General features: G+C 74.8%; 18 protein-coding genes and 1 pseudogene (2 of these 19 running past the window's edge). 3 read left to right on the top strand and 16 right to left on the bottom strand.

Annotated elements, in window-relative coordinates; translation table 11 throughout:
* Together GA0070618_RS24515 and GA0070618_RS24510 are read right to left on the bottom strand one after the other, a co-directional pair.
* Positions 1 to 411: the start of an ABC transporter ATP-binding protein gene (locus GA0070618_RS24515; RefSeq protein WP_088983720.1), read on the bottom strand. Its footprint begins 531 nt before the window's first position; 411 of the gene's 942 nt are visible here — the first part of the coding sequence; its start codon is at positions 409 to 411; the stop codon falls past the left edge of the window.
* 229 nt (positions 412 to 640) lie between these two features.
* Entirely contained in the window at positions 641 to 1,312 is a 672-nt protein-coding gene (locus GA0070618_RS24510; protein ID WP_414467611.1) for an HAD-IA family hydrolase, read from the bottom strand.
* A 213-nt stretch (positions 1,313 to 1,525) separates the two neighbouring features.
* On the opposite strand from GA0070618_RS24510, the gene GA0070618_RS24505 reads away from it, so the two are divergent.
* Positions 1,526 to 2,932 carry an acyl-CoA synthetase gene (locus tag GA0070618_RS24505; protein ID WP_088983719.1) on the top strand — a complete coding sequence of 469 codons (1,407 nt, stop codon included), beginning with the start codon at positions 1,526 to 1,528 and terminating at the stop codon, positions 2,930 to 2,932.
* 177 nt (positions 2,933 to 3,109) lie between these two features.
* Here GA0070618_RS24505 and GA0070618_RS24500 read toward each other — a convergent pair whose 3' ends face one another.
* The gene (locus GA0070618_RS24500) at positions 3,110 to 3,769 is read right to left on the bottom strand and encodes a 4'-phosphopantetheinyl transferase family protein (RefSeq protein ID WP_088983718.1); all 660 of its coding nucleotides are present in this window, start codon (positions 3,767 to 3,769) and stop codon (positions 3,110 to 3,112) included.
* Positions 3,770 to 3,914: 145 nt separating this feature from the next.
* Positions 3,915 to 5,297: an AMP-binding protein gene (locus GA0070618_RS24495; RefSeq protein ID WP_088983717.1), complete on the bottom strand. Its 1,383-nt coding sequence runs from the start codon at positions 5,295 to 5,297 to the stop codon at positions 3,915 to 3,917.
* A 1,551-nt stretch (positions 5,298 to 6,848) separates the two neighbouring features.
* Here GA0070618_RS24495 and GA0070618_RS24490 point away from each other — a divergent pair.
* Together GA0070618_RS24490 and GA0070618_RS24485 are read left to right on the top strand one after the other, a co-directional pair.
* On the top strand, positions 6,849 to 9,608 hold the full coding sequence (locus GA0070618_RS24490; RefSeq protein WP_088983716.1) for a helix-turn-helix transcriptional regulator: 2,760 nt from the start codon (positions 6,849 to 6,851) through the stop codon (positions 9,606 to 9,608).
* Positions 9,609 to 10,155: 547 nt separating this feature from the next.
* Positions 10,156 to 12,969 carry a helix-turn-helix transcriptional regulator gene (locus GA0070618_RS24485; protein WP_231931440.1) on the top strand — a complete coding sequence of 938 codons (2,814 nt, stop codon included), beginning with the start codon at positions 10,156 to 10,158 and terminating at the stop codon, positions 12,967 to 12,969.
* A 127-nt stretch (positions 12,970 to 13,096) separates the two neighbouring features.
* Here the strand turns inward: GA0070618_RS24485 and GA0070618_RS24480 are convergent, their stop codons facing one another.
* The 12 genes and pseudogenes from GA0070618_RS24480 to GA0070618_RS24425 all read right to left on the bottom strand — a co-directional run.
* Complete coding sequence (locus GA0070618_RS24480; RefSeq protein ID WP_088983714.1) at positions 13,097 to 14,497, bottom strand: glycosyltransferase; 1,401 nt, start codon at positions 14,495 to 14,497, stop codon at positions 13,097 to 13,099.
* A gap of 9 nt (positions 14,498 to 14,506) precedes the next feature.
* Positions 14,507 to 15,352, bottom strand: a complete 846-nt coding sequence (locus tag GA0070618_RS24475; RefSeq protein WP_088983713.1) for an ABC transporter permease — start codon at positions 15,350 to 15,352, stop codon at positions 14,507 to 14,509.
* On the bottom strand, positions 15,349 to 16,404 hold the full coding sequence (locus tag GA0070618_RS24470; RefSeq protein WP_088983712.1) for an ABC transporter ATP-binding protein: 1,056 nt from the start codon (positions 16,402 to 16,404) through the stop codon (positions 15,349 to 15,351). The genes GA0070618_RS24475 and GA0070618_RS24470 overlap by 4 nt, the downstream gene beginning before the upstream one ends.
* Positions 16,405 to 16,512: 108 nt before the next feature.
* Positions 16,513 to 22,020 (bottom strand): annotated as a pseudogene (locus GA0070618_RS24465) (type I polyketide synthase); the annotation flags it as partial.
* Between the two features lie 25 nt (positions 22,021 to 22,045).
* Positions 22,046 to 31,462: a type I polyketide synthase gene (locus GA0070618_RS24460; RefSeq protein ID WP_088983711.1), complete on the bottom strand. Its 9,417-nt coding sequence runs from the start codon at positions 31,460 to 31,462 to the stop codon at positions 22,046 to 22,048.
* 66 nt (positions 31,463 to 31,528) lie between these two features.
* A complete protein-coding gene (locus tag GA0070618_RS24455; protein ID WP_088983710.1) occupies positions 31,529 to 36,520 on the bottom strand; it encodes a type I polyketide synthase in 4,992 nt (1,663 codons plus the stop codon).
* A 36-nt stretch (positions 36,521 to 36,556) separates the two neighbouring features.
* Complete coding sequence (locus GA0070618_RS24450; protein ID WP_088983709.1) at positions 36,557 to 47,512, bottom strand: type I polyketide synthase; 10,956 nt, start codon at positions 47,510 to 47,512, stop codon at positions 36,557 to 36,559.
* Positions 47,513 to 47,556: 44 nt separating this feature from the next.
* Positions 47,557 to 61,782: a type I polyketide synthase gene (locus tag GA0070618_RS24445; RefSeq protein WP_088983708.1), complete on the bottom strand. Its 14,226-nt coding sequence runs from the start codon at positions 61,780 to 61,782 to the stop codon at positions 47,557 to 47,559.
* A 46-nt stretch (positions 61,783 to 61,828) separates the two neighbouring features.
* Positions 61,829 to 73,027, bottom strand: a complete 11,199-nt coding sequence (locus GA0070618_RS24440) for a type I polyketide synthase (protein WP_231931439.1) — start codon at positions 73,025 to 73,027, stop codon at positions 61,829 to 61,831.
* Between the two features lie 44 nt (positions 73,028 to 73,071).
* A complete protein-coding gene (locus GA0070618_RS24435) occupies positions 73,072 to 87,873 on the bottom strand; it encodes a type I polyketide synthase (protein ID WP_088983707.1) in 14,802 nt (4,933 codons plus the stop codon).
* Positions 87,874 to 87,915: 42 nt separating this feature from the next.
* Positions 87,916 to 98,151, bottom strand: coding sequence for a type I polyketide synthase (locus tag GA0070618_RS24430; protein ID WP_088983706.1), 10,236 nt, complete (start codon positions 98,149 to 98,151; stop codon positions 87,916 to 87,918).
* 354 nt (positions 98,152 to 98,505) lie between these two features.
* A protein-coding gene (locus GA0070618_RS24425; protein ID WP_088983705.1) for a type I polyketide synthase crosses the window boundary here: on the bottom strand, positions 98,506 to 115,343 show its 3' portion. The gene runs 13,015 nt beyond the window's last position; the window shows 16,838 of its 29,853 coding nt (coding positions 13,016-29,853); its start codon lies off the right edge, out of view — the gene reads right to left on this strand; its stop codon occupies positions 98,506 to 98,508.

Here is a 115,343-nt window from a genome sequence, read left to right as displayed (position 1 = left end):
CCGCTGCTTCTGGCCGCCGGAGAGCTTGTGAAAGGCGGTGTCGCGCTGACTGGTCAGGCCCAGGTCCGCCAGGAGTTCGTCGATGTCGGCCTTGTTGCGGTAGAACGACCGGTACAGGTCCAGCGCCTCGCGCACGCGCAGCTTGTCGGGGAGCTGGCTCTCCTGCAACTGCGCGCCGACCCGCTGGCGCACCTCCGCGCGGTCCCGCACGGGGTCGAGACCGAGGACGCGGACCTGCCCGCCGTCGGCGCGGCGCAGCCCCTGCACGCACTCGACGGTGGTGGTCTTCCCGGCGCCGTTCGGGCCGAGCACGCCGAAGATCTCGCCCTGCTCCACCGTGAAGGAGACGTCCTCGACCGCGATCTTGTCGCCGTATCGTTTGTGCAGGTGCTCGACTTCGATGACCGGCATGGGTCCTCCGTCACGTGCGGCTGCCGTCGTGAGGGTGGAACCCCTCGGGATGTCGCGGCGTCGGTGTGTGGAAACGGTCCGAGGTCGACCCCTCGGGGTCAACGCCGCCCATCATCCGGGTAACCGAGGCGTTGATCAACCCATCGGACGATGAATTGGGGGTGTAGACCCGTTAACCATCGACCCGTCAGGGGTTCCACGGGTTCACGCAGAGTGTCCGTCCTCGCGGTCAGCCGCCGAGGCAGAGGGCCGCCAGCTCCCCGACCCGGGTCAGGGTGACGTCCGGGCCGGCGGCCCGCAGGGTCTCCGCGTCCGACTCGCCCCACAGGGCGGCGACCGCCACCACCCCGGCGCGGCGGGCGCTGACCAGGTCCGCCGGCGCGTCACCGACCATCAGCGCGCGTCCGGGTGGCACGTCCAGCAGTTCCAGGGCCCGACGGACGATGTCCGGGGCGGGCTTGGGCCGGGGCACCTCGTCGGCGCCGACCACGTGGTCGAGCAGGGGCAGCAGCCCGACCCGGTCCAGGACGAGCCGGGCCCGTTCCCCGCTGCGACCGGTCGCCACGGCCAGCCCGATGCCCCGCCCGCGCAGCTCGCCGAGGAGCTCCGGCACGCCGGGCACCGGCGTGACCAGGTGCGCCAGACGGTTGCTCTCGCGCACGAAAGGTTCCACCATCGCCGCCGGCAGACCCATCAGCCGCAGCACCTCCGGCAGGTAGCGACCCGGGTGCCGGCAGTACTCGTCGACCGGGACGACGCCGTCGCCGACCACCTCCCGGTACGCGAGGGTGAACGCGGCACGGGCCACGGCGAGACTGTCGACGAGCACACCGTCGAGGTCGAGCACGACCGCGCGCACCCCACCGGGAACGAGGGCCGTTCCCGCCACGCCGGCTCCCACCGGGTCTCCGGTTCCGGACACCGGTGCCACCTCCCTCACCACGACCGCGCCACGACGCCCGGTAGGGGTGGCCGGCCCCGTGCTGGTCCGACTACGGTCGCAGACGTCCGGTCGGGCGCGCGTCGTCCCGGCCGCCCACCGACCGTACCGGGGTCCGTTCCCCCGCCGACCGGCGGCACGCCGCCGGGTGGACCGCGCAGAAGGAGCGCCAACGTGCCGCTGCTGAGCTGGCTGTCCGAGTCCACCGACGAGCGGCCGGACGCGGTCCGCGTCGACGACCGTTCGGTGTCCTGGGTGGACCTGCGCCGACAGGCCGCGGCGGTCGCCGACGATCTGCGCGGCGTGCGGCGGGTGGCGGTGACGGCCACACCGAGCCTGGAGACCGTGGTCGCCGTGGTGGGCGGGTTGCTGGCCGGCGCGGCGGTGGTGCCGGTGCCACCGGACGCCGGGCCCCGGGAACGCGACCACATCCTGCGGGACTCGGCGGCCGAGGTCCTGCTCGGGCCGGTCGGCGCCGATCCGGCGGACGCGTCCGCTCCCCCGGCCGTGCCGGTCGACCTCGGACGGCGGTCGGACGCCCGGCACCCGGAGCCGGCACCGGAGGCCACCGCGCTGATCCTCTACACCAGCGGCACCACGGGCGCGCCCAAGGGCGTGGTGCTCTCCCGGCGGGCCGTCGCCGCCTGCCTCGACGGTCTCGCCGCCGCCTGGGCCTGGACGCCGGACGACCGGCTGGTGCACGGCCTGCCGCTGTTCCACGTGCACGGTCTCGTGCTCGGTGTGCTGGGCCCGCTCCGACTGGGCAGCCGGCTGCACCACGTCGGCCGTCCCCGCCCCGAGCGGTACGCGGCGGCAGCCGGCTCGCTCTACTTCGGCGTACCCACCGTCTGGTCCCGGATCGCGGCGGACCCGGCTGCGGCCCGGGCGTTGCGCCCGGCGCGGCTGCTGGTGTCGGGCAGCGCGGCGCTGCCGGAGAGCGTCTTCGGGGGCCTCGCCGCGCTGACCGGTCACCGGGTCGTCGAGCGGTACGGCATGACCGAGACCCTGATCACGGTCAGCGCCCGGGCGGACGGACCACGCCGGGCCGGCACCGTGGGGCTGCCGCTGCCGGGCGTGCACACCCGGGTGGTGGACGAGTGGGGCGGCACCGTGCCCACCGACGGGGTGGCGATGGGTGAGCTCCAGGTCCGGGGGGCCACCCTCTTCGACGGGTACCTGCACCGGCCGGACGCCGACGCGGCGAGCCGTACGCCGGACGGCTGGTTCCGCACCGGCGACGTGGCCACGATCGGTCCGGACGGTTGGCACCGGATCGTCGGCCGGGCCGCCACCGATCTGATCAAGAGCGGCGGTTACCGGATCGGCGCCGGCGAGGTGGAGGACGCGCTCCTGGCCCACCCCGGCGTCCGCGAGGTCGCGGTGGTGGGCACCCCGCACCCGGACCTGGGGCAGCAGGTGACCGCCTTCGTGGTGGGCGACGGGCTGCGGGAGGCCGAACTGATCGAGTTCGTGGCCCGGGACCTGTCGGTGCACAAGCGGCCCCGGCAGGTGCACCTGCTCGACGACCTCCCGCGCAACGCGATGGGCAAGGTACAGAAGAACCTGCTGACCGAGCCCTGACCTCCGCCGGACGGCCGTGGGGCGGGCGGGGTGGGGTGGGGTTGGGTGGTAGCAGGGGGCCCCTGCTACCGCCTGGTGATGAGCAGGGGACCCCTGCTACCACCCAACCCAACCACCACGGGAACCCAGCCACCACGGGAACCCGGCCACCCCGAGCCGAACGGCGGACGGGTGTCGTCAGGCGGCCGGCGGGAGGGTGACGGCGGTGAGGACCAGTCCACCGTCGACGAGGAACCGGCCGGGGAAGGTGGTCACCTCCGTACCGCCCAGCACCGGGCCGGGCACGAGCAGCCGGGCGGCGAACGTCCCGTCCGGATCGACCACGATGTCGGCCTCGGAGAAGTCCAGCCAGCGGCCGGTCAGCGGGAACCAGGCCTTGTAGACCGACTCCTTGGCGCTGAAGAGCAGCCGGTCCCAGCACACCGCCGGGTGGGTGGCGCGCAGGGCGGCCGCACGGGTCCGCTCGGCGGGCAGCGCGATCGCGTCGAGCACCCCGTCGGGCAGCGCCGCGTGCGGTTCGGCGTCGACCCCGACCGAGGCGACCGACGTCGCGGGCGCGAGCGCCGCCCCCCGGTAGCCGTCGCAGTGGGTCATGCTGCCCACCACTCCGGTCGGCCAGACGGGTGCGCCCCGCGTTCCGGTGAGGATCGCGGCCGGTGGAAGGCCCATCTGGGCCATCGCGCGGCGGGCACAGTCCCGCACCGTGGTGAACTCCCGGCGGCGTTTCTCCACCGCGTTCGCAACCAGCGGCTCCTCGTCGGGGTGGAGGGTCAGGTCGGCGGGGTCGGTGAAGGACTCGACCACCACGACGGTCGGGGGAAGGATCCGCTCGATCACATTCGGCATGCTAGGCGCCGCGCCGTCCGGCGCCGACCCCGGAAGCGGTGGGTGCGCCGGGTGCCGTAGGGGTCGGCTACGGGTGGCGGGCTCCGCAGGCGGCACCGGTGGTCGGCCGTGCGGTCGGAGTGGGTGCGCCGGGAACTCACCCCGGGGCGATCAGCAGCGATTTCCTGACCCGGCCCTGGGCGCTTCGGGGCAGTTCGGCGACGAAGTGCACGCGGCGGGGCCGGTGCGCGGCCGACAGCATCCGTCCGACGTGGTCGATGAGCATCTGCGCGGTGAGTCCCTCCGCCGCCACGACGTACGCCACGATCATCTCACCGAGGGCGCGGTGCGGCATGCCCACCACGGCGGCGTCGTGGACCCCGGGATGGGTGAGCAGGACCTCCTCGACCTGGCGGGCGGGGACCGGCCGGTCGCGGCAGTGCACCACGTCGGCCCGGCGTCGACCGATGATCCGGTGGCAGCCGTCCGGTGCGACGGTGGCCAGGTCGCCGGTGTCGTGCCACCCCTCGTCGGGGGGCGTCTGGTCCGGTTGGCCGAGGTATCCGCTGAACAGCGTCGGCCCTCGGATGCTCAGTTCGCCGACGGACTCGCCGTCGCTGGGCACCGGCCGCCCGTCAACGCCGAGCAGGCGGGTCTGCACGCCCGGCAGAGGGGTCCCGGCCGTGCCGGGGGTGCCCCGTACGCCGGCACGGCCGGTCACCGCGATGAGCGTCTCGGTGGTGCCGTAGCCCTGGATGAGGGTGTGCGAGGTGAGCAACCGGATCCGCTCGTTCACCGCCGGTGCCAGCGGAGCGTCGCCGGAGACGAGGATCCGTGCCCCGGACAGGGCCCGGGCGCCCGGGACGTCCCGGGCGATCCGGGCCCACTGGTGGGGTACGGCGAGGTGGATGGTGCCGACCGGGCCGGTGGCCGGAGACCGGTCGAGGTGGACGAAGCGGCCACCCACCCGCAGCGCGCCGAGCAGCCCGGCGACGAGGCCGTAGGCCCGGAAGAGCGGCGCCCTCTGGACGAGGACGTCCTCGGCGCTCCACCGCCATGCGTCGGCGAGCAGGTCCAGTCCGGTCGCGATCGCCCGACGGGAGATGCGGACGCCACGGGACGTTCCGCCGGCTCCACCGGTGTACAGGATGACCGCGTCGGCGGTCGGTTCCGCCTCGGGGTGGGTGTTCCAGGAGCGTTGTCGCAGGTCGACGGGGATCACGGGCAGGGTCGTGCCGTCGACGGTGGCACCGAGGCACAGGCTCGCGCCCGACTCGCGCAGGATGCGGCGACGCTCCTCGACCGGGGCCAGCGGCGGCACCGGCACCAGCGGCACCCCCGCCTGGAGGGCTCCCACCATGCCGACCAGTGCCTCGATGCTCGGCGTGGCCTCGACCGCCACCGCCCGGGCGCCCCGGATCCGGTCGGCGACGGCGTTGGCGCAGCCCTGGAGGTGCTCGCTGGAGAGGGTTCTGCCGGCGACCCGAAGCGCGTCCGCCCGGTCGACGCCGGACCCGTGGAGCGCCGGCAACAGAGTCATCCGGGTTAACCCTTTTCGGCGGCGTCGACGAGTCTCGGCAGTGGCTGGAGCATCGCGCCAGGAACCCTTCGTACTCCGGGTGTGCGGGGGTCTCGTGGTGGCCGGTCGTCTCCCGATCGGAGCGGATGCGCCGAAATTAGGCTGCGTCCGGGTCGCCGACAACCCCTAGCCTGGTCATCGGTCGCACTCCGGGTGCGGGGTGCGCGGGAGGTGTCCGGTCCGTTCGCGTCCGACGCCGGCGCGGCCGGCGACCAGGTCGGTTCGCTCCCTCGGCTGAGACTGTCGTCCGACGGCATGCCGGCAGCGACCGGCGGGACGTCCGGGGAGGACGTTCCTGACCGACGTCGGTACACCTCCCGGCACACGGGACGCCCGTCAGGCGGGCGGCGACGCTCCGGTCGACGACGGGGCGGTGGTGGTCCTACGCCGGTCCGGTGCTGGTCGGCACACCCTTCGAACGCGAGGGGCGGGAGTCGCCACGGGCGGATAATCATACGGATGTGCGCCTATTTCCACCAATAGGATCCTGGTTTGCCCGGAAGGGGAAGCGACGGTTCGGACGGTCCGGGCGGAAACAATGGCACGGCGCGGACGGTCGCCGACGATCCCACAATCCCGTTGCCGGACACGCGTCATCGGCATTGATTACGGTTTGGCAACCGGAATGCCGATCCGGTTCGCGAACGGTTCACCCCGGATCACGGAGGGCAGATATCGGAACGCGAATTAGGCTCGGAATCGGCGCGCCGAAACAATACCGCACGCCGAACCTCGGCGACAGTGTCGGGGCGGATCCCCGGAGCGACCCGGGTAGGACGCACGGCGCTCGGACCCCCCGCCCTCCCGCCATCAGGCGACCACGTAAAGCCGCCCGCCCCGCTGGGTGAGCACCACGGGACCGTCGGTGACAACGGCGCGCCGCAGCGACACGCGGAGGGCTGGGCAGCTTTCCGACCCTCCCCACACCAGCCAACACCCTCACGTCCGGCAACCCCGGCCCCACGGATCGCGCGCATCGGCACGCCCGCCGACGCCCGGCGGCCGGGGACGGGCGCCACGACGGACGCCGTCGCCCACCGGTAGCGCTCCCGGCACTCCTGGGCACCACATAGCCGTTCGCGAAACGCATTGCCGGTACCCTGAAAACACATTGGCGGACAGCCGCCAAACCGCCCCGACCAGCCAGACGAGGATGTTCGATGTCACGCTCCGAATCGCCACTATGACGTTACGCTGCCGAGCGGGTGTCACCCCGCAGGGCCAGTGGCGCGACAGACCAGGTTTGTCTATCCTTTACATCGTCCGACTTGCCGCTCAATTGCTGGACTGCCATACTCCACACCATGCACTGAGATCGATAGCCGGGGGCACCTCGGAGCAGCTCCCGAATTAGGGAATGCTCCTGGCGTGGGCCACACGAACGTCATCGGCCTTCGCCGCAGAATTGGTCAAGGATTTGTGGGTCTCTGACTTCGTTGAGTGACATGGGAGACCACAGCGGATGGACAACCAGGCGACCTCGGTCACCGTGCCCGCCACGGGACCCGCCCGATGACGCTGACCGAGCGGGACCGGCAGCTCGACATCCTGACGCACCGGCTCAACGACCTCCTGCGCGCCGACAACCCGTCCGTCACGTCAGGTCCGGTGACGGTGGTGACCGGACCCGTCGGGACCGGTAAGACCAGCCTGTTGCAGGCGTTCGCCCGACGGTGCGCCGAGGCCGGCGTCAACTTCCTGGGCGCGAGCGCCTCCCGCAGCGAGCGCACCGTACCGCTGGAGATCGTCCGCCAACTCGTCCGCCGGGCCCCCCTTACCGATCCCACCCGGGACCGGCTCGGGCGCCTGCTGGACCGGGGCGCCCTCGACTGGTCCGAGACACCCGACGACGAGGCCCTCGCCCCGCTCACCGCCGCGATCGGCGGTGAGCTGGTGGCACTCGCCGCACAGGGTCCCCTGGTCCTCGCGGTCGACGACGTGCACCACGCCGACGCTCCGTCCCTGCGCTGCCTGGCCTACCTGGCGCGACGCGTGACCGGCCTGGCCGTACTGATCGTCCTCACCGAGGCGCACCGCACCCGGCCGTGGCATCCCACCGTCCACGCCGAACTGATGCAGCCGGCGCGGGCGCACCGGGTACGGCTTCCCCTGCTCTCCCCCGACGGCACCTACCGCCTCCTGGCCGACCGGCTCGGTGTGCCGGTGGCCCGCCGCGTCACCGACGAGGCGCACCGGATCAGCGGGGGCAACCCCCTGCTGCTGCACGCCCTGGCCGACGACCATCTCACCGGCGGGCCCGGCGACCGGCCGGTGACCGGGGAGGCCTTCCGCGAGGCCGTACTGAGCTGCCTCTACCGGTGCGAGCACCTCGTCCTGAAGGCCGCCCGGGTGCTCGCGGTGACCGGTGGGCCGAAGGACAGCCCGCTGGTTCCCCTGCTCCTCGACCTCCCCGGGGGCCTGGATGTGCGTGCGGTCGACGTGTCGACCAGCGCGGGCCTGGTCACCGAGGAGGGGCTCCGGCACCCGGCCGTCATCCGGGCGGTGCTGGACAGCATGACGGTGGAGGAGCACGGCCGGTTGCAGCGGGCCACCGCCTGCCTGTTGCACGACGACGGCGCGCCTCCCGCGCGGATCGCCCCGCACCTGCTCAAGACCGACGAACTCGACGAGACCTGGATGATCCAGGCGCTGCTCGACGCCGGAGAACAGGCCCTGGCCGACGGTGACGCCGACGCGGCGCGACAGTACCTGCGCCGGGCCAACCGGGACGCCACCGACGACTGCCTGCGGGCACGGATCCGTTCCGCCCTCGCCCGCGCGGAGTGGCGGCTCGATCCGCAGGCCGCCGTTCCGCACCTGCTCGGCGTCGCTACCGCCGTCCGGGCCGGGCATCTCAGCAGCCGACAGGCCGCCGGGCCGATCCAGTACCTGCTCTGGCACGGGCAGACCGACCGGGCCCGCGAGCTCGTCCGGCACCTCGAGGAACGCGCCGACCGGCACGACCCCCAGTCGGCCACCGACCTGATCGTGATGAGGAGCTGGCTGACCACCCTCTACCCGGGAACTCCGGTGGACGGCCCGGCCGCCCGCCCGGTGGGCCGGGACCCGCTGACCCTCGCCCGGGTCAAGGGTCAGCTCCGGGGTATCGCCCTGCTCGGCGCGGTGCTCGAACGTGGGGAGGCCAGCGCGGCCGAGGATGCCGACCACGTCCTCGCCACGCTCCGACTGGACGACGAGACGAGCATCTGGAACGCCGTCTGCGCGGTGAGCGCGCTGATCTACGCCGACCGGCTCGACCTCGCCGGTGAGTGGTGCGAACGGCTGGACCACGACGCCACCGGCCGGCATCGCACCCCACGCGCGCTGCTGGCCGCGCTCTCCGCCGCGGTGGCCGGTCGCCGCGGCGACCTGGTCCGGGCGCGGAAGCTGGCCGAGGTGGCCCTGAGCCGGCTCTCCCCGAAGGGGTGGGGCGTCATGATCGGCATGCCGCTCGCCGTTCGGCTCCGGGCGCTGACCGGCCTCCAGGAGTGGGAAGAGGCCGCCGCCTGCCTGCGGACGCCGGTGCCGGCGGCCCTGTTCGAGACCCCGTTCGGCCTGCACTACCTGCACGCCCGCGGACTGCACGCGCTGGCCTCCGGCAACCCCGAGGCCGCGCTGGCCGACTTCCAGCTCTGCGGTCAGCTGATGACGTCGTGGCGGCTGGACCTGTCGGCGCTGGTGCCGTGGCGGACCGAGGCGGCCCGCGCGCTGCGGCACATGGGCCGCCGCCAGCAGGCCGAGAAGCTCGTGCGGGAGGAACTGGACCGACTACGCCCGGACCAGGTCCGACACCGGGGGGCGGCGCTGCGGGTGCTCGCCACCGTCGAGGAGGGCGACGACCGCATCCGGCACCTGCGCAGCGCCGTACGGCTGCTGCGGCAGTCCGGCGACCGGGTGGAGCTGGCGCACGCCCTCACCGACCTCGGTCACGCGTACCAGCAGGTCGGGGACCTGCGACAGGCGCGTGACGTGTCCCGGTGCGCCCGGGAGGTCGCCGGCGAGTGCGGCATCCCGGTCCTGCGTCCCACGTCGCGTGCCCACCGCAACGGCGCCACCGACCCCGGCGACGAGGCGATCGTTCTGCTCACCGGGCTCAACGACACCGAGTCCCGGGTGGCCACCCTGGCCGCGCAGGGGCACACCAACCGCGAGATCGCCGAGAAGATGTTCCTCACGGTCAGCGCCATCGAACAGCGACTGACCCGCATCTACCGCAAGCTCGACGTCGCCTCCCGCAGCGAACTGGCCGCCCGCCTCCGGCTCGACCGCTGACCCTCCCCCGAACGAACGACCGTCGACCCCGTCCGGTGTCGGCGGTCGCACCCGTTCGCGCGAGTCGCACGCCACAAAGGGGTGGTGGGACCATGAGTAGTACGGCTACCATTTGGTGTCCGTGCCGCCGCGCTGACCGTCCGTAACGTTCGCGCCGGCCGTCCACAGCGCCGCCCTGCCCGTCCATCCCGGCGTCGCCGGATGTTCATTCGGCTTCCCGCGTTACCCCTGACGGCCAGCAGCGCAACCCCTAACGGCCCATCGGGACCACAGGTTTACCGACCTGATGGTGGGGTCTCGGCACCGTTGTCGCACATCTGCGCCGATGCCAGACTCCCTGCAACCGGATCACCGTCCGCTCTCGGCGGCGTTTTCCGGAGGGCAGGATCCAGGTCCATCCGGCGGCGCGGCCCGGTGCACTTCCGCCCCTACCCGACATCACGGGGTACGGGTGGGAAGGGGCCCTGGCCGGCTTCGGGAGGGGCGGTGCCGGTCGACGTGACCCGCGCGGCACCGCGTATGAGAAAGGCTGACACGAACGGTGCTGGTGCAGCGAGATGAACAGATCACCCGGCTGCGGGAAGCCTTCCGGATGTGCGAGAAGCAGCAGCGGGGACATGTCTCGCTCGTGACGGGCGCGGTGGGCAGCGGCAAGACGAGTGTGCTGGAGGCCTTCGGCGAGTGGGCGGCCGACGCCGGAGGGCGGGTGCTCAGCGCCGCCGGCTCCCGGGCGGAACGCGGACTCCACCTGGGCGTGCTGGGGCAGCTGTTCCACAGCGCACGGCTGGCCCCGGAGGCGGCGGCCCAGGTCGAGACCCTGATGCGGGAGGCCCCGTCGGTCGTGCCGCTGCTCGAGGCGAGTCTGGAGACGACGGACGAGTCGTCGGCGGCCAACCGGGCGTGGGCACCGGTGCTGCACGGCCTGTTCAACGCGCTGCTGGACCTCGCCGGGTCCGGACCACTGGTGCTGACCATCGACGACGTCCACCACGCCGACCCGGCGACCCTGCACTGCCTGCTGTACGTCACCCGCCGGCTGCGGCACGCCCCGATCGTCGTGGTGCTCACCGAGGCCAGGATGCTCCGTCCGCCGCACCCGCACTTCCGGGCCGAGCTGTTCAGCCAGCCGCACTTCACCCGGATCAACCTGCCACCGCTGACCGTCGAGGCGATCGCCCAACTGGTCGACGGCGGTGCCGAGGCCGCCGCCCGGGAGACCGCCGAACGCTGCCTGAGCGTCACCGGCGGCAACCCGCTGCTCACCCGGGCGCTCATCGACGAGCAGCTCCGCGAGGAGTCCGACGAGGACCCCGCCCCGGACACCGCCTTCGACCAGGCGGTGCTCGGCTGCCTCTACCGGCACGAGCCGGGGGTCCGTCGGGTCGCGCAGGCGCTGGCGGTGCTCACCCGGCCGGCGTCGACGGAGCTGCTGGGCCACCTGCTCGACATGGTGCCCGAGTCGGTCGCGCCGACCGTCCGGGTGCTGCGCACCTCCGGCCTGATGAACTGCGACCAGCTGCGCCACCCGCGCATCCGCCGGTCGATCCTGGCCGACATGTCCCCCGAGGAACGTCGGGCCATGCACCAGCGCACCGCCGAGGTGCTGCACGAGCACGGCGCCGACCCGCGCACGGTGGCCGAGCACCTGGTCGCCGCGGGTTGGGCGGACGCCGCCTGGACGGTGCCGGTGCTCCAGGACGCCGCCGCGCACGCCCTGGCCTCCGGACGCCCCGACGAGGCCGCCGCCTGCCTGCGGCTGGTCAGCCGGGCCGACGTGGACGACCAGCAGCGCACCACCACCACGGCCATGCTGGTCAACGCCCGGTGGCAGGTCAACCCGCTGACCGTCAACGGACATCTCACGCAGTTGGTCCGGACGGCCCGCAACGCCGGATGGCCCACCGACACGGCCCTGTCCACCGTGCCGTACCTGCTGTGGCAGGGCCGGGCGGAGGAGGCCGGCGAGGCGATCGCCGGCTGCGCCGGGGACGACGACCAGGCCCACTCCACCGACTCCGGCCGGCTCCGGGCGATGCGTCTGCTGCTCTCCCTCTCCCACCCCGACCACCTGCCGGCGGTCCGGGAGGCGGTCGCCGCCGGGGGTCGGATGCCGGTCCTGCCCGCCGTCGGGTACCTGCAACTGCACGCCCTGACCGTGCTCGGCTCGGCGTTGACGCCCGCCGCCGAGCAGGACGCGGTGGCCAGCGCCGAGCAACTGCTGCACCGCCACCACACCGACGACGGCGTCCTCCCGGCGCTGACCGCCCCGCTGCTGGCGCTGCTCTGGTCGGGCCGCTCGGACCGGGTCGCGGTCTGGAGCGCGGCGCTGCTGGAGCGCCCGGTGGTGCGACACAACCCGGTGTGGCGGGCGGTGATCCGCGCGCTGCGCGCCGAGGCGGCCCTGCGCCTGGGTGACCTGTCCGGCGCCGAGCACCACGCCCGGGCGGCCCTGGAGGACCTGCCGGTCGCGGCGTGGGGGGTGGCCGTGGCCGGCCCGCTGGCCACCCTGATCGCCTGCGCGACGGAGTCCGGCCGGCACGGCGAGGCGGACCAGTGGCTGGCCCAGCCGGTGCCACCCGGCGCGTTCCGGACCCCGCTGGGCGTGCACTACCTGGCGGCGCGGGGCCGGCACCACCTGGCGATGGGCCGCGCCCACGCGGCAACGGCCGACCTGCGCCGCTGCGGGGAGCTGATGCGCACCTGGGGCATCGACGTCGCCGGTCTGGTCCCCTGGCGGCTGGAACTGGCCCGGGTGCAGCTCAGCGTGGGCAACAAGGCACACGCCACCCAACTGCTCCAGGAGCAGCTACGCGTGCCGCACGGCGTGGACGACCGGACCCGGGGGCGCACCCTCCGGCTGCTCGCCACCACCGCCGCCCCGGACCACCGGCGCAAGCTGCTCTCCGAGGCGGTCAACCTGCTCCAGAACTGCGGCGACCGGCTGGAACTGGTCCGGGCGCTGGGCGACACCGGTCAGACGCTGCAACGCGCCGGTGACTGGGCGCAGGCCCGGCTGCTGGTCCGCCGGGCCTACCACCTCGCGCAGGACTGCGGCGCGCCGGTACTGGCCCAACGACTGGTCCGGCGCGAGCCGGGCGGGCTGCCGGCGTACCCGCCGGCCGAGACGCCGGAGCCGGAGGACGGGCTCAGCGAGGCCGAGCGGCGGGTGGCCGCGCTCGCCGCGCAGGGGCACACCAACCGGCAGATCTCCAGCAAGCTGTTCATCACGGTCAGCACGGTGGAGCAGCACCTCACCCGGGTCTACCGGAAGCTGGACGTCAAGCGCCGCACCGACCTGCCGGCCCGGCTCGTCGCGTACGCGGAGCCGCTGGTCGAGGAGGTGCAGGGCGCGGCGTCCTGACCGCGACGGGGCGCGGGCCGGGGCGCTTCCCGGTCCGCGCCCCGTTCGGCGTCGGCACGGCGGTCCCGCCGTGGCGGTCACGGCACCCGCCCGTCGGGGGTCACCGCCCACGGTCCTCGCGCAGCGGTCAACCCGCGACCGGCGTGGGGGTCCGGTCGGTCGCCGTGTCCCGCAGGCGCAGCACCAGGTCAGCGGCGGCGGTGACGCCGCCCGCCTGCCGCAGCCGCCCGCGCCACAGTTCGGCGCGGTTCCGGAAGACCGGGTCGGTCAGCAGCCGGCGCAGCTTGGCGACAATGTCCTCGACGTCCAGGGGGTCCTCCAACTCGGCGGGGAGCCCGAACCCGGCGTCGACGACCCGGACCGCGCCGTCGTGGCAGTCGAGCCAGAACGGCATCACCAGTTGCGGCACCCCGAACCAGGCCGCCTCGTGGATCGCGTTGGCGGCGGCGTGGTTGAAGAACACCCGCACGTTCGGGTGGGCCAGCACCTCGACCTGCGAGGGCAGCCACGACTCGACGCGCAGGTTCGCCGGCAGTTCCCCGGCCGGCGGGAGGAGGTGCTGCCGCTGAGCCGGCAGCTTCCAGAGCACGTGGTGCTCGGGCGCGAGCCGGGCGGCCACCTCGACCAGCGCGGCCACCTGGTCCGCCGACGGCCGCATGATGGTGCCGAAGCCGATGTAGACCACCGACGGGTGGGCGTCCAGCCAGCCGCGCAGCTCCGCGCCCTCGGGGCCCGACGTGACGTCCGGCGGCACCATCGAGCCGACCAGGCGCAGGTTCGCCGGAGCCGTGTCGAACGGGTACTCCAGACCGAACACCGTGTAGGCCAGCAGGGCCTGCGCGGCGTCCGCGTACCGGCTGGGGCTCAGCTCGGCGTTGCTGATCCCGGCGGCCCGCCGACGCTCGGCGGCGGCGGTGCTGCGGGCCAGCCGTTCCGGCTCCGTCAGGCCACTCAGCAGCGCCGCCCGGTGGCGGTCGTTGGCGGCCCGCTGGCTCGGGTTCATGTGCAGCGGCAGGCCGGACAGCGGCGTCGGATACGCCGCCGGCAGGCTGTCCTGGAGGAAGTTCGACGGCGGCACCGAGACGCTGACGACGAACGGGACGTCCCGGGTGGTCGCCGCGTCCATCCCGTAGGTGGCGAACGAGTCCACCACGGCCAGCGCCGGTTCCACCTCGTCGATCAGGTCCAGGCACCGCTCGTAGAGCCGGTGCAGCTGGTCGTGGTCGGTCGAGGCGTCGACGTAGCTGACGAAGTTCTCGGCCCGCGACCCGGTGGACATCCGCCGGTGGTGCTCGTCGTCCCAGTGCTCGGGGCGCATCTCCGGCCGGGCCGGCCCCAGCGACAGGAACCGCACGTCACCGTCACCGGGCAGCGCCTCGATGTCGGCCCGGCGCTCGTCCGTGCAGGCGAACCGGACCCGTCCGACGCCCCGGCGCTTCAGCTCACCGGCGAGGGTGAGCAGCGGGTTGAACAGCCCGGCGCTGCCCGAGCTGACGATCAGCAGCGGACGTTCGTCGGACGTCGTCACCGTCGCCCCCTAGTCCATCGCCCGACGCATGAAGCCACGGATGCCGACGAGGGTGAAGAACACGAGCACGCCGGTCAGGATCAACAGGTCCAGCCAGAGCGGCACCGACTCGACCCCGGGCGGGCCGACCAGCGACCGGGTGGCCTCGCTGACGTAGGTGAGGGGGTTCAGCGAGCAGATCACCTGGAACCACCGCATCGAGTCCAGACCGCGCAGCGGGAACTGGGTGGCGCCGGTGAACATCAGCGGCGTCATGATCACGGTGAACATGATCTGGATCAGGTGCGGCGGGACCAGCGTGCCGAAGGTCAGACCCATGGCCGCGCCGACCAGCGCGCCGAGCACCAGCACGCCGAGCACCGGCAGGACCGTCGACAACGGCCAGCTCACGCCGAGCATCAGCATGCCGATCGGGATGAGCAGCACCCCGGCGATCAGGCCGCGGATCGCGCCGAAGACGATCTTCTCGATGGCCACGAGCGGGATCGCCATCGGGGCCAGCAACCGGTCCTCGATCTCCCGGGTGAAGGAGAAGTCCATCACCATGGGCAGGGCGGTGTTCTCCAGTCCGATCAGGAACGCGTTGAGCGCGATCACGCCGGGCAGCAGCACCTGGGCGAAGCTGTCGTTGGCGTAGCCCAGGTCACCGAGGACCTTGCCGAAGATCAGCAGCATGAACAGTGGCTGGATGAGGACCTGCGCGACGAAGCCGACCAGTTCGCCCCGGCTGGTGACGAAGAGGTCGCGCCAGAGCACCGCCCGGAAGCTGGCGAACTGGTCCGACCAGCGCACCGGCGGGGGCGCCGCCCCGGCCGGCGTCGGCGCGGACGGTGTGGCGGGGGCGGTGACGCTCACCGAAGTTCCCTTCCGGTCAGGTGGATGAACACGTCCTCCAGGCTGGGCTGGCCGATGCTGAGGTCACTGACCGCGCAGTTCAGGTCGGTGAGGATCTTCAACGCCATCGGTACCGCGTTGGCCGGGGCCCCGGAGGTGTAGAGCCGGAACGACAGCGAGGCGTCCGGGTCGGTGGTGGGTGCCGGAGCGGGCATCGGCATCGGCGGCATGCCCGGCATCATCGGCATGGGGGCGGCCGGCGCGGCGGGGCCACCGCCGGGGCGCAGCCGCTCCACCCGTTCCACGTCCGGGATGTTGTTCAGGGCGGCCTGCACCTCCTCGGCGGGCGCGCCGGCAGCGACCACCAGGGTCAGCGTGCTGCTGCCCGGCAGGGTCCGGGTCAGCGCGGCCGGCGTGCCGAGGGTGAGCAGCTTGCCGTGGTCGACGATGCCGACCCGGTCGCAGAGCTTCTCGGCCTCGTCCATGTCGTGGGTGGTCACGACGACGGTCACGCCGGCCCGCTTCAGCTCGGCGATCCGGTCGTGCACGAAGAGTCGCGACTGCGGGTCCAGGCCGCCGGAGGGCTCGTCGAGGAAGAGCACCTGGGGCTCGTGCATGAGCGCCCGGGCGATCATGGTGCGCTGCGCCAGGCCACCGGAGAGGAAGTCGGTCCGGGACTTGGCGTGCTCGGCGAGGCCCATCTGCTCCAGCAGCTCGTCGGCGCGGCGGAGCCGCTGCGCCCGGGGCATCCGGTGGTACGCCGAGTGGAAGAGCAGGTTCTCCCGGACGGTGAGCGACCGGTCCAGGTTCACCCGCTGCGGGACGACCGCCAGCAGCTTCCGCGCCGAGGCCGGTGCGCGCAGCACGTCCGCCCCGCCCACCACGGCCCGGCCGGAGGTGGCCCGGACCCGGGTCGTCAGCACCCCGATCGTCGTGGTCTTGCCGGCGCCGTTGGGCCCGAGCAGACCGAAGACCTCGCCCGCGGTGACGGAGAAGCTCAGCCCGTCCACCGCCGGCGGCATGTCGGGCCGGTACTTCTTGACCAGCTCCTCGACCACTACTGCGTCGTCCACGTCGTCATGCTCCCGTCCTGGGTCCCGGTGGGACAGTTGTTCGTCACTCGGATAGGGGGTGCTAGGGGCAGCCCAGGGGCGCGGTCGGCCCGGGCGGCCCCGCCGGCCTCACACGTCCCGCCCGGTCAGCCATTCGTGCACGGTCGCGCCGAGGTCCGGACCCCGCTCGCCGACCATCGTGAAGTGGTCGCCCGCCGCGTCCACCGCCTCGTGCGGGTACGGCCACCGGGAGCGCCACCCGTCCGGCTCGCCGGACCACTCCCCCAGCGGCTCGCTGGCCCGGACCAGCAGCGTGGCCGACTCCATCGGGGCGGGCCGCCAGTCCAGGAACAGGGGGATGTACCCGGCCCACGCGGTCGCCCGGTGGTCGTCCATCGGGGTGTACGCGCTGTCCCGCTCGACCATCCCGTCGAGCAGTTGGTTCGTCCAGCCGCCGAGGACCTCACTGTCGGCCGGGTAGGTGTCCATCAGCACCACCGCCGCCGGTGGGCGGCCCTGACGCTCCAACTCCCGGGCGAGCACGTTGGCGACCATCGCGCCACCGGAGTGCCCGGCCAGCACGAACCGGCCGTCGCCGACGGTGCGCAGCACGGTGTCGGCGTGCACCCGCAGCAGCGCGTCGAGATCGGCGGGGAGCTCCTCGCCGACCCCGAAGCCCGGGTTGGGCAGTGCCCACACGTCCCGCCGGCCCCGCAGCCCGGCGGCGAACCGGGCGTACTCGTGGGCGCCGGAGAGCAACGACATCGTGCAGCAGCAGACGACCGGGGTGCCCGGTCCCTCGGCGAGCCGCAGGATCCCGGCCGGACGGGTGAGCTGCCCCGGCTCGGTGAAACTGGGCCGGAACTGAGCGAGCTTCACCAGCAGCTCGGCGTACCCGGCCGCGTCCTCGCGCGCCTTCGGCTGGCGGAACAGCCCGCCGAGGATCCCGCCCGCGCCCTCCGGGGTGGCTGCCCCGGCCGGCGCGTCCCCGGCCGTGTCGCCGAGGATCCGGCCGAGCAGGTGCCGGGCCAGGTCGGCCGGGCTGGGGTGGTCGAAGAGCAGGGTGGCGGAGAGGTCCGCCCCGGTGTCCTGACGCAGGGCGTCCCGCAGCTCCAGCGCGGTCAGCGAGTCGAAGCCCAGTTCGAGGAAGTCCCGGTCGGCCTCGATCGCGCCCGGCGAGGCGTGTCCGAGCACCGTGGCGGCGTGCGCCCGGACCAGGTCGAGCAGGATGCGGTGCCGGTCGGCGGCCGGGGCAGCGGCCAGCCGGTCCCGCAGGGCACGGGCCGGGTCGTTCACCGTCGCGCCGGCCCGGCCGCCCGGCCCGTCGGCCTCGGCCGCCTCGGGCACGCCGCGCAGCAGCGGCGCGGGGCGTACGGCGGTGAAGGCGGGCACGAACGTGGACCAGTCGACGTCGGCCACGGCGACGGCGACGGCGTCGTCGCGTCCGTCGACCGCCCGTGCCAGGGCGTCGGCGGCCAGTTCCGGGTCGAGCGGCAGGATGCCCCGCCGCCGCAGCGGGCCCGGCTCGGCGACCTCGTCGGCCCAGGGCGTCCAGGCCACGACGGTGGCCGGTCGGCCGGCGGCCCGGCGACCGGCGGCCAGGGCCTCCAGGGCGGCGCCGGTGGCGGCGGCGACGGCCGCACCGCCTCCGCCCCAGGTGGCGGCGGTGGAGGTGAAGACGACGAACTCGTCGACGGACCGCTCGGCGCAGACGGCGTCCAGGTCGGACACGGCGTCGACCCCCGCGCCGACCGCGGCGGCGAGGTCGGCCGGTTCGACGGCGGCGACCGGAACACCGGGCCCCGTGGAGTCGACCAGGTGCAGCACGGTGCGCACCGGTGTCCCCGCCGCGTCACACCGGTCCAGCGCCGCCGCCAGCCCGGCGGGATCGGCGACAGTGGTGATCTCGACGCCGTCGGCGGCCAGCTCGGCGGTCAGCTCGGCGGTCAGCTCGGCCGGGACCGGGATCCCGGCCAGCAGCAGGTGGGGCGCACCCCGCGCGGCCAGCCAGCGCAGCACGTACGGAGCGCGCACCGCCGCGCCGCCGTGCACCAGCACCGCGCCCCGGGGTCGCCACGCCGCACCCGTGGCGGCCGGCCCGGGCGGGACGCGCTCCAGCCGCCGGGCATGCAACGCGCCGGAGCGGACGGCGACCTGGTCCTCGTCCCCGGCGCGGGCCACGACCCGGGCCAGCGTGTCGAGGTCCACCCGGTCCGGGGCGGCGGGCAGGTCCAGCAGGCCGCCCCAGAGGCGGGGCTGCTCCAGCGCCAGTACCCGGCCCAGTCCCCAGACGGAGGCCCCGGTGGGGCGGGGCGCGGGATCGTCGGCGGCGACGACCACCGCGCCACGGGTGACGCACCACAGCGAGGTGGAGGTCCCGGCGTCGGCGAGGGCGCGGACCAGGCCGGCGGTGTCGGCCAGCACGGCGGTGCCCGGCCGGTCGTCGAACGCGTCGAGCAGGGACAGCACCCGCACCGGGGCGTCGGTGTCCGCGCCGAGCGCCGTCCGTACCGCGTCGGCCGGGTCGTCGTCGGGGCGGACCGGCACGGTCACCGGGGACAGTCCCTCGGCACGCAGCGCCGCCAGCACCGGTTCGATCGGCGCGCCGGCCGGCGCGAGCACCAGGCAGGGCCCGGCCGGGACCGGCCCGGCCGGCGGCTGCACGGGCACCCAGCCGGTGCGGTACCGCAGGGCGTCCACGCGGGAGCCGCGCCGACGCCGATCCCGGTACCCGGCCAGGGCCGGCAGCACCGCCCGGAGCGTCTCCCCCCGGTCGGCGTCGATCCCGAGCACGGTCGCCAGCGCGGTGGTGTCCCCGCTCTCGGCGGCCGCCCAGAACTCCCCGTCCTCCCCGGTGTCCGCCGGCCGGGGGCCGAGGTCGAGGGTGATCGGGTCAGGCCAGTACCGCTCGTGCTGGAAGGCGTACGTGGGCAGGTCGACCCGGACGGCGTCGGTGCCGGCGAAGAGGTCGGCCCAGCGCACCCCGCCACCGCGCAGGTCCACCGCCGCGACGGCGGCGAGCAGACCGGCCACCTCGGCGCCGTCGCGGCGGGCCAGCGGCACGAACGCCGCCGCCTCCAGGTCGGGCAGGCACTCGCGGGCCATCGGGGTGAGTGCCGCGTCCGGGCCGATCTCCAGGAACGTCCCGGTTCCCGCGCCGGCCAGGGTGGTGACGCCCCGGTGGAACCGGACAGTGTCCCGGACGTGCTCGACCCAGTAGCCGGGGTCGGTGGCCTGGGCGGCGGTGAGCACCTCGCCGGTGCGGTCGGAGACCAGCGGCACGGTCGGCGGATGCCAGGTGACCTTCTCGGCGACCACCCGGAAGTCGTCCAGCATGGCGTCCATCCGGGCGGAGTGGAACGCGTGGCTGACCCGCAGCCGGCGGACCTGCCGGCCCTGGGCGGCGAGACGTTCCCCGGCGGCGAGCACCGCGTCCTCGTCACCGGAGAGGACCACCGACGCGGGACCGTTCACCGCGGCCAGGGCCACCCGGTCGTCGAGCAGCGGGGCCACCTCGGCCTCGGTGGCCCGGACGGCGAGCATCGCCCCACCGGCGGGCAACGCCTGCATCAACCGGGCCCGCGCGGCGACCAGGGCCGCCGCGTCGGGCAGGGACAGCACCCCGGCCACGTGCGCCGCCGCGAGTTCGCCGACCGAGTGCCCGAGCAGGTGCGCCGGCCGCAGCCCCCAGGAGGTGACCAGGCGGTACGCGGCCACCTCGTAGGCGAACAGGGCCGGCTGGGTGAACTCGGTCCGGTCCAGCAGCGCGGCCTGCGGGGTGTCCGGGGCGGCGAACACCACCTCGCGCAACGGCTGGCCGAGGTGCCGGTCGAGTTCGGCGGCCACCTCGTCGAAGGCGGCGGCGAACACGGGGAACCGGCGGTGCAGGTCGGCGCCCATGCCCACGCGTTGGGCGCCCTGGCCGGTGAAGAGGACGGCGAGCTTCCCGGCGGGGCGGGCCACCCCGCGCAGCACACCCGGGGCCGGACGGTCCTCGGCAACCGCCCGCAGGCCCTCGACGAGCGCGTCGGTGTCGTCCCCGGTCACCACGGCCCGGTGCGGCATCGCCGCCCGGGTGGTGACCAGCGAGTACGCCACGTCGCCCGGCCGCAGCCCGGGCTGGGCGGCCAGGTGCTCCAGCAGCCTGCGGGCCTGCCCGGCCAGGGCCGGGGCGGAGCGGGCGGTGACCAGCCACGGGGCGGGCGGGGCGGGGCGACCGGCGGGGGCGGCCCCGGCGGTGTCCTGCGGGTCGGCCTGCTCGATGATGGCGTGCGCGTTGGTGCCGCTGACCCCGAAGGCGGAGACACCGGCCCGGCGCGGACCGTCGCCGTCCGGCCACGGCATCCGTTCGGTCGCCAGGCGGACCGCGCCGGCGGACCAGTCGACGTGCGGGGTGGGCCGGTCGACGTGCAGGGTGGCGGGGAGCACGCCGTGGCGCATCGCGAGCACCATCTTGATCACCCCGGCGACGCCCGCCGCGGCCTGGGTGTGCCCGATGTTCGACTTCACCGACCCGAGCCACAGCGGACGGTCCGCCGGCCGCCCCTGCCCGTAGGTGGCCAGCAGCGCCTGCGCCTCGATCGGGTCGCCGAGGGTGGTGCCGGTGCCGTGCGCCTCGACCACGTCGACCTGGTCGGCGGTCAGCTGCGCGTTGGCCAGGGCGCGGGCGATGACCCGCCGCTGGGAGGGGCCGTTCGGGGCGGTCAGCCCACTGCTCGCGCCGTCCTGGTTGACCGCGCTGCCCCGCAGCACGGCGAGGATCGGGTGCCCGTTGCGGCGGGCGTCGGAGAGCCGCTCGACGAGGAGCATGCCGACCCCCTCCGACCAGCCGGTGCCGTCGGCGGCGGCGGCGAACGACTTGCACCGGCCGTCGGTGGAGAGACCGCGCTGGCGGGAGAACTCGACGAACACGGTCGGGGTGGCCATCACCGACACGCCGCCGGCGAGGGCGAGGGTGCACTCCCCGAGCCGCAGCGCCTGGGCGGCCAGGTGCAGCGCCACCAGGGACGACGAGCAGGCGGTGTCCACGGTGACCGCCGGTCCCTCCAATCCGAGGGCGTACGCGATCCGACCGCTGGCGACGGCGGCGGCGCTGCCGGTGCCGAGGTAACCCTCGACGCCGCCGCCGACCCCGGTGAGCAGGGCCGCGTAGTCGCCCTGGCTGCTGGTGGCCGCGTACACGCCGGTGGGCGTGCCGCGCAGCGTGGTGGGGTCGATGCCGGCCCGCTCGAACGCCTCCCAGGCGGTCTCCAGCAGCAGCCGCTGCTGCGGGTCCATGGCGAGCGCCTCACGCGGGGAGATGCCGAAGAAGGCGGGGTCGAAGTCCCCGGCGTCGTGCAGGAACCCCCCGTCCCGCACGTACGAGGTGCCCCGGCTGTCCGGGTCGGTGTCGTAGAGCGCGTCGAGGTCCCAGCCCCGGTCGGCGGGGAACGGCGCCATCGCGTCCGCACCGGCGGTGACCAGGTCCCACAGCTGCTCCGGGGACCGGACCCCGCCGGGGAACCGGCAGCTCATGCCGATGATCGCCACCGGCTCGGTGAGGGTAGCGGCGAGCTGCTGGTTCTGCTGCTTGAGCTTCTGGTTGTCGAGCAGCGACGCGCGCAGCGCGCTGACCACCTCGTCCAGTGAGACGCTCATCGGGTCCTCCTTGCCGCCGGCCGGGTCACGAGTCGGAGCCTTCGAGGGCCAGCCGGACCAGATCGGCGACGTCGAGGTCACGGATCTCGGTCTCCGCGGTGGCCGGCGCGACCGGCGTGGCGACGGCCGGCTCCGGGGCGGCGGTGTCACGGCCGAGCCGCAGCAACGCGTCGAGCAGGCCGGCCTGGCGGAGCTGGTCCAGCGGGATCGCCGTGAGCACCCGCCGGACCGTCTCCTCGTCGTCGCCGTCGACCGGCTCGCCCTCGTCGCCGAAGAGCTCGTCGTACAGGTGGCCGGCGAGGTCGGCCGGGGTCGGGTAGTCGAAGACGACCGTGGTGGACAGCTCGTGTCCGGTCTCCGCGCCGAGCAGGTTGCGCAGCTCCACGGCGGTGAGCGAGTCGAACCCGAGGTCCAGGAACCCGCGGTCGGTGTCGACGGCGTCCGCCGTGGCGTGGCCGAGGACCTTCGCGGCGGTCACCCGGACCATCTCCAGCAGGGTGCCGCGCCGCTCGGCGGCGGGCAGGGGACGCAGCTCGGCGAGCAGGTCCCGGCCGACGGCCGCGGGTGCCCCGACCGGCTCGGCGGGACCGGCGGTCAGCTCCCGTACGGCCGGCAGGTCGGCCAGGAGCGGACTGGGCCGCAGCGCGGTGAACAGGGGGTGGAAGGTGGCCCAGTCGACGTCGGCGACGGTGACGCAGGTGTCCCCGGCGTCGAGGGCGTGCCGTAGCCCGGCCATCGCCACACCGGGGGGCATCACCCGCAGGCCCCGACGGCGTAGCTGCTCGGGGGCGGTGTCGTCGAACATGCCGGACTCGGTCCACGGTCCCCAGGCCACGGACGTGGCGGGCAGTCCCCGGGCCCGCCGCCGGAGGGCGAACGCGTCCAGGTAGGCGTTTCCGGCCGCGTACGCGCCCTGCCCGCCGCTGCCCCACACCGCCGCGATCGACGAGAAGAGCACGAACGCGTCCAGCTCGACGCCGTCGAGTAGTTCGTCGAGCAGCTCCGCGCCGACCAGCTTCGGTCCGACGACGTACGCCAGGTCCTCCAGGGTGGTCTCGGCCAGCGGCACCACCTCGCTGACCCCGGCGGCGTGCACCACCGCCCGCAGCGGCGGGCCCTCCCGGCGCAGCTCGGCGACGAGCGCGGTCATCGCGGTCCGGTCGGCGGCGTCGGCGCGGACCACCCGGCAGTCGGCGCCGAGCGACTCCAGTTCGGCCAGCAGCTCGGCGGCGCCGGGCGTGTCGGTGCCGCGCCGGCTGGTCAGCACGACCCGCTCGGCTCCGGCGGTGGCCACCCAGCGGGCCACGTGCCCGCCGAGTGCGCCGGTGCCGCCGGTGACCAGCACGGTGCCCCGGGGCTGCCACGGCTCGGGTTCCCCGGCGGTGACGGCGGGGGCGAGGCGGCGCACGAACACCCCGGTCTCCCGCACGGCCAGTTGGTCCTCGGCGGTACCGCCGGTGAGGAGGCCGGCGAGCCGGGTCGCCGTCGGGCCGTCGACCGTGGCGGGCAGGTCGACCAGGCCGGCCCAGCGGGCGGACTGCTCCAGCGCCGCCACCCGGCCCAGTCCCCAGAGCGCGGCCTGCCGGGGGCTGGCCGGCGCGTCGCCGTCGGCGACCCCGACCGCGCCCCGGGTGGCGCACCAGAGCCGCGCCGTCACGTCGCGGTCGGTCATCGCCTGGAGGAGCTGCACGGTGGCGGCCAGGCCGCGCGGCAGCGCCGGATGCTCGGCGTGCGCGGCGTCGTCCAGGCCGAGGAAGGACAGGACCGACCGGGGCTGGTCGGTGGCGGCGAGCGCGTCGGCCAGGAGGCCGGCCAGCTCGTCCGGGTCGACGGTGGTGTCCACCGGCACGGTCGTCACGTCCGCGCCGAGCGCCCGGACGCAGGCGTCCAGACCGGGGTCGGCGGCCAGGACGGCGGGCAGCAGCACCAGCCAGCGTTCCGTCGACGTCGCCGGGGGTGTGGTCGGTGCGGCCAGCGGCTGCCAGACCTCCCGGTAGCGGGCGTCGTCCACCAGGGAGCGTTCCCGCCCGCGTCGCCGCCAGGCGGAGAGGGCCGGCAGCACCGTGCCGAACGGCTGGTCCCGCTCCACGTCCAGTTCACGCAGCAGCGAGTCGAGGTCCTCGGCCTCCACCGCCGCCCAGAACCGGCGGTCGGTCTCGGTCCGGTCGTCGAGCGCAGCGGTGAGCCAGGCGGGCGGCTCGGGCCAGAAGCGCTGCCGGCCGAAGACGTACGTGGGCAGGTCGGCGAGCTGCGGTGCGGCGTCGGCGTACAGGGCCGGCCACCGTGGCGACCAGCCGTGCACGTGGAGCGTGGCGACCGCCCGCAGCAGGGCGACCGGCTCGGGTCGGTCCCGGCGCAGGGTGGGCACCACCAGGGCGGACCGGTCGTCGGCCGACCCGCCGTCGGTGAGGACGGCCTGGGTGAGGGCGGTCAGCACCCCGTCCGGGCCGACCTCCAGGAAGCCGGTGCAGCCCTGCCGGCGCAGCGCGGTGACCGCGTCGGCGAAGCGCACCGCGCCGCGGGCGTGCCGTACCCAGTAGCCCGGCGTGCCCAGCTCGGTCGCGTCGACCGGCGCGCCGGTGACCGTGGAGACCAGCGGCACGGCCGGCGCGTGGTGGGACAGCCGCGCGGCGACGGCGGCGAGGTCGTCGAGCACCGGGTCCATCAGCGGGCTGTGGAAGGCGTGACTGACCGCCAGCCGGCGGGTCCGGACGCCCCGTGCGGCCCACTCGGCGGCCACCTCGTCGACGGCGTCGGCCGCTCCGGAGAGCACCACCGCGCGGGGGCCGTTCACGGCGGCCACGCAGACCCGGTCGGCCCGGTCACCGAGGCTGGCGAGCACGTCGGCCTCACTGGCGGCGACGGCGAGCATCGCCCCACCGTCCGGGAGCGCCTGCATGAGCCGTCCCCGGGCGGCGACCAGTTCGGCGGCGTCGGCCAGGGTGAGCACCCCGGCGGCGTGGGCGGCGGCGAACTCGCCGATGGAGTGCCCGGCGACCGCGTCGGGGCGCAGGCCCCAGTCGGTGAGGAGCCGGAACAGCGCCACCTCGACGGCGAAGATCGCCGGTTGGGTGAACTCGGTCTGGTCCAGCAGGTCGGCCTCGGCCGTGCCGGCCTCGGCGAACATCACCTCGCGCAGTGGTCGGGGCAGGTGCGGGTCGAGGACCGCGCAGACCTCGTCCAGGGCGGCGGCGAAGACCGGGTACGCCCCGGCCAGCTCGCGGCCCATCCCGGGACGCTGCGCCCCCTGCCCGGAAAAGAGGTACGCCACCTTCGGCGTCCCGGTGGCCACCCCGGTGACCAGCAGCGGGGAGTCGTCGCCGCGGGCCAACGCCCGCAGTCCGGCCCGCAGTTCCCGCCGGTCGGCGGCGAGGACGACGGCCCGGTGGTCCAGGACCGCCCGGGACACCACGGACGACCAGCCGACGTCGACCAGTGGCGCGGCCTCCGGTCCGGTGAGCCGGTCGGCCCACGGGCCGGCCTGCGCGGCCAGCGACGCGGCGCTCCGCGCGGACAGCAGCACCGGAACCACCGGCAGCTCGGCCGGGGGCGTGACCGGCCCGGCCGGTTCCGGGACGTGTTCGAGGATGGTGTGGGCGTTGGTGCCACTGATCCCGAAGGAGGAGACGGCGGCGCGGCGCGGTCGGCCGGTCAGCGGCCAGGGCCGGCCGTCGGTGAGCAGTTCGACCGCGCCGACGCTCCAGTCCACCTGGTCGGTGGGCTCGTCGACGTGCAGGGTCGGCGGCAGGTAGCCGTTGCGCATGGACAGGACCATCTTGATGATCCCGGCGACCCCGGCGGCGGCCTGGGTGTGCCCGATGTTCGACTTGACCGAGCCCAGCCAGAGCGGACGGTCGTCCGGCCGGTCCTGCCCGTACGTGGCGAGCAGCGCCTGCGCCTCGATCGGGTCACCGAGCCGGGTGCCGGTGCCGTGCGCCTCGACCGCGTCCACGTCGGACGCGGTGAGCCGGGCGTTGGCCAGGGCCTGCCGGATCACCCGCTGCTGGGCGGGGCCGTTCGGGGCGGTGAGCCCGTTGGACGCGCCGTCCTGGTTGACCGCGCTGCCCCGGATCACCGCGAGCACGGGGTGGCCGTTGCGCCGGGCGTCGCTGAGCCGCTCCACCAGGAGCATGCCGGCGCCCTCACCCCAGCTCGTCCCGTCGGCGGCGGCGGCGAACGCCTTGACCCGACCGTCCGGGGCCAGCCCCCGCTGCCGGCTGAAGCCGACGAACACGCCGGGGGTGGCCATCACGGTGACCCCGCCGACCAGCGCGAGCGAGCATTCGGCGGAGCGGAGCGCCTGGCAGGCCCAGTGCAGCGCCACCAGCGACGAGGAGCAGGCGGTGTCCACCGAGACGGCCGGCCCCTCCAGCCCGAGGGTGTAGGACACCCGACCGGAGAGCACGCTGCCGGCGTTGCCGGTCATCAGGTGGCCCTCGGCGCCCTCGGCACCGATCATCAGGTTGCGGTAGTCCTGGTAGTTGGTGCCGACGAAGACGCCGGTCAGGCTGCCCCGCAACGCCTGCGGGTCGATGCCGGCCCGCTCGATCGCCTCCCAGGAGGTCTCCAGCAGCAGCCGCTGCTGCGGGTCCATGGCGAGGGCCTCACGCGGGCTGATGCCGAAGAAGCCGGGGTCGAACTCGGCGGCCCCGGGCACGAAGGCGCCCTCACGGGCGTAGCTGGTGCCCTCGTTGGCGGGGTCGGCGTCGAAGAGCCGGTCCAGGTCCCAGCCCCGGTCGGTGGGGAACTCCCCGACCGCGTCGCCTCCGGCGGCGAGCAGCTGCCACAGCCGCTCGGGGGTGTCCGCCCCACCCGGGAAACGGCAGCTCATCGCGACGATGGCGATCGGCTCGTCGGACACGGCCGCCGTGACGGGCGCGGTGGTGTCGACGGTGTTCCCGGTGAGCAGCTCGTCGAGGTGCGCGGCGAGCACCGTCGGGTTCGGGTAGTCGAAGGCGAGGGTGGCCGGCAGCCGCAGACCGGTCGCGGTGGCGAGGAGGTTGCGCATGTCCACCGCGGTCAGCGAGTCCAGGCCGAGATCGCGGAACGGGCGGGCGGCGGGGACGTCGTCGGCCGCCCCGTAGCCGAGGGCGGTTGCCGCGCACTGCCGGACCAGGTCCCGCAGCTCCGCGTTCCGCTCGGCCGGGTCGAGTCCGGCGAGCCGCTGGGCGAGCGCCGACGACGGCGTCTCCTCCGTCGCCTCGGCCGGCTGGTCCGCCGGCCGGGCGAGCTGCCGCACCTCCGGCAGGTCACCGATCAGCGGGCTGGGCCGGACCAGGGCGAACGCCGGGGCGAACCGGGCCCAGTCGATGTCGGCGATCACCGTGGTGGTCTCGCCGCGCCGCAGGGCCCGGGCCAGCGCCTCCACGGCGAGGTCGGGGTCCATGGCGACCATGCCGCCGCGCTGGAGCCGCTGGCGGGCGCGCTCGTTCTCGGCGGGCAGGCCCGCCCCGCTCCAGGCGCCCCAGGCGACGGAGAGCGCCGGGCGGCCTTCGGCACGACGCCGCTCGGCCAGGGCGTCGAGGTGGGCGTTCGCCGCCCCGTAGGCGCCCTGCCCGGCGTTGCCGGTGGTGCCGGCGACGGAGGAGAACAGCACGAAGGCGTCGAGGTCGAGGTCCCGGGTCAGCTCGTCGAGGTGCTCGGCGGCGGCGCACTTGGGCGCGGCGACGGTGTGCAGCCGGGCCGGGGTGGCGGTGTCGACGATGCCGTCGTCGAGGACGGCGGCGGTGTGCAGCACGGCGGTGAGCGGGGCGTCCTCGGGCGTGTTCGTCAGCAGGGCGGCGAGCTGCGCCCGGTCGGTGACGTCGCAGGGCGCCACGGTGACGCGGACCCCGAGGTCGGTCAGCTCCGCCGCGAGGTCGGCGGCGCCCGGCGCGTCCGGGCCGCGTCGGCTGGCCAGCAGGACGTGCGCCGCGCCGGAGCGGGCCGCCCAGCGGGCCATGTGTCCGCCGAGCCCGCCGGTCCCGCCGGTGATCAGCACTGTGCCGCGCATCCGCCAGCCGCCGTCTTCGGCGTCGGTGGTGGCCGGCTCGGGTTCGGTGATCCGGGTGAGGCGGCGGACGAGGACGCCGGTGTCGCGGACGGCGACCTGGTCCTCGCCGCCGCTGTCGCCGAGGACCGCGCAGAGGCGCGCGCCGGTTCCCGGGTCGAGGTCGGCCGGCAGGTCGACCAGTCCGCCCCAACGACCGGGGTGTTCCAGCGCGACCGCCCGGCCGAGTCCCCAGACGGCGGCGGCCGCCGGGGTCGGCGGCCCGTCCCCGGCACCGACGGTGACGGCCCGTCGGGTGGCGCACCACAGCGGGGCCTCCACACCCAGCGTGCCGAGCGCCTGCACCAGGTGGGCGGTCCCGGTGACGCCGAGCGGGGTCGCCGGATGCTCCGGGTGGGCCCGCTCGTCGAGGCCGAGCAGGGAGAGCACGGCGGCGGGTCCGTCGGTGGGGAGGGCCGCGCGCAGCCGGTCGGCGAACGCCGGCTGCTCGTCGGTCCCGTCCAGCAGCACCGGTACGACGTCCGCGCCGACGTTGCCGAGTGCGCCCAGCACGCCGGCGACCAACGGATCGTCGGCCAGCGCGGCGGGGATCGGGACGAGCCAGGTGCCGGAGAGCCGGGTCAGCGGCAGGTCGGGCAGCGCCTCCCAGGTGACCCGGTAGCGCCACCGGTCGAGGTCCGGCTCCCCGTCGTCCTGGTGGACGAAGATCGGCGGTGCCGGCCAGTAGCGCTGGTGGTCGAAGGCGTAGGTGGGCAGGTCGACGGTCGCCGTCTCGGCCAGCACCCGCCGCAGGTCCACCGGCAGGCCGACCGTGTACGCCGTGGCCAGACTGGTCAGCAGCCGGGTCGGATCGTCCTCACCCCGCCGCAACGTGCCGAGCGTGTGACCGGTGACACCGGCGTCGTCCAGGATCCCCGTCACCGGCATGGTCAGCACCGGATGCGGAGAGATCTCCACGAACGTCGTATGACCCGCCCTCACGGCCACCCGCACCGCAGGGTCGAAGAGCACCGTGCGCCGCAGGTTCTCGTACCAGTAGTCCGCACCCATCGACTCCGGGACAACCCACTCCCCGGTCAGGGTGGACACGAGACGCACCTGCCCGGACTGCGGCGTGATGTCCGCCAGATCCTTGCGCAACTGCTCGGCGACCTCCTGCACCGCCGGAGAATGCGACGCATAGTCCACCGGAATCAGCCGCGCCCGGATGCCGTCGGCCTGACACGCAGCCACCAGATCGGCCACCGGCTGCGGCGGCCCGGAGACGACCACCGTCGACGGACCATTCACCGCCGCCACACCCACACCCGGGAACGCCGGCAGGCGCTCCGCGATCCCCTCGGCGGAGAGGTCCACCGACGCCATCGCACCCGTACCCCGCAACACGGCGAGGGCACGTGACCGCAACGCGACGGTCTTCGCCGCGTCATCCAACGACAGAATCCCGGCGACACACGCCGCACCGATCTCACCCTGCGAGTGACCGATCACCGCCTGGGGAACCACACCCGCGTGCTCCCACACCGCCGCCAACGCCAGGCCGACCGCCCACAGCACCGGCTGGACGACCTCCACCCGCTCCAACCACGACTCGTCGTCACCGGTCAACACCGAGACCAGATCCACGTCCAGGTACGGCGCGAGCGCCCGCTGACAATCGGCCAACCGCGCGTCGAACACCGGCACCCGACCCACCAGACCGGCCGCCATCCGCGCCGACTGCGCACCCTGACCCGGGAACACGAACACCGGACCGGAGTTCGAGGCGGTGCCCCTGACCACGTTCCCCGCCGGCAGGCCCGACGCCATCGCGTCCAGACCCGCGAGGAGGTCCGCCTCGCTCGTACCGACGACCACCGCCCGCTGGTCGAGGCTGGCGCGGGTGGTCGCCAGGGACCAGGCCAGCGCCGAGACGTCCACGTGGTCCTGCGCGCGCACGTGCGCGGCGAGGCGGGCGGCCTGACCAGCGAGGGCGTTCGTCGTCCGAGCCGACACGGGCCAGACGGTCACGTCCGCGCCGACCAGTCCCGGCGTCCGGTCGCGGGTCTCAGCCGTCCCGTCGACGGATTCGTCGGCCTGCTCGATGATCACGTGCGCGTTGGTGCCGGAGATACCGAACGACGACACCGCCGCCCGACGCGGCCGATCCACCACCGGCCAGGACCGCGCCTCGGTCACCAACTCCACCGCACCCGCCGACCAGTCGATATGCGGCGACGGCTCATCCACATGCAACGACGCCGGCACCACACCATGCCGCATCGCCAGCACCACCTTGATCACCCCGGCGACCCCGGCGGCGGCCTGCGCATGCCCGATATTCGACTTCACCGAGCCCAGCAGCACCGGGTTGGCGTCCCCCCGGTCCTGCCCGTACGTGGCGAGCAGCGCCTGCGCCTCGATCGGGTCACCGAGGCGGGTACCCGTGCCGTGGGCCTCGACGAGATCCACGTCGGCGGTGGAGAGCCGGGCCGAGGTGAGGGCCTGACTGATCACCCGCTGCTGGGCGGGACCGTTGGGGGCGGTCAGTCCGTTCGACGCGCCGTCCTGGTTGACCGCGCTGCCCCGGACGACCGCCAGGACCCGGTGGCCGTTGCGCCGGGCGTCCGACAGCCGCTCCACCAGCAGCCAGCCGACCCCTTCGGAGAAACCGGCCCCGTCGGCGGCGGCGGAGAACGACTTGCACCGGCCGTCCGGGGACAGGGCACGTTGCCGGCTGGAGCCGACCAGGAGTCCGGGGGTGGCCATCACGGTGACCCCGCCGGCGAGGGCCAGCTCGCACTCCCCGGCGCGGAGCGCCTGCACGGCGAGGTGCAGCGCCACCAGGGAGGAGGAGCAGGCCGTGTCGATCGACACCGCCGGCCCCTCTAGCCCCAGCGTGTACGACACCCGCCCGGACGCGACGGCCGCCGCCCCGCCGGTCATCGAGTGGCCCTCGTCCCCGTCGGGCGACATCATCAGCAGGGTGCCGTAGTCCTGCCCGTTGGTGCCGACGAAGACTCCGGTCCGGCTGCCGCGCAGCGAGACGGGGTCGATGCCGGCGGACTCGACCGCCTCCCAGGCCGTCTCCAGCAGGAGCCGCTGCTGCGGGTCCATGGTGAGGGCCTCGCGGGGCGAGATGCCGAAGAAGCGGGCGTCGAAGTCTCCGGCCCCGTCGACGAACCCGCCTTCCCGGGCGTAGGAGGTGCCCGGGTTGTCGGGGTCGGGGTGGTAGAGCCGTTCCAGGTCCCAGCCCCGGTCGTCGGGGAAGAACGTGACGGCGTCCCGGCCCTCGCGCAGCAGCTCCCACAGCTCGTCCGGGTTGCGCACCCCGCCGGGCAGCCGACAGCTCATCGCCACGATCGCCACCGGCTCCAGTTCCTGGGACTGGACCTCGCTGAGCCGTCGACGGGTGTCGTGGAGATCAGCCATGACCCGCTTGAGGTAGTCGCGGAGCTTGTCTTCATTGCCCATGTCGGAGCCGCTTCCTCGCAGGGGACGGAGAGAGCCGGAGTGGGTGGCGGGAGAGCCGGGGTGCGGTCAGGAGATACCGAGATCCTTGTCGACCATCGCGAACAGCTCGTCGTCGCTGGCGTCGTCGAGGTGCCGGCCGATGTCGCCACCACCGCCCTGGCCGAGCCGCGAGAGCATCGCCTGGAGACGGACGGTGGCCCGGACCCGCGCCGCCTCGTCGCCCGCCACCACGTCGAGGCTGTCGGCGATGCGGTCGAGGTCGTCGAGGAGCACGGTCGGGGTCACCACGTCCTCCTGGGCCACCTCGGCGAAGAGGTACTCGGCCAGCGTGGTCGGGGTCGGGTAGTCGAAGACCAGCGTGACCGGAAGGGCCACCCCGGTCGCGGTACCGAGCCGGTTGCGCAGCTCGACCGCGGTGACGGAGTCGAAGCCCAGTTCCCGGAACGCCCGGTGTTCGTCGACCGACTCGCCGGATGCGTAGTTGAGCACGGCGGCGACCTGACCCCGGACCAACCCGAGCAGCACCGCCATCCGGTCGGCGGCGGGCAGCCCGGCGAGCCGGTCCCGCAGCGAGTCGGGGCCGTCGGGCACCTCGACCCCGGCGGCGACGTGTTCGGTGGCCTGGAGCCGACGGACGTCCGGCAGGTCGCTGATCAGCGGGCCCGGACGGGTCGCGGTGAAGGCGACGGCGAACCGGTCCCAGGCGATGTCGGCGATGGTGAGGGCCGGCTCGCCGTGGTCCACCGCCTGGTGCAGGGCGGTGATCGCGGCCTCCGGGGGCATCTCCGGGACGCCGTGCCGGTGCAGCAGCTCGCCGAACGGGCCGTCGGCCATGCCACCGCCGGCCCAGGCCCCCCAGGCGATGGAGGTGGCGGGCATGCCGAGGGCACGCCGGTGCTGGGCGAGCGCGTCGAGGAAGGCGTTGCTCGGCGCGTAGTTGCCGACGCCGGAGCTGGCCACCGTGCCGGCGAAGGACGAGAACATGACGAACGCGGAGAGGTCCAGGCCCAGCGTCAGCTCGTGCAGGTGGTACGCGACGTCGACCTTGGCCTTGAGGACCCGTTCGATCTGGTCGATCCGGATGTCGTTGATCAGGGCGTCGTCCAGCACCGCGCAGGCGTGCACGACGGTGGTGAGGGGCTGCTCGTCGGGGATGCCGTCGATCAGCTCCGCCAGGGCCTCCCGGTCGGACGCGTCGCAGGCGACCACGGTGGCGCGGGCACCGAGGGCGGTGATGTCGTCGACCAGTTGCTGGGCGCCCGGGGCGGCCATGCCGCGCCGGCTGGCGATGATGATGTTCTCCACGCCGCTGCGGGCCAACCAGCGGGCGGCGTGCCCACCGAGGGCACCGGTACCACCGGTGACCAGCGCCGTCCCGGAGGGCTCCCACGGGTTGGCGGGCTGGCTGTCCCCGAGCGGGACCCGGGTGAGACGGCGGCCGAGCAGTCCGCTGGGACGGACCGCGATCTGGTCCTCCTCACCGGCGGTGGTGAGGGCCGCGACGAGCAGGTCGGCGGAGCGCTGCTCGACCGCCTCGGGCAGGTCGACGAGGCCGCCCCAGCGTTCCGGGTGCTCCAGCGCGGCGACCCGGCCGAATCCCCAGACCAGCGCCTGCATCGGCGCACGCAACTGGTCGGCGCGACCGACGGAGACAGCGCCCGAGGTGATGCTCCACATCGGAGCGCTCACGCCGATGTCGCCGAGAGCCTGGAAGAGCGCGACGGTGGCGGCGTAGCCGCCGGGTACGGAGAGGTACAGCGGGTGGACCAGCTCGTCGAAGGCGAGCAGCGACACCACGCCGGTCACCCCGGCCTGACCGTCGTCGGTGGCGACGCTGGTGGCGAGGGCCTCCCGCAGGAGCTTGCCGAGCAGGTCACGGTCGACGTCGCCGGTGCTGACGGGGATCGGTACCACGTTCGCGCCGGCTGCGGCGAACGCCTCGACGCAGGCGTCCTGCCAGGGCTCGACGAACTCGCCCGTCGGCATCACCACGACCCAGGTGCCGCTCATGCCCCGGTTCGCGATGCCGGTCAGCGGCCGCCAGGTGTCCTGGTAGCGCCAGCTGTCGATGTCGGACTGCCGGCGTCGCTGCCGCCGCCACGAGGTGAGCAGCGGCAGGACGGGCCGCAGCGCGTCGGCGGTCTGCTCGGCGGGGGTGTCGGCGGGGGTGACCACGTTGGCGAGCGCGGCCAGGTCGCCGCGCTCCACGGCCGCCCAGAAGCCGGCGTCGCCGGGGTCGACGGCACCCTGGCCCAGGCTCTCCAGGTCGGGTCCGCCGCTACCGTCCAGCCAGTAGCGCTGGTGGTCGAAGGCGTAGGTGGGCAGCTCGACGGTCGCCGTCTCGGCCAGCACCCGCCGCAGGTCCACCGGCAGACCGACCGAGTACGCCGTGGCCAGACTGGTCAGCAGCCGGGTGGCGTCGTCCTCACCGCGCCGCAACGTGCCGAGGGTGTGCCCGGTGACACCGGCGTCGTCCAGGATCGCGGTGACCGGCATGGTGAGCACCGGGTGCGGGGAGATCTCGACGAACGTGGTGTGACCGGCGGCCACCGCCACCCGGACGGCCGGGTCGAAGAGCACCGTCTGCCGCAGGTTCTCGTACCAGTAGTCGGCGCCCATGCTCTCCGGTTCCACCCAGTCACCGGTCAGCGTGGAGACGAGACGGATGGAACCGGCCTGCGGCTTCACGTCGGCCAGATCAGTTCGCAGTTGCTCGGCGACCTCCTGCACCGCTGCCGAGTGGGACGCGTAGTCCACCGGGATCACCCGGGCCCGCACCCCGTCGGCCTGGCACGCGGCCACCAGGTCGGCCACCGGCTGCGGCGGCCCGGAGACGACCACCGTCGACGGACCGTTGACCGCCGCCACGCCCACACCGGGGAACGCCGGCAGCCGCTCCGCGACCGCCTCGGCGGAGAGGTCCACCGACGCCATCGCACCCGTACCCCGCAACACCGCCAGAGCACGCGACCGCAACGCCACCGTCTTCGCCGCGTCCTCCAACGACAGGATCCCCGCGACACACGCCGCGCCGATCTCACCCTGCGAGTGACCGATCACCGCCGCCGGGACGACACCGACGTGCTCCCACACCGCCGCCAGAGCGATGCCGACCGCCCACAGCACCGGCTGGACGACCTCCACCCGCTCCAACCACGACTCGTCGTCACCGGTCAACACCGAGACCAGATCCACGTCCAGGTACGGCGCGAGCGCCCGCTGGCACTCGGCGAGACGGTCGTCGAACACCGGCGTACGACCCACCAGACCGGCCGCCATCCGCGCCGACTGCGCACCCTGACCCGGGAACACGAACACCGGGCCGGCGGACGAGCCCGCAGCGGTACCGAGCACCACGTTCCCCGCCGGCAGGCCCGACGCCACCGCGTCCAGACCCGACAGCAGCTCCTCGACACCCGAGCCGACGACAACGGCCCGCTGGTCGAACGTCGACCGGGTGGTCAGCAGGGACCAGCCGACCGTCGCCGGGTCCAGGTCACCGTTCTCGCGCACGTACCCGGCCAGCCGGCCGGCCTGACCGGCGAGCGCGCCGCGGGTCCGGGCGGAGACCGGCCACACCGTCACGTCCGACGCGACCAGGCCGGGCCGGTACGCGGACGCGGCGGCGCCGGTGTCGTCCCCGTCCGCCTGGTCGGGGGCGGTGGTGGCGGACGGCCGGTACTCCTCGACGATCACGTGGGCGTTGGTGCCGCTCACGCCGAACGAGGACACCCCGCCCCGGCGGGGCCGGTCCAGCTCCGGCCACGGCCGGCGTTCGGTGAGCAACGAGACCGCCCCGGCGGACCAGTCCACGTGCGGGGACGGCTCGTCGACGTGCAGGGTCTCCGGCATCACGCCGTTACGGAGGGCCATCACCATCTTCACCATGCCGGCGACCCCGGCGGCGCTCTGGGTGTGGCCGATGTTCGACTTCACCGAGCCGAGCCACAGCGGCTGGTCGGCGGGGCGGTCCTGCCCGTACGTGGCGATGAGCGCCTGCGCCTCGATCGGGTCACCGAGGGTGGTGCCCGTGCCGTGTGCCTCCACCATGTCGACGTCGGCGGCGCCGAGCCGGGCGTTGGCGAGGGCCTGCCGGATGACCCGCTGCTGCGACGGGCCGTTGGGGGCGGTGAGGCCGTTGGACGCGCCGTCCTGGTTGAGGGCGCTGCCTCGGATCACGGCGAGGATCGGGTGGCCGTTGCGTTCCGCGTCGGCGAGCCGTTCCAGGACGAGCACGCCGCCGCCCTCGCCCCAGCCGGTGCCGTCCGCGCCGGCCGCGAACGCCTTGCACCGTCCGTCGACGGACATGCCGCGCTGCCGGGAGAAGACGACGAAGACGCCGGGCGTGGCCATCACGGTGACGCCACCGGCGATGGCCAGGTCGCACTCCCGGCGGCGCAGCGCGGTGGCCGCCAGGTGCAGGGCGACCAGGGAGGAGGAGCAGGCGGTGTCGACGGTGACCGCCGGGCCGTTCAGTCCGAGCGTGAACGAGATCCGGCCGGAGGCGACGCTTGTGGTGTTGCCGGTGCCGAGGTACATGTCGACGCCCTCGGGAACGTTCGGCAGGCCCATCCCGTAGTTGGAGGTGGTGACCCCGACGAAGACACCGGTCTGGCTGCCCCGCAGGGACAGCGGGTCGATGCCGGCCCGCTCGACCGCCTCCCAGGAGGTCTCCAGCAGCAGCCGCTGCTGCGGGTCCATCGCGAGGGCCTCGCGGGGGGAGATCCCGAACAGCGAGGCGTCGAAGTCACCGGCGGCGTCGAGGAACCCACCCACCCGGGTGTAGCTCTTGCCCGGCTTGTTCGGGTCGGGGTCGTAGAGCGACTCCACGTCCCAGCCCCGGTCGTCCGGGAACTCGGTGAGGGCGTCCTGGCCGTCGGCGACGAGGTCCCACAGGTCCTCGGGCGAGCGGACGCCGCCGGGGAACCGGCAACTCATCGACACGATCGCGAGGGGTTCCTGGTCGCGGGCCTCGACGGTCTGCAGCTTGCGCTTCGTGTCGTGCAGGTCGGCGGTCACCCGCTTGAGGAAGTACCGCAGCTTGTCGTCGTCGCTCATCGGGCCGCACCTGCCTCGATCCGGGGGTCGGTCATCTCAGGAGATTCCAAACTCTTTGCTGATGAAGTCGAAGATCTCGTCGTCGCTGGCCGACTCGAGATCGGGCCGGTCCTCCTCGGCGGCGGGGCCGTCGGCCAGGCCGGTCGCCTTGGCCAGCAGGTCCCGCATCCGGGTGGTGAACCGCTCCCGGGTCGCCGGATCGAGCGGGATGGTGGTGAGCAGGCTCTCCACGGTGTCGATGCCCTGGAAGAGGGGCTGGGTGGAGGGGGCCTCCCCGGCGGTGATCTCGCTGGCCAGCTTCTCGGCGAGCGCGGTCGGCGTCGGGTAGTCGAAGACCAGCGTGGCGGGCAGCCGGAGGCCGGACAGGCCGTTCAGTCGGTTACGGAGGTCGACGGCGGTGAGCGAGTCGAAGCCGAGTTCGGTGAAGAGCCGGCCCGGGTCGATGGCGTCGGCTCCGGCGTGGCCGAGGACGGCGGCGATGTTCGCCCGGACCACGTCGAGCACCACCCTGTGTCGTTCGGGCTCGGCCAGCCCGGCCAGGCGCTGCCCGAGGGACACGCCGCCGGGAGCGGCGCCGGTGCCGTCGGCGGACCGCCGCAACGGCACCCGGACCAGGGCGCGGAGCATCGGGGCGAGGGTCCCGGACTCCGCCTGTCCGCGCAGCGTCCCGACGTCGAGCCGCATCGGTACGACGGCGGCCGCGTCCAGCCGCCAGGCGGCGTCGAACAGGTGCAGCGCCTGTTCGGTGGGGAGCCCGGCCGCCCCCTGTTCGGCCATCCGCCGCACGTCGGCGTCACCGAGGTGACCGGTCATGCCGCTGGCCTGCTCCCAGAGGCCCCAGGCCAGGGAGATGCCGGCCAGTCCCCGGGCCCGCCGGTGGGCGGCGAGCGCGTCGAGGAACGCGTTCGCGGCGGCGTAGTTGGACTGTCCGGCACTGCCCAGGGTGGCCGCTGCCGAGGAGAAGAGCACGAAGGCGGCGAGGTCGCGGTCGGCGGTGAGCCGGTGCAGGTGCCACGCCGCGTCGATCTTCGGTACGGCCACCGCGTCGAGGCGTTCGGGCGTCATCGACTCGAACACCCCGTCGTCGAGGACGCCGGCCGCGTGGACCACCGCGGTGAGTGGGTGCGCGGCGGGGATCCCGGCGAGCAGCGCGGCCAGGGCGTCCGGGTCGGCGGCGTCGCAGGCGGCGACGGTCACCTGCGTACCGTGGCCGGTCAGTTCGGCGACCAGGTCGTCGATCCCCTCGGCGGCCGGACCGCGCCGCCCGGCGAGCAGCAGGTGCCGGACGCCGTGCGTGGTGGCGAGGTGCCGGGCCAGGAGGCGGCCCAGCACGCCGGTGCCGCCGGTGACGAGCACCGTGCCGTCCGGGTCGACCCCGCCGGGCAGCAGTTCCACGCCGGCCGGCACCCGTCCGAGGCGGGGGACGCGCACCTGGCCGGCCCGTACCGCGACCTGCGGCTCACCGGACCCGATCGCGGCGGCCAGCACGGCGGCGCTCTCCGGAGCCGCGTCGAGGTCGACCAGTTGCAGCCGGTTCGGGTGTTCCAGTTGGGCGGCGCGCAGCAGACCCCAGACCGGTGCCTGGCGCAGGTTCACCACAGGCTGTTCGCCGGTGGCGACGGCGTCGCGGGTGACCAGCACCAGCCGGGCGTCGGCGAACCGGTCGTCGGCGAGCCAGGCCCGTACCGCGCCGAGCACGCGGTGGATGGTGGCCCGCGCCTGCGCGGCGAGTGCCGGGTCCGTGTCGTTCCCGTCACCGCCGACCGGGACGACCACCGCCCCGGGTGCCGGCTCGCCCCCGGCGAGCAGGTCCCCCAGGGTGTCCGGGTCGAGGTCGGCACGGACCCGGACGCCCGCCGACTCGCAGGCGGCGCTGAGCGTCAGGTCGTCGCCGACCACCACCCAACCGGTGGCGGCGGGCACCGGACCGGCGGGCACGGGCAGGGCCGGCCAGTCGACCTGGAACAGCGACTCGTGACGTCCGGAGCGGGCGGCCCCGAGGGCGTCACCGGTGACCCGTCGCATGATCAGTGACTCGGCGTGCAGGACGGGCGCGCCGGTGGCGTCGGCCACCTGGAAGGAGACCCCGACCTCACCGGCCGAGGCGACCCGGACCCGCAGGGCGGTGGCCCCGGCGGCGAGCAGGGTCACACCGGTCCAGGCGAACGGCAGCCGGGGGGCGTCGGGGTCCGCGCCGTCGCCCATCCGGGCGAGGAAGCCACCGATGGACATGGCCTGCAACGCGCCGTCCAGCAGGGCCGGGTGGACCCCGAACCGGCCGGCCTCGGCGTGGTGGGCGGCGGGCAGCTCGACCTCGGCGAAGACCTCGTCGCCGCGTACCCACGCCGCGCGCAGGCCCTGGAAGATCGGGCCGTAGCCGAAGACGGTCGCCTCGACACCGGAGTAGAAGTCGGTGGAGTCGACGGCGGTCGCGCCGGGCGGCGGCCAGACCCCGAGGTCGAACGCGGGCGGTTCGGTCGGACGGGGCGCGAGCAGACCGGTGGCGTGGCAGGTCCAGGCCACGTCGGCGAGGATCTCGTCGGACCCGTCCCGGTACGGGCGGGAGTGGAACTGCACCGTACGGCGACCGTCCGGGTCCCGGTCACCGACGGTGAGCTGCACCTGGAGGGAGCCGAGTTCGGGCAGGACGAGCGGGGCGAGCAGGGTCAGCTCCTCCACCACCGGCGAGCCGGCCTGCTCACCGGCGTAGGCGGCCAGTTCCACGAAGGCGGTGCCGGGCAGCAGGATCGCGTTCATCACCCGGTGCTCGCCGAGCCACGGGTGGGTACGCACCGACAGGCGGCCGGTGAACACCATCCGCTCGCTGTCCGGGAAGGTGACCGTGGCGCTGAGCAGCGGGTGACCGGCCTCCTGGAGTCCGGCGGAGGCGACGTCCCCGGCCGGGCCGACGGGCAGGTCGACCCAGTAGCGCTGCTGGTCGAAGGCGTAGGTGGGCAGGTCGACGGTCGCCGTCTCGGCCAGCACCCGCCGCAGGTCCACCGGCAGACCGACCGAGTACGCCGTGGCCAGACTGGTCAACAGCCGGGTGGCGTCGTCCTCACCCCGCCGCAACGTGCCGAGCGTGTGACCGGTGACACCGGCGTCGTCCAGGATCCCCGTCACCGGCATCGTCAGCACCGGATGCGGAGAGATCTCCACAAACGTCGTGTGACCCGCCCCCACAGCCACCCGCACCGCAGGGTCGAACAACACCGTGCGCCGCAGGTTCTCGTACCAGTAGTCCGCACCCATCGACTCCGGGACAACCCACTCCCCGGTCAACGTCGACACCAGACGCACCTGCCCGGCCTGCGGCGCGACGTCCGCCAGATCCGTACGCAACTGCTCGGCGACCTCCTGCACCGCCGGAGAATGCGACGCATAGTCCACCGGAATCATCCGCGCCCGCACACCGTCGGCCTGACACGCGGCCACCAGATCCGCCACCGGCTGCGGCGGACCCGACACCACGACGGTCGACGGACCGTTGACCGCCGCCACACCCACACCCGCGAACGCCGGCAGCCGCTCCGCGACCGCCTCGGCGGAGAGGTCCACCGACGCCATCGCACCCGTACCCCGCAACACCGCCAGAGCACGCGACCGCAACGCCACGGTCTTCGCCGCGTCCTCCAACGACAGGATCCCGGCGACACACGCCGCGCCGATCTCACCCTGCGAGTGACCGATCACCGCCGCCGGGACGACACCGACGTGCTCCCACACCGCCACCAGAGCGATACCCACCGCCCACAGCACCGGCTGGACAACCTCCACCCGCTCCAACCACGACTCGTCGTCACCGGTCAACACCGCCACCAGATCCACGTCCAGGTACGGCGCGAGCGCCCGCTGACACTCAGCCAGCTTCGCGTCGAACACCGGCATCCGACCCACCAGACCGGCCGCCATCCGCGCCGACTGCGCACCCTGACCCGGGAACACGAACACCGGACCAGCCGACGGGCCGGCGAGGCCGGCGACGACGTTGCCCGCCGGGACACCCTCGGCCAGGGCGTCCAGCCCGGACAACAACTCCTCGACGTCCGCGCCGACGACGGCGGCACGCTGGTCGAGGACGGCGCGGGTGGTCGCCAGGGACCAACCGACCGCCGCCGGGTCCAGGTCACCGTGCGTGCGGACGTGGTCGGCGAGCCGGGCGGCCTGGCCGGCCAGGGAGGTCTTCGTCCGGGCGGAGAGCGGCCAGACGGTCACGCCCGTCTCGGGGGCCAGGCCGGGTGCCGGGTCGCGGCTCTCGGTCGCCTCGACGGATTCGTCGGCCTGCTCGATGATCACGTGCGCGTTGGTGCCGGAGATACCGAACGACGACACCGCCGCCCGACGCGGCCGACCCACCACCGGCCACGCACGCGCCTCGGTCACCAACTCCACCGCACCCGCCGACCAATCGATATGCGGCGACGGCTCATCCACATGCAACGACGCCGGCACCACACCATGCCGCATCGCCAGCACCACCTTGATCACCCCGGCGACCCCGGCGGCGGCCTGCGCATGCCCGATATTCGACTTAATCGACCCCAGCAGCAACGGCCGATCCCCCGGCCGGTCCTGCCCGTACGTCGCCAGCAACGCCTGCGCCTCGATCGGATCACCCAGCGTCGTACCCGTACCGTGCGCCTCCACGAGGTCCACGTCGGCGGTCGAGAGCCGGGCCGAGGCGAGAGCCGCCCGGATCACCCGCTGCTGCGACGGGCCGTTCGGCGCGGTCAACCCGTTCGACGCGCCGTCCTGGTTGATCGCCGACCCACGCAGGACGGCGAGAACCCGGTGACCGTTACGCCGCGCGTCGGAGAGCCGCTCGACCAGCAGCATGCCCACACCCTCGGACCAGCCGGTCCCGTCCGCCGACGCGGCGAACGACTTGCACCGACCGTCGGCGGCCAGACCCCGCTGCCGGGAGAACTCGACGAACGCGGACGGCGTGGTCATCACCATCACGCCACCGGCGAGCGCCATGTCGCACTCGCCGCTGCGCAGCGCCTGGCCGGCCCAGTGCAGGGCGACCAGGGACGACGAGCAGGCGGTGTCCAGCGAGACCGCCGGCCCCTCCAGCCCGAACGTGTAGGCGACCCGCCCGGAGATGACGCTGCTGGTGAGGCCGGTCAGCGCGTACCCCTCGGTGCCCTCCCCCGCGTACGCGACCAGGTTGCTGTAGTCCTGGCCGCTGGTGCCGACGAAGACACCGGTGCTGGTGCCGCGCATGGTGGCCGGGTCGAGGCCGGCGGACTCGAAGGTCTCCCAGGTGGTCTCCAGCAGCAGCCGCTGCTGCGGGTCCATGGCCAGGGCCTCACGGGGTGAGATGCCGAAGAACGCCGAGTCGAACCGGTCGACGTCGCTGAGGAAGCCGCCGCCCCGGGCGTAGAAGGTGCCGGGGGTGTCCGGGTCAGGGTCGTAGAGCGAGTCGAGGTCCCAGCCACGGTCGGTGGGCAGGTCGGAGATGGCGTCGACGCCGTCGGCGACGAGCCGCCACAGGTCCTCGGGGGACCGCACTCCGCCGGGCAGCCGGCAGGCCATGCCGATGATCGCCAGCGGTTCGTCGTCGCGTACCGGCGCGCTGGTGGTCGCCGCCCGGACCGGTACGGGCGTCCCGGCGATCTCGGTGCCGAGGTGGACGGCCAGGTCGTAGGGGCTGGGGTAGTCGAAGACCAGGGTGGCCGGCAGCCGCATGCCGAAGGCGTTGTTGAGCCGGTTGCGCATCTCGACGGCGGTGAGCGAGTCGAAGCCGAACTCGTTGAACGCCCGGCGCGGTTCGATGGCGGCCGGGTCGGGGTAGCCGAGCACGGCGGCGGCCTGGCCCCGGACGATCTCGACGAGCGCGTTGACCCGGTCGTCGTCGCCGAGCGCGGCGAGCTGCTGCACCAGGGACGCGCCGGTGCTGGCCGCCGCGCTGCGGGGCAGCCGGATCAGGGCCCGGTACAGCGGCGGGACGGTGCCGCCGGCGAACTGGACCTTCATGGCGGCCAGGTCGAGGCGGGCGGGGACGAGTGCCGCGTCGGAGGTGCGGCAGGCGGCGTCGAAGAGGGCGAGCCCCTCCTCGGCCTCCATCGCGGCGACACCGGATCGGGAGATCCGGTTGAGGTGGACGTCGTCCAGCTCGGTGGTCATGCCGCTGCGGTCGGCCCAGAGGCCCCAGGCGAGGGTGAGCGCGGCGCGGCCGTGTGCCCGGCGGTGGTGGGCGAGGCCGTCGAGGAAGGCGTTGGCGGCGGCGTAGTTGCCCTGGCCGGGTCCACCGGCGGTGGCGGCGAGCGACGAGTACGAGACGAACGCCTTCAGGTCGAGGTCGGCGGTCAGCTCGTGCAGGTTCCACGCCGCGTCGACCTTGGGGCGCAGGACGCCGTCCATCCGCTCCGGGGTGAGCGAGGAGATGACACCGTCGTCGCGGACGCCGGCGGCGTGGATGACGGCGGTGAGCGGGTGCGCGGCGGGGATGCCGGCGAGCAGTTCGGCCACCGCGCCGCGGTCGGCGACGTCGCAGGCGGCGACGGTGACGGTGGCGCCGAGCGCCTCCAGGTCGGCGCAGAGTTCGGCGACGCCGCTGGCGGCCCGGCCGCGCCGGCTGGTGAGGATCAGGTGCCGGACGCCGTGGACGGTCACCAGGTGCCGGCTCATGAGCTGGCCGAGGGTGCCGGTCGCGCCGGTGATCAGGACGGTCCCGTCGCCGTCGAACGGTGCGGCGGGCGGCTCGGCCGGGGCCGGCACGCGGGTGAGCCGGGCCCCGGCCGCGACGCCGGAGCGGATCACCACCTGCGGCTCGTCGGTGTCGGTGACCGCCGGCACCAGCGCGGCGGCGCAGCCGGCGACGTCGTCGACGTCGACGAGCACGAACCGGCCCGGGTTCTCCGACTGCGCGGAGCGGACCAGACCGATGATCGCCGCGCCGGCCAGGTCGGTCAGGTCGGCGTCCCGGTCGGTGGCGACCGCGCCGCGGGTCAGCACGACCATTCTGGACGCGGCGAGCCGGTCGTCGGCGAGGAACTGCTGGAGCACGGCGAGCGCCCGGTGGGTGGCCTCGGCGACCGCGCGCGGCACGTCCGTGCCGGGTGTCGGAGCGGGGAACGGCACGACCAGCACGTCGGGGGCGTCCGACCCGTCGTCCATGGCGTCGCCCAGGGCGGCCATGTCGGGGTACGCCGCCACGGCGGTACCGGTGGCGGCGACGGCCCCGACGAGGTCGGTGTCGCCGAGGACCGCCCACGCGGCGGTGGACGGCCCGGTGGGTGCGGCCAGCGGGGTCCAGTCGATCCGGTACAGCGACTCGGCCCCAGCTCCGCTGGCGGTGCGGAGCTGGTCGGCGGAGACCGGCCGCAGCACGAGGGAGCCGACGGAGATGATCGGGGTGCCGGTGACGTCGGCCAGCAGCAGGGAGATGCTGTCGGTGCCGGTGTGGGTGACGCGGACCCGGGCCGCCGCCGCGCCGGCCGCGTGCAGGGCGACGTCGTTCCAGGAGAACGGGAGCCGGCCGTAGCCGGGCGGGATGTCCGCCCCGGTCGGGGCGCCGCCGGGCGGGGTGAGGCCGAGGGTGTGCAGGGCCGCGTCGAGCAGCGCCGGGTGCAGGCCGTAGCCGCCGGCCTCGGCGGCGGGCGTCTCCGGGAGGACCAGTTCGGCGAAGAGGTCCTCGCCGCGCCGCCAGGCCGAGCGAAGCGCGATGAAGGAGGGGCCGTAGTCGTAGCCCTGGGCGGCGAGGTTCAGGTACAGGTCGTCGGTGGCCACCTCGGTGGCTCCGGCGGGCGGCCAGGCGGTCAGGTCGGACCAGCCGGCGGGGCCGCTGGGCACGGCCGGCCCGCTGGCCAGTACGCCGCTGGCGTTGCGGGTCCAGGCACGCTCGCCGGGGGCGCCGTCGGCGGGCTCGCCGTCCGGAGCGGAGTGCAGGGACACCGACCGGCAGCCGGTCTCGTCGGCCGGGCCGATCCACAGCTGGATGTCGACCCCACCGGTCTCGGGCAGGATCAGCGGCGACTCCAGGGTGAGTTCCCGGACGTGGTCCGCGCCGACGTGCGCGCCGGCCTGGAGGGCGAGTTCGACGAAGCCGGTGCCGGGCAGCAGCACGGTGTCGAACACGACGTGGTCGCTGATCCACGGGTGGGTCCGCCGGGCGAGCCGGCCGGTGAACAGGAAGCCCTCGGCGTCCGCGACCCCGACGGCTGCGCCGAGCAGGGGGTGGTGGGCGGGGCGCAGACCGAACGCGGTGACGTCCCCGGCCCACCCGGCACCCGCCTCCGGCCAGTAGCGCTGTCGCTGGAAGGCGTACGTGGGCAGGTCGACCCGGGTGGCACCGGTGTCGGCGAACCAGGGCCGCCAGGTCACCGGCACGCCGTGGACGTGCAGCTCGGCCAGGGCGGCGAGGAGCGCGTGGGTCTCCGGCCGGTCCTTGCGCTGGGCGGGAACGGCGAGCACACCCTCGTCGCCCGGCAGGATGTCGGCGGCCATCGCGGTCAGCACACTCTGCGGACCGACCTCCAGGAACGTGTCCACCCCGGCGGCCCGCAACGCGGTGATCCCGTCGCCGTACCGCACCGCCACCCGGACGTGCCGCACCCAGTAGTCGACACTCCGGATCTCGTCCGCGTCGGCGAGCGCCCCGGTCACGTTCGACACCACCGGCACCGCCGGAGCGGCGAAGGTCAGCCCGGCCAGGACCGTGCGGAACTCGGCGAGCATCGGCTCCATCAGCGGGCTGTGGAACGCGTGGCTGACCGTCAGCCGGCGGGTGCGCACGTCCCGGTCCCGCCAGGTCCGCTCCACCTCGTCCAGCGCGTCGACCGCCCCGGACACCACCACGGACGTCGGCCCGTTGACGGCGGCGATCCCGACCCGGTCGGTCAGCCCCTCCAGCGACGCCAGCACGTCCGCCTCAGCCGCGTTCACCGCCAGCATGCCGCCACCGGACGGCAACGCCTGCATGAGCCGGCCCCGCGCCGCCACCAGCGCGCACGCGTGCTCCAGGGACAGCACCCCCGCGACGTGCGCGGCGGTGACCTCACCGATCGAGTGGCCGCCCACGAAGTCCGGGACGATGCCGAACGACTCCACCAGACGGAACAGCGCCACCTCGACCGCGAACAGACCGGCCTGGGTGAACACCGTCTGGTCCAACAGGGCCGCCTCCGGCGTGCCCGCCTCGGCGAACAGCACCTCCCGCAGCGGGCGGGGCAGCAGTGGGTCGAGCTGTTCGCACACCTCGTCGAGCACGGACGCGAAGACCGGGAACGCCCCGTACAACTCCCGGCCCATGCCGGCGCGCTGCGCGCCCTGACCGGAGAACAGCACCGCGAGCTGGCCCCGACCCCCGACCTGGCCGGCGACCACCGCGCCGGACGGCTCCCCCGCCGCCAGGGCACGCAGCCCGGCCAGCAGGTCGTCCCGGCTCGTGGCGGCGACCACGGCCCGGTGGTCGAGGGTGGACCGGGAGACCACGGACGAGTAGGCCACGTCGAGGGGACGCAGGGCCTCGTCGGCGGCGACCCGGGCGGCCCAGTTGCCGGCCTGGGCGGCGAGCGCGGCGGCGTCGCGGGCCGACACCGTCACCGGCACGACCGGCCGCTCCACCGTCGTCGGCGCGGCGTCGGCCCCGGCCGGGGCGGGGGCCTGCTCCAGGATGGTGTGCGCGTTGGTGCCGGACACCCCGAACGACGACACCGCCGCCCGGCGCGGCCGGTCCACCGCCGGCCACGGCGTCGCCTCGGTGACCAGCTCGACGGCACCGGCGGACCAGTCGACCTGCGGGGTGGGTTCGTCGACGTGCAGGGTGGGCGGGACGACGCCGTGCCGCATCGCCATCACCATCTTGATCACCCCGGCGACCCCGGCGGCGGCCTGCGCGTGCCCGATGTTCGACTTGACCGAACCGAGCAGCAGCGGGGCGGCCTCCCCCCGGTCCTGCCCGTACGTGGCGAGCAGCGCCTGCGCCTCGATCGGGTCGCCGAGGCGGGTGCCGGTGCCGTGCGCCTCCACCACGTCGACGCCACCGGCGGCGAGGCCGGCGTTGGCGAGGGCCTGCTGGATGGCGCGCTGCTGGGAGGGGCCGTTCGGGGCGCTCAGGCCGTTCGACGCGCCGTCCTGGTTGACCGCGCTGCCCCGGACGACGGCGAGGATCGGGTGGCCGTTGCGCTGGGCGTCGGAGAGCCGCTCCAGCAGCAGGACGCCGACGCCCTCGGACCAGCCGGTCCCGTCGGCGGCGGCGGCGAACGCCTTGCACCGGCCATCTGCGGCGAGGCCGCGCTGGCGGGAGAACTCGACGAACGCGGCCGGGGTGCACATGGCGGTGACCCCGGCGACGATGGCCAGGGTGCACTCCTGCTGACGCAGCGCCTGGGCGGCGAGGTGCAGGGCGACCAGCGAGGACGAGCAGGCGGTGTCGATGGTGACGGCCGGCCCCTCCAGGCCGAACGTGTAGGCGATCCGGCCGGAGACCACGCTGCCGGCGTTGCCGGTCATCAAGTGCCCTTCGAGGCCCTGCGCGGCGCCCATCAGCACGCTGCCGTAGTCCTGGCCGGTGCTGCCGGCGAAGACACCGGTCCGGCTGCCCTTCAGCGAGTGCGGGTCGATGCCGGCCCGTTCCAGGACCTCCCAGGAGGTCTCCAGCAGCCACCGCTGCTGGGGGTCCATGGCCAGGGCCTCGCGGGGCGAGATGGCGAAGAAGCCCGGGTCGAAGTCGGGCAGGTCGTGGACGAAGCCGCCCCGCGCGGTGTACGTCGTGCCGGGGCCGCCCTGCTCCTGGTCGCCGTCGTAGAGGGAGGCGAGGTCCCAGCCCCGGTCGGTGGGGAAGTCGGAGATCACGTCCCGCCCGGACGCGACCACCTCCCACAGGTCCTCCGGCGACCGTACCCCGCCCGGGAAGCGGCAGCTCATCGAGACGATGGCGACCGGTTCCTGCTCGCCGGCCTCCACCTCGCGCAGCCGCTGCCGCACCTGGTGCAGGTCGGCGGTGACCCGCTTGAGGTAGTCGAGAAGCTTCGCCTCGTTAGCCATGGACCGCCCACTCCTTGTGTTGAGCCGTGCACGCAGCGATCACGTCAGGACACCCCCAGCTCCCGGTCGATGAAGTCGAAGACCTCGTCGGGCGTGGCGTCCTGGAGCTTCTCGGCGACGGCGTCCCCGCCGCCGGCCGGGGCGTCGGCCTCGTTGAGGGAGGCCAGCAGCGCCCGCAGCCGCTCGGTGATCCGAATCCGGGCGCTGCGGTCCGGTGCCGAACCGGCCAGCGCCGCCTCCAACCTGTCCAGCTCCCCGAAGACCGGTGCGACGCCGACCACGCCGCCGTCGACGACCGCCGCCCGGACGTACTCGGCGAGGGCGGCGGCGGTCGGGTAGTCGAAGACGACCGTGGCGGGCAGTCGTACGCCCGTCGCCGCCGTCAGCCGGTTGCGCAGCTCGACCGCGGTGAGCGAGTCGAAGCCGAGTTCCCGGAACGCCCGGTCCGGCTCGACGGCGTCCACCGAGGCGTGCCCGAGCACGGCGGCGGCCTGGCCGCGTACCAGGTCGAGCAGGGTCCGCCGCCGCTCGGCGTCGGTCTGCCCGGCGAGCACGGCGGCGAGGGATTCCGCCGACGTCCCGGCGTCCTCGGCCCGCTCGGCGGCGGCCCGCTGTGCCTCGGCGACACCGGTGAGCAGCGGGCTGGGCCGGACGGCGACGAACCCGGGCACGTACCGGGCCCAGTCGATGCCGGCCACCAGGGTCGCCGGTTCGCGGCCCGCCACGGAGCGGGCGAGCGCGGCGAACGCCGTCCCGGTGTCGAGCCGGGCTACCCCGGTACGGCGGCGGCGTTCCTCCACCGCCTGGTCAGCGGCGGCCATCCCTCCGGCCGCCCAGGGGCCCCAGGCGATCGAGGTGGCCGCCAGGCCCTGCCGGTGCCGCTGCTCGGCGAGCGCGTCGAGGTATGCGTTCGCGGCGGCGTAGCTGCCCTGCCCGGCGGCACCGAGCTGGCCGACCATGGCCGAGAAGAGCACGAACGCGCGCAGCGGCAGGTCGGCGGTCAGCTCGTGCAGGTGCAGCGCACCGAGCACCTTGGGCCGCAGGACGGCGGCGAGCCGGTCGGCGGTGAGGCCGTCGAGGACGCCGTCGTCGAGGACCCCGGCCGCGTGCACCACCCCGGTCAGGGGCGCGTCGGCGGGCACCTCGGCGAGCAGCTTCGCCAGCGCGGCCCGGTCGGCGACGTCGCAGGCGGCGACGGTGACCCGAGCGCCGGCCTCGGTCAGCTCCCGGACGAGGTCGGCCGCGCCGGGCGCGTCCGGGCCCCGACGGCTGGCCAGCAGCAGGTGCTCCGCGCCCCGGGCGGCCAACCAGCGGGCCACCTCCGCGCCGAGGGCACCGGTGCCACCGGTGACCAGCGTCGTGCCGGCGTGGTCGGGCTCCTCGGTGACGGCGGTGCCGCCGGGCGCCCGGACCAGCCGGCGTACCAGGACGGTGGTGCCGTCGACGGCGACCTGGTCCTCGCCGTCGAGACCGGCCAGCACGGCGCAGAGCAGGTCCCAGCCGTGGCCGTCGAGGGTGGCCGGCACGTCCACCAGCCCGCCCCAGCGCTCCGGGTGTTCGAGGGCGACCACCCGGCCCAGGCCCCAGAGCAGCGACTGCTCCGGTCGGGCCAGGGTTGCGCCCCGCGTGGTGCCGGCGGCGCCCCGGGTGACGCACCACAGCGGGGCCGCCACGTCGAGGTCACCGAGGGCCTGCACCAGGGCGAGGGACCGGGCCAGGAAGGGCGGCACCGGCTGGGTGTCGTCGACCGGGGCGTCGGCGAGTGCGAGCAGGGACAGCACCCCGTCGGCGGGCGCGCGTCCACCGTCGGCGGTCCGGGTCGCGGCGGCCAGGTGTTCGGCGACCGCCGCCCGGTCGGCCGGTGCCTCCGGCAACAGCACCAGTCGGGCGTCCGCGCCGCGCCGGGTCAGCTCGGCCACGGCGGCCTCGCCCTCGGCCGCGCGGTGCTCGTCCGCCACGACCCACCAGGCACCGGGGAGGAAACTGACGGGCGTACCCGGGTACGGCTGCCAGACGCTGCGGTAGCGCAGGTCGTCCAGGGCGGACCGGTCCCGCTGCTGGCGCCGCCAGGAGGCGAGCAGGGGCAGGGCGGCGCCCAGCCGTTCCCGCGACTCGGTGGCGTCGTGCGCGGTGAGTTCCGCGAGCGCCGCCAGGTCCTCCTGTTCGACGGCCGCCCAGAACGCGGCGTCGACGCCGCTCGACGTCGGGTCCGCCTCCTTCGGCCCGTCGGCCCGGGTCGGCCAGAACCGGCTCCGGTCGAAGGCGTACGTGGGCAGGTCGACCGTCGGCGTCCGGGCGAGGACCTTCGTCAGGTCGACGGGGAGGCCGAGTGTGTGCGCGGTGGCCAGGTTGGTGAGCAGGCGGGTGGGGTCGTCGTCGCCCCGGCGCAGGCTGCCCAGCGTGTGCCCGGTCGTGCCGGTGTCGTCGAGGATCGCGGTGACCGGCATGGTCAGCACCGGGTGCGGGGAGATCTCGACGAACGTGGTGTGTCCGGCGTCGATCGCGGCGCGCACGGCGCTGTCGAACAGCACCGTCTGGCGCAGGTTGTCGTACCAGTAGCCGGCGTCCATGCTCTCCGGCTCCACCCAGTCCCCGGTCAGGGTCGACACGAGGCGGGTGTGCCCGGCCCGCGGGGTGACGTCGGCCAGGTCGGTGCGGAGCTGTTCGGCGACCTCCTGCACGGCCGGGGAGTGCGACGCGTAGTCCACCGGGATCAGCCGGGCGCGGATGCCGTCGGCCTGGCACGCCTCGACCAGGTCGGCCACCGGCTGCGGCGGCCCGGAGACGACCACCGTCGACGGACCGTTGACCGCCGCCACGCCGACCCCGGGGAACGCCGGGAGGCGCTCCGCGACCGCCTCGGCGGACAGGTCCACCGACGCCATCGCACCCGTACCCCGCAACACGGCGAGGGCACGCGACCGCAACGCGACGGTCTTCGCCGCGTCCTCCAACGACAGGATTCCGGCGACACACGCCGCACCGATCTCACCCTGCGAGTGACCGATCACCGCCTGGGGAACCACACCGGCGTGTCGCCACACCGCCGCCAGGGCGACACCGACCGCCCACAGCACCGGCTGCACGACCTCCACCCGCTCCAACCACGACTCGTCGTCCCCGGTCAGCACCGCCACCAGGTCCACGTCCAGGTGGGGCGCGAGGGCCCGCTGGCACTCGGCGAGACGGTCGTCGAACACCGGCGTACGACCCACCAGGCCAGCGGCCATCCGCGCCGACTGGGCGCCCTGGCCGGGGAACACGAACACCGCGCCGGCACCGTGACCCGACGCCGTACCCGTCACCGTGGTGCCGGCGGGTGTGCCGGCGGCCAGCGCGTCCAGCCCGGACAGCAGTTCCTCGACGCTCGCCCCGACCACGGCGGCGCGCTGGTCGAAGACCGCGCGGGTCGTGGCCAGGGACCAGCCGACCACCGTCGGGTCGAGCCCGTCGTGCGCGCGGACCTGCCGCGCCAGCCGCGACGCCTGGCCCGCCAGGGCGGCCCTCGACCGCGCCGACACCGGCCACACCGTCACGTCCGCGTCCACCAGGCCCGGTGCGGTCGGCACCGGCGATTCGACCTCGTCGGCCTGCTCGATGATCACGTGCGCGTTGGTGCCGGAGATACCGAAGGAGGACACCGCCGCCCGCCGGGGCCGGTCCGCCACCGGCCAGGACCGCGCCTCGGTCGCCAACTCCACCGCGCCGGCCGACCAGTCGATGTGCGGCGACGGGGCGTCCACGTGCAGCGTCGCCGGGACGACACCCTCCCGCATCGCGAGGACCATCTTGATCACACCGGCCACCCCGGCCGCGGCCTGGGTGTGCCCGATGTTCGACTTCACCGACCCCAACAACAGCGGGGTCTCCCGGTCCTGCCCATACGTCGCCAGCAACGCCTGCGCCTCGATCGGGTCACCGAGCGTGGTGCCGGTGCCGTGCGCCTCCACCACGTCCACGTCGGCGGTCGTGAGCCGGGCGCTGGCCAGGGCCTGCCGAATGACCCGCTGCTGGGAGGGGCCGTTCGGCGCGGTCAACCCGTTCGACGCGCCGTCCTGGTTCACCGCCGAGCCGCGTACCACCGCCAGCACCGGGTGTCCCCGCCGCCGGGCGTCCGACAGGCGCTCCACCAGCAGGATGCCCGCGCCCTCACCCCAGCCGGTGCCGTCGGCCGCCGCAGCGAACGCCTTGCACCGCCCGTCGGCGGCCAACCCGCGCTGGCGGGAGAACTCCACGAAGAGGCCCGGCGTCGCCATCACGGTCACACCGCCGGCCAGAGCGAGATCACACTCGCCCCGCCGCAGCGCCTCCACCGCCAGGTGCAGCGCGACGAGGGACGACGAACACGCCGTGTCCACCGACACCGCAGGTCCCTCCAACCCCAACGCGTACGCCACCCGACCCGACAAGACACTCGCGGCGTTCCCCGTCGCCCCGAATCCCTCCACCTCGTCCGTGGACATCACCAACAGGGCCCCATAGTCCTGACCATTCGTGCCCACGAACACCCCTGTTCGCGAACCCCGCAAGGTCCCCGGGTCAACCCCTGCCCGCTCGATCGCCTCCCAGGACGTCTCCAGCAGCAACCGCTGCTGGGGGTCCATCGCGACCGACTCCCGTGGGGAGATCCCGAAGAAGGCGGGGTCGAAGTCGGCCACGTCGTACAGGAAGGCGCCGCTGCGGACGTAGGAGGTGCCGGTGGAATAGGGGTCGGGGTCGTACAGCCGGTCGACGTCCCAGCCCCGGTCGCCCGGCAGGTCGGAGACGGCGTCGCGGCCGTCGTGCAGCAACTGCCAGAACCGCTCGGGGTCGCCTGCGCCGCCGGGGAACCGGCAGGACATGGCGACGATGGCGACGGGCTCGTCGTCGGACAGGGTCACCGGCGCGGCGGCGACCGCCTCGGCTCCGCCGCCCAACTCCTCGTGCAGGTGCCGGGCGAGCACGGTCGGGGTCGGGTAGTCGAAGACGAGGGTCACCGGCAGCCGCAGCCCGGTGGCGGTGGCGAGCCGGTTACGCAGCTCCACCGCCGTCACCGAGTCGAAGCCGAGGTCCCGGAAGGCGTGGTGCGGGTCGACGGCCTCACCGCCGGCGTACTTGAGGACCGTGGCCGCCTGGTCGCGGACCAGGTCGATTAGGGCCTGCTGGCGCTCGGCGGCGTCCATCCGGGCGAGGGTGCCGGCGGGGCCGGCCACGTCGGCCTCCGTCGCCTCGGGGTGGCCCGTGGTGGCCGCGAGTGCCCGCGCCTCGGGGATCTCGGCGATCAGCGGTCCGGGCCGGGTCGCGGTGAACGCGACGTGGAACCGGTCCCAGGCGATGTTCGAGATGGTCAGGAACGTCTCGTCGTGCTCGACGGCCTGGTGCAGTGCGGCGACGGCGAGCCTCGGGTGCATCTCGGGCGCACCGTGGCGGTGCAACATCCGCCCGAACTCCCCCTCGGCCATGCCGCCGCCGCCCCAGGCACCCCAGGCGATCGACGTGGCGGGCAGTCCGAGGCCACGCCGGTGCTCGGCGAGGGCGTTGAGGAACGCGTTCCCGGGGGCGTAGTTGCCGACGCCGGAGCTGCCGACGGTGCCGGCCATGGCCGAGAACAGGACGAACGCGTCGAGGTCCCGGTCCCGGGTGAGTTCGTGCAGGTTGATCGCCGCGGTGACCTTGGCGTCGAGCGCGTGGGCGACCTGGTCGAGGGTGAGCGCGCTGATCACGGAGTCGTCCAGCACGGCGGCGGTGTGCACGACGGTGGTCAGCGGGTGCTCGGCCGGCAGGTCGTCGAGGACGGCGGCGAGGGCCGCCCGGTCGGCGGCGTCGCAGGCGGCGACGGTGACGCGCGTGCCGAGGCCGACCAGCTCGGCCTCCAGCTCGGCGATGCCCTCGGCCTGCCGGCCCCGGCGGCTGAGCAGCACCAGGTGGGGCGCGCCGTTGGTGGCGAGCCAGCGGGCCACGTGCCCACCGAGGGCGCCGGTGCCGCCGGTGACCAGGGCGGTGCCGGTGGGCCGCCAGGTCCGGGCGGGCGCGACGTCGCCCAGCGGGGCGCGCAGCAGCCGGCGGGCGAAGGCCCCGTTGCGCCGCAGCGCCACCTGGTCCTCGTCGTCGCTGCCGGCAAGGATCCGCACGAGCCGCCGACCGGCGGCGTCGTCCGGCGTTTCGGGCAGGTCGAGCAGGCCGCCCCAGCGGTCAGGGTGTTCGAGGGCGGCGATCCGGCCGAAGCCCCAGGCGAGTTGCTGCACGGGGTGCGGCAGTGGCTCGCCGGCATCGGTGGAGACCGCGCCCCGGGTGACGCACCACAGCGGCGCGCGCACCCCGGCGTCGCCGAGGGCCTGCGTCAACGTGACGGTGCCGGCGAAACCGACGGGCACCGCCGGGTGGGCGGGGGCCGGCGTCTCGTCGAGCGCGAGCAGGGAGACGATCCCGGCGACCGGTCCGGCCTCGGTGAGGTCGCGGATCCGCGCGGCGAGGGCGACGCGGTCGGTCCGTTCGTCGTCCAGTTCGACGGGGACGACCGTGGCGCCGGCCCGGACGAGCGCGTCCCGGCAGAACGCGGCCTGCTCGGCGGCGGTGTCGGCGGGGCCGGTGACGAGCCACCAGGTGCCGGTGACGGCGGGTTCGCCGCCGTCCGCGACGGGCAGCCAGGCGTCCCGGTAGCGCCACGAGTCGACGGTGGACTGGTCGCGGTGCCGGCGTCGCCAGGCGGCGAGGACGGGCAGCACGTCGGCGAAGGCCGCCTCGGGCACCGCGTCGGTGGCGTCGGCGAGTTCGGTGGTGAGCGCGGTCAGGTCCTCCGCCTCGACGGCGGCCCAGAACCGGGCGTCGACCTCGTCGTCGGCCGTCGGCGTGGCGGACGGGCCGGCGGTGCCGGCCACGGCGGACGGCTGCGGCCAGTAGTGCTGCCGCTGGAACGGGTAGGTGGGCAGGTCGACCCGACGCCCCGACCGGCCGGCGAAGGCGGGCCGCCAGTCCACCGGTACACCTGCCGTGTAGGCCTCGGCGAGGGCGCGGTGGAAGCGGTCGAGGCCGCCCTCCCCCCGACGCAGACTGCCCGTCACCGTCACCGTGGTCGGGTCAGCCGCAGCCAGCTCGGCGCTCTCCTGGATCGCCATGGTCAGCACCGGATGGGCGCTGACCTCGATCATCGTGGCGTAGCCGGCGGCGACGAGGCTGCGCACCGCCTCGTCGAACCGGACCGTCTGCCGCAGGTTGCGGTACCAGTACTCCGCGTCCAGACCGGTGGTGTCCAGCCACTCCCCCACCACCGTCGACCAGAACCGCACCTGCCCGCTCTGCGGAGACAACCCGGCCAACAGCTCCACCAGCCGCTCCCGCAACGGCTCCACGTGCGCCGAGTGCGACGCGTAGTCCACCGGCACCCGACGCACCCGGACCTGCTGGGACTCGTAGTGCGCCACCAACTCGTCGAGGGCGGCCACGTCACCGGAGACGACCACGGAAGTCGGCCCGTTGACGGCGGCGAGGGCGACCCGACCGTCCCAGCGGGCGATCGTCGCCGTCACCTCGTCCGCCGTGGTCGCGACCGACACCATCCCACCGGCACCGGCCATCTCCGCGATGACCCGGCTCCGCAACGCCACCACCGCCGCCGCGTCCTCCAGCGTCAACGCCCCGGCAACACACGCAGCAGCGATCTCACCCTGCGAATGACCCACCACCGCCGACGGACGCACGCCATAGGACTCCCACAACGCCGCGAGCGACACCCCGACGGCGAACAGCGCCGGCTGCACCACGTCGACCCGCTCCAGGGACGGCGCGTCCGGGATGCCGCGCACGACGTCGAGCAGCGACCAGTCCACGTACGGACGCAACGCCTCCGCGCACGCGGTCAGCTTCTCCGCGAACACCGGAGCGGTGTCCAGCAGCTCGGCGGCCATGCCCACCCACTGCGAGCCCTGACCGGGGAACACGAAGGCGACCTCACCGGGCGTAGCGGCGGCGCGGGTGACCACCTCCGGGCCGGGGCGGCCGTCGGCGAGCGCGTCCAGCGCGGCGGCCAGCTCCTCCCGGCCGGCGGCGAACACGACGGCCCGGTGGTCGTGGGACGCACGGCTGGCGACGAGGGACCAGCCGACGTCGCCGAGCGCGGTGTCCGGCATCTCCGCCAGGTGGTCCCGCAGGTCGCGCGCGCGGTCGGCGAGGGCGCCGGCGGTACGCCCGGAGAGCACCCAGGGCAGCTCGCCGGCCGGCCCGTCGGTCGCCGGGTGCGGCGCGGGCTCCTCGGCGGGGGCCGATTCGAGGATGGTGTGCACGTTGGTGCCGCTGATCCCGAAGGAGGACACCCCGACGCGGCGCACGCCGTCGACGGGCTCCCACGGGCGGGCCTCGGTGAGCAGTTCGACATGGCCGGCGGACCAGTCGACGTGCGGGGTGGGTTCGTCGACGTGCAGGGTGGGCGGCAGCACGCCGTGCTGCATGGCGAGCACCATCTTGATCACGCCCGCCACGCCGGCGGCGGCCTGGGTGTGCCCGATGTTCGACTTGATCGACCCCAACCAGAGCGGACGGTCGGCGGGTCGGTCCTGCCCGTACGTGGCGAGCAGGGCCTGCGCCTCGATCGGGTCGCCGAGCGTGGTGCCCGTGCCGTGCGCCTCGACCACGTCCACCAGGTCGGGGGTGAGTCGCGCGTTGGCGAGGGCCTGCCGGATGACCCGCTGCTGGGCGGGACCGTTGGGGGCGGTGAGCCCGTTGGACGCGCCGTCCTGGTTGACCGCGCTGCCCCGCACGATCGCGAGGACCGGGTTGCCGTCACGGCGGGCGTCGGAGAGCCGCTGGAGCACCAGCAGGCCGACGCCCTCGCCCCAGCCGGTGCCGTCGGCCGCGCCGGCGAACGGCTTGCACCGTCCGTCGGCGGCGAGGCCGCGCTGCCGGGAGAAGCCGACGAAGATGCCGGGGGTGGCCATCACGGTGGCGCCGCCGGCCAGGGCCAGGTCACACTCCCCCGCCTGGAGGGCCTGCGCGGCGAGGTGCAGCGCGACCAGCGACGACGAGCAGGCGGTGTCGACGGTGACGGCCGGGCCGTGCAGCCCGAACGTGTACGACAGCCGCCCGGCGAGGACGCTGGCCGAGACGCCGGTGGCGAGGTAGTTCTCGTCGACGTCCCCGGCGGCCATCAGCAGCGAGCCGTAGTCCTGCCCGTTGGTGCCGACGTACACGCCGGTACGGCTGCCACGCAGCGCGGTCGGGTCGATCCGGGCCCGCTCGAACGCCTCCCAGGTGGACTCCAGCAGCAGCCGCTGCTGCGGGTCCATGGCCACGGCCTCGCGGGGGCTGATGCCGAAGAAGGCGGGGTCGAACTCGCCCGCCCCGGCGACGAAGCCGCCCTCCCGGACGTAGCTGGTGCCGAGGTGCTCGGGGTCGGGGTGGTACAGCTCGGCGAGGTTCCAGCCGCGCTCGCCGGGCATCAGGGTCATCGCGTCGGTGCCGGCGGCGACGAGGTCCCAGAGTTGCTCGGGCGAGGACACGCCGCCGGGGAACCGGCAGCTCATCGCCACGATCGCGATGGGCTCCCGGTGCCGGCCGTCGCCGTCGGCGACCACCTCGCTCAGGGTGTGTCCGGCGGTCAGGCCGTGCAGGTGGGCGGCGAGTTCGGCGACCGTGGGGTGGTCGAAGGCGAGCGTGGCGGGCAGCGTCATGCCGGTCTCGGCGGTCAGCCGGTTGCGCAGTTCGACGGCGGTGAGCGAGTCGAAGCCGAGGTCCCGGAACGTCCGGTCGGGCAGCGGCTGTCCGGCCGGGTAGCCGAGCACGGCGGCGACCTGCGTCCGGACCAGTTCGGTGAGCTGCGGCAGGGACCGGCCGACGACGACGGCGCGGACCGGGCCGGTCTGCCCGACGGGCACCCCGGGCAGGCCGGCGATCAGCGGGGTCGGCCCGCCCCATGCGGCGGCGAGGCGTCCCCAGTCGACGTCGGCGACGGTCACCGCCGGGTCGTCGGCGTTGACCAGCCGGCCGAGCGCGGTGACCGCCTCGGTGGCGGGCAGCGGGTTGACGCCGCCCCGGGTCAGGCGGGCGGTCAGTTCGGCGGTCGCCGCCGCCATACCCTCGGCGGCCCAGGCGCCCCAGCCGATGGCGGTGGCGGGCAGCCCCTGGCCGCGCCGCCACGCGGCGAACGCGTCGAGGTAGGCGTTGGCCGCCGCGTAGTTGCCCTGCCCGGCGCTGCCGATGACGCCGGCGAGGGAGGAGAAGAGCACGAACGCGTCGAGGTCCCGCCCGGCGGTGGCCTCGTGCAGCACCCGCGCGGCGCGTACCTTGCCGTCGAGGACGGTCTGCATCCGGGCCGGGTCGAGGCCGTCGAGGACACCGTCGTCGACCACTCCGGCGGTGTGCACGACGGCGGTCAGCGCGGGCAGGGCGGCGACGAGGGCGGTCACCGCCTCTACGTCGGTGACGTCGCACGCGACCACCCGGGCCGCGCCGGTTCCGGTCAGCTCGTCGAGCAGTGCGGCCACGCCGGGGGCGTCCGGGCCACGGCGGGAGGCGAGCACCACTTCGGCGGCACCGTTGGCCAGCAGCCACCGGGCCACCTCCCGGCCCAGCGCGCCGGTCCCGCCGGTGACGAGCACCGTGCCGGAGGGACGCCAGGCGGCCCCGGCGGTCGGGACGGCGGGGACGAGTCGCCGGTCGAACACGCCCTGCGCGCGGATCGCCACCTGGTCGTGCCCGGCGTCGGCGAGGACGGCGAGCAGCGCCTCCCCGGCGGCCGGGTCGAGGCGACCGGTGGGGATCGACCCGGTGCCGGCGGGCAGATCGACCAGACCGCCCCAGCGGTCGGGCTGTTCCAGCGCGACGACGCGGCCGAGGCCCCAGGCCGCCGCCGCGTACGGGTCGGCGACGGTCTCCCCGCCGCCGACGGCCACGGCGCCCCGGGTGAGGCACCACAGCCGGCCGGGCAGGCCGGTGTCGGCGAGTGCCTGGACGAGGGTGAGCAGCAGCGCCGTCCCGGCGGGCACGGCGGGCGTGTCGGGCAGCGGCTCGTCCCGCTCGGGCAGCAGGCAGAGCACGCCGGCCCAGCCCTGCTCGCCGCGTTCCCGCAGCAGTGCCCCCAGCGCCTCACGCCCCACCCCGGCCGCGACCTGGAGGACGTCGACGTCCCCTCCGCCGCGCCGGAGCAGGTCGGCGACCCCGCCCCACTCTTGTCGATCATGGACTTCCGGCACCGCCGAAAGCCACATACCACCTGACTCGGGCGCCACAACTCCATGATCGGCGCGGAGGGTGGGGGTGGGGGTGACGAGGAGCCAGCGGCCCGGCAGGGCCGGGACCGGGTTGGGGCGGATCGGGTCCCACGCGATCCGGTACGACCAGGCGTCCACGACGGCATCCCGCAGTCGGGCCCGTCGCCACGAGGAGAGCACCGGTACGGCCGGGGCGAGGGCCGCCACGGCGTCCGGGTCGTCCTGCACGGCCAGGTGGGACGCCACGGCGGGCAGGTCGCCGCGTTCGACGGCGGCCCAGAAGTCGCCCTCGGCGCCGTCGGCGCGCTCGCCCGACGGGGTGGTCACGCCGTCGCCGGAAGGCCAGTAGCGTTCGTGTTGGAAGGCGTACGTGGGCAGGTCGACCCGGACGGCACGGGTGTCGGCGAACCAGGGCTGCCAGGTCACCGGCACGCCGTGGACGTGCAGCTCGGCCAGGGCCGCCAACAACGCCGGCACCTCGGACCGGTCCCTGCGCTGGGCGGCGACGGCGAGCACACCCTCGTCGCCCGGCAGGATGTCGGCGGCCATCGCGGTCAGCACGCTCTGCGGACCGACCTCCAGGAACGTGTCCACCCCGGCGGCCCGCAACGCGGCCACCCCGTCGCCGTACCGCACCGCCTCCCGGACATGCCGCACCCAGTAGTCGACACTCCGGATCTCGTCCGCGTCGGCGAGCGCCCCGGTCACGTTCGACACCACCGGCACCACCGGAGCGGCGAAGCTCAGCCGGCCGAGCACGGCCCGGAACTTCGCCAGCATCGGTTCCATCAACGGGCTGTGGAACGCGTGGCTGACCGTCAGCCGCCGCGTGCGCACGTCCCGGTCCCGCCAGGTCCGCTCCACCTCGTCGAGGGTCACGGCGTCGCCGGAGACCACCACGGACGTCGGCCCGTTGACGGCGGCGATCCCGACCCGGTCGGTCAGCCCGTCCAGCGACGCCAGCACGTCCGCCTCAGCCGCGTTGACCGCCAGCATGCCGCCACCGGACGGCAACGCCTGCATCAACCGGCCCCGCGCCGCCACCAGCGCACACGCGTGCTCCAGGGACAGCACCCCGGCCACGTGCGCCGCCACGATCTCGCCGATCGAGTGGCCGCCCACGAAGTCCGGGGCGATGCCGAACGACTCCACCAGACGGAACAGCGCCACCTCGACCGCGAACAGACCGGCCTGGGTGAACACCGTCTGGTCCAACAGGGCCGCCTCCGGCGTGCCCGCCTCGGCGAACAGCACCTCCCGCAACGGCTTCGGCAGCACCCGGTCCAGATGCCCACACACCTCGTCGAGGGCGGCGGCGAAGACCGGGAACGCGCCGTACAACTCCCGGCCCATGCCGGCGCGCTGCGCGCCCTGACCGGAGAAGAGCACCGCGAGCTGGCCGCGCGGGGTGCCCGTACCGGTGAGGACGGTGCCGGCCGGCGAGCCGGCGGCCAGGGCGCGCAGCCCGGCCAGCAGGTCGTCCCGGCTCGTGGCGGCGACCACGGCCCGGTGGTCCAGCACGGACCGGGACACCACCGACGAATACGCGACGTCGAGCGGACGGATGTCGTGCTCGGTGTCGGCGAGCCAGGCGGCCCAGCGGCCGGCCTGGGCGGCGACGGCGGCGTGGGAGCGGGCGGAGAGCAGGACCGGGACGACCGGACGGTCGGCGACGGGAGCCGCCTCGTCGGCGGTGGTCTCCGGGGCCGGGGCCTGCTCGATGATGGCGTGCGCGTTGGTGCCGGACACCCCGAACGACGACACCGCCGCCCGGCGCGGCCGGTCCACCGCCGGCCACGGCGTCGCCTCGGTGACCAGCTCGACGGCACCGGCCGTCCAGTCGACGTGCGGGGACGGCGCGTCGACGTGCAGGGTGGGCGGGACCACGCCGTGCTGGATGGCCAGCACCATTTTGATCACCCCGGCGACCCCGGCGGCGGCCTGGGTGTGGCCGATGTTGGACTTGATCGAGCCGAGCAGCAGCGGGGCGGCGTCGCCCCGGTCCTGCCCGTACGTGGCGAGCAGCGCCTGCGCCTCGATCGGGTCGCCGAGGCGGGTGCCGGTGGCGTGCGCCTCCACGGCGTCCACGTCGGCGGCGGTGAGCCGGGCGTTGGCGAGGGCCTGTCGGATCACCCGGACCTGGGAGGGGCCGTGCGGGGCGCTCAGCCCGTTGGACGCGCCGTCCTGGTTGACCGCGCTGCCCCGGATCACGGCGAGGACCGGGTACCCGTGGCGTTGGGCGTCGGAGAGGCGGGCGAGCAGCAGCATGCCGGCGCCCTCGGACCAGGAGGTGCCGTCCGCTCCGGCGGCGAACGCCTTGCACCGGCCGTCGGGGGCGAGGCCGCGCTGCCGGCTGAAGCCGACGAAGACCGCCGGGGTGGGCATGACGGTCACGCCACCGGCGAGGGCCAGTTCGCAGTCGCCGTTGCGCAGCCCCTGGGCGGCGAGGTGGATCGCCACCAGGGAGGCGGAGCAGGCGGTGTCGATGGTGACCGCCGGCCCCTCCAGCCCGAGGGTGTACGCCACCCGCCCGGAGACGACGCTGGTGGCGTTGCCGGTGAGCAGGTGTCCCTCACCGTTCTCGGACTGGGCGACCACCGCCTCGTAGCCGTGCGAGGCCGCCCCGACGAACACGCCGGTACGGCTGCCCCGCACGGTCGGCATGGGCAGTCCGGCCCGCTCGAACGCCTCCCAGGACGCCTCCAGCAGCAGCCGCTGCTGCGGGTCCATGGCCAGCGCCTCGCGGGGGCTGATGCCGAACAGGTCGGCGTCGAACTCCCCGGCGTCGTAGACGAAGCCGCCCTCGGAGACGTAGCTGGTGCCGGGGTGGTCGGGGTCGGGGTGGAAGAGCCGGTCGAGGTCCCAGCCCCGGTCGGCGGGGAACGGGCCGATCCCGTCGCCGCTGTCGCGCACGAGCTGCCACAGCGCCTCGGGCGAGTCGACCCCGCCCGGGTACCGGCAGCTCATCGCGACGATGGCGATGGGCTCGGACTCCCGCGCCTCCAGCTCCCGCAGCCGCCGCCGGGTGCGTCGGAGCTCCGAGGTCGTACGCTTCAGGTACTCGACGTACTTCTCGTCCTCGTTGCTCACCGTGGACCCACCTCACTCGGCATGCCGTGGTCGTTGCGGCTGGCGGTCACGATGTCTCCAGCTCGCGGTCGATCAGGTCGAAGATGTTCTCGGCGGTGGCCGACTCCAGGTCGTCGTCGCCGTCGGCGTCGGCCCGCCGGTCGGCCAGCCGGTCCAGCAGGCCGTGCAGCCGGTCGGTGATCCGGCGGAACTCGTCGCCGGTCGGGTCGAGCCCGTCGAGCGCCGCTTCCAGCCGGTCGAGTTCCCGTCCGACGCCCGCCGACGGGTCGGGGGCGGCCGTGTCGGCGAGGTCGAACTGCGTGCCCAGGTAGGCGGCGAGCGCCGCCGGCGTGGGGTTGTCGAAGACCAGCGTCGCCGGCAGGCGCAGCCCGGTGGCCGCCCCGATCCGGTTGCGCAGCTCGACCGCGGTGAGCGAGTCGAAGCCGAGTTCCCGGAACGCCCGGGTGGGTTCCATGCCGGCCGCGTCGCCCCGGCCGAGCACCACGGCGACGTGCGACAGCACCAGGTCGCGCAGGGCGCGTTCCCGCTTCTCGGCGGGTAGGGCACGCAGGGTGTCGACGAACGCCTGCCCACCGGCCGCCTCGGCGGCGGCAGCCCGCCGGTGGGCCGGACGCACCAGGGCCGCCAGCAGCGGATGGACCGGGGCGCCGGAGGACGCCAGCGACGTGTTGATCTTCGCGGGCATCAGCACCGCCCGCTCCGAGCGCCAGGCCGCGTCGAACAGGGCGAGGGCCTCGTCGTTGCCGAGAGCCACCAGGCCGCTGCGCTCCAACCGCCGCAGGTCGACCGCGTCGAGGTGCCCGGTGATGCCACTGGCCTGCGCCCACAGGCCCCAGATCAGGGAGACCGCCGGCAGACCCAGCGCTCGCCGGTGCTCGGCGAGCGCGTCGAGGAACGCGTTGCCGGCCGCGTAGTTGCCCTGGCCCGGCCCACCCATCAGGCCGGCGGCGGCGGAGTAGAGCACGAACGCGGTCAACTCGTGGTCGAGCGTGGCCCGGTGCAGGTTCCAGGCCGCGTCGACCTTCGGCCGCAGCACCGAGGCGAGACTCTCCGGGGTGAGCGACTCGACGGTGGCGTCGGAGACCACACCGGCGGTGTGCACGACCGCGCGCAGCGGGTGCCGCGCGTCCACCAGCGACAACACGTGGTCGACCGCGTCCGGGTCGGCCAGGTCGGCGGCGACGATCGACACGTCCGCGCCGAGCGCCTTGAGGTCGGCCAGCAGCTCGTCCGCACCGGCGGCGTCCGGGCCGCGCCGGCTGACCAGCAGCAGGTTCCGGGCCCCGTGCGCGGTGACCAGGTGCCGGCAGAGCAGCCCGCCGAGGGTGCCGGTGGCGCCGGAGACCAGCACCGTGCCGTCGAGCAGCGGCGGCTGCGGGATGCTCACGGTCAGCTTGCCGACGTGCCGGGCCTGGCTGAGGAACCGGAACGCCTCGGGAGCCTGACGGACGTCCCAGGTGCGCCGGGGCAGAGGCCGCAGCGCGCCGCTGGCGAAGAGCGCCATCAGCTCGTCGAGCATCCGCGCGATCGTATCCGGGCCGGCCACCAGGAGGTCGAAGACCTGGTAGCCGACGCCGGGGTGGTCGGCCGCGATCCGCTCCGGGTCCCGCTTGTCGGTCTTGCCCATCTCGACGAACCGGCCGCCCCGGGGCAGCAGCCGCAGGGACGCGTCGACGAACTCGCCGCTGAGCGCGTTGAGCACCACGTCCATGCCGCGCCCTTCGGTGCGGGCGAGGAACTCGTTGACGAAGTCGAGGGTCCGCGAGGACGCGATGTGGGCGTCGTCGAAGCCGGTGGCCCGCAGCGCCGGCCACTTGCCGGGGCTGGCCGTGCCGTAGACCTCCGCGCCGAGGTGGCGGGCGATCTGCACGGCGGCCATGCCGACACCACCGGCGGCCGAGTGCACCAGCACCGACTCCCCGGCCGTCAGCCGGCCCAGTTCGACCAGCCCGTACCAGGCGGTCAGGAAGACCACCGGTACGGCCGCCGCCTCCGCGTACGACCAGCCGTCGGGGATTCGGGTGAGCATGCGGTGGTCGGTGACCGCGACGGTGGAGAACGAACCGGAGATGATGCCCATGACCCGGTCACCGGGGGCCAGACCGGTGACGCCGGGGCCGACCTGGAGCACCACGCCGGCGCCCTCGCTGCCCAGCACCTCCTGGTCGGGCACCATGCCGAGGGCCAGCACCACGTCCCGGAAGTTGAGCCCCGAGGCGCGCATCCCGACGACGACGTGGCCCGCCGGCACCTCGCCGGCCTCCGCCGCGACGGGCAGCAGGGCGAGGTTCTCCAGGGTGCCCTTCTCGGTGACGTCGAGCCGCCACGGCGTCCCGTCGCCGGGCAGCGCCAGCGCCCCGGCCTCCCGGGCCCGGACGAGCCGGGGCACCAGGACGGCACCGTCGCGGACCGCGAGCTGTCCCTCTCCGGAGCCGACCGCGGCCGGGACCGCGGTGAGGGAGGAGGCGGCGGCGTCGGTGTCGAGCAGCGTGAACCGGCCGGGGTTCTCGGACTGCGCCGACCGGACCAGTCCCCACAGGGCGGCGCGGGCGAGGTCGCGGGGAGCCTCGCCGGGCGCGGCGGCGACCGCGCCCCGGGTGTGCAGGACCAGCCGGGCCTGCTCCAGCCGAGGCTCGGCGAGCCAGCTCTGGAGCAGCGTCAGGACGTCGCGGGCCGCGTCGTGCGCGTCCACGTCGGCCCGGACCGGGTCGGTCTCCGCGTCGACCCGCAGGTCGACCACGATCTCCGGTACGTCACCTCCGTCGTCCAGTGCGGCGACCAGCGCCGCCAGGTCGGCATGACCGGTCACCGGGTGCCCGGCGGCGGTCAGGGTGTCGGCCAGGCCGAGCGGGTCGGCCCCGAGCAGCGCCCAGCGCGCGGTGTTCCCGGTGCGGGCGTCGGTCGCCGGCAGGGGCGTCCAGTCCAGGTGGAACAGGGCGTTGCGGCGCAGCGCGGCGGTCTCGTCGGCCCGGTCGGCGCCGACCGGACGGAACGTCAGCGACTCCACCGAGGCGACCGGCTGCCCGGCCGGATCGGTCAGGGAGACGGCGATCGTGTCCGGGCCGAGGGACCGCAGCCGCACCCGCAGCCGGGTGGCGCCCTGGGCGTGCAGGCTGGCCGAGCGGACGGCGAACGGCAGCCAGCCGGTGCCGGCGGGGTCCGTCGGGTTGCCGAGCAGGCGGCTGGGACCGGTGGCCTGGAGCGCCGCGTCGAACAGGGCGGGGTGCAGGCCGAAGAGGGGGGCGTCGGCGACCACCGCGTCGGGCAGGGCCACCTCGGCGTACACCTCGTCGTCGCGCTGCCACACCCGACGCAGTCCCCGGAACGCGGGGCCGTAGGTGAGGCCGTCCTCGGCCGACTGGGCGTACCAGGCGTCCAGGTCGGTGTCGACCTCGACGGCGCCGGCCGGCGGCCACTCCCCCGACACCGTCACGGGCGCGGGGAGTTCCGGCAGCAGCAGCCCCTCGGCGTGCCGGATCCATTCCCCGTCGCCGCCCTCCTCGGGGCGCGAGTGGACGGTGACGCCGCGCTCGCCGGCTGTTCCGGGTGCTCCGAGGCGCACCTGCACCTGGACCGCACCGGTGGACGGCAGCACGAGCGGGCTGATCAGGGCCAGGTCGCCCACCTGGCCGGCGTCGACCTCGTCGCCGGCCCGGACGACCATGTCGATCAGGGCGGTGCCGGGAACGACCACCGTCCGGCCGACGACGTGGTCGGCCAGCCACGGGTGGGTGTGCACGGAGAGCCGTCCGGTGAGCACCACGGTCTGGTCGTCGGCGACCGGTACGGCGGCGGCGAGCAGCGGGTGCCCGGCGTCCTGGAGGCCGGCCGAGCCGACGTCCCGTGCCCGGTTGGACGGGGCCTGCAACCAGTACCGTTCCCGGTCGAAGGCGTAGGTGGGCAGGTCGACGGTCGGTGCCGGCGGGAGGACCCTCGTCCAGTCGACGGGCAGGCCGAGGACGTGGGCAGTCGCCAGACTGGTCAACAGCCGCGCCGGGTCGTCGTCGCCCCGACGCAGGGTCCCCAGCGTGTGACCGGCGGACCCGGCATCCTCCAGGATCGCCGCGATCGGCATCGTCAACACCGGATGCGCCGACACCTCCACGAACACGGTGTGCCCCGCCTCGACCGCCGTCCGCACCGCGGCGTCGAACCGCACCGGATTCCGCAGGTTCTCGTACCAGTACGACCCGTCCATCACCGTCGGCTCGGCCCACTCACCGGTCAGGGTGGACACCAGCGGCGTGTGCCCCGGCATGGGGGCAAGGCCCGCCAGGTCCGCCAGCATCCGCTCGCGAACCTGCTCCACGGCCGGGGAGTGCGACGCGTAGTTGAACCGGATCGGCCGCGCCCGCACCCCCTCGACCTGGAACTCCTCCACCAGCGCGGCCACCTGCTCCGGCGGACCGGAAACCACCACCGTCGCCGGCCCGTTCACCACCCCCACCACCACCTCGGGACGATCGACCAGCCGCGCCGCGACCTCGTCGGCGGGCAGATCCACCGCCGCCATCGCCCCGGTCCCCGCGAGCCCAGCCAGAGCCCGGGCACGCAGAATCACAGCCTTCGCCGCGTCCTCCAACGACAGGACACCCGCCACACACGCCGCCGCGATCTCACCCTGCGAATGACCGATCACGAGCCGGGGAACCACCCCCGCCTGCCGCCACACCTCGGCGAGGGCGACACCCACCGCGAACAGAACCGGCTGCAACACCTCCACCCGGTCCAACCACGACTCGTCATCACCGGTCAACACGGACACGATGTCCACATCCAGGAACGGCGCGAACACCCGCTGACACTCGGCCAACCGCGCGTCGAACACCGGACACCGGCCCACCAGGCCGGCCGCCATCCGCGCCGACTGACCACCCTGCCCCGGGAAGACGAAGACGACCCCGGACCCGGTCTCGCCGGCCGGTTCGGTCAGCACGTTCTTCGCCGACGCCCCGGTCGCCAGCGCGTCCAGGCCGGACAGCAGTTCCTCGACGCTGGTGCCGACCACGGCGGCCCGGTGCTCGAACGTCGACCGGGTGGTGGCCAGCGACCAGCCGACCGCCGCCGGCTCCGCTCCGTCGTGCCCGCGCACGTGCCGCGCCAACCGGGCCGCCTGACGGGCCAGGGCGGTCCTCGTCCGCGCCGACACCGGCCACACCGTCACGTCCGCGTCCACCAGGCCCGGTGCGGTTTGCGCCGGCGGCGCGGCCTCGTCGGCCGCCTGCTCGATGATGGTGTGTGCGTTGGTGCCGGAGACACCGAAGGACGACACCGCCGCCCGGCGCGGCCGGTCCACCGCCGGCCACGGGCGGTTCTCGGTCGCCAGTTCCACGTCGCCGGCCGACCAGTCGATGTGCGGCGACGGGGCGTCCACGTGCAGCGTCGCCGGAACCACACCCTCCCGCATCGCGAGGACCATCTTGATCACACCGGCCACCCCAGCCGCGGCCTGGGTATGCCCGATGTTCGACTTCACCGACCCCAACAACAGCGGAGTCTCCCGGTCCTGCCCATACGTCGCCAGCAACGCCTGCGCCTCGATCGGATCACCGAGCGTGGTGCCGGTGCCGTGCGCCTCCACCACGTCCACGTCACGCGGAGACAGCCCCGCCGACGCCAGCGCCTGCTGGATCACCCGCTGCTGGGAGGGGCCGTTCGGCGCGGTCAACCCGTTCGACGCGCCGTCCTGGTTCACCGCCGAGCCACGTACCACCGCCAGCACGGGGTGGCCGTTACGCCGCGCGTCGGAGAGCCGTTCGAGGAGCAGCATGCCGACGCCCTCACCCCAGCCGGTGCCGTCGGCCGCCGCAGCGAACGCCTTGACCCGCCCGTCGGCGGCCATTCCACGCTGCCGGGAGAACTCCACGAACAGGCCCGGGGTCGCCATCACCGTCGCGCCACCGGTCAGGGCGAGGTCGCACTCCCCCTGACGCAGCGCCTGCACGGCCAGGTGCAGCGCGACGAGGGACGACGAACACGCCGTGTCCACCGACACCGCAGGCCCCTCCAACCCCAACGCGTACGCCACCCGACCCGACACCACGCTCGCCGCGTTTCCGGTGCCGCCGAACCCCTCGACCTGGTCGCCGGCCACCACCAACAGGGACCTATAGTCCTGACCGTTCGTGCCCACGAACACCCCTGTTCGTGAACCCCGTAACGACCCCGGAACGACCCCTGCCCGCTCCAGCACCTCCCACGAGGACTCCAGCACCAGCCGCTGCTGCGGGTCCATGGCCAGCGCCTCACGCGGGCTGATGCCGAAGAAGGCGGAGTCGAAGTCCGCCGCGTCGTACACGAAGGCGCCCTTGTCGGTGTACGTGGTGCCGGGCTTCTCCGGGTCGGGGTCGACGAGGCGGTCGAGGTCCCAGCCCCGGTCGGTGGGGAACTCGCCGACGGTGTCCACGCCGTCGGTGACGAGCTGCCAGAGCTGCTCCGGGTCGGTGACGCCGCCCGGGAAGCGGCAGGACATCGCCACGATCGCCACCGGATCGTCGCCGGCCACCACGGACGGGGCGACGGTCCCGGTGGCGGCCACGGTGTCGCCGACCAGTCCGGCCAGCAGGAAGCGGGCCAGCACCACCGCGTTGGGGTGGTCGAAGACCAGGGTCACCGGCAGCGGCTGTCCGGTGGCGGCGACGAGCCGGTTGCGCAGCTCGACCGCGGTCAGCGAGTCGAAGCCGAGGTCCCGGAACGCGGTGCCGGCCGGGATCGCGGTGGCGTCGTCGTGGCCGAGCACGTCGGCGGCGAGTTCCCGGACCAGGTCGGTGAGGGTCTCCTCCCGCCGGTCCGGGGTCAGCTCGGCCAGTCGGCGGCGCAGCGTCGCCGCGACGCCGTCCTCCTCCCCCGCGTCGAGCGGCGCGCCGCCGTCGAGGGCCGCCTTCGCCTCCGGTACGCCCTCCAACAGCGGCCGACGCCGGGCGGAGGCGTACGTGGGGGCGAACCGGGACCAGTCGACGTCGACCACGGTAAGGGTGACGTCGTCGTGGTCGAGGGCCTGGGAGAGGGCGCTCATCGCGACGGTCGGGTCCATCGGGGGCACCCCCCGGTCGCGCAACTTCCGGTCGGAGTCGGCGGTGTGCATGCCGCCCTCGCCCCAGGAACCCCAGGCGATGGCGGTGCCGGCGCGTCCGTCGGCCCGTCGCTGCTGCACGAGCGCGTCGAGGTAGGCGTTGCCGGCGGCGTAGCCGGCCTGACCGGCGCTGCCCCAGGTGGCGGCGATGGACGAGTAGACGACGAACGCGTCGAGGTCCTGGTCGGCGAGGAGGTCGTGCAGGTGCGCGGCACCGGTGGCCTTGCCGGCCGCCACCTCGGCCAGCTCGGTGGGGGTGACCGCCATGAGGGGGGTGGTCTGCGAGACGCCGGCGGTGTGCAGGACGGCACGTACCGGAGGGCCGTCGGCCTGGACCCGGTCGAGCAGGGCGGCGAGGGCGGACCGGTCGGCGACGTCGCAGGCGGCGACGGTGACCCGGGCACCGAGGTCGCGCAGCTCCACGGCCAGCTCGGCGGCGCCGGGGGCGTCGGGGCCGCGCCGGCTCACCAGCACGAGGTGCTCGACACCGGCCGAGGCGAGCCAGCGCGCGGCCCGGGCACCGAGGCCGCCGGTGCCGCCGGTGATCAGCGCGGTGCCGGTGGGCGTGAAGCGCCGGACCGGGGGACGGTCGCCGAGGCCGGCGCGGACCAGGCGGCGGACGAAGACCCCGGAGGCACGTACGGCGAGCTGGTCCTCGCCGTCCGTCCCGGCGAGGACGGCGGCGAGCCGGCTGGCGGCCCGGCTGTCGAGTCGGGGCGGCAGGTCGACCAGGCCGCCCCAGCGGTGCGGAGCCTCCACGCCGATCACCCGGCCGAGGCCCCAGATCGCGCCCTGACCGGGGTCGGCCAGCCGGTCGTACGAGGCGACGGCGACCGCTCCCCGGGTGACCAGCCACAGCGGCGCGTCGAGGCCGGCGTCGCCGAGTGCCTGGGTCAGGGCGAGCGTGCTGGCCAGACCGGGCAGGACAGCACCCTCACCGGCCTGCTGTTCCCAGGCGAGCAGGGAGACCACCCCGGCGACGTCGGCGCCGGCCAGGGACGCGGCGAGCCCGGCCCGGTCGGCGTCCGGTCCGACGGTCAGCGGCAGCAGGTCAGCTCCGGCCTGGGTCAGCGCGGACCGGACGTCGTGCACCGCCGGGTCGTCGTCGAGGCCGGCGGGCAGCGCCAGCAGCCATGTGCCGTCGAGGCGGGCGGCGGTCGGTTCGGGGGTCACCTGCCAGTCGGCCCGGTACCGCCAGCCGTCGAGCAGGGAGTGTTCCTGCTGCTGGCGTCGCCAGCCGGCGAGAACGGGCAGCAGGGTGCGCAGCGACTCGATCGCCTCGGCGTCGTCGACGGCGAGGGTGCCGCGCAGGCCGTCCAGGTCGGCGCGTTCGACGGCGTCCCAGAACCGGTGGTCGAGCAGGCCGGTGGCGGTGGCGGGAGCGGCGGGCTCCTCCGCCGGCACCCAGTAGTGCTGGCGCTGGAACGGGTAGGTGGGCAGGCCGACCAGGCGTCCGGAGCCACCGGCGAAGGCGGGCTGCCAGTCGACCGGCGTCCCGGCCACGTACACCTCGGCGAGGGCGCGGTGGAAGCGGTCGAGGCCGCCCTCGTCCCGACGCAGGCTCCCGGTCACCGTGACGGCGGCGTCGGCGACGGCCTCGACGGTCTCCTGCATCGCCATGGTCAGCACCGGATGGGCACTGACCTCGATCATCGTGGCGTAGCCGGCGGCGACGAGGCTGCGCACCGCCTCGTCGAACCGGACCGTCTGCCGCAGGTTGCGGTACCAGTACTCCGCGTCCAGACCGGTGGTGTCCAGCCACTCCCCCACCACCGTCGACCAGAACCGCACCTGCCCGCTCTGCGGAGACAACCCGGCCAACAGCTCCACCAGCCGCTCCCGCAACGGCTCCACGTGCGCCGAGTGCGACGCGTAGTCCACCGGCACCCGACGCACCCGGACCTGCTGGGACTCGTAGTGCGCCACCAACTCGTCGAGGGCGGCCACGTCACCGGAGACGACCACGGAAGTCGGCCCGTTGACGGCGGCGAGGGCGACCCGACCGTCCCAGCGGGCGATCGTCACGGTCGCCTCGTCGGCCGTGGTCGCGACCGACACCATCCCACCGGCACCGGCCATCTCCGCGATGACCCGGCTCCGCAACGCCACCACCGCCGCCGCGTCGTCCAGGCTCAACGCCCCCGCCACGTGCGCGGCGGCGATCTCCCCCTGCGAGTGACCCACCACCGCCGAGGGGTGGACCCCGTACGACTGCCACAGCGCCGCGAGCGACACCCCGACGGCGAACAGCGCCGGCTGCACCACGTCGACCCGGTCCAGGGACGGCGCGTCCGGGATGCCGCGCACGACATCGAGCAGCGACCAATCCACATGCGGACGCAACGCCTCCGCACACGCCGCCAGCTTCTCCGCGAACACCGGAGCCGTCTCCAGCAACTCCGCCGCCATCCCCACCCACTGCGAACCCTGACCCGGGAACACGAAGGCGACCTCACCGGTCGCACCGGCAGCCCCGACGACGGCCTCCGACACCGGGCGGTCGTCGGCGAGTCCGCGCAGCGCGGCGGCCAGGTCGTCCCGGTCGGCGGCGAAGACCACGGCCCGGTGTTCGAGTGGCGAGCGGGAGACCACCGAGGTCCAGGCGACGTCGACCGGGTCGAGGTCGGCGTCGGCGGCGACGTGCCCGGCCCAGCGCTCGGCCTGCTGCCGCAGCGCGGTACGGGTGCGGCCGGTGAGCAGTACGGGCGCGGGCGCGGACAGCTCCGGCCGGGTGGCGTCGGCGGGGACGTCCTCGGGCTGTTCGAGGATGATGTGCGTGTTGGTGCCGCTCATCCCGAACGAGGAGACGGCGGCCCGGCGCGGCCGGTCGACGGCCGGCCACGGGGTCGGTTCGGTGACCAGGTCGACCGCGCCGGCCGTCCAGTCGACGTGCGGGGTCGGCTCGTCGACGTGCAGGGTGGCGGGGACGACGCCGTGCCGCATGGCGTGGACCATCTTGATGATCCCGGCGATGCCGGCGGCGGACTGGGTGTGTCCGATGTTCGACTTGATCGAGCCGAGCAGCAGCGGGGCGGCGTCGCCCCGGTCCTGCCCGTACGTGGCGAGCAGCGCCTGCGCCTCGATCGGGTCACCGAGCGTGGTGCCCGTGCCGTGCGCCTCGACCACGTCCACCAGGTCCGGGGTGAGCTTGGCGCTCGCCAGGGCCTGCCGGATGACCCGCTGCTGGGCCGGACCGTTCGGGGCGGTGAGCCCGTTGGACGCGCCGTCCTGGTTGACGGCGGAGCTGCGGATGATGCCGAGCACCGGGTGGCCGTTGCGGCGGGCGTCGCTGAGGCGTTCGAGCAGCAGGACGCCGACGCCCTCCCCCCAGCCGGTGCCGTCGGCGGACGCGGCGAACGACTTGCAGCGCCCGTCGGAGGCGAGACCGCGCTGCCGGGAGAACTCGACGAAGGCGCTCGGGGTGGCCATCACGGTGGCCCCGCCGGCCAGGGCCAGGCCGCACTCGCGTTCGCGCAGGGCCTGGCAGGCGAGGTGGACGGCGACGGACGACGACGAGCAGGCGGTGTCCACGGTGACCGTGGGGCCTTCGAGCCCGAACGTGTACGCGATCCGGCCGGAGACGACGCTGGCGGCGGTGCCGGTGAGGACGTACCCCTCGACGCCGGGCGCGCGGTGCATGACGGCGGCGTAGTCCTGGCCGGAGGTGCCCACGAAGACGCCGGTACGGCTGCCGCGCAGCGACAGCGGCGCGATGCCGGCGCGTTCGAACAGTTCCCAGCTCACTTCCAGCAACAGCCGCTGCTGCGGGTCCATGGCGACGGCCTCGCGGGGCGAGATGCCGAACAGGGCGGCGTCCAACTGCCCGGCGGCGTCGAGGAAGCCACCGGACGCGGTGTACGAGGTGCCGGGGTTGTCGGGGTCGGGGTGGTGCAGCCGGTCGAGGTCCCAGCCCCGGTCGGTGGGGAAGCCGCCGATGGCGTCCCCACCGTCGGAGACGAACTGCCACAGCTCCTCGGGTGAGTTGATGCCGCCGGGGTAACGGCAGCTCATGGCGACGATGGCCACCGGCTCGGACTCCTCGGCGGTGACCTCACGCAGCCGCTGGCGGGTCTGGTGCAGCTCGGCGACGACCCGCGTCAGGTACTCGCGGAGCCGCTCCTCGTCCGACATGGTCGGGCGGGGACCCTCGTTCTCCACCGGCACGTTCGCCATGGTTGTCTCACTTCCTCGTTCTGCAGCGGTACGTGACGCGTGCCTCAGGAGAGCCCGAGGTCCCTGTCCAAAAGATCGAAAAGCTCCTGGTTGCTGGCGGTCCGCAGCCGGTCGGCCACGTCGGCCGCCCCGTCGCTCCGCTCGCCGCCACCCCGCTCGGCGGCACCGAGGCGCTCCAGCAGCCGGTGCAGCCGCATGGTGATCCGGACCCGGCCGATGTCGTCGGCCTCGCGGCCGGCGAGCGCCTCCTCCAGCCGGTCGAGTTCCTCGACGGTGGGCAGCGCCTCCACGGACGCCTCGCTGACCAGTTCGCCGCGCAGGTGCTCGGCGAGGGCCTGCGGGGTCGGGTAGTCGAACACCACGGAACTGGCCGGGCTGAGCCCGGTGGCCTTCGCCAGCCGGCCACGCAGCTCCACGGCGGTCAGCGAGTCGAAGCCGAGGTCGCGGAAGGGCCGGTCGGGTTCCAGGGCGTACGGGCTGTCGTGGCCGATCACCTCGGCGGCGGCGGTGCGGATCAGGTCCACCAGCAGCCGGTTCTGCTCGGCGGTGGTGAGGTCGGCGAGCTGCTTGCGCAGGCCGGTGAGGGCCTCGTCGCCGCCGTCGCCGGCCGGATCCGGTCCGGTCCGCAGCGCCGCCACCTCGGGCAGGTCGCTGATGAGCGGACGGGGCCGGGCGGAGGCGAAGACCGGGGCGAAGCGGGACCAGTCGACGTCGGCGACGGTGAGCACCGTGCCGTCACCCTCGATCGCCGCGCGCAGGGCGGCCATCGCGGGTTCCCGGTCCAGCAGGGACACCCCGCGCCGGCTCATCGCCACCGCGTGCTGGTCGCTGACCATGCCACCGCCGGACCACGGTCCCCAGTCGACCGAGACCACCCGGGCCTTCCCGGCGGGCCGGGACTGCGCCCACGCGTCGAGGAAGGCGTTGCCGGCGGCGTACGCGCCGTGGTCGCCGACGCCCCACGCGGCGGCGATGGAGGAGAAGTAGACGACCAGTTCCAGGTCGTCGGGGTCGAGGAACTCGTCGAGGTGCCGGGCGCCGGCGGTCTTGCCGGCCACCACGTCGGCGAGTTCGTCGGTGTCGACCGCGCTCACCGGGTTGAGCCGACCCACCCCGGCGGCGTGCACGACGGCGTGCACCGTCTCGCCGTCACGCCGCAGCCCGTCGACGAGGGCGGCGACGGCGTCCCGGTCGGCCAGGTCGCAGGCGACGACGCGGCCCTGCGCGCCGAGGTCGGTCAGCTCGGCCAGGGTGTCGGCGACGCCGGGGGCGTCGCCACCGCGCCGGCTGACCAGGATCACCCGGCGGGTGCCGTGCCGGGCGAACCAGGCGGCGGCGTACCGGCCGATCGCCCCGGTGCCGCCGGTGATGAGCACCGTGCCGGGCGGCTGCCAGGCGGGGGTGTCGGGCAGGTCGCCCCGGGCGGCCCGGGCGAGCCGCCGCAGGTGCAGTCCGAGGGGACGGACGGCGAGCTGGTCCTCGGCGTCGGTGTTGGTCAACGCCCGGAGCAGGTGCCCCTCGGCGTTCGGGTCCAGCTCGGCCGGCAGGTCGAGCAGGCCGCCCCAGTGGGCGGGGTGTTCCAGGGCGGTGACCAGGCCGAGTCCCCAGGTGGTGGCCTGGGCGGGGTGGGCGATCGGGTCGCCCGGTCCGGTGCTGACGGCCTGCCGGGTGAGCAGCCAGAGCGGTCCGGCCGGGGCGGCGTCGGTGACCGCCTGGACGAGGGCGAGGTTGCCGGTCAGTCCGGCGGGGACTGCCGGGTGGTCGGGGTGGGGTCGCTCGTCGAGGGCGAGCAGCGACACCACCCGGGACGGGGTGCCGCTGCCCGGGGTGAGGATCCCGGCCAGGCTGGTCCGGGTGGCCGTGGCCGGGTCGACGGTCACCGTGCGGACCGTGCCGCCGTGCGCTTCGAGCAGCGCGGCGATCCGGTCGCCGGTTCCGGTGGCCGTCCCCTCCGGGACGACCAGGAGCCAGTCGCCGGTGACCGGGCCGGCGGTGGGCTGCCGCTGCGGCCAGGTGATCCGGTAGCGCCACCCGTCGACCAGCGCGTCGGTCTGCCGCTGCCGGTGCCAGCGGGCGAGGGTGGGCAGCTGGGCGCGGAGCGGCTGGTCGGGGTCGACGCCGAACCGGGCGGCCAGCCCGTCGCCGTCCTCGGCGGTCACCGCCGCCCAGAACGCCTCGTCGACGGTGCCGGCGGTCGGTGCCGGCGCGGCGGCGCCGACCACGGTGCCGTCACCGACCGGCCAGAACCGCTGGTGCCGGAAGGCGTACGTGGGCAGGGTGACCGGGTCGGCGGTGGGCAGCAGCGCCGCCCAGTCGACCGGTACGCCGTGACAGTGCAGCCGGGCCAGCGCGCCGAGCAGGGTCGCCACCTCGTCACGGCCGGGCCGCTGGAGGCCGGTGACCAGAGTGCGGCCGTCGTCCGGCAGGGCCTCGGCGGCCAGGGCGGTGAGCACGGTGTCCGGGCCGACCTCCAGCAGCGCGCCCACCCCGAGGGAGTGCAGGTGGGTGACGGTGTCGGCGAAGCGGACGGCCTCCCGGACGTGCCGCACCCAGTAGTCGGGGGTGCGGATCTCGTCGGGGTCGGCGACCCGGCCGGTCAGGTTGGAGACCAGCGGGATGGTCGGGGCGGCGTAGTCGATGGTGGCGGCGACGGCGGCGAACCCGGCCAGCATCGGCTCCATCAGCGGGCTGTGGAACGCGTGGCTGACGCTGAGCCGCTTGACCCGTACGCCGAGGGCGGTGACCTGCTCGGCCAGTTCGCTGAGCGCGTCGACGTCGCCGGAGACCACCACGGCGGCCGGGCCGTTGACGGCGGCGACGGCCACCCGGTCGGCGTACGGGGTGAGGAGGTCGCGCACCTCGGCCTCCCCGGCGGCGACGGCGAGCATCCCGCCGCCGGCCGGGAGGGCCTGCATGAGCCGTCCCCGGTTCCCGACCAGGGTGCAGGCGTCCGGCAGGGTGAGCACACCGGCGACGTGGGCGGCGGCGAGTTCGCCGACGGAGTGCCCGGCCACCAGGTCGGGGGTGATCCCCCAGCTCTCCACCAGGCGGTACAGGGCGACCTCGACGGCGAAGAGCGCGGCCTGGGTGAAGACGGTCTGGTCGAGCAGGGCGGCCGTCTCGCTGCCCTCGGGGGCGTTGAGCACCTCGCGCAGCGGCCGGGGCAGGTGCGCGTCGAGGTGCTGGCATGCCTCGTCGAGGGCGGCGGCGAAGACCGGGAACGTCCGGTACAGTCCGCGTCCCATGCCGGCGTGCTGGGCGCCCTGGCCGGAGAAGAGCATGGCGAGGGTGCCGCCGGGCTCGGCGACGTCCCGGGTGAGGGCCGGGTGGCCCTGCCCGGCGGCGAGCGCCCGCAGCCCGGCCAGGTACGTGTCCCGGTCGGCGGCGAGCAGCACCGCGCGGTGCCGCAGGTGTGACCGACCGGTGGCCAGCGCACGGGCCACGGCGTGGTCGGTGGCGGACCCGGTGGCGGCCCAGTCGGCCAGTCGGGCGGCCTGGGCGCGCAGTCCGTCCTCGTCGTTGCCGGAGACCGGCCAGGGCAGCAGCGGCAGGGCGGTGGGCGCGGTGCCGGCCGGGGTGGCGTCGACGTCGGATTCCGCCGCTTCGTCCGGCTCGGGGGCCTGTTCGAGGATGACGTGGGCGTTGGTGCCGCTGACCCCGAAGGCCGACACGGCGGCCCGGCGCGGACGGTCCACCTCGGGCCACGGGGTGGGCTCGGCGAGCAACGTGACGGCCCCCTCGGACCAGTCCACGTGCGGGGTCGGCTCATCGACGTGCAGGGTGGGCGGGAGCACGTCGTGCTGGAGGGCCAGCACCATCTTGATGACACCGGAGACCCCGGCAGCGGCCTGGGTGTGGCCGAGGTTCGACTTGACCGAGCCGAGCAGCAGCGGCCGGTCGGCGGGCCGGTCCTGCCCGTACGTGGCGAGCAGCGCCTGCGCCTCGATCGGGTCACCGAGCCGGGTGCCGGTGCCGTGGCCGTCGACGACGTCCACGTCGGCGGGGTCGAGCCGGGCGTTGGCCAGGGCCTGCCGGATGACCCGCTGCTGGGCGGGGCCGTTGGGGGCGGTGAGCCCGTTCGACGCGCCGTCCTGGTTGGTGGCGGAGCCACGCACCACGGCGAGAACCTTCCGGCCGTCCCGACGGGCGTCGGAGAGGCGCTGGAGCAGCACCAGCCCGACGCCCTCACCCCAGCCGGTGCCGTCGGCGGCCCCGGCGAAGGACTTGCACCGCCCGTCCGAGGCGAGGCCCCGCTGCCGGGCGAACTCCAGGAACGGACCGGGGGTGGCCATCACGGTCACGCCGCCGGCCACCGCCGTCTCGCACTCCCCGGCGCGCAGCGCCTGCACGGCCAGGTGCAGGGCGACCAGCGACGACGAGCAGGCGGTGTCGACGCTGACCGCCGGTCCCTGGAGGCCGAAGGTGTAGGAGAGCCGTCCGGAGAGGACCGCGGCGACGTTCCCGGTGGCCTGGTAGCCCTCGGTCTCGGCCCGCGCGGCCATCAGCAGGGTCGCGTAGTCCTGGCCGTTGGTGCCGACGAAGACGCCGGTGTTGCTGTCCCGCATGTCGGCGGGGGCGATCCCGGCCCGCTCGAACAGTTCCCAGCCGGTCTCCAGCAGCAGCCGCTGCTGCGGGTCCATCACCAGCGCCTCGCGCGGCGAGATGCCGAACAGGCCGGCGTCGAACCCGCCGACGTCGGTGAGGAACCCGCCCTCGCGCACGTACGAGGTGCCGGGGGTGTCGGGGTCGGGGTCGTAGATGGCGTCGAGGTCCCAGCCCCGGTCGGCGGGGAACGCGGCGATGGCGTCCCGCCCCTCGGCGACCAGCCGCCACAGGTCCTCGGGGCTCTGCACCCCGCCCGGGTAGCGGCAGCTCATCGCGACGATCGCGATCGGCTCGTCGAGCGCGCTGACGGCCCGGGTGGGTGCGTCGACCTGCGCGGTGACGCCGAGGATCCGGTCGGCGAGCCAGCCGGCGAGCAGCGTCGGGGTGGGCTGGTCGAAGACCAGGGTGGCGGGCAGTTTCAGCCCGACGGCCTCGCCGAGCCGGTTGCGCATCTCCACCGCGCTGAGCGAGTCGAAGCCGATCTCCCGGAACGGCCGGTCCGGGCCGACGGCGTCGGCGGAGGCGTGTCCGAGCACCGCCGCGGCGTGCACCCGGACCAGGTCCAGCAGGGTACGGCGGCGTTCCGGTTCGGCGAGACCGGCGAGCCGGCCGCGCAGCGGGGACGCGTCGGCCGGTTCCTCGTCGTCGCGGGTCCGGGCGGCCAGGTTCCGGGCCACCTCGGGAATGTCCTCGACGAGCGGCCGGGGGCGGGTCATCGCGAAGGTCTGGTGGAACCGGTCCCAGGCGATGTCGGCGACGGTGAGGGCGGTCTCGTCGTGGGCGAGAGCGTCGGCCAGCACGGAGACGGCCAGCTCGGGCCGCATCGGACGGACCCCGGAGCGGAACATGTGGTCGGCGGCGCCCTCGGACTCCACCAGGCCACCGCCGTCCCAGGCTCCCCAGGCGACGGCGGTGGCCGCCCGGCCCCGACGGCGGCGGTCCTCGGCGAGGGCGTCGAGGAAGGCGTTGCCGGCGGCGTAGCCGCCCTGGAGGCCGCCGCCCCAGACACCGGCCCCGGAGGAGAAGAGCACGAACGCGTCGACGTCGCCGACGAGCGCGTCGAGGTTGACCGCGCCGGTGACCTTGGCGTGCAGGGCGTCGGCCAGCCCGGTCAGGTCGGTGTCGGCGATCGGGCCGGCGGCGGCGACCCCGGCGGCGTGGAACACCGCGTCGAGGCGGGTGCCGTCGGCGGCGAGCCGGTCCAGCAGGGCCCGCAGCGAGTCCGGGTCGGCCACGTCGCAGGCGGCGACGGTCACCCGGGCGCCGAGTCCGGTCAGCTCGGCCTCCAGCTCGGCGGCCCCGGCGGTCTCCGGGCCCCGCCGGCTGGTCAGCACCAGGTGGGACGTGCCCGCGCGGGCCAGCCAGCGGGCCACGTGCGCGCCGAGCGAGCCGAGACCACCGGTGATCAGGACGGTGCCGGTCGGCTGCCAGCCGGTGGCCGGGCGGTTGGGGTCCGCCTCGGCGCGGGCGAGTCGGCGGGCGAAGAGCCCGGAGGGGCGGACCGCGACCTGGTCTTCGTGTCCGATCCCGGCGAGCGCGGCGGCGAGCCGGTTGCGTGAGCGCCGGTCCAGCTTCGCCGGCAGGTCGACCAGGCCACCCCACCGATCGGCGTGCTCCAGGGCGACGACCCGGCCCAGTCCCCAGACGAGGGCCTGCCGGGGGTGGTCGAGGGGGTCGGCGCGGCCGGTGGAGACCGCGCCGGTGGTGGCGCACCAGAGCGGTGCGGTGATCCCCAGGTCGCCGAGGGCCTGCACCAGGGCGAGGGTGCCGGCGAGACCGACGGGGACGACCGGCCGGTCGGCGTGGTCGTCCTCGTCGAGGGCGAGCAGGGAGAGCACGCCGGTGACGGCGGCGGTGTCGAGGTCGGCGAGGCGCGCGGTGAGCACCGGCCGGTCGGGGTCGTCGACGGTCAGCGGTAGCACGTCCGCCCCGGCCTCGCCGAGCGCCTGCACGACCTGCCCGACCAGCGGGTGACCGGCGTGCGCGGTGGACCCCACGAGCAGCCAGGTGCCGCGCAGCGCGGTGTGCGGCACCTGGGTCAGCGGTTTCCACTGGACCCGGTAGCGCCAGCCGTCCACGGTGGTCTCGTCGCGGCGGCGTTGCCGCCATGACGAGAGCAGGGGCAGGGCGTCGCCAAGGCTGCCGACCTCGGTCGCGTCGAGGCGCATCGCGGCGGCGAGGGCGTCGGCGTCGGCCCGCTCGACGGCGTCCCAGAACTGCCGGTCGGCCGGGTCGTCGACAGTGGACGCCGGACCGGACCGGACCGGGGTCTCCGGCCAGTACCGCTGCCGGTGGAACGCGTACGTCGGCAGGGCGACGGGCGGGCCGCCGGGGGTCCCGCAGACGGCGGTCCAGTCGGCCTCGACCCCGCGCACGTGCAGCTCGGCCAGGGCGGTGAGCAGGCGAGGCAGGCCGCCCGCGCCGCGCCGCAGGGTGTTGACCACGGCCGCGTCGTGGCCACTGGCGTCGATGGTCTCCTGCGTGCCGAAGCTGAGCACCGGGTGCGGGCCGACCTCCAGGAAGACTTGGTGGCCGTCGGTGAGCAGGCTGCGGACGGCCTGCTCGAAGTTCACCGTCTCGCGCAGGTTGCGGTACCAGTAGCCGGCGTCGAGGGTGGTGGTGTCGGTCGGCCGGCCGGCCAGCGCGGAGTAGAAGGTCACCTCGGCGGGCCGGGCGGTGATCCCGTCGAGACTGGCCACGAGCCGGTTCCGGACGGCCTCGACGTGCGGCGAGTGGGAGGCGTAGTCGACGTCGATGGCGCGGGTGCGCACCCCGTCGGCCGCGCAGGCGGCGGTCAGCTCGGCGAGGGCGTCCGGGTCGCCGGCGACCACGACCGACCCGGGGCCGTTGACGACGGCCACGCAGAGGCGGCCGTCCCAGCGCTCGATCAGCTCGCGGACCCGGTCGACGGGCAGCGAGACCGACAGCATCCCGCCCTGGCCGACGATGTCGGCGAGCACCTGGCTGCGCAGGGCGACGATCCGGGCGGCGTCCTCGATGGAGAGCGCGCCGGCCACGCAGGCGGCGGCGATCTCGCCCTGGGAGTGTCCGACCACGGCGGCCGGCCGGACGCCGAGCGAACGCCACAGCCGGGCCAGGGAGACCATCACCGCCCACAGGGTGGGCTGGACGACGCCGGAGGCGACCAGCGGCGGAGCCCCGTCGGCACCGCGCAGCACGTCGGTCAGCGACCAGTCGACCCAGGGCGCGAGGACGGCCTCGCACTCGGCGATGGACGCGGCGAACACCGGCGCGGTGTCCATCAGCTCGACGGCCATGCCGGGCCACTGCGAGCCGTGCCCGGAGAAGACGAAGACGGGGTTGGTGTTGCGCAGGGCGGTGCCGGTCACCACGGCGGGGACGGCCTCGCCGTCGGCGAGCGCGGTCAGGCCCTGGGCCAGCTCGGTCTGGTCCCGGCCGAGCACGACGGCCCGGTACGCGAACCCGGCCCGGGTGGTGGCGAGCGCGGACGCCACCTCGGCCGGTTCGATCTCGGGGTGCGCGGCGAGGTGCGAGCGCAGCCGGACGGCCTGCTCCCGCAGGGCGGTCCGGTCGGCGGCGGAGAGCACCAGTGGGACGAGCCCGGCGTCGGCGGCGACGCCCGGGGTGAACTCGGCGACGACGGTGGGCTCGGGGGCCTGCTCCAGCACGACGTGCGCGTTGGTGCCGGAGATCCCGAACGACGAGACCGCCGCCCGGCGCGGGCGACCGGTCTGCGGCCAGGGCGTCGGTTCGGTCGCCAGCGCCACCGCGCCGGCCGACCAGTCGACGTGCGGGGACGGCTCGTCCACGTGCAGCGTCGGCGGGACCAGGCCGTGCCGCATCGCGAGGACCATCTTGATCACACCGGCCACACCGGCGGCGGCCTGGGTGTGCCCGAGGTTCGACTTGACCGACCCGAGCAGCAGCGGCCGGTCGGACGGCCGGTCCTGCCCGTACGTGGCGAGCAGCGCCTGCGCCTCGATCGGGTCGCCGAGGGTGGTGCCGGTGCCGTGCGCCTCCACCGTGTCCACGTCCGCCACGGTCAGCCGGGCGTTGGCCAGGGCCTGCCGGATCACCCGCTGCTGCGACGGCCCGTTCGGCGCGGTCAGGCCGTTCGACGCGCCGTCCTGGTTGACGGCGGTCCCGCGCACCACGGCCAGGATCCGCCGGCCGTCGCGCTGCGCGTCGGAGAGGCGCTGCACCAGCAGGACGCCCACGCCCTCGCCCCAGCCCGTGCCGTCCGCCGACGCGGCGAACGACTTGCACCGCCCGTCGGCCGACAGGCCCCGCTGCCGGGAGAACTCGATGAACGTGCCCGGGGTGGCCATCACCGTCACGCCACCGGCCAGGGCCAGGTCACACTCCCCCGACCGCAGCGCCTGCACGGCGAGGTGCAGGGCGACCAGCGACGAGGAGCAGGCCGTGTCGACGGTGACGGCCGGCCCCTCCAGGCCGAACGTGTACGCGACCCGACCGGACAGGACGCTGCCGGAGGTGCCGGTGCCGATGTAGCCCTCGACCTCGGCGGGCAGGTCGAGCAGCCGGGAGGCGTAGTCGTGGTACATGACGCCCGCGAAGACACCGGTGCGGCTGCCGCGCAACCGTGCCGGGTCCAGGCCGGCGGACTCGAACGACTCCCACGACGCCTCCAGCAGCAACCGCTGCTGCGGGTCCATCGCCAGGGCCTCCCGCGGCGAGATGCCGAAGAACGCCGGGTCGAACTCGGCCGCCCCGTACAGGAACCCACCGTGCCGGGCGTACGACGTGCCGCTGTTGTTCGGGTCCGGGTCGAAGAGCGTCTCCAGGTCCCAGCCCCGGTCGGCGGGGAACTCCCCCACCCCGTCCCCACCGGTGGCCAGCAACTCCCAGAGCTGGTCGGGGCTGTCCACCCCGCCCGGGTAGCGGCAGGCCATCCCCACGATCGCGATCGGGTCGTCGAGGCGGGTGCCGGTCGCCGTCTCGGTCGCGGCGGCCGTCGCCCCCCGGCCGCCGGCCAGTTCGGCGTACACCTGGGCGGCCAGGATCTGCGGGGTCGGGTAGTCGAAGACCAACGTCGAGGCCAGCCGCAGCCCGGTCGCCGCGTTGATCCGGTTCCGCAGGTCGACGGCGGTCAACGAGTCGAAGCCCAACTCCCGGAACGCCCGGTCCGCCGGCACCGCCTCCGCCCCGCCGTGCCCGAGCACCTGCGCCACCAGGCCCCGGACGAGGGTGTCCACCCGGTCGCGGGCCTCCTGGGGGGTCAGGCCGACCAGCCGGTCGGCCCAGTTGCCCTTGCCGGCCTGCCGGCGGGCGCTGACCGCGCCGAGCAGCGTCCGCAGCAGCGACGGCACCTGCCCGGCGACGACCTGCGACCGCATCGCCGGTACGTCGACGACGGCGGGCACGAGCGCGGCCCGGTCGCCGGCCAGGGCGGCGTCGAACAGCTCCAGACCCGTTTCGGCGGTCATCGGGGTCAGTCCGGCCCGCGTCGACCGGGCACGGTCCGCCTCGGACACCGACGCGGCCATGCCGGGGGTGTCCCACATTCCCCAGGCCAGGCTGACCGCCGGTAGACCGGCCTGCCGGCGCTGCGCGGCGAGGGCGTCGAGGAAGACGTTGCCCGCCGCGTACGCCGCCTGTCCCGGGGAGCCGAGGACGCCCGCGACGGAGGAGAAGAGCACGAACAGGTCGAGGTCCCGGTCGCGGGTGGCCTCGTGCAGCCACCAGCCGGCGGCGACCTTCGGGGCCAGCACGCCGGCCAGCCGCTCCGGGCTGACCGCCGAGACGACACCGTCGTCCAGCACGCCCGCGGTGTGCACCACGCCGGCCAACCGGCCGGGCACGCCGGCCACCAGCGCGGCCACCCGGTCCCGGTCCGTCACGTCGCACGCGGCCACCTCGACCCGGGCGCCGAGGCCGGTCAACCGCTCGGTGAGCGCGTCCGCGCCGGGAGCGGCGGGCCCCTGCCGGGACACCAGCAGCAGCGACCGGACGCCGTGCGCGGTGACCAGGTGCTCCGCGACGAGGGCACCGAGCGCGCCGGTGCCGCCGGTCACCAGGACCGTGCCGTCGCCGACGGTGGGCGCGTCGCCGGCCGGCGGGAGCGCGGCCCGGACGAGGCGGGGGGTCAGCACCGTGTCGGCGCGCAGCGCCACCTGACCGCCGGTGGCGGAGAGGTCGTCGGTGACGCCGCCCAGCACGGCGAGGGTGGCGGCGTCGGCGTCCCGGTCGAGGTCGGCCAGGACGATCCGCTCCGGGTGCTCCGACTGGGCCGACCGGAGCAGGCCCCACACGGCCGCGCCGGCCAGGTCGGTGAGCCGGTCGGTGTCCCGGGCCACCACCGCGCCCCGGGTCAGCACCACCAGTCGCGAGTCGGCGAGGGCGTCGGCGGCCAGCCACGCCTGCACCGTCGCGAGCACCTCCGTGGTGGTCGCCCGGACGGACTCGGGCAGGTCCCCGTCGGACGGTGCGGCCACCGGCAGGACCAGGACGCGCGGCAGCGACCCGGTCCCGGTCGCGGCGTCCAGCACCGCCGGCACGTCGGTGTACGTCGGCAGGTCCACCGGGTGGTCCCCGGTCGGGTCGGCGAGCAACGCCCAGGCGGTCAGGTCGTCGGCCGGCGTGACCTCCTCGGCCTGCCAGACGACCTCGAACATGGACCGGGCGGCGGCTCCGGGGGTGGCCAGGCCGGTCATCTCCCGCAGGACCAGGGTGTCCACCGACACGACGGGGGCGCCCGCGCCGTCGGTGGCGACCAGCCGGACCACGCTGTCGTGACGGGTCAGCCGGACGCGCAACGCCGACGCCCCGGAGGCGTGCACCTGGACGCCCTCGAACGCGAACGGCACCCGGGGGCCACCGCCCTCACCGGCCAGCAGCAGACCGACGGGGTGCAGGGCGGCGTCCAGCAACGCCGGGTGGACCGCGAAGTCACCCGCGTCACCCGCGAGTTCCTCGGGCAGGGCGACCTCGGCGTACACCTCGCCGTCGGTGGTCCACAGCCGACGCAGCCCCCGGAACGCCGGCCCGTAGTCCAGGCCGCGCCCGGTCAGCGCGTCGTACCAGTCGTCGAGCGGCACCTCGGTCGCGGTGGTGGGCGGCCACGGCCCGAGGCCGGGCTCGTCGGCGGTGGCCGGTTCCAGTACGCCCTCGGCATGCCGTACCCAGCCGGCGTCCGGGTCCTCGTCGGTCTGGGCGTGCACGGTCACCGCGCGGGCACCGGCCTCGTCGGCGGGGCCGACGCGCACCTGCACCCGGATGCCGCCGGTGGCGGGCAGGGTCAGCGGCGCGGCGACGGTCAGCTCCCGGACCCGGGAGACACCGATCTCGTCGCCGGCCCGCACCGCGAGTTCGATCAGCGCGGTGCCGGGCAGCACCACCGCGCCGGAGACCGCGTGGTCGGCCAGCCACGGGTGGGTGGCCAGCGACAGTCGGCCGGTGAGCAGCACCATGTCCTCACCGGCGACGGAGACCGCCGCGCCGAGTAGCGGGTGCCCGGCCGCGCCCAGGCCGGCCCCGGAGACGTCGGCCAGCCGGCCGACCGGCTCCAGCCAGTACCGCTCGTGCGCGAAGGCGTACGTGGGCAGGTCGACCCGGCGACCACCGGCGACCAGCGCGTCCCAGTCCACGACGAGGCCGGCGGCGTGCAGGTTGGCCAGTGCCTCCAGCGCGGCCCGGGGTTCGGGCCGGTCCTTGCGGACCAGCGGCACCAGCACCGCCGCCGGGTCGGTGAGGCAGCTCTGCGCCATGGCGGTGAGCACCCCGTTGGGGCCCAGTTCCACGTACGTGCCGACGCCGGCCGCGGCCAGGTGGTCGACGGCGTCGGCGAAACGCACCGCCTCCCGGACGTGGCGCACCCAGTAACCAGGGCTGCACAGGTGCTCCGGCTCGGCGACCCGGCCGGTCAGGTTCGACACGATCGGCACGGTGGGCGGCCGGAACGTCAGCCCCTCCGCGACCGCCGCGAACTCGGCGAGCATCGGGTCCATCAGGGCGCTGTGGAAGGCGTGGCTGACCCGGAGCCGGTGGGTGGGCACGCCCCGGCCGGACCAGTACGCGGCCACCTCGTCGACGGCGTCGGCGTCGCCGGAGACGACCACGGCGGCCGGGCCGTTGACGGCGGCGACGTCGATCCGGCCGGCGACCCCGGCCAGCGACTCGACCACGGCCGCCTCGTCGGTGCCGACGGCGAGCATCGCCCCGCCGGCCGGCAGGGCCTGCATGAGCCGGCCCCGGGCGGCGACCAGCGCGGCGGCGTCGGCGAGGGTGAGCACCCCGGCGACGTGCGCGGCGGCCAGTTCGCCGATCGAGTGGCCGACCAGGAAGTCGGGGACGAGCCCGAACGACCCGGCGAGGCGGAACAGGGCCACCTCGACGGCGAAGAGCCCGGCCTGGGTGAAGACGGTCTGGTTCAGCAGTCCCGCCTCGGGAGAGTCCTCCGGCGCGAACAGCACCTCGCGCAGCGGCCGGGGCAGGTGCGGGTCGAGCTGCGCGCAGACCTCGTCCAGGGCGGACGCGAAGACGGGGAACGCGGCGTACAGCTCGCGGCCCATGCCGGCGCGCTGGGCGCCCTGGCCGGAGAAGAGGAACGCCACCCGGCCCCGGGCGGCGGCGGTGCCGGTCACCACCGAAGGGGACGGCTCGTCGGCGGCGAGGGCGCGCAGCCCGGCGAGCAGGTCGGCACGGTCGGCGGCGAGCACCACGGCCCGCCGGTCCAGCCCGGCCCGGCGCAGCGCGGACACCGCGACGTCGACCGGCCGGACGGAGTCGTCGGCGGCCAGGTGGTCGGCCCAGCGGCCGGCCTGCGCGGCGAGGGACTCGGGGCTGCGGGCGGAGAGGGGGACCGGTACCAGCGGCGGCACGACGGCCGACGCCGCCGGCTCGGGCTCCTCGACGGCGGGGGGCTGCTCGACGATGACGTGGGCGTTGGTGCCGCTGATCCCGAACGACGACACGGCGGCCCGCCGCTCGCGGCCGGTCGACGGCCAGGGCCGGGCCTCGGTGAGCAGTTCGACGGCCCCGGCCGACCAGTCGATGTGCGGGGACGGCTCGTCGACGTGCAGGGTGCGCGGCAGGACGCCGTGCCGCATCGCCAGGACCATCTTGATGATGCCGGCGGCCCCGGCGGCGGCCTGGGTGTGGCCGAGGTTGGACTTCACCGAGCCGAGCCAGAGCGGCTCCCCGCCGGTGCGGTCCTGCCCGTACGTGGCGAGCAGCGCCTGCGCCTCGATCGGGTCGCCGAGGGTGGTGCCGGTGCCGTGCGCCTCGACCACGTCCACGTCCGCCGGGGAGAGCCGGGCGCTCGCCAGCGCCTGCCGGATGACCCGCTCCTGGCTGGGACCGTTCGGGGTGGTCAGGCCGCTGCTCGCGCCGTCCTGGTTGACGGCGCTGCCCCGGATCACCGCGTGGATGCGCCGGCCCTCACGTTGCGCGTCGGAGAGCCGCTGGAGCAGCAGCACCCCGACGCCTTCGGCCCAACCGGTGCCGTCGGCGGCGGCGGCGAACGACTTGCACCGCCCGTCGGCGGCGAGGCCGCGCTGCCGGGAGAACTCGGCGAAGACGCCGGGGGTGGAGAGCACGGTGACCCCGCCGGCCAGGGCGAGGTCGCAGTCACGCTGACGCAGCGCCTGCACGGCGAGATGCACGGCGACCAGCGACGACGAGCAGGCCGTGTCGATCGTGACGGCGGGCCCCTCCAGGCCGTACGTGTACGCGACCCGGCCCGACACGACGCTGCCGGAGTTGCCGGTGCCCAGGTACCCCTCCACGCCCTCGGGCAGGTCCAGCACCCGGGAGGCGTAGTCGTGGTACATCACCCCGGCGAACACCCCGGTCCGGCTGCCGCGCAGCCGCTGCGGGTCGAGGCCGGCGGACTCGAACGCCTCCCAGGCGCTCTCCAGCAGCAGCCGCTGCTGCGGATCCATGGCGAGGGCCTCCCGCGGCGAGATGCCGAAGAGGGCCGGGTCGAACGCGGTGGCCTCGTAGAGGAAGCCGCCCTTGTCGGTGTACGAGGTACCCGGGTTGTCCGGGTCGACGGAGAAGAGTCGTTCCAGGTCCCAGCCCCGGTCGGTCGGGAAGTCCCCCACCCCGTCCCGGCCGTCGGCGACCAACTGCCACAGTTCGTCCGGGCTCGTCACGCCACCCGGGTAGCGGCAGGCCATGCCGACGATGGCCATCGGCTCGCGGTCCTTCGCCTCCACCTCGCGGACGCGCCGCCGCGCCTCACGCAGGTCCGCCGTGGCGCGCCGGAGGTAGTCGAGGAACTCTTCCTCAGTGGGCATCGAGCCACTCCGTATCGTGGTCAGAGGTCCGGAACATCCGGGTCAGGCCATTCCGAGCTCGTCGTCGAGGAGGTTGAACAGCTCCTCGGCGCTGGCGGTGCTGAGGTTGCCGTCACCCGTGGCGGTGTCGTCGGCCGCGCCCTCGGCGTACGTCCACACCGACAGCAGCTCGCGCAGCCGGGCGGCGACGGCGGTGCGGTCGGTGTCGTCGGCGGCGACCGCCCGCATCGCGGTCTCCAGCTTGTTCAGCTCGCCGAGCACGGAGAGCGCGGTGGTGGTCCGCTCGGCGAGCAACGCGCCGCGCAGGTGGGCGACCATCGCACCGGTGGTCGGCCGGTCGTAGATCAGGGTGGACGGCAGGCGCAGCCCGGTGGCGGCGGTGAGCCGGTTGCGGAACTCCACCGCGGTCAACGAGTCGAAGCCCAGCTCCACGAAGCCCTTCTCCTCGTCGATGTCGCGGATCGAGGAGTAGCCGAGCACCGCCGCCGCGTGGGTGCGGACCAGGTCGGACAGCACCCGGTCCCGTTCCCCCTCCGGGGTGGCGGCGAGGGTGTCGCGCAGCGCGGACGCCGCGTCGGCCGCCGGCGTCGCCACGGCCGGGGCGGCCCCGGCCGGGCGGACCAGGCCGTGCAGCAGCCGGGGCAGCGCCGGACCGAGCCGGCCGAGCAGCCCGTGGTCCAGGCTGACCGGTACGACCACCGGGTCGTCGAAGCGCATCCCCTCGCTGAACAGCTCCATGCCCTCGTCGGCGCCGAGCGGGTGGAAACCGGCCCGGCTCATCCGCTGCTCGTCGACGTGCCCCTGCGGTCCGCCGGGCTCGTCGGGGTTGGCCCACGGCCCCCACGCCATCGAGGTGACGGCCAGTCCGTTCGCCCGACGGTGGTGGGCGAGCGCGTCGAGGAAGGCGTTCGCGGCGGCGTGGTTGGCCTGGCCGGGGCCGCCGAACAGGCCGGACGCGGAGGAGAACAGCACGAACGCGGCGAGGTCGAGCTTCTCGGTCAGCTCGTGCAGGTGCCAGGCGGCGTCCACCTTCGGCCCGAGGACGGTGTCGAACCGGGCCGGGGTGAGGGCCGGCAGCACCCCGTCATCGAGGATGCCGGCGGCGTGCACGACGCCGACCAGCGGCCGGTCGGCGGGGATCTCGTCGAGGAGCACGGCGAGGGCGTTCCGGTCGGTGACGTCGGCGGCGACGACCTGGGCGGTGGCGCCGAGCCCGGTCAGCTCGGTGACCAGGTCCGCCGCGCCGGGAGCGTCGGCTCCGCTGCGGCTGACCAGCAGCAGTCGGGGCACCCCGTGTCGGGTGACCAGGTGCCGGGCGACCAGCCGGCCGATGACGCCGAACGCACCGGTGACCAGGACGGTGCCGGTGGACAGGTCGGGTGCCGGCCGGTCCTGCGGCGGCGGCCCGACCCGGACCAGCCGGGGCACCCGTGGCTGCCCGGCCCGGACGGCGAGTTGCGGCTCACCGGTGGCCAGCGCCGCCGGCAGCGCGACCGCCGAGCGGGGGTCGTCGTCGAGGTCGAGCAGCACGAACCGGCCCGGGTTCTCCGACTGGGCGGACCGGACGAGGCCCCACGCCGTGGCGGCGGGCAGGTCGGCGGGGCGTTCGTCGCCGGCCACGCAGACCGCGCCCCGGGTGACGACCACCAGGCGGGCGTCCGCCAGCGCCTCCCGGGTGAGCCAGTTCTGCGCCAGCGCCAGGGTCTCGTGGCTGACCAGGTGCGCGGCCCGGGCGATGCTCGGCTCGTCGGCGCGGCGTCCCGCGCAGGTGGCGACCACGGCGTCCGGCACGGCCGCCCCGGCGGCCACGGCCGCGGTGAGTTCGTCCAGGTCCCGGTACGCCTCGATGCCCGGCCACCCCTCGGCGTCACCGAGTACGGCGATGCGGGCCGGCCGGTCCGTTCCCGGCTCGGGGGCGATCCAGTCGAGTCGGTGCAGGGACCGGTTGGCGGCGCGGCGGGCCGCGTCGAGCTGGTCGGCGCTGATCGGCCGCAGGACCAGGGCGTCGAGGGAGGCGACGGGCGTGCCGCCGGTGTCGGTGACGGTCGCCGCCACCGATCCCTCGGTCGCGGTGAGCCGTACCCGCAGTTCGCGGGCCCGGGTGGGTTGGACGGCCAGTCCCGTCCAGGAGAACGGCAGTCCGGGCTGTGCGGCGCCGGACCCGGCCGGGGTGTCCCCGGTCCGGCCGAGGGCGCTGGCGCCGATGGCGTGCAGGGCGGCGTCGAGCAGCGCCGGGTGCACCGAGAACCCGGCGGTGTCGGTGGCGGCCGGGTCGGCGTCGAGGGCCACCTCGGCCAGGATGTCGTCGCCGTGCCGCCAGGCCGCCCGCAGCGCCCGGAAGACGGGGCCGTAGTGGTAGCCCTGCTCGGCGAGGTGCGGGTAGAGCGTGTCCAGCGGGATCGGCTCGGCGTCGGCGGGGGGCCAGACGCCGCCCGCTGCCACGGTCACCGGCCGGGTGGGGGCGAGCAGGCCGGTGGCGTGGCGCTGCCACTGCCGGACCGTCCCGGGCCGGTCGGTGCCGTCGTCGACGTACGAGTGGACGGCCACCGGCCGGCAGCCGTCGGGGTCGGCCGGGCCGACGCGGACCCGCAGGTCGACGCCGCCGGTCTGCGGGACGACGAGCGGCGCCTCCAGCACGAGTTCCGTCACGTGGGCGGTGTCCATGGTCCGACCGCTCCAGGACGCCAGCTCGACCAGGGCGGTGCCGGGCAGCAGGACGGTGCCGAGCACGGCGTGGTCGGCCAGCCACGGGTGGGTGGCCAGCGAGATCCGCCCGGTGAGCAGCAGGCCGTCGTCGCCGGGCAGGTCGGCCATGGCGCTGAGCAGCGGGTGGTCCACCGCGTCGAGGCCCACCGACGGTAGCCCGGCCCGACCGGTCCCGCCGCGTGCGAGCCAGTACCGGTCCCGCGCGAACGGGTAGGTGGGCAGGTCGACGGTCGGTGCCGGCGGGAGGACCCTCGTCCAGTCGACGGGCAGGCCGAGGACGTGGGCAGTCGCCAGACTGGTCAACAGCCGCGCCGGGTCGTCGTCGCCCCGACGCAGGGTCCCCAGCGTGTGACCGGCGGACCCGGCATCCTCCAGGATCGCCGCGATCGGCATCGTCAACACCGGATGCGCCGACACCTCCACGAACACGGTGTGCCCCGCCTCGACCGCCGTCCGCACCGCGGCGTCGAACCGCACCGGATTCCGCAGGTTCTCGTACCAGTACGACCCGTCCATCACCGTCGGGTCCGCCCACTCACCGGTCAGGGTGGACACCAGCGGCGTGTGCCCCGGCATGGGGGCAAGGCCCGCCAGGTCCGCCAGCATCCGCTCGCGAACCTGCTCCACGGCCGGGGAGTGCGACGCGTAGTTGAACCGGATCGGCCGCGCCCGCACCCCCTCGACCTGGAACTCCTCCACCAGCGCGGCCACCTGCTCCGGCGGACCGGAAACCACCACCGTCGCCGGCCCGTTCACCACCCCCACCACCACCTCGGGACGATCGACCAGCCGCGCCGCGACCTCGTCGGCGGGCAGATCCACCGCCGCCATCGCCCCGGTCCCCGCGAGCCCAGCCAGAGCCCGGGCACGCAGAATCACAGCCTTCGCCGCGTCCTCCAACGACAGGACACCCGCCACACACGCCGCCGCGATCTCACCCTGCGAATGACCGATCACGAGCCGGGGAACCACCCCCGCCTGCCGCCACACCTCGGCGAGGGCGACACCCACCGCGAACAGAACCGGCTGCAACACCTCCACCCGGTCCAACCACGACTCGTCATCACCCGTCAACACAGACACGATGTCCACATCCAGGAACGGCGCGAACACCCGCTGACACTCGGCCAACCGCGCGTCGAACACCGGACACCGGCCCACCAGGCCGGCCGCCATCCGCACCGACTGACCACCCTGCCCCGGGAACACGAACACCACCCCGGACCCGATCTCGCCGGCCGAGCCCGTCACCACGTTCCGCACCGACGAGTCCGCGGCCAGGGCGTCGAGGCCGGAGAGCAGTTCCTCGGTGCTCGTCCCGAGCACGGTGGCGCGTTGCTCCAGCGCGGCCCGGGTGGTGGCCAGCGACCACGCCACGGCGGCCAGGTCGAGCCCGTCGTGTTCGCGGACGTGCCGGGCGAGTCGTTCCGCCTGGTCACGGAGGGCCGCAGCCGACCGGGCGGACAGCGACCACGGCAGCGGCCCCGCGCCGACCAGCCCTGCGGCGGGCGGGTCGGCGGGCACCTCGGGCGCCGGCTCCTCCGCCGGCTGCTCGACGATGACGTGCGCGTTGGTGCCGGAGATACCGAACGACGACACCGCCGCCCGACGCGGCCGACCCACCACCGGCCACGCACGCGCCTCGGTCACCAACTCCACCGCACCCGCCGACCAATCGATATGCGGCGACGGCTCATCCACATGCAACGACGCCGGCACCACACCATGCCGCATCGCCAGCACCACCTTGATCACCCCGGCGACCCCGGCGGCGGCCTGCGCATGCCCGATATTCGACTTAATCGACCCCAACAACAGCGGGCCGGCGTCGCCCCGGTCCTGCCCGTACGTCGCCAACAACGCCTGCGCCTCGATCGGATCACCCAGCGTCGTACCCGTACCGTGCGCCTCCACCACGTCCACATCGGCAGTCGAGAGCCGGGCCGAGGCGAGAGCCGCCCGGATCACCCGCTGCTGCGACGGGCCGTTCGGCGCGGTCAACCCGTTCGACGCGCCGTCCTGGTTCACCGCCGACCCACGCAGGACGGCGAGAACCCGGTGACCGTTACGCCGCGCGTCGGAGAGCCGCTCCACCAGCAGCATGCCCACACCCTCGGACCAGCCGGTCCCGTCCGCCGACGCGGCGAACGACTTGCACCGACCGTCGCCGGCCAGACCGCCCTGGCGGGAGAACTCGGCGAAGGTGTCCGGGGTTGCCATCACCGCGACGCCGCCGGCGAGGGCGAGGTCGCACTCGCCCCGGCGCAGCGCCTCGCCGGCCAGGTGCAGGGCCACCAGCGACGACGAGCAGGCGGTGTCCACGGTCACCGCCGGCCCCTCCAGGCCGAGGGTGTACGCCACCCGGCCGGAGATGATGCTGTGCGCCCCGCCGGTCATCAGATAGCCCTCGGTGCCCTCCGGCACCTCGGTCAGCCCGGTCCCGTAGCCGGAGGTGGACGCGCCGACGTACACGCCGGTGCGGCTGCCCCGCAGGCCGGTGGGGTCGAGCCCGGCCCGCTCCAGGACCTCCCAGGACGCCTCCAGGGTGAGCCGCTGCTGCGGGTCCATGGCCAGCGCCTCGCGCGGGGAGATCCCGAAGAACGCCGGGTCGAAGCCGGTCGCCTCGTAGAGGAAGCCGCCGGCCGGGGCGTAGCCGCTGCCGGGGGCAGGGACGTCCCACCCCCGGTCGGTGGGGAACGGACCGATGGCGTCGACCCGGTCGGCGACCAACCGCCACAGCTCCTCGGGGCTGCCGGCGTTGCCGGGATAGCGGCAGGCCATCCCGACGATCGCGATCGGCTCGTCGACATCGGCGACGACCGGGAGCGCGGCGGGGGCTTCGGCGGGCGCGCCGAACGCCGTCTCCCGCAGGTGCCGGGCCAGGTCGGCCGGGGTGGGGTGGTCGAAGACCAGGGTGGACGGCAGTCGCAGCCCGGTCGCCTCGTTCAGCTTGGTACGGAAGTCCACGGCGGTGAGCGAGTCGAAGCCGAGGTCCTTGAACGGTCGGCCGCGCAGGTCGTCCGGGGTGGCATGGCCGAGCACCCGGGCGGTCTGCTCGTTGACGATCCGCAGCAGCGCGCGTTCCTGGTCGGCCTCGGACAGCTCGGCCAACGGGCGCAGCGCCTCGGTCATGCCGGCCGGCGCGGCGGCGGTCTGCGCCTCGGCCTCGACGAGGGCCCGCACCTGCGGCAGCTCGGCGAGGAACGGGCTGGGCCGGGTCAGGGTGAACGCCGGGTGGAAGCGGCTCCAGTCGACGTCGGCGACGGTGACGCAGGGGGTGGGCCGCTGCGTCGCCCGGTCCAGGGCGACCAGGGCACGCTGCGGGTCGATGGTGGGCAGGCCCATCCGGTGGAGCTGCTCGGTGGCGGTGTTCTTGGCGGCCATGCCGTCGGCCCCGCCCCAGGCGGTCCAGGCGACGGCGGTGGCCGCGAGTCCCCGGTCCCGGCGGTTGACGGCGAGCGCGTCGAGTAGCGAGTTGCCGGCACCGTACGCGCACTGGCCGGCGCTGCCCCAGACGCCGGAGATGGAGGAGAACAGCAGGAACGCGGTGAGCGGCCGGTCGGCGAGGCACTCGTCGAGGTGCAGCGCGCCGAGCACCTTGCCGGCGACGACGGTCGAGAACTCGTCGAGGGTGGTGCCGGTGAGCGGCGTGAGCTGGTCGGTGCCGGCGGCGTGCACCACCGCGGTCAGGTCGGGCAGCGAGTCCAGCAGCCCCGCGACGGCCTGCCGGTCGGTCACGTCGCAGGCGGCGGCGGTGACCCGCCCGTCGGCGCCGTACTCGGCCAGGAGCCCGGCCAGGCCGGGAGCGGCGGCACCACGCCGGCCGACCAGGACGACCTGTCGGGCGCCCCGCTCCAGCAGCCAGCGGGTGACGTGCCCGGCGAGGGCCCCGGTACCGCCGGTGACCAGGACCGTGGCGTCGGTCCACGGGTCGTCCGCCGTCCGCTGCACGGCGGGGGCCGGGGCGAGCCGGCGGCCCCACACGCCGCCCGCGCGGACGGCGACCTGGTCCTCACCGCTGCCACCCGCGAGGACGGCCGCGAGCCGGCGCAGCACGGCCTCGTCGACGCACGCCGGCAGGTCCACCAGGCCACCCCAGCGGTGCGGCTGTTCCACGGCGGCAGCGCGACCGAGACCCCACACCAGGGTCTGCAACGGGTCGGTGACCCGGTCGGCGGGGCCGGCCTTGACCGCGCCACTGGTGAGGCACCAGACGGGGGCGGCCAGGTCCAGGTCGGTCAGGGCCTGGAGCAGCACCAGGGTGGTGGCGGCGGCGACGCTCACGCCGGGGTGCGCGGTGAGCAGCCGGTCCTGCCCGGCGACGACGTGCAGCACGCCGGCGACGGGCTGGTCGCCGGTCGTGGCGCGCAGCCGGTCGGCCAGCGCCGCCCGGTCCAGGTCGTTCGCGTCGACCCGCAGCAGCGTCGGCTCGTCGCCGGCCGCCCGGAACAGGCCGACCAGGTCGTCCTCCCACGCGGGCGTGCCGTCCGCCGGCAGCACCAGCAACCAGCGGCCGGCCGGCCGGTCACCGTCGGCGACCGTCACCGGCTTCCACACGACCTGGTACGACCAGTCGTCCGCCACCGAGCGGTCCTGCCGGTTACGACGCCAGGAGGCGAGCACGGGCAGCGCGGGCAGCAGGGCGTCCACGGGGTCGGTGTCGCCGCCCGGGGCGGTGCCGAGCTGGTCGCGCAGCGCCTCGACGTCGGCCTGTTCCACGGCGGCCCAGAACTCGGCGTCCGCGCCGGTGCCCGTACCGGTCGGGGCGGGCGGCGGCTCGGGCCAGAACCGCTGGCGGTGGAAGGCGTACCCGGGGAGCCGGACCCGGCGGGGGTCCGCGCCGGTGAACAGCTCCCGCCAGCCGACGGCGACCCCCGCCACGTGCAGCTCGGCGAGGGCGGTGAACAGGGACAGCGGCTCGGGTCGGTCCCGGCGCAGCAGCGCCACGGCGGTGGCGTCCGCGCCGACGATCTCCCGGGTCAGCGCGCTCAGCACGCCGCTCGGGCCGACCTCCAGGAACGTGCCGACGCCGAGGGCGCGCGCCCGCTGGACGCCGTCGGCGAAGCGGACCGCCTCGCGGACGTGCCGCACCCAGTAGTCGGGGCTGCGGATCTCCTCGGCGTCGACCGGCGCGCCGGTCAGGTTGGACACGATCGGCAGGGTCGGTGGCTGGAAGGTCAGCCGGGCCAGTTCGGCCCGGAAGTCGGCCAGCATCGGCTCCATGAGCGGGCTGTGGAAGGCGTGGCTGACGGTCAGCCGCGTGGTGCGTACGCCACGGTCGGCGCAGCGGCGGTCGACCTCGGCGACGGCGTCGGCGGCACCGGAGACCACCACGGCGGCGGGCCCGTTCACCGCGGCGACGCCGATCGGGCCGTCCACCTCGGCGAGTACGGCCTCGACGTCGGCGAGGCCGGCGGCGACCGAGAGCATCGCCCCACCGGTCGGCAGGGCCTGCATGAGCCGGCCCCGGGCGGCGACCAGCGCGGCGGCGTCGGCGAGGGTGAGCACCCCCGCGACGTGGGCGGCGACGACCTCGCCGATGGAGTGACCCAGCAGCACGTCCGGGGTGACCCCCCAGGATTCCAGCAGCCGGTACAGGGCGACCTCGACGGCGAAGAGCCCGGCCTGGGTCCAGAGCGTCTGGTCGAGCAGGTCGGCGTCCTCGCTGCCCGGTTCGGCGGCGAGGACCGGGGCGAGCGGGCGGGGCAGGTGCGGGTCGAGCGCGGCGCAGGTCTCGGCGAGCGCGCGGGCGAAGACCGGGAACACCCCCAGCTCCCGGCCCATGCCGGCGCGCTGGGCGCCCTGGCCGGAGAAGAGGAAGGCCAGCTGCCCGCCGCGTGGCCCGGCACCGACGACCGGGCCGGCGGCGGTGCCGCCGTCGGCGAGGGCCCGCAGGTCCCGGGACAGGTCGGCGCGGTCGGCGGCGAGGACGACCGCCCGGTGTTCCAGGGCACCCCGGGTCGTGACGGACGACCAGCCGAGGTCGACCAGCTCGGCGGCGTCGGCTTCGGTGTCCAGCCAGTCGGCCCAGCGCCGCGCCTGCGCGGCCAGTCCGTCGGCGTCACGGGCGGAGAGCAGCACGGGCACCAGTCCGGCGTTCGTCACCGGGGCCGGTCCGGTCGCGACCTCCGGCGCGGCCTGCTCGGTCGGACCGTCGGCCCCCTCGGCGGCAGGGGCCGGGGTCGGCTCGGGCGCCTCCTCGATGATCACGTGGGCGTTGGTGCCGCTCATGCCGAACGAGGACACGCCGGCGCGGCGCGGCTGTTCACCGCGCGGCCAGGGCAGTGCCTCGGTCAGCAGCGACACCGCGCCCGCCGTCCAGTCGACGTGCGGGGTGGGCTCGTCGACGTGCAGGGTCGCCGGGAGCAGGCCGTGCTGGAGGGCCAGCACCATCTTGATCACTCCGGCGACACCGGCGGCGGCCTGGGTGTGCCCGATGTTCGACTTGACCGAGCCGAGCCGCAGTGGCCGGTCCGCCGGCCGCCCCTGCCCGTACGTGGCGAGCAGGGCGGTGGCCTCGATGGGGTCGCCGAGGTTGGTGCCGGTGCCGTGCGCCTCCACCGCGTCGACCTGTTCCGGGGCGAGCCGGGCGCTGGCCAGGGCCTGGAGCACCACCCGCTGCTGGGAGGGCCCGTTGGGGGCGGTCAGCCCGTTGGACGCGCCGTCCTGGTTGACCGCGCTGCCGCGCACCACGGCGAGGACGGGGTGGCCGTTACGGCGGGCGTCGGAGAGCCGCTCGACCAGCAGCACGGCGACGCCCTCACCCCACGCGGTCCCGTCGGCGGCCCCGGCGAACGCCTTGACCCGCCCGTCGGCGGCGAGCCCCCGCTGACGGCTGAAGCCGACGAAGGCGGCGGGGGTGGACATGACGGTAGCGCCGCCGGCCAGCGCGAGGGAGCACTCGCCCTGCCGCAGGGCGTGGCAGGCGAGGTGCAGCGCGACCAGGGACGACGAGCAGGCCGTGTCGACGGAGACGGCGGGGCCCTCGACGCCGAGCACGTACGAGATCCGACCGGAGACGACGCTGGCGGCGGTGCCGGTGAGGACGTACCCCTCGACGCCGGGCGGGGGCGACTGGAGCAGCGCGGCGTAGTCCTGGCCGGTGGTGCTGGCGAAGACACCGACCTGGTGGCCGCGCAGGGTCGACGGGTCGATGCCGGCGTGCTCGAACGCCTCCCACGAGGTCTCCAGCAGCAGCCGCTGCTGCGGGTCCATGCCCAGCGCCTCGCGCGGTGAGATACCGAAGAAGCCGGGGTCGAACTCGGTGGCCGAGTCGAGGAAGCCACCCTGCCCGACGTACGAGGTCCCGGGGTGGTCGGGGTCGGGGTGGATCAGCCGCTCCAGGTCCCAGCCCCGGTCGGTCGGGAAGTCGGAGACGGCGTCACGGCCGTCGGCCACCAGTCGCCACAGGTCCTCGGGCGACCGCACCCCGCCGGGGAAACGGCAGCCGATGCCGACGATGGCGATCGGCTCCCGGTTCGCCGCCTCCAGCTCCCCGAGCTTCCGCCGAGTCTGGTGGAGATCTGCGGTAACCCATTTCAGGTATTCCCGGAGAGTGTCTTCAGTCGCCATTAGCGCCACCTTTTCGGGCCGCAAAAAAGCGACCCGATGCCGTCTACAGACGCCTCAAGCCGCGACACCACAGCCCATTCAGCCCGACCACGAATTGCAGATAACCCAACAGCGTCGAAGCGCCGACCGCGCCCTACTTACCGGAGGAAGGTATTGGTCGGCCGGTGACGGTCACAACCCCTAGGCTGCCCCTACGGCCGCCCCTAGCGCAAACGGCCGTTCAAACGGCCCCAGGCTGGCCGGGGGCCGCCCGGTCAGGAGCGGGTCCGGCGGCTCGGCGGAGCGGGTCGCGGTGACCGTGACGGTCACCGCGACCCGCTCCGCCGACGCCTGTCGACAATGATCGGCGACAGGTCAGAAAACGCCGCCGACATTGCCGCCGGGGCCGCCGAGCTCCCGGTGGATGAAATCGAACAACTCGGCGTCGCTGGCCCCGTCGAGGGTGGGCACGGCCGGCGCCTCGACCGGGGTGGCCCGGTCGTCGCCCCAGCGGGCGAGGAATGCCTGCATCTGCACCAGCAGTTTCTGCCGGGTCAGCGGATCCGGTGCGCTGGCGGCGAAGAGGCCGTCCAGTTTCTCCAGTTCCGACAGCAGACCGGCGGTGGCGGCGACCCCGTCCTCCACCACCAGGGTCCGCAGGTGCCGGGCAAGCGCCAGCGGGGTCGGGTAGTCGAAGACCACACTGGCCGGCAGGGTGACCCCGGTGGCCGCCCGGAGCCGGTTGCGCAGCTCCACCGCGGTCATCGAGTCGAAGCCGACCTCCCGGAACGCGCGGGCCGGGCCGAGGTCCCCGGTGTCCGGGTGGCCGAGCACCGCCGCGGCCTGGGTGGACACCAGCTCGACCAGGACGCTGTCCCGTTCGACGTCGGACAGGGGCCGGAGCCGCTCGCGCAGCTCCTCCGCCGCCCCGCCGTCCGCCGGCTCCGCGCTGTGCAGGTCGCGCAGCGCGTCCCGGGCCTCGGGGATCTCGGCGAACAGCGGCCGGGCCCGTACGGCGGCGACCGCCGGCACGAACCGGTCCCACCGCACGTCGGCGACCACCACCTGGGTGCCGGCGACGGCGGCCTGCCGCAGCGCGGCGGTGGCCAGGTCCGGTGCCATGCCGGGCAGGCCGCGCCGGCTGAGCTGCTCCAGGTCGGCGTCGGTGAGACCGTCGGCCCAGGGTCCGAACGCCACCGACGTCGCCGGCAACCCGGCCCGCCGCCGGTTCGCCGCGACGACCTGGAGGAGCGCGTCACCAGCCGCCTGGCCGGCCCGCCCGCCCGAGCCCCACACACCCGAGGTGGAGGAGCAGAGCACCAGCGTCCCGAGGGACTGGTTCTCCGGTTCGTCGACGTACCGGGGGATGTCGCCGATGGTGGCGGCCAGGTCGGCGGCGAGGCCCGCGAGGGTCAGCTCCGCCAGCGGTACGGTGCCGGTGTCCGCCGGCACGTGCAGCAGCGCGGTCACCGGGCGACCGTCGGCGGCGAGCTGGTCCATCCGGTCGGTCAGCTTCCGGCCGGCCGGCTGGTCCAGTGGCACCACGGTCACGCCCTGCCGTTCCAGCCAGCCGGCGGCGTGCCGGGCGACCACGCCCGCCCCACCGGTCACCAGGACGGTGCCCTGCGGCGTCCAGCCACCGTCCGTACCGCCGGTCGGGCCGGCGTCGCGGACCAGCCGCCGGACGTACGCACCCGAGGCTCGGACGGCGAGCTGGTCCTCTTCCTCGGTGTTGGTGAGCGCGGCGACCAGCGCGGCACCGAGGTCCCCGGTGACCGTGCCGGGCAGGTCGACGAGGCCGCCCACATGCCGGGGGTGTTCCAGGGCCGCGGTCAGGCCGAGGCCCCAACTGGTGGCCTGCCACGGCCGGCCGGCCGGCTCGTCGTCGGTGGCGACCGCACCGGTCGTGGCGAGCCACAGCGGCACCGGCGTGGCGACCTCCCGGCCGACGTGCGCCTGGAGCAGCAGCAGGTTCGCCGCGAGCCCGGACGGCAGGGCGTCCTGGCCCGGGTGTGGTGCCTCGTCCAGGGCGAGCAGGGAGAGCAGCCCGGTCGGCTGGTGCTCCGCGCACGCTCGGGCCAGGTCGGTGGCGAGCCCGTCCCGGTCGGCGGTGGACGGGTCCACCGTCAACAGGTGCACGGTGGCCCCACCGGCGCGCAGCGCGTCGGCGATCGTCCCGGCCGCCGGCCGTCGCGGAGCGACGACCAGCCAGGTGCCCGGTTGGCCGGCGGTGAGCCGCTGGGGCCGCCAGGTCACCCGGTACCGCCAGCCGCCGATCGTGCCGTCGGTGTGCTGCCGGCGTCGCCACGAGTCCAGTTCCGGCAGCAGGTCCTTCAGCGGCTGGTTGGCGTCGATGCCGAGCCGGTCCAGGTCGCCGTCGGTGACCGCCCGCCAGAACGCGGTGTCGGCGGCGTCGGTGCCGCCGGTCAGCGGCCTGGTCAGGGTGGGCCAGTACCGCTGTGGCTGGAACGCGTACGTGGGCAGTTCCGGCAGGTCACGTGGGGCGGGCCGGGGGCCGGCGAGCGGTGTCAGCACCGCCGCCCAGTCGACGTCCCGGCCGCCGGTGTACCGGGTGGCCACGGCGGTGAGCAGCGCCGTCACCTCCGGCACACCGGTGCGCTGGGTCGCCAGGGTGGTGGCGTCGCCGGGCAGCAGGTCCGCGTTCATGGCGGTGAGCACGGCACCCGGGCCGACCTCGACGAACGTGTCGGCGCCCACCTCCCGCAGGGCTCGCACCCCGTCGGCGTACCGGACCGCCTCGCGGACGTGCCGCACCCAGTAGTCCGGGGTCCGCAGTTCGTCGGCGGCGGCGATCGCGCCGGTCAGGTTCGACACCACCGGCAGCAACGGCGCGGCGAAGCTCAGCCCCGCCAACACCGCCCGGAACTCGTCGAGCATCGGCTCCATCAACGGACTGTGGAACGCGTGACTCACCGCCAACCGACGGGTACGCACACCCCGATCCCGCCAGGCCGCCTCGACCTCGTCCAACACCTCGACCGCACCGGAGACGACCACCGCGCTCGGGCCGTTGACGGCGGCGATCCCGACCCGGTCGGACAGCCCCTCGATCGAGGCCGCCACCTCGGCCTCCGACGCGGCCACCGCCAGCATCCCACCACCGGACGGCAACGCCTGCATCAACCGACCCCGCGCCGCCACCAGGCCACACGCATCCGCCAGCGACAACACCCCCGCCACGTACGCGGCAGTGATCTCACCGACCGAGTGCCCGCCGACGAAGTCGGGAACGATCCCGAACGACTCCACCAGACGGAACAACGCCACCTCGACCGCGAACAACCCGGCCTGCGTGAACACCGTCTGATCCAACAACTCGGCCTCGGGCGACCCTGCCTCCGCGAACAGGACCGGCCGCAACGGCTGCGGCAGCAACGGATCCAGCTGGACGCACACCTCGTCCAACGCGGCAGCGAACACCGGGAACGTCGCGTACAACTCCCGACCCATCCCCGCGCGCTGCGCACCCTGACCGGAGAAGAGGACGGCGGTGCCGCCCGTCGTGGCCGGGAGAGCCGGGACGAGCGCGGGGTGCTCACCGCCGGTGGCGAGGGCACGCAGCGCCGTCAGCCGGGTCTCCGGGTCGGCGGCGACGACCACCGCCCGCTGGGCCAGGTGGGCCCGCCCCTCGACCAGGGTCCAGGCCACCGCCGGATCGTCGGGCCGGTCCTCCGCCCCGCGACCGGGGTCGCCGAGCCGCCGGACCAACCGGTCGGCCTGGTCCCGGAGTCCGGCCGCCGTCGCGGCGGAGACCGGCCACGGCAGCACCTCGACGCCGGTCGCCGACCGGTCGGCGGTGTCCGTGGTCACGGACCGGTCGGCCCCGTCGACCGTCGACGGTCCGTCGACCGGCTCGGCGGGATCCACGGCCGGCGCCTGTTCGAGGATCACGTGGGCGTTGGTGCCGCTGATGCCGAACGACGAGACACCGGCCCGGCGGAGACGACCGTCGGTCTCCCACGGGCGCGCCTCGGTGAGCAGCGCCAGCGGGCCCGACGCCCAGTCCACGTGCGGAGACGGCTCGTCGACGTGCAGGGTCGCCGGAAGCGTCCCGTGCCGCAGCGCGAGCACCATCTTGATCAGGCTGGCCACGCCCGCTGCGGCCTGGGTGTGGCCGATGTTCGACTTCACCGAACCCAGCCAGAGCGGCCGGTCGGCGGGGCGGTCCGGTCCGTACGCGGCCATCAGCGCCTGCGCCTCGATGGGGTCACCGAGGGTGGTGCCGGTGCCGTGCGCCTCGATGGCGTCGATGTCGCCCGGGGTCAACCCGGCGTTGGCGAGGGCGTGCCGGATGACGCGCTGCTGCGCCGGCCCGTTCGGGGCGGTCAGCCCGTTGGACGCACCGTCCTGGTTGACGGCGCTGCCCCGCACCACGGCGAGGACGCGCCGGCCCTCCCGTTGCGCGTCGGAGAGCCGTTGCAGCAGCAGGACGCCGACGCCCTCACCCCAGCCGGTGCCGTCGGCGCTCGCGGCGAACGCCTTGACCCGCCCGTCGGCGGCCAGGCCACGCTGCCGGGAGAACTCCAGGAACGCCCCCGGCGTCGACATCACGGTCACCCCGCCGGCCAGGGCGAGGTCGCACTCGCCGGAGCGCAGCGCCTGGGCGGCCAGGTGCAGGGCGACCAGCGACGACGAGCACGCGGTGTCCACGGTGACCGCCGGGCCGTGCAGCCCGAACGAGTACGCCAGCCGACCGGAGACCACCGACGCGCCGTTGCCGGTGGCCTGGTAGCCCTCCACCTCGGACCGGGCACCCAGCAGCAGGGTCGCGTAGTCCTGTCCGTTGGTGCCCATGAACACGCCGGTGGCGGAGCCCCGGACCCGCTGCGGGTCGACACCGGCCCGCTCGAACGCCTCCCAGGTGGTGTGCAGCAGCAACCGCTGCTGCGGGTCCATCGCGAGGGCCTCCCGGGGGTTGATCCCGAAGAACGCCGCGTCGAAGTCGGCGACGTCGTCGAGGAAGGCCCCGCTGCGGGCGTAGCTGGTGCCCACCCGCTCCGGGTCCGAGTCGAAGAGGGTTTCGAGGTCCCAGCCCCGGTCGGTGGGCATCGGCGTCACCGCGTCCACCCCGTCGACCAGCAACTGCCACAACTCCTGCGGCGAGGACACCCCGCCGGGGAAACGGCAGGCCATCGACACGATGGCGATCGGCTCGTCGGCTGCCGGCCGGACCACGGCCACGCCGGCCGCCGGCCCGTCGCCGGCCACGCCGGCCACCAGTTCGGTACGCAGGAAACGGGCCAGCTCCGCCGACGACGGGTGGTCGAAGACCACGGTCGACGGCAGGGTCACGCCGGTGGCCCGGCCCAGCCGGTCCCGCAGCTGCACGGCGGCGAGGGAGTCGAAGCCGAGTTCCCGGAACGCCCGTCCGGCCGGCACCTGGTCGGCGGAGCTGTGGCCGAGCACCGCCGCCGCTTCCGCGCGGACCAGGTCGACCAGGAGGGTCTCCTGTCCGGTGGCCGGCAGCGCGGCGAGTCGGGTCCGCAGCCCCTCGGTGGCGGCGTCGGCTTCCGGCCGCTCCGGTCGCACCGCGACGGCCGGGGCGACCCGGTCGAAGAGGTGGCTCGGTCGGGCCGCGGTGAACGCCGCGACGAACCGGGACCAGTCCACGTCGGCGACGACCGGCGCCGCCTCGGCGGCGTTCACCCAGCGGCCGAGCGCCGCGACGGCGGCGTCGGGCGCGAGCGGGGTGAAGCCCCGGCGGCGCAGGCCCTCGGCGGTCTCCCCGGCAGCCATGCCGTCCTCCGCCCACGGCCCGTAGGCGAGGGCGGTGGCGGGGAGGCCAGCCGCCCGACGGGCGGCGACGAGGGCGTCGAGCAGGGCGTTGCCGGCCGCGTAGCCGGCCTGCCCGCCGCCGCCCCAGACCCCGGCCACCGAGGAGAAGACGACGAACGCGTCGAGGTCCCGGTCACGGCACGCGGTGTCCAGGTGCAGGGCGCCGAGAACCTTGCCGGCCAGCGTCGCCGACAGGTCGGCGTCGGTCAGCTCGTACGCCGGGGTGGTCCCGCCGGACGCGCCGGCGGTGTGCACCACGGCGGTCAGCGCCGGCAGCCCGGCGACCAGCTCGGTGACCGACTCGGCGTCGGCGACGTCGCAGGCGACCACCCGTACGGTGCCGTGCGCGGCCAACTCGTCGACCAGGTCGGTCGCGCCCGGGGCGTCGGGGCCACGGCGGGAGGCGAGCACCACCTCGGCGGCGCCGTTGACCAGCAGCCAGCGGGCCACCCGTCGGCCCAGCGCACCCGTGCCACCGGTGACCAGCACGGTGCCCGAGGGCCGCCAGCCCGTTCCGGCCGGCGGCGCGGCCGGGACCAACCGGCGACCGAAGACACCGTTGCGGCGGACGGCCACCTGGTCCATGGTGCCGTCGGCGAGCACCGCGACGAGCGCGGCGCGGGTGGTCCGGTCGGCGCGGGCCGGCAGGTCGACCAGACCGCCCCAACGGTCCGGCTGCTCCAGGGCGACGGCACGGCCGAGGCCCCAGGTCAGTGCCGCCCAGGGGTCGCCGGCCGGTCCACCCGGCGCGACCGGCATGGCGGCCCGGCTGAGCGCCCACACCCGGCCCGGCAGGCCGGTGTCGGTCAGCGCCTGGACGAGGGTGAGCAGCACCGCCGTGCCGGCGGGTACGCCCGGCGCGTGCGGGAGCGATTGGTCCTGTCGGGGCAGGACGCACAGCACGCCCGCCCAGCCGTCGGCCCCGGTGCGGCGCAGCCGCTCGCCCAGTGGCGCCCGGCCGAGGGTCGGCGCGACGGTCAGGGTGTCGACCCGCGCACCGGCCCCGGCGAGCGCCTTCGCGACGCCCGCGTCGGTGTCCGCGCCCACGGTGACCACGAGCCACCGCCCGGACAACCCGGCCGCCGGAACCGGGCGTACCGGCTCCCAGCCGATCCGGTACGACCATCCGTCCAGGCTGGTGTCCCGGGTCCGGGCCTGACGCCAGGAGGTGAGCGCGGGCAGGGCCGGGGCCAGGGCGTCCACCGCGTCCGCGCCGAGCTGCTCGGCGAGGCCGCTGAGGTCGCCACGCTCCACCGCCGCCCAGAACTCGGCGTCCCCGGCGTCGGCGACGGCTGCCTGCGGCCGGTCCACCGTCGCGGGCCAGTACCGCTGGTGCTGGAACGCGTACGTCGGCAGGTCCACCCGCCGCGCGCCGACCCCGGCGAACCACTGCGACCAGGTCACCGCCACACCGTTCACATGCAGCTCACCCAGAGCCGCCAGCAGCGCGGACACCTCCGGCCGGTCCCGCCGCTGCACCGCCACCGCGAGAACATCCCCGTCACCCGGAAGCACCTCGGCGGCCATCGCCGTCAACACACTCTGCGGACCGACCTCCACGAACGTGTCCACCCCGGCAACCCGCAACGCGGTGACCCCGTCGGCGAACCGGACCGCCTCCCGCACGTGCCGCACCCAGTACTCCGGGGTCCGCAGCTCGCCGGCGTCGGCGATCGCACCGGTCAGGTTCGACACCACCGGCACCAACGGCGCGGCGAACCTCAACCCCGACAGCACCGCCCGGAACTCGTCGAGCATCGGCTCCATCAACGGACTGTGGAACGCGTGACTCACCGCCAGGCGACGGGTGCGTGCGCCCCGATCCCGCCAGGCCGCCTCGACCTCGTCCAACACCTCGACCGCACCGGAGACGACCACCGCACTCGGGCCGTTCACCGCCGCGATGCCCACCCGGCCGGTCAGCCCCTCGATCGACGCCGCAACGACAGCCTCCGGCGCGGCCACCGCCAGCATCCCACCACCGGACGGCAACGCCTGCATCAACCGACCCCGCGCGGCGACCAACGCACACGCATCCGCCAGCGACAACACCCCCGCCACATACGCGGCCGTGATCTCACCAACCGAGTGCCCGCCGACGAAGTCCGGCACCACACCGAACGACTCGACGAGGCGGAACAACGCCACCTCGACCGCGAACAACCCGGCCTGCGTGAACACCGTCTGATCCAGCAGCGCCGCCTCGGGCGTGCCCGCCTCGGCGAACAACACGGCCTTCAACGGCTGCGGCAGCAACGGATCCAGCTGGGCGCACACCTCGTCCAACGTGGCGGCGAACACCGGGAACGTCGCGTACAACTCCCGACCCATCCCGGCACGCTGCGCACCCTGACCCGAGAACAGCAACGCCACCCGACCACGAACGGCAGCCGTACCGGTGACCACCGCACCCGACGGCTCACCCGCCGCCAACGCCCGCAACGAGCCGAGCAGGTCGTCCCGGCCGGTCGCGGTGAGCAGGGCGCGATATTCCAGAGCCGGACGCGTGGTCACCGACGACCAACCCACGTCCACCGGACGCAGCCCCTCGTCGGCGGCGAGCCAACGGGCCCAACGGTCCGCCTGCCCAGCCAGAGCCTCCGCCGACCGCGCCGACACCAGCACCGGCACGAGGGCATCGGGCAGGGCCGGGTCGACGATCTCGCCCTCGACCACCTCCACCGGCGGCTGCTCGATGATCACATGCGCGTTGGTGCCGGAGATCCCGAACGAGGAGACGGCAGCCCGACGCGGACGGCCGGTCTCCGGCCACGGCATCGGTTCGGTGGCCAGCGTGACCGCCCCGGCCGTCCAGTCGACATGCGGGGACGGCTCGTCCACATGCAACGTCGCCGGCACGAGCCCGTGCCGCATCGCCAGGACCATCTTGATCACACCCGCCACACCAGCGGCGGCCTGCGTGTGACCGATGTTCGACTTGATCGACCCGAGCAGCAACGGCTCGACACGATCCTGCCCGTACGTCGCCAACAACGCCTGCGCCTCGATCGGATCACCCAGGGTGGTGCCCGTGCCGTGCGCCTCCACCGCATCCACATCCGCCGTCGACAGGCGAGCATTCGCCAGGGCCTGCCGGATCACCCGCTGCTGCGACGGACCATTCGGCGCCGTCAAACCATTCGACGCACCATCCTGGTTCACCGCGCTGCCCCGCACCACCGCCAGGACCCGATGTCCCCGCCGCTGCGCGTCGGAGAGCCGCTCCACGAGCAGCATGCCGACGCCCTCACCCCAGCCGGTGCCGTCCGCACCCTCGGCGAACGCCTTGCACCGACCGTCCGGAGCCAGGCCCCGCTGCCGGGAAAACTCGATGAACGTCCCCGGCGTGGCCATCACCGTCACACCACCGGCCAACGCCAGATCGCACTCCCCGGACCGCAGGGCTTGCGCCGCGAGGTGCAACGCGACCAGCGACGACGAGCAGGCGGTGTCCACCGTCACCGCCGGCCCCTCCAGACCGAACGTGTACGCCACCCGACCCGACAGCACACTGCCCGACGTGCCCGTGCCGAGGTAACCCTCCACCTCGGCCGGCAGGTCCACCAGGCGCGTCGCCCAGTCGTGGTACATCACGCCCGCGAACACACCGGTACGGCTGCCCCGCAGTCGCTGCGGGTCGAGGCCCGCGGACTCGAACGCCTCCCACGACGCCTCCAGCAGCAACCGCTGCTGCGGGTCCATCGCCAGCGCCTCACGGGGCGAGATGCCGAAGAACGCCGGGTCGAACTCGGCCGCCCCGTACAGGAAGCCGCCCTGCCGGGCGTACGACGTGCCGCTGCTGTTCGGATCCGGATCGAACAGGGACTCCAGGTCCCAGCCCCGGTCGGCGGGGAACTCCCCCACCCCGTCCCCACCGGTGGCCAGCAACTCCCAGAGCTGGTCGGGGCTGTCCACCCCACCCGGGTAGCGGCAGGCCATCCCGACGATCGCGATCGGCTCGTCCACGCCGAGGGAGGCCATCGTCTCGGGACGCGCCTCCACCATCCCGGTGAGCTGCTCGTACACGTACCCCGCGAGAGCCGCCGGCGTCGGATAGTCGAACACCAACGTCGACCCCAACCGCAGACCCGTCGCCGCGTTCACCCGGTTCCGCAGATCCACCGCCGTCAACGAATCGAATCCGAGTTCACGGAACGCCCGATCCGCCGGCACCGACTCCGCACCACCGTGCCCCAACACCTGCGCCACCAGGCCACGCACCAACACGTCCACCTGGGCACGGGCCTCGTCCTCGGCGAGTCCGGTCAGTCGTGCGGCCCATGCGCCACCGCCCTGTCCCGCCTGGCGGCGGGTGACGGTCGTGCCGAGCAGCGTGCGGAGCATCGTGGGTGCGGCGTCACCGGAGGCGGCTCGCATCGCCGGTACGTCGACGACCACCGGCACCAGGACGGCCGGTCCGGCCGTGAGGGCGGCGTCGAACAGTTCGAGCCCGGTTTCGGCGCTCATCGGCGGGAGACCGGCACGGGTCGACCGGGCGCGGTCGGCGTCGGCGATCGACGCGGCCATGCCGTCGGTGTCCCACATACCCCACGCCAACGACACCGCCGGCAACCCCAACTCACGCCGGAACACCGCCAGACCATCCAGGAACGCGTTACCCGCCGCATACGCCGCCTGCCCCGGCGACCCCAACACCCCCGCAACCGACGAGAACACCACGAACAGATCCAGACCCAGACCCGCCGTCACCTCATGCAGATGCCAACCCGCATCCACCTTCGGCGCCAACACACCCGCCAACCGACCAGCAGAAAGCCCCTCGACCACCCCGTCATCCAGCACACCCGCCGTATGCACCACACCCGCCAACCGACCCGTCGACGAGATCTCGGCGACCAGCGCGTCCACCTGCTGCCGGTCGGTCACGTCGCAGCCCACCACCCGGGCGCTCGCCCCCAGCGCGCCCAGCCGCTCCACCAGCGCATCCGCGCCCGACGCGGCCGGCCCCTGCCGGGACACCAACACCAGCGACCGCACCCCGTACGCCGCCACCAGATGCTCTGCCACCAGAGCACCCAGAGCACCCGTACCACCGGTCACCAACACCGTGCCGGCACCCACGACCGGCGGTTCCGACGCCACCGGCGCGGAGGCTCGCACCAGGCGGGGAACGAACACCTCGCCCGTACGGACCGCCACCTGGCCACCCGACGCGCCGCCGGCCGCCCACCCGAGCAGACCCCGTAGGTCCGTGTCCGCGTCCGCGTCAAGGTCGACCAGCACGACCCGGCCCGGGTGTTCCGACTGCGCCGACCGCAACAGACCCCACACCGCCGCACCCGCCAGGTCGGTCACCCGATCACCCGACCGAACCGCCACCGCACCCCGCGTCACCACGACCAACGTCGAGCCCGCCAACACCCCAGCCGCCAACCACGCCTGCACCGTCGACAACACGTCCGCCGTCACCGCCCGCACCGAGGCGGGCACATCGGCATGGGCCTCGGAGTTGGCGAGGAGCGGCAGCAGCAGCGTCTGCGGCCTGGCACCGGCTTCGACCGCGGCCAGCACCGACGCCACGTCCGGGTACGCCGGCACCTCCCACCGGGCGGCCAGGCCGGTCGGCAGTTCGTGGCTGGTCCCGTGCCCGGTCAACAGCACCATGCCGGACGCCTGCGGGTCCAGGACCGTCTGCTCGACCTGCCAGCGCACCTCGAACAGCGAGCGGGCCGCCGCACCCGGGGCGGCCGGGCCGGTCAGTTCACGCAGGACGAGGGAGTCGACCGACACCACCGGGGCACCCGCCTCGTCGCAGGCGACCAGACGCACTCCGGAACCCGACCGGGACAACCGCACCCGCAGCACTTCCGCGCCCGAGGCGTGCACCTGCACACCCTCGAACGCGAACGGTACGCGCGGAGCGGTGCCGGCCTCCGCGTCGAGCAGGCCGATCGCGTGGAGCGCCGCGTCGAGCAGCGCCGGATGCACCCCGAAGCCGGAGACGTCCACCGACTCCTCGGGCAGGGCGACCTCGGCGTGCACCTCCCCGTCGCCGGTCCACGCGCGTCGCAGCCCCTGGAAGACCGGCCCGTACACCAGGCCGTGCCCGGCCAGCGCCTCGTACCAGCCCGCCACATCCACCTCGGACGCACCGGCCGGCGGCCACGCACCGACCACCGGCTCGTCGACCGACACCGGCTCCAGCACACCGTCCGCGTGCCGGGTCCAACCCGCCTCGGTGTCATCGTCCTGACGGGAGTAGATGGTCACGGCGCGCTGCGACGAGCCGGCAGCGCCGTCCACCCGCACCTGGATCCGCACGCCTCCCATCTGGGGGACGGTCAGCGGCGTGGCCACGGTCAGCTCCCGGAGCCGGGAGAGGCCCACCTCGTCGCCCGCCCGCACGGCCAGCTCGACGAGGGCGGTGCCCGGCACCAGCGTCACGCCGGCGACCGCGTGGTCCGCCAGCCAGGGGTGCGTGGTCAGCGAGAGTCGGCCGGTCAGCACCACCTCGTCGTCGCCAGCCAGGTCGACGGCCGCGCCGAGCAGTGGGTGCTCGGCGTCGCCCAGTCCCGCGCCGGACACGTTTCCGGCTCGTGGCCGACCCGTCGTAGGCCAGTACCGCTGGTGCTGGAACGCGTAGGTCGGCAGGTCCACCCGCCGCGCGCCCACCCCGGTAAACCACTGCGGCCAGGTGACGGCCACACCGTTGACGTGCAACTGCCCCAACGCCGCCAGCAGACCCGAGACCTCGGACCGGTCCCGCCGCTGTGCCGCCACCGCGAGGATGTCCCCGTCACCCGGAAGCACCTCGTCGGCCATCGCGGTCAGCACACTCTGCGGACCGACCTCCACGAACGTGTCCACCCCGGCAGCCCGCAACGCGGTGACCCCGTCGGCGAACCGGACCGCCTCCCGGACGTGCCGCACCCAGTAGTCCGGGGTCCGCAGCTCGCCGGCGTCGGCGAGCGCGCCGGTCAGGTTCGACACCACCGGCACCAACGGCGCGGCGAAGCTCAACCCCGACAGCACCGCCCGGAACTCGTCGAGCATCGGCTCCATCAACGGACTGTGGAACGCGTGACTCACCGCCAACCGACGGGTACGCACACCCCGATCCCGCCAGGCCGCCTCAACCTCGTCCAGCGTGTCGACCGCACCGGAGACGACCACCGCACTCGGGCCGTTCACCGCAGCGATGCCCACCCGGCCGGTCAGTTCCTCGATCGAGGCCGCTACGTCAGCCTCCGGCGCGGCGACCGCGAGCATCCCACCACCGGCCGGGAGCGCCTGCATCAACCGACCCCGCGCCGCCACCAACGCACACGCATCCGCCAGCGACAACACACCCGCCACGTACGCGGCGGTGATCTCACCGATCGAGTGCCCGCCGACGAAGTCCGGCACCACCCCGAAGGACTCCACCAGACGGAACAACGCCACCTCGACCGCGAACAGGCCGGCCTGCGTGAACACCGTCTGATCCAGCAGCGCCGCCTCCGCCGACCCCACCTCGGCGAACAACACGGCCTTCAACGGCTGCGGCAACAACGAGTCCAGATGACCGCACACCTCGTCCAACGCGGCAGCGAACACCGGGAACGCGGGGTACAGTTCCCGCCCCATCCCGGCACGCTGCGCACCCTGACCGGAGAACAGCAACGCCACCTGACCGCGCTGGCCCTGGGTGCCAGTGACCACCGCACCCGACGGCTCACCTGCCGCCAACGCCCGCAACGAGACGAGCAGGTCGTCCCGGCCGGTCGCGGTGATCACCGCACGCTGCTCCAACGCCGGACGGGTCGTCACCGACGACCATCCCACGTCCACCGGACGCAGCGAGTCGTCGCCCGCCAGCCAGTCGACCCACCGGCCGGCCTGGGCGGCGAGTGCCGGCTCCGACCGCGCCGACAACAGCACCGGCACGGCCGGCGGCGTCACCGACGGCACGATCTCGCCCTCGAGCACCTCCACCGGCGGCTGCTCGATGATCACATGGGCGTTGGTGCCGGAGATGCCGAACGAGGAGACGGCGGCCCGACGCGGCCGACCGGTCTCCGGCCACGGCATCGGTTCGGTGGCCAGCGTCACCGCCCCGGCCGACCAGTCGACGTGCGGGGACGGCTCGTCCACGTGCAACGTCGCCGGCACCACACCGTGCCGCATCGCCAGGACCATCTTGATGATGCCCGCCACACCGGCCGCGGCCTGCGTGTGGCCAAGGTTCGACTTGATCGACCCCAACAACAACGGACGGTCCCCCGGCCGATCCTGCCCATACGTCGCCAACAACGCCTGCGCCTCGATCGGATCACCCAGGGTGGTGCCGGTGCCGTGCGCCTCCACCGCGTCCACATCCGCCGTCGACAGGCGGGCGTTCGCCAGGGCCTGCCGGATCACCCGCTGCTGGGAGGGACCATTCGGCGCCGTCAAACCATTCGACGCACCATCCTGGTTCACCGCCGTACCCCGCACCACCGCGAGAATCCGACGACCGTCCCGCCGCGCATCGGAGAGCCGCTGCACCAGCAGCACACCCACACCCTCCGACCAACCCGTGCCGTCCGCCGACGCCGCAAACGACCGGCACCGACCATCCGCCGACAAACCCCGCTGCCGCGAGAACTCGATGAACGTCCCCGGCGTCGCCATCACCGTCACACCACCAGCAAGCGCCAGGTCACACTCACCCGACCGCAACGCCTGCGCCGCCAGATGCAACGCCACCAACGACGACGAACACGCCGTGTCCACCGTCACCGCCGGCCCCTCCAGACCGAACGTGTACGCCACCCGACCCGACAGCACACTGCCGGAGTTACCGGTGCCGACGTACCCCTCGGCGTCCGATGGCAGGTCGGCCACCTGGGAGGCGTAGTCGTGGTACATCAGGCCGGCAAAGACGCCGGTACGGCTGCCCCGCAGCCCGGCCGGGTCCAGACCGGCGGACTCGAACGTCTCCCACGACGCCTCCAGCAGCAACCGCTGCTGCGGATCCATCGCCACCGCCTCACGCGGCGAGATACCGAAGAACGCCGGGTCGAAGTCCGCAGCTCCGGGCAGGAATCCACCGTGCCGGGTGTACGACGTACCGTTGCGGTCCGGGTCCGGGTCGAACAGGGAGTCCAGGTCCCAGCCCCGGTCGGTCGGGAACTCGCCGATGCCCTCACCACCGCCGACCAGCAGCTCCCAGAGCTGGTCCGGGCTCTGCACCCCGCCGGGGTAGCGGCACGCCATACCCACGATGGCGATCGGCTCGTCGACGCTGGCAGCCGTGCTGACCGTCCGGTCCGCCGTCGTCTGCCGTACACCGGCCAGTTCGGACCACAGGTGGTCGGCGAGCACCGCCGGGGTCGGGTAGTCGAACACCAGCGTCGACGCGAGGCGCAGGCCGGTCGCCGTGTTGAGCCGGTTCCGCAGGTCCACTGCGGTCAGCGAGTCGAAGCCCAATTCACGGAAGGCACGGTCGGTGGGGACCGACTCCGCGCCGGCGTGCCCGAGCACCTGGGCGACCAGACCCCGGACCAGGGTCTCGATCCGGGTCCGGCCCTCGTCGGGGGTCAGGCCCGCCAACTGGTTGGTCCAGTCGCCGCCCTGTCCGGCCTGCCGGCGGGTGACGGTCGGCCCCACAAGGGCACGCAGCACCACCGGTACCGGGCCAGCCGCGCCAAGCGTCGCCCGCATCGCCGGTACGTCGAGAACGGCGGGCACCAGCGTCGGCCGGGCCACGCGGAGTGCCGCGTCGAACAGTTCCAGACCGGTGTCCACGCTCATCGGGGTGATGCCGGCGCGGGTCGACCGGGCGCGGTCGGCGTCGCCGATCGACGCGGCCATGCCGTCGGTGTCCCACATACCCCACGCCAACGACACCGCCGGCAACCCCAACTCACGCCGGAACACCGCCAGACCATCCAGGAACGCGTTACCCGCCGCATACGCCGCCTGCCCCGGCGACCCCAACACCCCCGCAACCGACGAGAACACCACGAACAGATCCAGACCCAGACCCGCCGTCACCTCATGCAGATGCCAACCCGCATCCACCTTCGGCGCCAACACACCCGCCAACCGACCAGCAGAAAGCCCCTCGACCACCCCGTCATCCAGCACACCCGCCGTATGCACCACACCCGCCAACCGACCACTGCCGGTCAGCTGATCCACCAGGTCACCTACGGCGGCCCGGTCGGTGACGTCACACGCGACCACCCGTACCGACGCGCCCAGGCCCGACAACCGCTCCACCAGCGCATCCGCGCCCGACGCGGCCGGCCCCTGCCGGGACACCAACACCAGCGACCGCACCCCGTACGCCGCCACCAGATGCTCCGCCACCAGAGCACCCAGAGCACCCGTACCACCGGTCACCAACACCGTGCCGGCACCGACGGTCACCTCAGCCGTCGCCGGTGCCGACGACCGCACCAGGCGCGGCACGAACACCGCGCCCGACCGCACGGCCACCTGACCACCGAGCGGGTCACCGGCCGCCGAGGCGAGCGCACCCAGCGCGTCCGCGTCCAGGTCACCGTCGACGTCGACCAGCACGACCCGGCCCGGGTGTTCCGACTGCGCCGACCGCAACAGACCCCACACCGCCGCACCCGCCAGGTCGGTCACCCGATCACCCGACCGAACCGCCACCGCACCCCGCGTCACCACGACCAACGTCGAGCCCGCCAACACCCCAGCCGCCAACCACGCCTGCACCGTCGACAACACGTCCGCCGTCACCGCCCGCACCAAGGCGGGCACGTCGGCGTGGGCCTCGGTGACGGGCAGGGGCAGCAGCAGCGCGCGGGGGGCCTCTGCCGGGCTCGCCTCGACCGACGCGACCAGCGCCGCGACGTCCGGGAACGACGGCAGCTCCGGCAGTCCGGCCGGCGGTTCCCCGGCGGTCAGCAGCGCCCAGCCGGACGTGTCCCCGATCGTGGAGGCGTCGTCGGCCTGCCAGGCGAGTTCGAAGAGCGAGCGCGTCGCCGCGCCGGGCGCCACGACACCGCTCAGTTCACGCAGGACGAGGGAGTCGACCGACACCACCGGGGCACCCGCCTCGTCGCAGGCGACCAGACGCACTCCGGAACCCGACCGGGACAACCGCACCCGCAGCACTCCCGCGCCCGAGGCGTGCACCTGCACACCCTCGAACGCGAACGGCACCTGTGGCCCCGACGGCTCCTCCCCGGCCAGCAACAGTCCGGTCGGGTGCAGCGCCGCGTCGAGCAGCGCCGGGTGCACCCCGAACCGGCCGGCCTCCCCGGCCGCGTCCTCCGGGAGCGCGACCTCGGCGTACACCGTGCCGTCGCCGGTCCACAGCCGCCGCAGGCCCTGGAAGACCGGCCCGTACACCAGGCCGTGCCCGGCCAGCGCCTCGTACCAGCCCGCCACATCCACCTCGGACGCACCGGCCGGCGGCCACGCACCGACCACCGGCTCGTCGACCGACACCGGCTCCA

This window comes from Micromonospora echinospora, from assembly GCF_900091495.1.
Classification (GTDB): Bacteria; Actinomycetota; Actinomycetes; order Mycobacteriales; family Micromonosporaceae; genus Micromonospora; species Micromonospora echinospora.
The sequence above is the reverse complement of the archived record's forward strand: the minus strand, read 5'-3'. Positions and strand labels throughout refer to the sequence as shown.

Bases quoted from the DNA above. Each gene is read 5' to 3' on its own strand.
- GA0070618_RS24440 (WP_231931439.1), bottom strand. From the start codon at position 73,027: ATGGCGAACGTGCCGGTGGAGAACGAGGGTCCCCGCCCGACCATGTCG.
- GA0070618_RS24450 (WP_088983709.1), bottom strand. From the start codon at position 47,512: ATGGCTAACGAGGCGAAGCTTCTCGACTACCTCAAGCGGGTCACCGCC.
- GA0070618_RS24435 (WP_088983707.1), bottom strand. From the start codon at position 87,873: ATGCCCACTGAGGAAGAGTTCCTCGACTACCTCCGGCGCGCCACGGCG.
- GA0070618_RS24455 (WP_088983710.1), bottom strand. From the start codon at position 36,520: ATGAGCGACGACGACAAGCTGCGGTACTTCCTCAAGCGGGTGACCGCC.
- GA0070618_RS24430 (WP_088983706.1), bottom strand. From the start codon at position 98,151: ATGGCGACTGAAGACACTCTCCGGGAATACCTGAAATGGGTTACCGCA.
- GA0070618_RS24495 (WP_088983717.1), bottom strand. From the start codon at position 5,297: ATGACTCTGTTGCCGGCGCTCCACGGGTCCGGCGTCGACCGGGCGGAC.
- GA0070618_RS24490 (WP_088983716.1), top strand. From the start codon at position 6,849: ATGACGCTGACCGAGCGGGACCGGCAGCTCGACATCCTGACGCACCGG.
- GA0070618_RS24460 (WP_088983711.1), bottom strand. From the start codon at position 31,462: ATGGGCAATGAAGACAAGCTCCGCGACTACCTCAAGCGGGTCATGGCT.